At 40.4% G+C, this 115343-nt stretch carries 86 protein-coding genes and 1 pseudogene (2 of these 87 cut by a window edge); 38 read left to right on the top strand and 49 right to left on the bottom strand.

What is annotated here, in order from left to right; all coding sequences use genetic code 11:
- Window positions 1–73 (top strand): annotated as a pseudogene (gene metK / locus AC504W_RS05810) (methionine adenosyltransferase) (it extends 1191 nt beyond the left edge of the window).
- Window positions 74–648: 575 nt separating this feature from the next.
- A complete protein-coding gene (locus tag AC504W_RS05805) occupies window positions 649–2373 on the top strand; it encodes a sensor histidine kinase (protein WP_494876747.1) in 1725 nt (574 codons plus the stop codon).
- A 47-nt stretch (window positions 2374–2420) separates the two neighbouring features.
- Here the strand turns inward: AC504W_RS05805 and AC504W_RS05800 are convergent, their stop codons facing one another.
- The gene (locus tag AC504W_RS05800) at window positions 2421–3068 is read right to left on the bottom strand and encodes a Uma2 family endonuclease (RefSeq protein ID WP_494876745.1); all 648 of its coding nucleotides are present in this window, start codon (window positions 3066–3068) and stop codon (window positions 2421–2423) included.
- Window positions 3069–3138: 70 nt separating this feature from the next.
- On the opposite strand from AC504W_RS05800, the gene AC504W_RS05795 reads away from it, so the two are divergent.
- The 8 genes from AC504W_RS05795 to AC504W_RS05760 all read left to right on the top strand — a co-directional run bounded on the left by AC504W_RS05795 (window position 3139) and on the right by AC504W_RS05760 (window position 10364).
- A complete protein-coding gene (locus tag AC504W_RS05795) occupies window positions 3139–3294 on the top strand; it encodes a hypothetical protein (RefSeq protein WP_494876744.1) in 156 nt (51 codons plus the stop codon).
- Between the two features lie 114 nt (window positions 3295–3408).
- Complete coding sequence (locus AC504W_RS05790; protein WP_494876743.1) at window positions 3409–3534, top strand: hypothetical protein; 126 nt, start codon at window positions 3409–3411, stop codon at window positions 3532–3534.
- A gap of 596 nt (window positions 3535–4130) precedes the next feature.
- A complete protein-coding gene (locus AC504W_RS05785; protein WP_494879565.1) occupies window positions 4131–5495 on the top strand; it encodes a leucine-rich repeat domain-containing protein in 1365 nt (454 codons plus the stop codon).
- Window positions 5401–7179, top strand: coding sequence for a COR domain-containing protein (locus AC504W_RS05780; protein ID WP_494879563.1), 1779 nt, complete (start codon window positions 5401–5403; stop codon window positions 7177–7179). The genes AC504W_RS05785 and AC504W_RS05780 overlap by 95 nt, the downstream gene beginning before the upstream one ends.
- 362 nt (window positions 7180–7541) lie before the next feature.
- Window positions 7542–8264, top strand: coding sequence for a pyridoxine 5'-phosphate synthase (locus AC504W_RS05775; RefSeq protein WP_494876741.1), 723 nt, complete (start codon window positions 7542–7544; stop codon window positions 8262–8264).
- A 195-nt stretch (window positions 8265–8459) separates the two neighbouring features.
- Window positions 8460–9179 (top strand): SnoaL-like polyketide cyclase, encoded by a 720-nt coding sequence (locus AC504W_RS05770; protein WP_494876740.1) that lies wholly within the window; start codon window positions 8460–8462, stop codon window positions 9177–9179.
- A 64-nt stretch (window positions 9180–9243) separates the two neighbouring features.
- Window positions 9244–9573, top strand: a complete 330-nt coding sequence (locus tag AC504W_RS05765; RefSeq protein ID WP_494876739.1) for an MgPME-cyclase complex family protein — start codon at window positions 9244–9246, stop codon at window positions 9571–9573.
- A 137-nt stretch (window positions 9574–9710) separates the two neighbouring features.
- Window positions 9711–10364 (top strand): hypothetical protein, encoded by a 654-nt coding sequence (locus tag AC504W_RS05760; RefSeq protein WP_494876738.1) that lies wholly within the window; start codon window positions 9711–9713, stop codon window positions 10362–10364.
- 80 nt (window positions 10365–10444) lie between these two features.
- Here AC504W_RS05760 and AC504W_RS05755 read toward each other — a convergent pair whose 3' ends face one another.
- The 3 genes from AC504W_RS05755 to folD all read right to left on the bottom strand — a co-directional run bounded on the left by AC504W_RS05755 (window position 10445) and on the right by folD (window position 13095).
- A complete protein-coding gene (locus AC504W_RS05755; protein ID WP_494876737.1) occupies window positions 10445–10900 on the bottom strand; it encodes a divergent PAP2 family protein in 456 nt (151 codons plus the stop codon).
- Window positions 10901–11161: 261 nt separating this feature from the next.
- Entirely contained in the window at window positions 11162–12091 is a 930-nt protein-coding gene (crtE, locus tag AC504W_RS05750) for a geranylgeranyl diphosphate synthase CrtE (RefSeq protein ID WP_494876736.1), read from the bottom strand.
- Window positions 12092–12219: 128 nt separating this feature from the next.
- Complete coding sequence (gene folD / locus AC504W_RS05745; protein WP_494876734.1) at window positions 12220–13095, bottom strand: bifunctional methylenetetrahydrofolate dehydrogenase/methenyltetrahydrofolate cyclohydrolase FolD; 876 nt, start codon at window positions 13093–13095, stop codon at window positions 12220–12222.
- A 290-nt stretch (window positions 13096–13385) separates the two neighbouring features.
- On the opposite strand from folD, the gene AC504W_RS05740 reads away from it, so the two are divergent.
- The 3 genes from AC504W_RS05740 (at window position 13386) to AC504W_RS05730 (ending at window position 15461) form a co-directional block, all read left to right on the top strand.
- Entirely contained in the window at window positions 13386–13766 is a 381-nt protein-coding gene (locus AC504W_RS05740; protein WP_494876732.1) for a hypothetical protein, read from the top strand.
- An 18-nt stretch (window positions 13767–13784) separates the two neighbouring features.
- On the top strand, window positions 13785–14225 hold the full coding sequence (locus AC504W_RS05735) for an NUDIX hydrolase (protein ID WP_494876731.1): 441 nt from the start codon (window positions 13785–13787) through the stop codon (window positions 14223–14225).
- 120 nt (window positions 14226–14345) lie between these two features.
- On the top strand, window positions 14346–15461 hold the full coding sequence (locus tag AC504W_RS05730; protein WP_494876730.1) for an AI-2E family transporter: 1116 nt from the start codon (window positions 14346–14348) through the stop codon (window positions 15459–15461).
- Between the two features lie 192 nt (window positions 15462–15653).
- Here the strand turns inward: AC504W_RS05730 and AC504W_RS05725 are convergent, their stop codons facing one another.
- Together AC504W_RS05725 and pyrG are read right to left on the bottom strand one after the other, a co-directional pair.
- The gene (locus AC504W_RS05725) at window positions 15654–16076 is read right to left on the bottom strand and encodes a hypothetical protein (protein WP_096583131.1); all 423 of its coding nucleotides are present in this window, start codon (window positions 16074–16076) and stop codon (window positions 15654–15656) included.
- A 116-nt stretch (window positions 16077–16192) separates the two neighbouring features.
- On the bottom strand, window positions 16193–17830 hold the full coding sequence (gene pyrG / locus AC504W_RS05720; protein ID WP_096583133.1) for a CTP synthase: 1638 nt from the start codon (window positions 17828–17830) through the stop codon (window positions 16193–16195).
- Window positions 17831–17919: 89 nt separating this feature from the next.
- On the opposite strand from pyrG, the gene AC504W_RS05715 reads away from it, so the two are divergent.
- Entirely contained in the window at window positions 17920–19749 is a 1830-nt protein-coding gene (locus AC504W_RS05715) for an N-acetylmuramoyl-L-alanine amidase family protein (RefSeq protein WP_494876728.1), read from the top strand.
- A gap of 216 nt (window positions 19750–19965) precedes the next feature.
- On the opposite strand, the gene AC504W_RS05710 is transcribed toward AC504W_RS05715, so the two are convergent.
- Complete coding sequence (locus tag AC504W_RS05710; RefSeq protein WP_096583137.1) at window positions 19966–20427, bottom strand: pentapeptide repeat-containing protein; 462 nt, start codon at window positions 20425–20427, stop codon at window positions 19966–19968.
- Window positions 20428–20738: 311 nt separating this feature from the next.
- A complete protein-coding gene (locus AC504W_RS05705) occupies window positions 20739–21602 on the bottom strand; it encodes an alpha/beta fold hydrolase (protein ID WP_494876726.1) in 864 nt (287 codons plus the stop codon).
- 178 nt (window positions 21603–21780) lie between these two features.
- Between AC504W_RS05705 and AC504W_RS05700 the strand changes: the two genes are divergently transcribed.
- The 6 genes from AC504W_RS05700 to AC504W_RS05675 all read left to right on the top strand — a co-directional run bounded on the left by AC504W_RS05700 (window position 21781) and on the right by AC504W_RS05675 (window position 26998).
- Window positions 21781–22929 carry a glycoside hydrolase family 10-like protein gene (locus tag AC504W_RS05700; RefSeq protein WP_494876725.1) on the top strand — a complete coding sequence of 383 codons (1149 nt, stop codon included), beginning with the start codon at window positions 21781–21783 and terminating at the stop codon, window positions 22927–22929.
- A gap of 12 nt (window positions 22930–22941) precedes the next feature.
- Window positions 22942–23361, top strand: coding sequence for a C6orf136 family protein (locus tag AC504W_RS05695; RefSeq protein WP_494876724.1), 420 nt, complete (start codon window positions 22942–22944; stop codon window positions 23359–23361).
- Between the two features lie 34 nt (window positions 23362–23395).
- A complete protein-coding gene (locus tag AC504W_RS05690; RefSeq protein ID WP_494876722.1) occupies window positions 23396–24301 on the top strand; it encodes a M48 family metallopeptidase in 906 nt (301 codons plus the stop codon).
- Window positions 24302–24617: 316 nt separating this feature from the next.
- A complete protein-coding gene (gene era, locus AC504W_RS05685; protein ID WP_494876721.1) occupies window positions 24618–25574 on the top strand; it encodes a GTPase Era in 957 nt (318 codons plus the stop codon).
- A gap of 92 nt (window positions 25575–25666) precedes the next feature.
- On the top strand, window positions 25667–26344 hold the full coding sequence (locus AC504W_RS05680; protein WP_193892622.1) for a response regulator: 678 nt from the start codon (window positions 25667–25669) through the stop codon (window positions 26342–26344).
- 171 nt (window positions 26345–26515) lie between these two features.
- A complete protein-coding gene (locus AC504W_RS05675) occupies window positions 26516–26998 on the top strand; it encodes a hypothetical protein (protein ID WP_494876720.1) in 483 nt (160 codons plus the stop codon).
- A 71-nt stretch (window positions 26999–27069) separates the two neighbouring features.
- Here the strand turns inward: AC504W_RS05675 and AC504W_RS05670 are convergent, their stop codons facing one another.
- Window positions 27070–28869, bottom strand: coding sequence for an ATP-binding protein (locus AC504W_RS05670; RefSeq protein WP_494876719.1), 1800 nt, complete (start codon window positions 28867–28869; stop codon window positions 27070–27072).
- A gap of 258 nt (window positions 28870–29127) precedes the next feature.
- The gene (locus AC504W_RS05665) at window positions 29128–29697 is read right to left on the bottom strand and encodes a DUF3611 family protein (RefSeq protein WP_494876718.1); all 570 of its coding nucleotides are present in this window, start codon (window positions 29695–29697) and stop codon (window positions 29128–29130) included.
- A 223-nt stretch (window positions 29698–29920) separates the two neighbouring features.
- On the opposite strand from AC504W_RS05665, the gene AC504W_RS05660 reads away from it, so the two are divergent.
- Window positions 29921–31270, top strand: coding sequence for a histidine phosphatase family protein (locus AC504W_RS05660; protein WP_494876717.1), 1350 nt, complete (start codon window positions 29921–29923; stop codon window positions 31268–31270).
- An 86-nt stretch (window positions 31271–31356) separates the two neighbouring features.
- Window positions 31357–32682, top strand: a complete 1326-nt coding sequence (locus AC504W_RS05655; RefSeq protein WP_494876716.1) for a dihydroorotase — start codon at window positions 31357–31359, stop codon at window positions 32680–32682.
- 7 nt (window positions 32683–32689) lie between these two features.
- Here the strand turns inward: AC504W_RS05655 and AC504W_RS05650 are convergent, their stop codons facing one another.
- Window positions 32690–34468 carry a tetratricopeptide repeat protein gene (locus AC504W_RS05650; RefSeq protein WP_494876714.1) on the bottom strand — a complete coding sequence of 593 codons (1779 nt, stop codon included), beginning with the start codon at window positions 34466–34468 and terminating at the stop codon, window positions 32690–32692.
- A 252-nt stretch (window positions 34469–34720) separates the two neighbouring features.
- Here AC504W_RS05650 and AC504W_RS05645 point away from each other — a divergent pair, with 252 nt between their 5' ends.
- Window positions 34721–39319 (top strand): CHAT domain-containing protein, encoded by a 4599-nt coding sequence (locus tag AC504W_RS05645; RefSeq protein WP_494876713.1) that lies wholly within the window; start codon window positions 34721–34723, stop codon window positions 39317–39319.
- 254 nt (window positions 39320–39573) lie between these two features.
- Here AC504W_RS05645 and AC504W_RS05640 read toward each other — a convergent pair whose 3' ends face one another.
- From AC504W_RS05640 to AC504W_RS05605, 8 genes are all read right to left on the bottom strand, one after another.
- Window positions 39574–41088 (bottom strand): thioester reductase domain-containing protein, encoded by a 1515-nt coding sequence (locus tag AC504W_RS05640; protein WP_494876712.1) that lies wholly within the window; start codon window positions 41086–41088, stop codon window positions 39574–39576.
- 15 nt (window positions 41089–41103) lie between these two features.
- The gene (locus tag AC504W_RS05635) at window positions 41104–42747 is read right to left on the bottom strand and encodes a PfaD family polyunsaturated fatty acid/polyketide biosynthesis protein (RefSeq protein ID WP_494878575.1); all 1644 of its coding nucleotides are present in this window, start codon (window positions 42745–42747) and stop codon (window positions 41104–41106) included.
- Window positions 42748–42962: 215 nt separating this feature from the next.
- Window positions 42963–46238 carry a PfaB family protein gene (locus AC504W_RS05630; protein WP_494876710.1) on the bottom strand — a complete coding sequence of 1092 codons (3276 nt, stop codon included), beginning with the start codon at window positions 46236–46238 and terminating at the stop codon, window positions 42963–42965.
- 152 nt (window positions 46239–46390) lie between these two features.
- Window positions 46391–47770 carry a beta-ketoacyl [acyl carrier protein] synthase domain-containing protein gene (locus AC504W_RS05625; protein WP_494876709.1) on the bottom strand — a complete coding sequence of 460 codons (1380 nt, stop codon included), beginning with the start codon at window positions 47768–47770 and terminating at the stop codon, window positions 46391–46393.
- A 226-nt stretch (window positions 47771–47996) separates the two neighbouring features.
- Window positions 47997–49727, bottom strand: a complete 1731-nt coding sequence (locus AC504W_RS05620; protein ID WP_494876708.1) for an SDR family NAD(P)-dependent oxidoreductase — start codon at window positions 49725–49727, stop codon at window positions 47997–47999.
- Window positions 49728–49895: 168 nt separating this feature from the next.
- On the bottom strand, window positions 49896–55319 hold the full coding sequence (locus AC504W_RS05615; protein ID WP_494876706.1) for a beta-ketoacyl synthase N-terminal-like domain-containing protein: 5424 nt from the start codon (window positions 55317–55319) through the stop codon (window positions 49896–49898).
- 241 nt (window positions 55320–55560) lie between these two features.
- Entirely contained in the window at window positions 55561–55839 is a 279-nt protein-coding gene (locus tag AC504W_RS05610; RefSeq protein WP_015111629.1) for a hypothetical protein, read from the bottom strand.
- Window positions 55840–56679: 840 nt separating this feature from the next.
- Window positions 56680–58020, bottom strand: a complete 1341-nt coding sequence (locus AC504W_RS05605; protein WP_494876705.1) for a ParB N-terminal domain-containing protein — start codon at window positions 58018–58020, stop codon at window positions 56680–56682.
- 688 nt (window positions 58021–58708) lie between these two features.
- Here AC504W_RS05605 and AC504W_RS05600 point away from each other — a divergent pair.
- The 9 genes from AC504W_RS05600 (at window position 58709) to AC504W_RS05560 (ending at window position 70208) form a co-directional block, all read left to right on the top strand.
- Window positions 58709–59914, top strand: a complete 1206-nt coding sequence (locus tag AC504W_RS05600) for an ABC exporter membrane fusion protein (RefSeq protein ID WP_494876704.1) — start codon at window positions 58709–58711, stop codon at window positions 59912–59914.
- A gap of 97 nt (window positions 59915–60011) precedes the next feature.
- Window positions 60012–61190: an ABC transporter permease DevC gene (gene devC / locus AC504W_RS05595; RefSeq protein ID WP_096583179.1), complete on the top strand. Its 1179-nt coding sequence runs from the start codon at window positions 60012–60014 to the stop codon at window positions 61188–61190.
- Between the two features lie 92 nt (window positions 61191–61282).
- A complete protein-coding gene (locus AC504W_RS05590) occupies window positions 61283–62284 on the top strand; it encodes an NAD-dependent epimerase/dehydratase family protein (RefSeq protein WP_494876701.1) in 1002 nt (333 codons plus the stop codon).
- A gap of 164 nt (window positions 62285–62448) precedes the next feature.
- Window positions 62449–62916 carry a DUF2141 domain-containing protein gene (locus tag AC504W_RS05585; protein WP_096583183.1) on the top strand — a complete coding sequence of 156 codons (468 nt, stop codon included), beginning with the start codon at window positions 62449–62451 and terminating at the stop codon, window positions 62914–62916.
- A gap of 132 nt (window positions 62917–63048) precedes the next feature.
- On the top strand, window positions 63049–64308 hold the full coding sequence (locus tag AC504W_RS05580; RefSeq protein ID WP_494876700.1) for a glycosyltransferase family 2 protein: 1260 nt from the start codon (window positions 63049–63051) through the stop codon (window positions 64306–64308).
- A 288-nt stretch (window positions 64309–64596) separates the two neighbouring features.
- On the top strand, window positions 64597–65856 hold the full coding sequence (locus AC504W_RS05575) for a glycosyltransferase family 2 protein (RefSeq protein WP_494876699.1): 1260 nt from the start codon (window positions 64597–64599) through the stop codon (window positions 65854–65856).
- Window positions 65857–66002: 146 nt separating this feature from the next.
- Window positions 66003–67271: a glycosyltransferase gene (locus tag AC504W_RS05570; RefSeq protein WP_494876698.1), complete on the top strand. Its 1269-nt coding sequence runs from the start codon at window positions 66003–66005 to the stop codon at window positions 67269–67271.
- A 476-nt stretch (window positions 67272–67747) separates the two neighbouring features.
- Window positions 67748–68623 carry an SDR family oxidoreductase gene (locus tag AC504W_RS05565; protein WP_096583192.1) on the top strand — a complete coding sequence of 292 codons (876 nt, stop codon included), beginning with the start codon at window positions 67748–67750 and terminating at the stop codon, window positions 68621–68623.
- Between the two features lie 88 nt (window positions 68624–68711).
- On the top strand, window positions 68712–70208 hold the full coding sequence (locus AC504W_RS05560; protein ID WP_494876697.1) for a beta-barrel domain-containing protein: 1497 nt from the start codon (window positions 68712–68714) through the stop codon (window positions 70206–70208).
- A 241-nt stretch (window positions 70209–70449) separates the two neighbouring features.
- Here AC504W_RS05560 and AC504W_RS05555 read toward each other — a convergent pair whose 3' ends face one another.
- Window positions 70450–71442, bottom strand: a complete 993-nt coding sequence (locus AC504W_RS05555) for an ADP-ribosylglycohydrolase family protein (RefSeq protein WP_494876696.1) — start codon at window positions 71440–71442, stop codon at window positions 70450–70452.
- A 486-nt stretch (window positions 71443–71928) separates the two neighbouring features.
- Here AC504W_RS05555 and dnaK point away from each other — a divergent pair, with 486 nt between their 5' ends.
- Both dnaK and AC504W_RS05545 read left to right on the top strand, forming a co-directional pair.
- On the top strand, window positions 71929–73836 hold the full coding sequence (gene dnaK, locus AC504W_RS05550) for a molecular chaperone DnaK (RefSeq protein ID WP_494876695.1): 1908 nt from the start codon (window positions 71929–71931) through the stop codon (window positions 73834–73836).
- 233 nt (window positions 73837–74069) lie between these two features.
- Window positions 74070–74735 (top strand): acetoacetate decarboxylase family protein, encoded by a 666-nt coding sequence (locus AC504W_RS05545; protein WP_494876694.1) that lies wholly within the window; start codon window positions 74070–74072, stop codon window positions 74733–74735.
- On the opposite strand, the gene AC504W_RS05540 is transcribed toward AC504W_RS05545, so the two are convergent.
- Entirely contained in the window at window positions 74726–80755 is a 6030-nt protein-coding gene (locus AC504W_RS05540) for a WD40 domain-containing protein (protein ID WP_494876693.1), read from the bottom strand. The two genes, AC504W_RS05545 and AC504W_RS05540, sit on opposite strands and share 10 nt — an antisense overlap.
- Entirely contained in the window at window positions 80752–82062 is a 1311-nt protein-coding gene (locus tag AC504W_RS05535) for an ATP-binding protein (protein WP_494876692.1), read from the bottom strand. Before AC504W_RS05535 ends, AC504W_RS05540 begins: the two co-directional genes overlap by 4 nt.
- Window positions 82063–82238: 176 nt before the next feature.
- Here AC504W_RS05535 and AC504W_RS05530 point away from each other — a divergent pair, with 176 nt between their 5' ends.
- Window positions 82239–83396, top strand: coding sequence for an FIST signal transduction protein (locus AC504W_RS05530; RefSeq protein WP_494876691.1), 1158 nt, complete (start codon window positions 82239–82241; stop codon window positions 83394–83396).
- A gap of 6 nt (window positions 83397–83402) precedes the next feature.
- Window positions 83403–84491: a sensor histidine kinase gene (locus AC504W_RS05525; RefSeq protein ID WP_494876690.1), complete on the top strand. Its 1089-nt coding sequence runs from the start codon at window positions 83403–83405 to the stop codon at window positions 84489–84491.
- Between the two features lie 117 nt (window positions 84492–84608).
- On the opposite strand, the gene AC504W_RS05520 is transcribed toward AC504W_RS05525, so the two are convergent.
- From AC504W_RS05520 to AC504W_RS05495, 6 genes are all read right to left on the bottom strand, one after another.
- Window positions 84609–84980, bottom strand: coding sequence for a hypothetical protein (locus tag AC504W_RS05520; protein WP_103125075.1), 372 nt, complete (start codon window positions 84978–84980; stop codon window positions 84609–84611).
- The gene (locus AC504W_RS05515) at window positions 84973–85974 is read right to left on the bottom strand and encodes an LLM class flavin-dependent oxidoreductase (protein ID WP_096583208.1); all 1002 of its coding nucleotides are present in this window, start codon (window positions 85972–85974) and stop codon (window positions 84973–84975) included. Before AC504W_RS05515 ends, AC504W_RS05520 begins: the two co-directional genes overlap by 8 nt.
- Before the next feature lie 12 nt (window positions 85975–85986).
- Entirely contained in the window at window positions 85987–86349 is a 363-nt protein-coding gene (locus AC504W_RS05510) for a hypothetical protein (protein ID WP_245894895.1), read from the bottom strand.
- Window positions 86350–86535: 186 nt separating this feature from the next.
- A complete protein-coding gene (locus tag AC504W_RS05505; RefSeq protein WP_494876688.1) occupies window positions 86536–86847 on the bottom strand; it encodes a hypothetical protein in 312 nt (103 codons plus the stop codon).
- A 2-nt stretch (window positions 86848–86849) separates the two neighbouring features.
- Window positions 86850–87131: a hypothetical protein gene (locus AC504W_RS05500; protein ID WP_096583212.1), complete on the bottom strand. Its 282-nt coding sequence runs from the start codon at window positions 87129–87131 to the stop codon at window positions 86850–86852.
- A gap of 30 nt (window positions 87132–87161) precedes the next feature.
- Window positions 87162–87566 (bottom strand): hypothetical protein, encoded by a 405-nt coding sequence (locus AC504W_RS05495; RefSeq protein ID WP_494876686.1) that lies wholly within the window; start codon window positions 87564–87566, stop codon window positions 87162–87164.
- Between the two features lie 1103 nt (window positions 87567–88669).
- On the opposite strand from AC504W_RS05495, the gene cysK reads away from it, so the two are divergent.
- On the top strand, window positions 88670–89614 hold the full coding sequence (cysK, locus tag AC504W_RS05490; RefSeq protein ID WP_494876685.1) for a cysteine synthase A: 945 nt from the start codon (window positions 88670–88672) through the stop codon (window positions 89612–89614).
- Between the two features lie 134 nt (window positions 89615–89748).
- Here cysK and AC504W_RS05485 read toward each other — a convergent pair whose 3' ends face one another.
- The 8 genes from AC504W_RS05485 to fdxB all read right to left on the bottom strand — a co-directional run bounded on the left by AC504W_RS05485 (window position 89749) and on the right by fdxB (window position 96223).
- Window positions 89749–90222, bottom strand: coding sequence for an ArsC/Spx/MgsR family protein (locus AC504W_RS05485; RefSeq protein WP_494876684.1), 474 nt, complete (start codon window positions 90220–90222; stop codon window positions 89749–89751).
- A 138-nt stretch (window positions 90223–90360) separates the two neighbouring features.
- A complete protein-coding gene (locus AC504W_RS05480; RefSeq protein ID WP_494876682.1) occupies window positions 90361–90972 on the bottom strand; it encodes a cysteine dioxygenase family protein in 612 nt (203 codons plus the stop codon).
- A gap of 5 nt (window positions 90973–90977) precedes the next feature.
- Entirely contained in the window at window positions 90978–91196 is a 219-nt protein-coding gene (locus AC504W_RS05475) for a hypothetical protein (protein ID WP_494876681.1), read from the bottom strand.
- A 43-nt stretch (window positions 91197–91239) separates the two neighbouring features.
- A complete protein-coding gene (locus tag AC504W_RS05470) occupies window positions 91240–91725 on the bottom strand; it encodes a hypothetical protein (protein WP_494876680.1) in 486 nt (161 codons plus the stop codon).
- 175 nt (window positions 91726–91900) lie between these two features.
- Window positions 91901–92491 (bottom strand): cytochrome c oxidase subunit 3, encoded by a 591-nt coding sequence (locus AC504W_RS05465; protein WP_096583224.1) that lies wholly within the window; start codon window positions 92489–92491, stop codon window positions 91901–91903.
- A 132-nt stretch (window positions 92492–92623) separates the two neighbouring features.
- Window positions 92624–94309, bottom strand: a complete 1686-nt coding sequence (gene ctaD, locus AC504W_RS05460; RefSeq protein WP_494876679.1) for a cytochrome c oxidase subunit I — start codon at window positions 94307–94309, stop codon at window positions 92624–92626.
- A gap of 112 nt (window positions 94310–94421) precedes the next feature.
- Window positions 94422–95399 carry a cytochrome c oxidase subunit II gene (locus AC504W_RS05455; RefSeq protein ID WP_096583228.1) on the bottom strand — a complete coding sequence of 326 codons (978 nt, stop codon included), beginning with the start codon at window positions 95397–95399 and terminating at the stop codon, window positions 94422–94424.
- Between the two features lie 530 nt (window positions 95400–95929).
- Window positions 95930–96223, bottom strand: coding sequence for a ferredoxin III, nif-specific (gene fdxB / locus AC504W_RS05450; protein WP_096583230.1), 294 nt, complete (start codon window positions 96221–96223; stop codon window positions 95930–95932).
- Window positions 96224–97109: 886 nt separating this feature from the next.
- On the opposite strand from fdxB, the gene AC504W_RS05445 reads away from it, so the two are divergent.
- The gene (locus AC504W_RS05445) at window positions 97110–98699 is read left to right on the top strand and encodes a helix-turn-helix domain-containing protein (protein ID WP_494876677.1); all 1590 of its coding nucleotides are present in this window, start codon (window positions 97110–97112) and stop codon (window positions 98697–98699) included.
- Window positions 98700–98950: 251 nt separating this feature from the next.
- Here AC504W_RS05445 and hypB read toward each other — a convergent pair whose 3' ends face one another.
- The 13 genes from hypB to AC504W_RS05380 all read right to left on the bottom strand — a co-directional run.
- The gene (hypB, locus tag AC504W_RS05440) at window positions 98951–99787 is read right to left on the bottom strand and encodes a hydrogenase nickel incorporation protein HypB (protein WP_494876676.1); all 837 of its coding nucleotides are present in this window, start codon (window positions 99785–99787) and stop codon (window positions 98951–98953) included.
- Window positions 99778–100119, bottom strand: coding sequence for a hydrogenase maturation nickel metallochaperone HypA (hypA, locus tag AC504W_RS05435; protein WP_494876675.1), 342 nt, complete (start codon window positions 100117–100119; stop codon window positions 99778–99780). The genes hypB and hypA overlap by 10 nt, the downstream gene beginning before the upstream one ends.
- A gap of 50 nt (window positions 100120–100169) precedes the next feature.
- Window positions 100170–101273 (bottom strand): hydrogenase expression/formation protein HypE, encoded by a 1104-nt coding sequence (gene hypE / locus AC504W_RS05430; RefSeq protein WP_494876674.1) that lies wholly within the window; start codon window positions 101271–101273, stop codon window positions 100170–100172.
- Window positions 101274–101379: 106 nt separating this feature from the next.
- Window positions 101380–101595 carry a tautomerase family protein gene (locus AC504W_RS05425; protein ID WP_494876673.1) on the bottom strand — a complete coding sequence of 72 codons (216 nt, stop codon included), beginning with the start codon at window positions 101593–101595 and terminating at the stop codon, window positions 101380–101382.
- 65 nt (window positions 101596–101660) lie between these two features.
- Complete coding sequence (gene hypD, locus AC504W_RS05420) at window positions 101661–102812, bottom strand: hydrogenase formation protein HypD (RefSeq protein WP_494876671.1); 1152 nt, start codon at window positions 102810–102812, stop codon at window positions 101661–101663.
- Window positions 102813–102890: 78 nt separating this feature from the next.
- Entirely contained in the window at window positions 102891–103136 is a 246-nt protein-coding gene (locus AC504W_RS05415; RefSeq protein ID WP_096583246.1) for a HypC/HybG/HupF family hydrogenase formation chaperone, read from the bottom strand.
- Between the two features lie 59 nt (window positions 103137–103195).
- Window positions 103196–105616: a carbamoyltransferase HypF gene (hypF, locus tag AC504W_RS05410; RefSeq protein ID WP_494876669.1), complete on the bottom strand. Its 2421-nt coding sequence runs from the start codon at window positions 105614–105616 to the stop codon at window positions 103196–103198.
- The gene (locus AC504W_RS05405; protein WP_494876667.1) at window positions 105606–106799 is read right to left on the bottom strand and encodes an NHL repeat-containing protein; all 1194 of its coding nucleotides are present in this window, start codon (window positions 106797–106799) and stop codon (window positions 105606–105608) included. Before AC504W_RS05405 ends, hypF begins: the two co-directional genes overlap by 11 nt.
- Window positions 106800–106885: 86 nt before the next feature.
- Entirely contained in the window at window positions 106886–108232 is a 1347-nt protein-coding gene (locus tag AC504W_RS05400; RefSeq protein WP_494876665.1) for a PQQ-dependent sugar dehydrogenase, read from the bottom strand.
- A gap of 45 nt (window positions 108233–108277) precedes the next feature.
- Window positions 108278–110611, bottom strand: coding sequence for an NACHT domain-containing protein (locus AC504W_RS05395; RefSeq protein WP_494876663.1), 2334 nt, complete (start codon window positions 110609–110611; stop codon window positions 108278–108280).
- Between the two features lie 226 nt (window positions 110612–110837).
- Window positions 110838–111998, bottom strand: a complete 1161-nt coding sequence (locus AC504W_RS05390) for a hybrid sensor histidine kinase/response regulator (RefSeq protein ID WP_494876661.1) — start codon at window positions 111996–111998, stop codon at window positions 110838–110840.
- Window positions 111999–112174: 176 nt separating this feature from the next.
- Entirely contained in the window at window positions 112175–113389 is a 1215-nt protein-coding gene (locus AC504W_RS05385) for an EAL domain-containing response regulator (RefSeq protein ID WP_494878572.1), read from the bottom strand.
- Window positions 113382–115343 carry the end of a PAS domain S-box protein gene (locus tag AC504W_RS05380; protein WP_494876659.1) on the bottom strand. The gene runs 3132 nt beyond the window's last position, so 1962 of the gene's 5094 nt are visible here — the last part of the coding sequence; the start codon falls outside the window, past its right edge; it ends in the stop codon at window positions 113382–113384. The genes AC504W_RS05385 and AC504W_RS05380 overlap by 8 nt, the downstream gene beginning before the upstream one ends.

Below are 115343 nucleotides of genomic sequence, written 5' to 3'. Positions count from 1 at the left end.
TTGGGAACAAACCGATAAGGCAGAGTTGTTGAAGCAAGCTGTTGACAAGTTGCGTTCAACTGCGATCGCCTAGTACTCTAGTAACATTAAAATTCCCGTATTAGTCGGTTAGGGAGGAAAAAACAGCGAATACTCCCTTCATATATCAAATTTCCTCTGTCTGAATATTGCTTAAGTAGTAAATAGACAGAGGTTTTTTATTGCTCAAAACTGGAAGAATTAAAAACTTGTTGGAGAATCTTACTAATTGATGTTAAGATGCGATATGAATTAATCTGTCTGGAATCTAAGTATTTGTATCATCCACGGCAACAGTAAAATAAAGTAGTAGTGTAGCTAATAGTTAAAAGATAACTGCTATTAACCAGGTTTCATAAACAGTAACGATAAGGATAAAATTCTAGAATAAGCTTTACTCTAGACAAGTATTGATTATATATAAACACAGAGTTTTATAATTATCTAGTGTTTTTGTATACATTCATATCAAAATCCCTCAAATCCAATAAAGTCATGACAATTATTTAAAGAAGAATTATTTACGCTGCTTCTTACAAAAAATTGTGTAGGTGTTAATCACCAGTTAATTTAATTTTAAAAATGGAATTGATGTGGCGATTTTTGCGGAAGGGCGAGGAGATTTGAGGAATGCAAACTCACAAGCCTAACCCAATTGACAGTAATTCAGAAAGCAAAAAAGTGCCAGCCGAAAATTCATCAACCGAAGAACTCCCAACAATCGAATTTCCCTCCAGTGGGAAACTCAAGGCAAGTTCTTGGCGGATACACCAGAAAATTGGCTATGGCTACTTTGTCGCTATAGGTATTGGCTTTTTTGGCTCACTTACTGGTTTGGTGATTGCCAACTATTATCGAGGACGAGAAATTAGGCAATTTACTCAGGCTCAAGAACAACGTCAACTACTAAATAACTATAAAAATGCGGTAGTTGGAGCGCAATTACATAGTTCTAATTTAGTTGCAGTATTAGAAGATTCTCCACAACTGCTAACTAGAAAAACTGAATTTTTAAAGAATGTTAATAAAGCTCAAGATTTAGAGCAGAAAATTGACAGCTTTATTGAAAGAAAGCCTATGCAATTAGCAGCTACAAGTGCTAATTTACAGGCTTTATTAGAAGATTATACGATTAATTTAAAATCCTACGTTGACCAAATAGAAGATGTCTTAAAAGAAATCGAACGGCAGCCTTTACAACCACAACAAATTGCTGTAGTTCGAGAGCAGTTATTAAAAATAATGCGTGGTGAAACTGCCATGCAGTTAGATAATCTTACCGAAAAGTTAACTAATATTCTGCAAACTGCGGAAAATCAAGAACAGGATAGGCAAATAGACGTAGAGCAGGCGAAAGGAGTTGAGAGATTAATTGTGATGGTGAGTATGCTGGTGTCAGTAGCGATCGCCGCTATTATAGCTTGGCGCACCAGTCGTGCGATCGCCGAACCAGTAATTACTGTCACCCAAGTCGCTGAACAAGTCGCCCGCAAATCTAATTTTGATTTACGCGCCCCTGTCACCACCGAAGATGAAATTGGCTTGTTAGCAAAATCCCTTAATCGGTTGATTGAGCGCGTGTCGGAACGCACCAAACAACTAGAACAAGCCAAAGAATTAGCCGAAGCCGCCAGCAAAGCCAAGAGTGTATTTTTAGCTAACGTCAGTCACGAATTACGTACACCCTTAAATGCTGTCATTGGACTTAGCCAACTCCTGCAAGATGACGCTACAGACTTAAATTTATCAGGAGACTTTATTACTGATTTAGAAACAATCAATTCTGCTGGTAGGCACTTATTAGAATTAATTAACGACATCCTCGACTTGTCAAAAATTGAAGCGGGGAAAATGACTCTTTATCCAGAGACATTTGAAATTGGGAATCTGATTAATAATCTTGTGTTGACTATTAAGCCTTCTATTGAGAAAAATGGCAACATCTTAGAAATAGACTACGACGAACAGCTAGGAACAATGTATGCCGATCAAACAAGAATGCGGCAAGTACTCTTAAACTTATTGAGTAATGCCGCTAAATTTACGACTAACGGCAAAGTCACACTAACTGTTAAAAGTGAAAAACCTAATTCGCTTTCAGACCCTCCCTTGGGTATGATTTCGTTTATGGTGGCGGATACAGGTATTGGAATGACTCATCATCAACAGCAACAGTTATTTCAACCTTTCACCCAAGGGGATAACTCCACTACTAAGAAATATGGTGGTACTGGCTTAGGTTTAGCTATTAGCAGCCATTTTTGCCAGATGATGGGCGGTGAGATTTTTGTCAAAAGTCAGCCAGGAGTAGGCTCGACTTTTACGGTACGCCTACCCTTAACTGTGCGGGAATGATAAGTAGTTGCACAAAATGAAATTCATTCGTGGAGGTAGGGAACAGATTATCTGTTTGACAAATTATTTTCCATCCACTTTCTAAAATTACGCATAGCTTGACTTCTGCCGCTAGTCAAACACTGCTGAACATATTCATTAACTAATTCAATAATCGGTATATTAGGAAAGTTAGTACTAGATTGAGATTGAATATATTTTCCATCTTGGAGTACAAAAATTTCTAAACCTTGTTTTGTATATCGCCAAAGTTCAGGAACTCCTAAAATTTCATAGTTATTAAATTGAGTCCGTGAGGTAATATCAATTTCAATTGCTAAATCTGGTGGTGGATCTATATTTAAATCAATTCTATTTTTACCAATCACAGCAGCTTGATTTTGAATATAAAAAGAGGTATCTGGTTCTACTGCTTGCCGCATTTGCTCATTTTTAAGTGTAGTAGAACCAAATGGTTCAAAATCAATCTGGAGTTTGTCTAATAAAATTTTGACTAAATCACCAATTAACTCTTTATCTTTTTCATGCTCAGGTAGAGGAACCATAATTTCTAACCAACCATTACTATAAGAAATACGTGCGGCACGTTTATCTCCCATTTCTTCTAAAATATTTTCTAACTGCTGCCAACTAATATCTTTCAGCAACATTTGTTGTCCCGGTTTGACGATAATTTGTTGCAGTTTTAAAAGCATATCGCCTCTAAATTGGGTTTAGTTCTTATTATAAGGAATGAGAATGCGATCGCAGTTCAAACAAATCATAATGAAAGGTGATTTCTGGGTTGATATTTATCTGCTTTCACCTTGCATCCAAAAACGCTGCGGCTGCTTTCTTTGGATGCACGGCGATCGCTCGCTTGGCGAATTTTTTGGTAATTTGCAGCTGATGAAGGTAAAGGTAGAGTGCGATCGCAGCTAAGAGAATAGTAGTCTGTATAATGTTGGGTTCCGTTCCTTCACCCAACCTACACCTAACTTTACTGGTGAATGAGTGTTTGATATTCGTGAATGAGTCTTTGATATTCGCGGACGAGTGTTTAATACTCGCGGACGAGTGTTTAATACTCGCGGACGAGTCTTTAATATTCGCGGACGAGTGTTTAATACTCGCGGGCGAGTCTTTAATATTCGCGGACGAGTGTTTGATACTCGTGAATGAGTCTTTGATATTCGTGAATGAGTGCTTAATACTCGCGGACGAGTCTTTGATATTCGTGCGAGAGTATTTAATATTCGTGAATGAGTCTTTGATATTCGCGCGAGAGTATTTAACAGGTGGTGCAACTTTCCCTTAAACCTAACCCCCAACCCCTTCCCTACGAGGGAAGGGGAGCCAGACTCAAAGCCTCTCTCCGCTTCGGGGAGAGGTTTGGAGAGGGGTTTCAAAAATAAGTTGCACATTGCGTTATTTAATACTCGTGAATGAGTCTTTGATACTCGTAAGCGAGTCTTTGATATTTGTGAATAAGCAAGCCTGGGAATTTATTCCGAATCTCATAGCGCAAATCCTCTGGGAAAGACTCAACGAAAAATTGATTCCAGTCCACTTGAGTGGACTTTCGCTATTAGCCTGGAACTTTAGTTCTAGGCGGGATATGTTTCAACACAAAAATTTTCGACTTGTGTGTCCTAAGTTAACAAGTCTGTGAGCCTGATTACGAACTACGAATTAAGGATTAATATACACAGGCTTATAAGTGAACTTGCAGTAAACTATTCTGGTAAATATCGCTACAGAGTTGGTGAGGTTTGCAGGTGACAAACGAAGAACTGTTGCAAATTATTGAACAAGCTGCGAAGGAAAAGGTAACAAAGCTAGACCTATCTAACAAACAACTCAGCAGCCTGCCACTAGAAATTTGTGAACTCTCTAGCTTAAGTAAGCTAGACCTATCTAATAATCAACTCTGTAGCCTCCCACCAGAAATCGGTCAACTTTCTAACTTAATACGGCTAAACCTAAATAGCAATCAACTCAGCAGTCTACCGCCAGAAATCGGCCGACTCCTTAATTTAACTCGATTATCTCTTACTGACAATCAACTGAAAAATCTACCGCCAGAAATCGGCCAACTCTCTAACCTGACACGACTATATCTCGATAACAATCAACTGAGCAGTCTGCCGTCAGAAATTGGCCAACTCTCCAATTTGGTGCGATTACACCTCTATAAAAATAAACTGAGCAGTCTGCCGCCAGAAATCTGTCAACTCTCCAGTTTGATGCGGCTAGATCTTGATAACAATCAACTGATTAGTCTGCCATCAGAAATTAGCCAACTCTCCGAATTGAGGGAATTATATCTTCATAAAAATAAACTGAGCAGTCTGCCATCAGAAATTAGCCAACTCTCAAACTTAAGGTGGCTATACCTTCATGAAAACCAACTCAGCACGCTACCGCCAGAAATCTGTCAATTCTCCAACTTGACGCGGCTATACCTTGATCGCAATCAACTGATCAGCCTACCGCCAGAAATCGGTCAACTCTCCAACTTGATAACGCTATACCTCGATAACAATCAACTGGTCAGTTTGCCACCAGAAATCGGTCAACTCTCCAACTTGACAACGCTATTCCTCTATAACAACCCCTTAACCTCGCCGCCGCCTGAGATTATCGAGCAAGGAACCCAAGCAATTTTGACCTACCTGCGAGAAAAATTAGAAGATAGTCAACGCCAATGGGTTTCTAAACTACTAGTAGTCGGTGAAGGCGGCGTAGGCAAAACATCTTTATTAAGAGCATTACGTGGTGAAGAATTCGACACCCAAGAATCAACAACCCACGGCATTGAAATTAAATCCCTCGCCTTAACCCACCCCACAAAACCAGATGTCACAATGCAGCTAAACACCTGGGACTTTGGCGGACAGGAAATCTATCACGCTACTCATCAATTCTTCCTCACCAACCGTTCCTTATTCTTACTTGCCTGGAATGCGCGACTGGGATTTGAGCAAGGTAAACTCTACTATTGGCTAGATACTATCAAAGCCTTAGCACCGGAATCACCCATTTTACTTGTCGCCACTCACATCGACGAACGCGACGCTGGACCTTCCCCTCAAAGAGTTACGCGACAAATACCCTCAAATAGTCGAACACTGCAAAATTAGTTCTAAAATCAGCCTGGGTATTGAAGAACTTCGTCAAGCGATCGCCGACACTGCTGCTAAACTGCCCTTAATGGGTGAAATCTGGCCTACGACTTGGTTAAATGCTGCTAACGCTATTCGTTCCCAGCCAGAAAAATACATCACGCCGCAGCAATTGGGGAAAATTATGGCTGAGTCTAGAGTTGCGGAAGTTAGCAAAGAAGTGCTGGCGCGATGGCTGCATGAATTAGGCGAAATTCTCTATTTCCAAGACAATGAAGAACTCAACGATACAGTTGTCCTCAAACCGCAGTGGGTGACAGAATATATCAGCAAAGTTTTGGAAAGCGGAGAAGTAATTAACAAATTTGGCATCTTCACCCGCCAGGAAATGGATAAACTCTGGCAAGATTTAGCCCCATCAATGCGTGACCACTTTCTCCGGCTGATGGAACGCTTTGACCTTTCCTACCGCACTTTAGAAGACCGGGATATCAGCTTAATTGTTGAACGTTTGCCTTTCGACCCGCCGAATTACGAACCCAAATGGCAGCAAATCAAAGCTAAGGGAAATTGCCATGAAATTTCGATGAAATTCAAGCTCAATACCATTCCGGCGGGGATTCCCACTTGGTTTATTGCCCGTCAACACCGCTTTACAACTAACACCCATTGGCGAAACGGCGCATTATTGGCTTATGAACAAGAACATTTAGCCTTGGTGGAAGCTGTGAAAGGCGATCGCTATATTAAACTAACAGTACGCGGTGCTAACCCTTTGAATTTCTTCGTCCTATTACGAGATGGCATTGAAGTTACTCTCTCTAGGTTTCCCGGTTTAGACATTCAACGCACTATTCCCTGTCTTGGTCATAATGGCGAACCCTGCACCCACGAATTTGACTATCACCAATTATCCAAACGTTGGGAAAAAAAGAAAGCAACCATTGAATGTCCCGAAGCAATAGAAGATGTCTCAGTTGCCGAACTTTTGTATGGCTTAAATTTCCATACACAAAATGCAGTTTTAGAACGCATTGATGAATTAGAAACAAAAGTTGTTGATAAACAATCAGCTATTCTCGATGAAATCAAAAATCTGCGCGAACTATCACAACGGGAATTCACTAACATATTTCGCCGCGAACAAGCCAAAATCGATTCTCATTGTCCGAATATTTTTGTCCTGCGCCCCCGTGGTGGTAAATCTTGGCAAAAAGCCATAGCCGGACAAAAAATAGATTTACAACTTTATTGCCAAGCTCCAGGTTGTTGGCATCCCACCCAAGCAGGCGGTTTATATGAAATAGATGAACCTGCCAAATGGCTGAGAGCAACTGCACCTTATATTGGTAAATTATTTAAAGTTTTAAGATTTGCCGCACCCATAATTGGCCCTTGGTTGGGTGTGGTAGACCCTAAAGAATACGAAGCAATTTATAAGAATGATTTGGAATTATTTAAAGAACTAGCAGACAAATTACCAGAAATTCAAGATGCCGCAGATTTAGAATTAGCAGACAAAATTGCCAGAGGTGAAGATTTAGATCCCGAACGCGCCGACGGTGCGGCGTTGCGTTCCTTGCGTCAACTGCTAGAAGAAAAAGATCCCCAACAACACTGGGGTGGACTCAAGAAAGTATTAACACCAGAAGGACATTACCTTTGGCTGTGCGAACACCACGCAGTTGAATATAAACGGTAATGAGAGGCAGTAGATTTGTTTGTATTGCCGTATAAAAACCATGAAGAACGCCGTGTGCAACTTTTTTTTCAAACCTAACCCCCAACCCCTTCCCTACAAGGGAAGGGGAGCAAGAATCAAAGCCTCTCTCCTTGCAGGGGAGCTAGTGCGTTGCGGGGGTTCCCCCCGTTGTAGCAACTGGCGTGAGAGGTTTGGAGAGGGGTTTCCACAATAAGTCGCACATCGGGTTGAATACTAAAAATAGTAGTAATACTTCTGCCTTCAGTTGGTAAGTGTAGCCGAACCACTGCCTCCTGCCTCACTTTACCAGCCCGATTTCCGCTAAAATCTAGTTCGGAGGACTGTGAATCAGGAGACTAGGGTTGCCTACACTTGGAGTTAACATCGACCATATTGCTACCATCCGACAAGCGCGACGGACAGTGGAACCAGACCCTGTGGCGGCAGCTGTACTGGCTGAATTAGGGGGTGCAGATGGAATTACGGTACATTTGCGGGAAGACAGGCGGCATATTCAAGACCGAGATGTACGTTTGTTACGGCAAACAGTGAGAACACATCTTAATCTAGAAATGGCCGCGACAGATGAAATGGTAGCGATCGCTCTTGACATTAAACCAGATTATGTCACTTTAGTCCCAGAAAAACGCGAAGAAGTCACCACAGAAGGCGGACTCGATATCGTTGGGCAAATTGCTAGAATAGGAGAAATTGTCGATAAACTGCAAAGCGCTGCCATTCCTGTCAGTTTGTTTATCGATGCCGTACCCGCACAAATCGAAGCATCTGTCAAAATACAAGCAAAATTCATTGAATTGCACACTGGCCAGTATGCTGAAGCTAACAATGAAACCACTCGCCAAAAAGAACTAGCCATATTGGCTACAGGGTGCGAACAAGCGATTAAAGCCGGACTGCGAGTAAATGCTGGTCATGGCCTCACTTACTGGAATGTTTCTCCTGTCGCCGCGCTTCCCGGAATGGAAGAACTCAACATCGGTCATACTATCATCAGTCGGGCAGCTTTAGTTGGCATAGAAAGAGCAGTCCGAGAAATGAAACAAGCCATACAAGGAAATCAGTGAACAGTGAACAGTTAACAGTTATCGGTTTTTTATTGATAACTGGTCACTGACAACTGATAACTGATATTAGGGGGGTTGTAACTGCGAAATCCAGAAAAAAGTATGAAGTGTGAAGTGTGAAGTATGAAATGAGTTTTTCAGCTTTTGAGCTTCAGCTTTCAGACTTTGTTGATTAAAATCTCAACTCAGACTTTTATGACCTCAACAGAATCTCACAACTTACCGCTTTGGGTACAGGATAGGGATAAAGTTATCGCCGCCAGCACAGATGTTGAGTGGCGTTATCAAACACCTCCTGATTATTCACGCTCCAAAGAAAATCTTGCCAAAGAAAGTGTATGTCATCATGTTGAAGGATCGTTAGAAGCGATCGTGCAGAATTTGGTAAGAACCTTCGAGATGGAGGTATCATTCAAATCTAATCCACAGCAGTGGTTATCAGTTGTGAATGACAAGTTTCGTGTAAGCACCAATGGCGGAAAAGAGTACACAGCCGCAGAGTTAGGCAACCAAGGTACTTACAATTTGTTTATGGCTGATTCTGAACATTACAAAGCGTCAGAAGAAAGTTTTGAATCATCAGCCAAAATCTTCCACACAACATTTCCCCAAGGTTTCCCTTGGGAAGTGCTGGAAGTGTTTTCAGGGCCACCAAACGTAACATTCAAGTGGCGGCACTGGGGACATTTTAGAGGTGCATACAAAGACTATGTACCCACTGGAGAGACAATTGAAATTGTCGGTATGAGCGTTGCTCGTGTCACCGATGATTTAAAAATTATTTCCGTAGAACACTATTTTGACAACACGCTGTTTTTAGACAAACTGACAGCTGGTGGTCAACAAACAAATAGTGAAATTAAAGGAAGTAGTTGTCCCTTCAGTTCTTGGTTCTCAAAATTTCGTAAGAATTAGTTAAATCAGGATACAGAATTAACTCTGTATCCTGATTTAACCCATTATTAACCAAAGGATGAAAATGCAAACATATTATTACGTTTTAGCCAGCCAGCGCTTTCTAGTTCAAGAAGAACCCCTAGAGGAAGTGCTGAAAGAACGCACTCGTCACTATCATGAAAATGAAAAACAAATCGATTTTTGGTTAGTTGAACAACCAGCCTTTTTAGAAGCGCCGGAAATGAAAGTAGTTAAAGCTCAGTGTCCTAAACCCGCAGCAGCAATTATATCTACAAATCCCCAATTTATTACCTGGCTGAAACTACGATTAGAGTACGTAATTACAGGGGAATTTAATGCACCTTCAGTAACAATTCCAGAGCCTTTGGCATCTCTTACTAGTGTTTCTTAGTCAAAGGTCAATCGTCAATAGTCAATCGTCAATAGTTTTTGTTCATCAAAATACTAGATTATTTTGCTTGACCATCGACCTTTGATAATAGACTATTGACAAATTACTAAAATAAAATTTTTTAAAAAATCCAGCTTATGCGTCCCAATTTTGTGCAGAGATTTGAGACTATATCTAGTGCATTGGTAATAGCGATCGCAGGTTTAATCAATACTACAATTTCTGTGAACGCCCAACAGAAAATTCCTGTCTGCCAACCGCCCAATCCTGGAGAATATTTATTACTAGTCATTACTCCCACAGCAGAATATCAAAGGCAATTGCGGAGTGCTTTACCAAACGAGATTTCTACTACTACCTGCCAATATCTCACCGACACAGTGACTCGGATAGGTGGTTTTAACACTATCGAATATGCAAATCGTTGGGCAAGATACATCAATAATATTGTTGGGTTATCTGCCATCATTACGACAAAGCCTGCCGAAGTTGCTCAACAACCAGCAACAGTACCAACTGTTAGCTATAATCCCCAACCATTAGGACAAGGTTACGCCGTACTAGTAGACTACTACAACCGTCCAGAACTAGCTAATAGCGTGCAACAAGTTGTGGGAGGTAACGTCGGTTTTGCTTCTTATGGACAGCGCCCTTACTTGTTAGCAACTCATACAACCAACCAACAACAGGCATACAATACACTACAAAAACTCAACGAGCGTGGCTTTTTCGCCATCCTCGTCGATAGTCGCAAAGTAGTGTTACTACGTTCAGCCGTCAAAGTACAGTAGCCAATTAAAAAAGGCAAAAGGCAAAAGTTAAAAGAAAGAATGTTATCTTGTAAGCTTTTCACACTTCACACTTCATACTTCTAATAAGCTGCCCTTGCCAACCAGTAAATAGTGATCCCCAAAGCTGAACCAGCTATCACTTGTACTGGTGTGTGTCCCAGTAATTCCTTGAGGCGGTCTTGGCTAAACTCGTGCTTTTCATCAAATAATTCAGCAATCATTTGATTGAGTATTCGAGCCTGCTTACCCGCAGCTTGGCGAACTCCGGCTGCATCATACATCACGATAATGGCAAACACTGTCGCTAAGGCAAATTCCGGCGATGCCCAACCAATAGTTTGTCCAATACCAGCTGCTAGGGCTGTGACTAGAGCCGAATGAGCGCTGGGCATACCTCCAGTCGTAACTAAAACACGCACATTCAGTTTTTGATTTTTGACTACCTCAATAAGCAGTTTCAATGCTTGAGCAATAAAACAAGCTACCAGCGCTACCACCAGCACCCGGTTGTCTAAAATATCGGTTATGTCCTGCATGGTGTTTTGGTTCAGTTAGTTAAAATTAGCAGTAATTATTTTGTAAGTAAAAATTAGACGCAACCCAAATTTCCAAATCTCAAAAGGAACTGATGCCAAATTGGCAAACTTGATATTGTTTGGGGTTGTTGGAGTAGCCTGTTAGTCAAGACTATGAATCTAACTGTTGCATAATAGTCACTTGAGGGTGGCGCACCCTCCTGTAGTAATGATTCACCACAAGACAGTGGCTCCAAAATTGACAATCCAAATTGGTATGTCCTAATTATTACGATTCACAATAAAGTGCGCTATTGCTTGGAGTGGTTGTGCCAGGTTGCCGAATGGCTCTAACTCTGCACAAGCTGACTCAATTAGCTGTTGAGCTTTAGCGCGTGATTGCTCAATTCCCCACAGACTAGGATAAGTGACTTTTTTTGCTACGAGGTCTTTACCCGCTGTTTTGCCTAGTTGTTCTTGAGTCGCAGTCACATCCAAAATATCATCAATAATTTGGAATGCCAGACCAATGTTTTGTGAGTAGCGAGTTAGTCGTTGTACATCTTCTGGCGATGCGCCTGCCAAGATACCGCCACAAACCACACAAGCTTCCAGTAGGGCAGCAGTTTTATGGTTGTGAATAAAATTGAGGGTTTCGAGAGAAATATCAGATTTACCTTCTGATTCCAAATCTACTACTTGCCCACCAACTAAACCTGCTGCACCTAGCGCTCTGCCTAAGCGGGCAATTACCTGTAAAACTTTGTCTCTGGGAACATTCTCTGGTGTTTGAGTGGCAACTAGTTCAAAAGCAAAGGCTAGTAACCCATCTCCAGCCAAAATGGCAATATCGTCACCATAGACTTTGTGATTCGTCAATCTACCACGACGATAATCATCATTGTCCATTGCTGGCAGGTCATCGTGAATTAATGACATTGTGTGAATCATTTCGACAGCACAAGCTGTAGGCATAGCCATTTCGACAGTGCCGCCCATCATTTCACAGGTAGCAAGGCAGAGAATGGGACGCACACGCTTTCCTCCAGCTAGGAGAGAGTAGCGCATTGATTCATAAATCGTTTCTGGATATATGACTGGCATACATGTATCCAGAGCAGTATCACAAAGCTTTTGGCGCTCTTTGAGATAGGCGACAAGGTTAAAGGTTGCTGTTTCTGGCATCTTCTGAAGGTTATCAGCTGCTACCATTCTTATAATTCCTTCAATTTTTGGCTTTTGGCTGTTTGTCTTATACGTCACAATTTTACGGGGCTTTGGCGCTGAAAAGTTATGCAGGATGAATCGGGAGTAAAAAATTCATAACTCATAACTTTTAACTAGCTTGTAGCGCGTAAATAGCTGGTAAAGGTGTTTTGCAACAAGATGGCAACGGTCATAGGGCCAACACCACCGGGAACGGGGGTGAAATATTCTGCCACACCAGCAATTGATTCCAAATCGACATCGCCGACTAAGCGACTATTGCCATTGGCATCAGTGACGCGGTTCATCCCCACATCTACCACGATCGCACCCTGTTTTACCATGTCAGATGTAATGAGTCCTGGACGACCAACTGCGGCGATGATAATATCGGCATTCTTGGTGATGTTAGCCAGATTTTGCGATCGCGAATGAGCAACTGTGACAGTAGCATCTGCTTCTAGTAGCATCAAAGCCATTGGCTTCCCTACTAAAATGCTGCGTCCTATCACCACTGCATTTTTTCCCCGCAGAGGAATATTATATTCTGCCAGCAAGTGCATTACTCCCGCAGGAGTGCAACTACGTAACCCGCTTTCACCGCGTACCAGTCGCCCTAAATTCACTGGGTGCAGCCCATCCGCATCTTTATCTGGATGTATTTGATGTAACAAAGACACAGCATCCAAGTGGTCAGGTAGGGGTAGCTGTACCAAAATTCCATCAACTCTTTCGTCTTCGTTAAGTTCGGCAATAACCGCCTCTAATTCTTGTTGGCTAGTTTCTTGAGGAAAATGCTTACCAAAAGAGGCAATACCTACCTTAGCGCAGGCTTTTTCTTTATTGCGAACATAAGCAGCTGAGGCGGGGTTATCGCCAACCATCAACACGGCTAAACCGGGAGGACGGCCTACTTTGGCTTGTAATTGGTGAATTTGTGTTTGTAGTTGTTGGTGAATTTTTGCTGCTAACGCTTTACCATCAAGAAGTTTGGCAGTTGTTGTTTCCATGAGAATCCTCAGAAGATTCGCCTCTAATCCCAAATTTTAGTTGTCTGTAGTGAAGTTAACAGCGGGAAAAATTCTTGTTTGTTGATTTGCTGTTGCATATCTCCTACCACAAGACCATACTTGTTCATCTTCTCAGATCCCTTGTCGAATCTTACGGATAAAACTATGAAATTAGGAGATAGGTATAGGTGACAGGGGACAGGAAACAGGGAAAGGCTAAAAGTCAACAGGTAATAGTAGAACAGTAGACAAGTTTTTTAGTTCTGCATTTTCTATTCCCGATAAAACTCATGCACAAATCGTCAAATTATTACCGCATAATCTGCAATTGTCTGCTAGTAGCGGGACTTGCTAGTTGTGCTGCTTGGAGGCTTCCCGAACTCAAAGGCGGTAATTTTGTCTTTGGTAGTAATGTCACACCAATTGAAAAAATTCCCACTAAACCAGACAAACCAACTACGGTTTATATCCAAGGTAAGGTAGAAAAGCAAGTACCGCTGATGAAGCAGTGGGCATATCAAATTAATGATTCGACTGGCAAAATCTGGGTAATTACCAATCAAAAAAATTTGCAGCAGGGAACTCAAGTAGTTTTAAAGGGTAAAGTGAGCTATAAAAGTATTCCGATCGCTGGGCAAGATTTTGGTGAAGTATATATAACAGAAGAGTAATTTTTAAGTTTAAATTTTATGACTAACCAACTACCAGAAGTAGCGATCGCCATTCTTTACCAAGACAACAAGTATCTCATGCAACTGCGCGATAACATTCCCACCATTGCGGCGGCTGGTTGCTGGGGTTTGTTCGGCGGACACATCGAACCAGGCGAAACGCCAGAGGTAGCAGTCAAGCGCGAACTTATCGAAGAAATTGGTTATGAATTGCCGACATTTGCCGAATTTGGCTGTTATCCTGACGAAAAAGTCATCCGCTATGTTTTCCAGGCTCCCTTGTTGGTGGACATAAATCAACTGGAACTGAATGAAGGCTGGGATATGGGACTTTTAACACTAGAAGATATTAGCAGCGGTAGTTGTTACTCAGAAATAGCCGGCGAAATCCGTCCTTTGGGAACAATGCACCAAAGAATTATGCTGGATTTTATCAATCAACAAAGTGCTGACAAGTGACAGGTGATAGAAAATTATTTGTCACCTGTCACCTTTACCCTGTAACCTATAACCCTAGCCCCTTGAAAGAAATTAATCTGATGCCACAATAAACTAAAGAATTGTGGTGAAGTCATTCTCATGCAATCAGCAAACAAACTACCACGATGGTTAAGTTATGGCTTGGCGTTTCCGCTAGTCATTCTCAACGGTTGGTTATTAATCCAGGTTGTCAAGTACTTTCAACCCTTGGTTAGTGTAGTTGCGATCGCTATCCTACTAGCATTTGTCTTAAACTACCCCATCCAGTTTTTTCACAGACGCGGTGTACCCCGAAACTTGGCGATTATTGGAGTATTGCTGTTAGCTGTGGTGATTTTAGCGGGTGTTGGTGTCACCTTAGTGCCAGTTATCTTGCAACAGCTAAATGAACTAGCTAATATTCTCCCTTCTTGGATAGATTCTGGCTTGCAACAATTAGAAGCTTTTCAAAATTGGGCAGCAACGCAACAACTTCCGGTTAATTTAAGAGGTTTAGCTCTCCAACTTTTAGAGAGATTATCTAATCAATTTCAATCTTTCACAGGCAGAATTCTCGGTTTTGCCTTTGATACTATCGGTGTTGTCGTTAATATCTTAATTGCCGCAGTTTTGACTATTTACTTAATCTTAAATGGGGAAAATTTGTGGAATGGAATTTATCAATGGTTTCCTGAACACATCGGCACAAAAGTTAGGCAATTACTCCGAGAAGATTTTCAAAATTATTTTATTGGTCAGGCAACATTGGGGGCTATTTTAGCTGTGTTGGTGACATTAGCATTTGTCGCTCTCCGAATTCCTCTTGCTTTATTGTTTGGGATTGCGATCGGCTTTTTCTCATTATTTCCCTTTGGTACAGGGATAGGAATTGCCATTGTAAGTTTATTAGTTGCTTTAGAAAATTTCTGGTTAGGCGTGGAAGTTTTAGGTGTAGCAGTAGCTATTGACCAAATTAATTCTAATATTGTTGCACCCAGAATTTTAGGAAATTTAACTGGTTTAAATCCTGTTTGGGTGGTGATTTCTTTACTCATCGGTGCAAAACTAGGCGGAGTTTTAGGATTGTTAATTGCTATTCCGATCGCCAGTTTTATTAAGGATATTGCTGATAGTTGGCGAGCCGGAGAACTTACTCAAAAAATAATTCCTCATGAGGATGGTGTGAAAGTTACACCAATGGAAATAAATCAAGAAAATTACATCAGCAAAAGTTAATTAAAACTTGCCTTGATAGTTCAGATACCCGACTTTTTCAAGAAGTCGGGTATCTTTGATTTTATATCATCATAGTTTCTTAACTTGTAGATAAATCAATATTTACTTATCGGCTAGAGAGAATATGCTAAATACCTATTTTAGTTTTCAACCCTGTTGCCTGTTACCTATTCCCTGTTCCCTGCTGTAAGTTTACGACAAAGAATATCCTGTTGTATTTTTGACAAACTGCAAGACTTTTTGATAAGAATCTGGATTATTTGAGGAGTTAATAATGATTGGGATAGTGCCATCTGGCAACCAAAAAGTTATCCTCCCGTTGGGTTCTTGACAAAAAGAACTGATGCAATGGAGGTTAACGACATATTCATTTTTGCCATCAATAATTTTCACCCAGTGACCGCTGTCTAGTTCTACATCAGTCACTTGTTCGAGATATTTGAGAACTTTTTGATAGTCTTCTAAGTTATTTTGAGGATTAATTACAATTGGAATTGCACTATCGGGCAACCAAAAGGTAACTCTGCCGTTTTTTTCATAGCAAAAAGCATTTACACGGTCAAAATTAATCACATATTCTTTCCTCTCGTAAAAGATTTTCATCCAGTACGGCACAACATCTCCTTAAGTCCAATGTGGAAAAATGATGCTAACCCTGTATAACAAAATATGTCAGTCCTAAGTCAATGTTGATTTGGGTGAATTTCAAGCTCAGTTTGAGTTTGAATGAGTTAAGAAACTTCTACAGGTGTTTGTAGATTAGGATTGGGATAGTTAAGAGCGATCGCAGCCTGCATAAATCCTTTAAATAAAGGATGGGGATTGCTAGGACGCGATTGAAACTCTGGATGAAATTGGCAAGCGATAAAGAATGGATGTTGCGGAAATTCGACAATTTCCACTAAGCGGCCATCGGGTGAAGTACCACTGATAACATACCCAGATTCCAACAATAGCTGACGATAAGTATTATTGAATTCGTATCTATGTCGATGCCGTTCATAAATCATTTCATCTTGATAAAGCTTCGCGGCTAAAGTGTTAGGCAGAATTTGGCAAGGATATACACCCAAGCGCATTGTTCCACCTAAATCAACTACATCCTGTTGTTCTGGCAAGAGGTTAATGACTGGATTGGTCGTCTCAGGGTCAAATTCAGCACTATTAGCATCTGACAAACCACTGATATTTCTAGCCCATTCAATAACAGCACATTGCATTCCCAAGCATAAACCCAAAAAGGGAATATGGCGATCACGGGCATATTTGATAGCAGCAATTTTACCATCTACTCCCCGTGTCCCAAAACCACCGGGTACAAGTACACCGTCCACGCCTTCGAGATAATTTTCGACAGCTTCAGTTTCCAAGACTTCTGAATTTATCCACCGCAAGCGCATATCAGCGTGGGTAGCAATTGCCGCATGACGTAATGCTTCCACCACTGATAAATAAGCATCACTTAAGCGCACATATTTACCAACAATGGCAATCTCCAAAGTCCGCTTAGGACTGTAAAGCCTGTCCACCATTGTTTGCCATTGCGTTAAATTGGGTGGGCGTTGTTCCATTTGCAGCAAGGCGAGTGCTTGCTCTGCCAACCCTTCCCGTTCTAAAATCAGCGGTACTTCATAGATACTCAGGGCATCTTGGGAAGTAATTACACACTTTTCTGGTACATCACAGAACTCAGACAATTTCTGTTTTAATCCTGTGGGGATGGGGCGATCGCTCCGACAAACTAAAATATCTGGTTGAATGCCAATAGATCTCAGTTCCTTAACAGAATGCTGTGTTGGCTTAGTTTTCATTTCCCCAGCCGAAGCAATGTAAGGCAACAAAGTGACGTGCATATACAAAACATTCTGCCGTCCCACTTGCTTACGTAATTGGCGAATTGCTTCCATAAACGGCAGTGATTCAATATCTCCCACCGTACCACCAATTTCCGTAATCAAGACATCAGGATTTGTGTCTTTGGCAACTAACAAAATTCTGTCTTTAATTTCGTTAGTAATGTGCGGAATGACTTGGACTGTGCCACCATTGTAGTCACCGCGTCGTTCTCTATTGATCACCGCTTGATAAATTGAGCCTGTAGTCACACTATTCAGGCGTGACATTAAGGTATCGGTGAAGCGTTCGTAATGACCCAAATCTAAATCTGTCTCAGCCCCATCTTGGGTAACAAACACTTCCCCATGCTGAAAGGGACTCATTGTACCTGGGTCAATATTAATATAGGGGTCTAGTTTTAAAATCGACACCGAATAATCGCGTGATTTGAGTAAACGCCCCAGACTTGCTGCTACAATTCCTTTGCCGATACTGGAAACTACACCTCCAGTGACGAAGATAAATTTAGTCATAGTAATTTTGTATTTCTCTCTTGCGCCTTCTCAAAATACATCCCGTAATTGTGCCACAGGCACTGTCATGAAATCTTCTGTGATTTGCTGTGAAAAGAATTTTCGGATTAGTCGTTTTTAGTTTAATTGCTACCTCCTCTGTCGCATTGGCAGATTCATCTCTTATTGTTGTTTTTCCACCACCTAACTACCAAACCAGTACGGAAAAAATATTTTTTCTGGGTACAGCACCAACTAATGGACAAGTACTAATTAATGGTAGGGTAGTTAACCGCAGTCCATCCGGTCATTTTTCTCCTAGTTTCCCTTTACAGTTGGGAGAAAATGTTTTTACAGTAAGTCACAAAAATCAAACCATTCAGATTAAAGTAACTAGGCTGGGAACTATACCTGTTGTTCCACAGGGGTTAGAATTTGCTCCAGGTTCTCTGACTCCAGCAGTGGATATTGCCAGACTACCAGGGGAATTAATTTGTTTCAGTGCGATCGCCCCACTCAATGCTAACGTGTCCGTAAACCTCGCTAATCAAACTGTTGCCCTCGCACCACAACCCCAACAAGTACAACTACCAAGTAATTTGGCAGCCCTGACAGGCAGAAACCAACCTACAGCCCAGTCGATTGCTGGCAAGTATGCGGGTTGCATGACGGCGCAACAACCTGATGCTCAATCTTCAAGCCTAATTTACGGTAACAACATCATTTCTGCTGCTGTTGTCCCAGATGCTAATCAAGAGATAAATTTAGGTCAACCTCAGTTTAAACTGACGCGGAATGGTAAGACAATTACTCAACTAGGAACTGGCAAAATAGCAATTCTCTCGCCTGCACAGTTACCAGTCGCCGAGGTGATAGTAGATGCAGGTGTAGCCCGCACTGGGCCGAGTACCGATTATTCCCGGCTTACGCCCCTACCTAAAGGAACACAAGCTACTGTTACAGGCAAAGAAGGTGAGTGGTTGCGTTTGGATTATGGTGCTTGGATTAATAGTAAGGAAACTCGTATCTTACCAGGGGCAATTCCGCCACACGCAATTATTCGCAGTGTGGGATATCGTCGGCTTTCTGGTGCAACAGAGATGGTTTTTCCCTTACAATTTCCTGTACCTGTAAGTGTGCAGCAAAGTGATCAAAGTTTCACTTTGACACTTTACAATACCACTGCCCAAACAGACATTATTCGTTTGGATGATGACCCGGTAATTTCTCGCCTAGATTGGCAGCAGCTGACTCCGGGACAGGTGCAATACACCTTTAACCTCAAAAAAGCGCAACAGTGGGGATATCAGCTGAGATATGAAGGCACGACCCTGGTTTTAGCTTTGCGCCATCCGCCTGCCATTGAAAATCGGCGACGAAAGCCTTTATCTGGTATCAAGATTCTACTTGATCCGGGGCATGGAGGTAAAGAATCTGGTGCATCTGGGCCGACGGGATATCTGGAAAAAGATGTGAATTTGGCGGTATCGAAGTTGCTGCGCGAGAATTTGCTAGAACTTGGAGCAACAGTTGTGATGACAAGAGACTCTGACAAAGATGTTTCTTTACCAGAGCGTCAAGCAATTATCAGTCAAGAAAAACCGGCGATCGCACTTTCCATTCATTACAACTCTCTACCCGATGATGGCGATGCGGAAAAGACTCAAGGAGTTGGGATGTTTTGGTATCATCCCCAAGCTCATAATCTAGCGGTATTCATGCACAACTATTTAGTCAAAAAACTCAATAGACCTTCTTACGGTGTCTTTTGGAATAACCTCGCCCTCACCCGTCCGGCTGCTGCACCATCAATATTGATGGAATTGGGTTTTATGAGTAACCCGAATGAATTTGAATGGGTCACAAATCCCCAGGAACAGCAAAAGTTAGCCAAAGTTTTAGCTGAGGGGATTGTTGAGTGGTTTAACGGAGTGAAGTAATAATTTTTGTCTAATACTTTTCTGTTAAAAGTTGACTAAGCCTTGCAAGGGCTTGGTCAACTTGGCTCACTCAAGTTGTATCTAAAAATAGGTAAAGTCTATTTAAGGGTGTAAGGGTACAAGGGTTTTATTCTCATACACCCTCTACCCCTACACCCTGATAACGAGCCTCAAAACTCAAACAAGATTGTTTCTTTTAACTTCCGCCTTGTGGAACTAGTCCCAATCTGGCATTTGTGCGCCTTCTTCACCACCAACACCAATACCAGTGTTGAAAATCTCTGCATCAGTAATATTCAGATTATCCATTGATGCGCCATATACATTTGAGTCGATAATCTGAGCGCGGCTAAAATTAACACCGTTAAGATTGGCTTTTTTGAAGTTAACGTTAGTAACAAAAGTTGAAGCTAGGTTAGCTCCTTTCAGGTTAGCGTTGGTGAAATCTGCTCCTTCTAAGTTAGCGCCTGAAAGATTAGCTTGAGAAAGGTTAGCACCACGTAAATCTGCACCAATTAAATGAGCGCCACTGAGGTCAACTCCGACTAGATTACACCGCTGACATTCCCCAGTAGATATAAGTCTTTGTAAATCTTGCGAATTCCCTGCTTTTACAGAGCTTGCAAAAATGAGGGGAGTTGCTGCTAAGGCTACAGCTGCAAATAGCTTAAGTTTCATATATCTTTCCCCTTTTTGTTGAAGTAACATCCGTTCTTTTCCTCACGATTCTATTATCTCACTAAATTTCTAGACGATGTTGATTTAACTCACAAAATGCAGGTGATATTTAATAGTTTGGTAGACGGCACAAAAAGAGCATTGATGCGGGTTTTAGGCTGTTTGTAGTGGAAAAACTCTCCAGAGAATAACCCAGTTTTATCTTGTTAAATCTTTTTAAGAAATTCAAGTATTTATTTTGATTTGTCATTAGTTCTTAACCAGAATTTTTTTCTGACGAATTAACACTAAGTAATTGCGAAAAAAGTGGATTAAGTTACAGTAAATTCACTGATATAGCGATTAACTAACTCAGGCTGTTCTTGCTGTACCCAATGCCCACAATTGGGAATATACTGAATTTGCAAGTTGCTAATATATGTATCTGTGCCATAGGTAAGCTCTTTGCCCAGGGCTGTATCGTTTTCGCCCCAAATTAATAATGTAGGTACATCCAAAATTCCCCAATTTTTGTTGGGTAAAAAGTGGGAGAATACATTGCGGTAGTAGTTGATCATTGCTGTTAAAGCACCAGATTTCGCGGCAGCTTTTTTATAAGCTTCTAGGTCAGATGCCGTGAAAGCATTTTTATTAACTGCTGTGCCTTGAATAGTCTGGGAAATTGGTTGATAATCAAAAGCTTGTAACAAGAATTCTGGAATAACTGGCAGTTGAAATAAGAACATATACCAGCTACGTAGTAACTGTTGAGGAGTTGATAATCCTTGGGAGAATTTAGCTGGATGGGGTAAGTTAAGTACGATTAGTTTCTCTAACATTTCTGGGTGGGCATAAGCAAAACACCAAGCGATCGCACCTCCCCAATCATGTCCCAATAAAATGCACTTTTCGTGACCTAAACCTTTAATTACGCCCTCAACATCTTGGATAAATTCATCCATAATATAAGCTGATTGCTCTTTGGGTTTTTCACTATCGTTATAGCCACGTAAATCCAGCGCAACCACTTGAAAATTTTCCGCAAATTCTGGTATTTGATGCCGCCAAGAATACCAAAATTCAGGAAACCCATGTAACATCAACATTAAAGGGCCTGTTCCTTGGGTGACATAGTGTAGCTTGACACCATTAGTCGTTATATATTTGTGTTCCCAGGAGTTTTTTATTTCCGACATCTGTTTGATTTGATCTAGAAATAACCTAACTTTTGTAGAATTATGTACCACCTGCCTAGAGCAAACATCTATTAAAGGGCAGTTTTGCAGGTGGTAGTAATGTCAGAGAATTTTTATATTAAGTATGAAGTGTGAAGTATGAAGAATGAAATTTATAGTTCATACTTTTCTCAAAGCTATGAAAACAAAAGAGATTCGCGGTGTCTGGCTGACCACTACAGATAGTAAAGTTTTCCGGTCAAAGCAACGTATTGCACAAGCAATGGATTTGTTGGCGGAGACGGGATTTAATGTGGTGTTCCCTGTGGTTTGGAATAAAGCCGTGACTATGTACCCTAGTCAAACTATGCAGCAGACTTTCGGGGTGGAGATTGACCCGATGTCTGTTGGTCGTGATCCTTTAGCGGAGGTGATAGCTGAGGCGCGACGAGTGGGGTTAAAAGTTATCCCTTGGTTTGAATATGGCTTTGCGAGTTCTTATAACTTGAATGGGGGAATGCTGTTACAGCAAAAACCAGAATGGGCGGCGCGTGACAATCAAGGTAATTTATTGCAGAAAAATGGCTTTGAGTGGATGAATGCTTTTCATCCCCAGGTGCAAGATTTTATGTTGAACTTGGTTTTGGAAGTGGTGAAAAACTATGATGTGGATGGGATTCAAGGAGACGATCGCTTTCCGGCCTTACCATCAACAGGTGGTTATGATCCCTTAACTATTGCTCGCTATCAACAGCAATTTGGTTATAGTCCACCTCATAACCATCAAGATAAGCAATGGTTACAGTGGCGTGCTGATATTCTGACAGATTTTTTGGCACGTTTATATGGTGAAGTGAAAAAAGTTAACCCCAACTTGTTGGTGTCGATGGCACCAAACATTTATGATTGGGGACTGCGAGAGTATCTGCAAGATTCTGCTACATGGTTGAAGCTGGGCATAGTTGATCTAATTCACCCGCAGATATATCGCCGTGATTTTCATAGTTATAAAGCGATCGCCAACCAAATAACCAGCTGTCAGTTTACAGATGCAATGCTGCCCAAATTAGCACCGGGAATTTTGATCAAGGTTGGTAGTTACTCCATCAGCCCAGAATATCTCGTACAGGCGATCGCCTACAACCGCCGGCTGGGAATTTCTGGTGAAGCCTGCTTTTTTTATGAAGGTTTGCGAGAGAATAACAATGCTCTTGCTCAAGTTCTACGCAATGGTGCATACTCTAAACCTGCGGCGTTTCCAACTTTGGCTGATTTACAGCAACCCAGCAATAGCCGTTATTTATCTTTTTGGCAGAAAATCAAGAGATTCTGGAAAAATCTTTTTTAGAGGACAGGGAGCGTGGCTGACATTTTACAGATAGAACAGGTAATTCAAATTCTCAAACAAGATTTACCTACACTCTTTGAAAAAGATATTTCATATAACATATATACACAGGATATTTATTTTCAAGACCCAGTAAATAAATTTAAATATAAATTTAACTACCGCATTATTTTTTGGACATTGCGATTTCACGCCCAATTATTTTTTAGCCAAATTGCTTTTGATTTACATGAAGTTTATCAATCAGCAGAAGATACTATTTTAGCTAAATGGACAGTCAGAGGTGTATTGCGTGTACCTTGGCAAGCCAAGATATTTTTTAATGGTTATTCAACATATAAATTTAACTCAGATAATTTGATATATGAACATATTGATACCTGGGATAGACAGCCAGGAGAGATTTTAAAGCAGTTTATCCAAAAAGGATAAATTTTATGAATTATGAATTACTCATTAAAATATAATGACAAGAAGAGTATTTCCTGGTCTAAACACAGTCAAATTTCAGCATCCCTTTGATCAAAAAGCTTTGGCGGCTTTGAATAAAATGCCTGGGTTGCCTTTATTGTTAAAAAAGGTGAATGAGTATGGCATTGACCGTTTACTCAGAATGCAAATTATTGGTGGTGAATTTCGTGTAACACCACAAAATTTTCCCAAATTAGATGATGCGTTTACAGAAAGTTGCCAAATTCTTGACTTAACACCAAAGCCAGAACTTTACTTATTTCGTGGTACAGGACATATTCAAACCAATGCTGTTGGTGTGGAAAAGCCAATGGTCAGTGCGAATTTGGAAGCAATGGAATGGTATTCACACGACGAATTATTGTTTGCCTTTGGGTGTGAAATTGCCCGCATTAAAGGTAAATATATTGCTTATCAGCAAATGGCAAATGTTATGCCACTGTTAAAAAATGTCATTAACAGTACAACTTTTGGTTTGGGAGGCTTGGCGGCTGGTGGAATAGAAATAGCTTTAGCCAATTGGATGATAATGTCAAAATTCACTGGCGATCGCGTGGGTTTATTAACATGTCAAGATATTAATATTGCCATCACTGCACTGATGAAATTAGCAGGTTTACCATCTGAATATTTAAATGCAGAGACTATTGCTGATTTTCAAGCTCAAGCGCGAGAATTTTCGACTATCAGTCTGGATAACTTGGATCAAATCACGAAGATATTAAGTTTTATGGAATACCGCTTTCCTTGGTCTGTGATGCGAGCTGGTGAATTGTTGAAATGGGTTGATTCTGGAGAATATGACAAGTTAATGCAAGCAGAAAATTTCGAGCAAATAGAAAATTTTGCAGAATCTCCAGCGACAGATTCTGAAGATTGGCAATTTATGTCTTCTTGGTAAATTATCAAAAAATATAAGCTAAGTTTTAAATCTTCAGCAAGGTAAGAATTTAGTTTTCAACTCAGAATAAAATAAGATTGTCATAAAAATAACAGTCTCTGCTTCAATGTAACACAACTGTATAGAAGAGAGATAACATGATGTTTGTTAGCTCTTAACATCTATTTTTGAGATATTTGTAGCCAAATATCTCTAGTAGTAGATTAAACTGAAACAATGACAAACCCCGAAAATTCCAGGGTGAATATATGTTTGTTGTGCGTTTGAACCCAGAACTAACCTATCTCATCTATAAAATATGAAGGTGGAGTAAAAGGTGACTAGTATTGATAATCACGTCTTCTCTTTTTCAGGAGAAGTATTAATTCCTCAAGCTCCTCCTGAATACAAATCGGGGTTTATCGGCATTATTGGTCGTCCAAATGTCGGTAAATCTACTTTGATGAATCAATTAGTAGGTCAAAAAGTTGCTATTACCTCACCAGTAGCACAAACTACACGTAACCGTTTGCGCGGAATTTTAACAACAACAGAAGCACAGATAATTTTCGTCGATACACCGGGAATTCATAAACCCCATCATCAATTGGGGGAAGTCTTAGTGCGGAATGCCAAACTGGCTATTGAATCAGTAGATGTGGTGCTGTTTGTCGTCGATAGTACAGCAGCTTGTGGCGCAGGCGATCGCTATATTGCGGAGTTACTCACTAATAGCCACACACCCGTAATTTTGGGACTGAATAAAACCGACCAACAACCAGGGAATTCCCAGTTTATCGATGAAAGTTATCAGCAGTTAGGTGAAGCCAATCAATGGCCGACAGTCAAAATTTCCGCCAAGACTGGTACAGGATTGCCCGAACTGCAACAATTACTCATTGATAATTTAGAAACTGGCCCTTTATACTATCCGCCTGACTTGGTAACTGACCAACCAGAACGGTTTATTATGGGCGAATTAATTCGAGAACAAATTTTGTTATTAACCCGTGAAGAAGTGCCACATTCTGTAGCGATCGCTATTGATAAAGTAGAAGAAACAGCAACTATTACCCGCGTCCTCGCCACCATTCACGTCGAGCGTGATTCCCAAAAAGGTATTTTAATTGGTAAAGGCGGCTCAATGCTCAAAGCCATCGGTAGTGCAGCCCGCGAACAAATTCAAAAACTCATCTCTGGCAAAGTATACCTGGAACTTTTCGTCAAAGTCCAGCCAAAATGGCGACAGTCTCGCTTAAGTTTGGCAGAGTTTGGCTATCGCGTGGAAGAATAGAGAAGTTAGTCAAAAGTCAAAAGTCAAAAGTCAAAAGTTATTGGACTGTTGACTTTTGACCCTTGACCCTTGACTCTTGACTATATAAAAAAATGTCTACCAATTCTAGCCATCCCTTAAATCTACCGACTGATACACCTGTTTTGCGGGTGTTGATTGTGGAAGATGACCCAATGATGCAACTGGGACTAGAACAGTCATTAATGGCGCAACCCCAGTTAGAAATTGTTGGTCAAGCAGAAGATGGTTATTTAGGAGTGCAAGCCGCCTTAAAATTAAAGCCAGATTTGGTAGTCATGGATATTGGTTTACCGCGTCTGGATGGAATAGCAGCGACACAGCAAATTAAAGCGGCGTTACCAGACACTCATGTCGTTATGTTGACATCCCATACCACCGAGACTGAAGTGATTGCTGCATTATCAAGTGGTGCAGACGCTTATTGTATCAAAGGTGCGAGTGTAGAAAGATTATTAAAGGCGATCGCAGCTGCTGTTGATGGTGCGACTTATTTAGATCCGCAAATCGCCAGACGGGTAATTGACAACCTCAAGCCCCCCACAACGCCCGGAAACACAGCTAACTTATCTACAAGAGAGTTAGAAGTTTTAAAACTGATGGTAGACGGTTTGAGTAACCCAGAAATCGCTGAAAGACTTTATCTGAGTCCCAACACCGTCAAAACCCATGTACGCGGGATTATGAACAAACTAGCAGTTGATGATCGCGTTCAAGCTGCTGTAGTTGCACTGCGATCGGGTTTAGTATAGTTAATAATCTGTGACGGTTGCTAAAAATTTACTCGACGGAATGTCGTTTTTCACTCGTATTTAAAAAGAATTAATGACATAACATTGACACAGATTTGTCAAAACTTTTCAGAATTAAACCAGTCTAAATCAGAGGATAAGTTTTCATTCTGAATTTAGGTGAGCAAGGTTATGACTTATAGAATCACTTCGGTTAGTTTGTTGCTAGGATTAGTTGCAGCTTCTTTAGGTAATGGTATAGCCTCGGCTGATATCCCTGGTAAACATCCATATTATATTCATGCTCGCAGTGACCTCCGACAAGCAGAATTACTTCTGCAAAAAGCCGATGAATCTAATGTTCTTCAAGAAGAGAAAGCTGCATATTCTAAAGTTCATACAGCGATCGCCGAACTTGACAAAGCTGCTGTCCTAGATCGTAAAGATATCAATAATTATCCTGCAATTGATAGTTCATTGAAACATTTAGATAAGTTTCGCAGTATTTACAAACTTTTACGCAGTGCAGAAAAGAATATAGAGAGAGAGGAAGATAACCATTCTGCTGTAGGTTGGCGTAATCGAGCCAAAGTTAATATTGAACAAGCAAAACACTATGTCGAAAACGCTGCTAGTAAAGATGTAATTGACGATTTAAGAGCTAGTAATTACTAATTAAAGAGTTTGGGATAGGATGAAGGGGTATAGGCGTGTAAGTGTTCAAAACCCTTACACGCTTCTTTCATTCAATCCTGACCTTGTTTTAAAGGAATAACAATTACAAATTCTGTACCTTTACCTGGGAATGAAATACAGTCAATCGTTCCATGATGATTTTCGGTCACAATTTGATAACTAATAGACATCCCCATACCAGTACCTTTACCAATGGGTTTTGTGGTAAAGAAGGGGTCAAAAATACGTTTTTTGATATCTTCTAGGATACCTAGACCATTATCAGCAATTTTAATCGCAATCTGATTTAGATTAATTATTTGTGTACTAATCCTAATTCTGCTGGGAGATGCTTGAATTTCCTGGGGAGTCCTTTGTTCATCTCGTTCTTCTAAAGCATCAATAGCATTAGTTAAAATATTCATGAATACTTGATTGAGTTGACCTGCGTAGCACTCAACAAGCGGTAATTGTCCATATTCTTTAATAATTTTAATACCTGGATAATCAGATTTGGCTTTGAGACGATTTTCTAAAATTAATAAAGTACTATCAATGCCTTCATGAATATCAACTGCTTTATATTCAGCTTCATCAAGACGAGAAAAATTTCGCAGAGAAAGGACAATTTGCCTGATGCGATCGGCTCCTATTTTCATCGAAGATAATAACTTCGGTAAATCTGTCATTAAAAATTCTAAGTCTATAGCGATAATTTCTTCTCGAATCACATCAACAGGATAAGGATAGTGTTCTTGATAGAGATTAATCAGATTGAGGATGTCATGAATATAATTATTTGCCGGGGTAATATTGCCATAAATAAAGTTAACTGGATTATTAATTTCGTGAGCCACACCTGCTACTAACTGTCCCAAAGAAGACATTTTTTCGCTTTGAATCATTTGGGTTTGAGTGCGTTGTAGTTCTTTGAGTGTCTCCTCTAATTGTTGAGTTTGTTGTCTCAATGCTGTTTCGGCGTTTTTGCGATCGCGTGATTCAATTGCTAGACGCACAAAGTCAGTAATCGAGCCAATAAAACTTTCTTCTTCTAATGTCCACTGGCGCTGAGTTAGCAAATGTTCACAACAAACTACACCAATTATTTCCCCCCTCGACCAAATTCTGGCATCAAGCATCGCTGCAATTCTCAATGGGGTTGTATAAGTTGCCGAAAATTCTGAAGTGCGAGGATCAGTATGCACATCAGCAACAGCAATTATTTGTTCCTCCTTGAGAGCTTGAAAATACTGGGGAAAATCGCCGACAAATAATTCTAAACCATGACTGTGACAATTTTTATCTTGTTCATATAGGTCAACACATTGAATGCCTAAACGTTTATCTGTGTATAACCAAACACTAACCCGTGTAACATCAAGACCTAAACTAGCTACTTCCGTTATATATTGAATGGCAATTTGAAAATCATCATGTTGTAGTTTTTCGCTTTGCACAAGTTGCTGTAGAGAATTACTATGTCTGCGAAAGCGTTTCTCTGTTTCTTGGCGTTCATGAATTTCTTGTTTTAATTGATTGATTGTTTGAAGCAGCAAAGTAGCTTCAATTTTATCTTGGGAGGCAATTATCTGAAATGAACCTACTAAAAACGAATTACCAACTTCGTCACAGAAGAGGCTTTTTTTCGTCGATATAATATGGGTTTCACCTCGACAATCTGTGATTAATTCCTCATGTTCATCTGTCACCCCTGTGGCGAATACCAGTTCATCTCTCTCCCAAAAAACATCGGCTTCTGTTTTACAGAAAAAATCATAGTCAGATTTACCCATTAGTGATTCTCGTTCATAACCCATGAACTGACACAAGGCATCATTAACAAACACCCAACTGTGTTGCCGATCTTTCACAAATATGGGATCTGTAATAGTGTTAAGAATACTCCACAGAAAAGCCCGAGAAGATTGTTGCTGTACAAAGGGGAAAAACGCCATCTTGCTAAGTCCTGCAAGTAATGACTTTCTTCTAAGCATCTCATCCGAATCAGAGATGAGTAGCACAAAAGATTGCCTAAATTTTCCCTTAGTATGCCCAATATGCGTTTAAATTCCAAATGGCTGACGCAATCAAACAGAAAATCACGTGTTTTAGCGTCATTTTTATAATTTTTAGTGCTTATGCACCCGTTCCAACAACCATAAAGAAGCCACAGCACCAAAAAAGTGAGCCGTAATTCCATTAATATTTGCCACTGCGACAAACACATCCAACGCCCGAATAATTTTGTTGGGGTCTGTAATTGCTACCCCTGGTGGTTGAGAAATTGATTTGGCGACCAAAACGCCTAAAGTTGAGCCAGCACCTAAAAGCGTTAATAGTATGCCGACTAGACTAACAATTATGCCTAATCTAATAGCGGCGATCGTATCTGCTTTACTAGGGTGTAAAGCGTGATTAGGATTTTCTAATTGTTTACCAAGGCGAGTATAGCGAAAATCCCAGTAAACGCTAAATAATAAAGCTACAATCCCGCAGACTGCCCAAAATATGCCAACTCCCAAACCTGCATTTGGTTGGTCAGCAAAGCCACGTCCAGTGGAAGCAAACAATACAGCTATACCAGAAACCACAGCCAGTCCTAGTTGTAGCCAGAAAGTAATCCAACCTGTCCAGCGAATAGTATTGCCAATTGCATGAAGCGACGGTGCTAAGGTTTTTGCTTCTGTTTCTGTTTGCATATTAATTTCCATCTGTGGGAATTTCTGGGAAGCTGCCTCGAATCTCCAGCATATTTTGGCTGGATAATCGGATACCCCTACCTACAGGCAGAACCAGCAAACTATCTCCAGGATGAATAAGTATACTTGGGGGTTAGGTTGGAAAAAGTTGCATACGGCATGAGATTATTCTGCAAACACTTTAGAGTAAAATTAATCCTTTAGATAGAGGAGGGCAAAGCCGATGACTCGTGTCATCATTGTGCGTCACGGTCAAAGTAGCTACAACGCTGAACGACGGATTCAAGGACGCACGGATGCGTCAACGTTAACAGAAAAAGGTCGTCAAGATGCCAGTAAAGTAGGCAAAGCCCTCAGTAATATTTCGTTTCATGCAATTTATTGCAGTCCTCTGCAACGAGCTAAACTAACCGCTGAGATTATTCAATGTGAGTTAGCCAACACTCCAGAGTCTGCTGTTGTTCAGACTTCTGATAAGTTATTAGAAATCGATTTGCCTTTGTGGGAAACAATGCTAACTGCTGATGTCGAGCAGAAGTTTGCTGAAGACTATCGTATTTGGCACGAACATCCCGACGAATTGGTCATGCTAGTTAACAATGCTGAGGGAACTAGAGAGCATTTTCCGGTTCTGGCTTTGTATGCACAAGCAAGGCAATTTTGGCAAGAAATTTTGCCGCAATATCAAGGTAAAACTATTCTCATAGTTGGGCATAACGGAATTAATCGCGCCTTAATTAGCACGGCGCTGGGCATTCCTCCCAGCCGTTATCATGCTATCCAGCAATCTAACTGTGCTGTCACTGTACTAAACTTTGCTGGCGGATTGGATGAACCAGTCCAACTAGAATCGATGAATCAGACGCAACATACAGGAGAAAGCTTACCATCCTTGCGTCCCAGTCATCAGGGAGTACGGTTGTTGTTGGTGCGTCACGGCGAAACAGAGTGGAACCGTCAAACCAGATTTCAAGGACAAATTGACGTTCCATTGAATGACAATGGGAGAAATCAAGCCCAAAAAGCCGGGGAATTTCTCAAAGATGTAGACATTGATTTTGCTGTGAGTAGTTCAATGCTACGTCCAAAAGAAACGGCCGAAATTATCTTGCGTCAACATCCGAATATTCAGTTAGATTTGCAAGATGGTTTAAGAGAAATTAGTCATGGCCTTTGGGAAGGGAAGTTAGAAGCAGAAATTGAACAAGAATTTCCTGGGGAATTGCACCGTTGGCGAACAATACCCGCTGAGGTACAAATGCCAGAGGGAGAAAATTTACAACAAGTTTGGGAACGTAGCGTTGTTGCATGGCAATCTATTGTGCAAACTGCATTAGACAATCAACTCCAAACTGGATTAGTAGTGGCTCACGATGCTACTAATAAAACCTTGCTTTGTCATATTCTTGGCTTAACAGCCGAAAATTTCTGGAATTTCCGCCAAGGTAATGGCGCAGTGAGCGTTATTGACTACCCCAACGGACTTGATGGTTTTCCCGTTTTACAAGCAATGAATATCACGGCTCATTTGGGTGGTGGTGTTCTTGATCAGACCGCAGCTGGAGCATTATAAAACAGGGAGGAGTGAAGAGTAAGAAGTGAGGAACTAATTATGCGTAACTCATAACTCTTAACTCCCTGACTCGTCACTCCTAACTTATGATTTTTATGACTGAACTTTTACAACAGGTACGAGTAATTGACCCGGTTTCTGGCACTGACCAAATAGCAGATGTCTTGATTGCTGATGGTCAGATTCAAGCTGTAGCAGCACAAATTGCTGATATTAGTGCTGATACTCAAGTGAGAAATTGTCAAGGATTAATTCTAGGAACTGGGTTAATAGATTTATATAGTCACTCTGGCGAACCAGGGTTTGAAGAACGGGAAACTTTGTCGTCTCTGTTGCAAGCTGCTACTGCTGGCGGCTTTACGAGAATTGCAATTTTACCGGATACATCTCCATCTATTGATCATCCGGCGCTGGTGGCGCAGTTGCAGAAGATGAGGACAGAGGGGCAGAGGGGCAGAGGGGCAGAGGGGAGTTTACATAATTCTTCACCCCTGCACCCCTGCACCCCTGCACCCCTACTGCATATCTGGGGTGCAATTACCTTAGATGTGGCGGGAAAGCAGATGACGGAATTGGCTGATTTGGCGGCTGCGGGAGTTGTTGGTTTTACTGATAGTCATCCGTTAGATAATTTGGGGTTGGTGCGGCGAGTGCTGGAATATGTACAGCCGTTGAATAAACCTGTAGCTTTTTGGCCTTGCGATCGCCAGCTTACATCCAATGGTGTTATGCGAGAAGGGGCAAATGCGCTGCGTTTTGGTTTATCACCAGTCCCCGCCAGTGCGGAAACAACGGCGATCGCTTCTTTGTTAGAATTGGTTGCAGCTACTGGTAATCAACAAGTTCATATTATGCGTGTTTCTACGGCGCGGAGTGTGGAATTAATCGCCGCTGCTAAGGCTGCTGGTTTACCCATCACCGCCAGTACTACTTGGATGCACTTGTTATTAGATACCGCAGCTATTCAAAGTTATGATACCAGTTTGCATTTAGACCCGCCTTTAGGCAATCCTAGCGATGTAAAAGCTTTGCGTGCAGGTGTCCGCGCTGGGGTAATTGATGCGATCGCGATCGACCACGCAGCTTATACTTATGAAGAAAAAGTCCAAGCTTTTGCTGAAGCACCAACTGGGGCAATTGGGTTTGAGTTAGCCTTGCCTTTACTGTGGCAAAATCTGGTCGAAACTGGGGAATTTACTGCATTAGAATTATGGCAAGCATTAAGTGTTAATCCTGCGAAATGTTTGGGACAGAAATTAAGTACAGTGACTCCCCATCAAAAAGCTGAGTTAACTTTATTTGATCCTACACAAACTTGGAAAGTATCAAGGAACAACCTACATACACTTTCCAGTAATACACCTTGGTTTGGTAAAGAATTACAAGGTCGCGTTTTGCAAACTTGGTGTTAGATATGAATCATAAACCTTTACGCATTGTAGTGCTATTTGGCATGACTGGTGACTTGAGTTGTTGTTCTTTTTGTGCGTCTAATTTTTTTTGAGCAATTGTTTGATTTGCTAATGCTAATGCGTTTTTGGGATCAAGTGCTAAGGTAGCCATAAAAGTCTTGACGGCATCTTCTAATTTGCCCAATCTCAATAAGGCAACTCCTTTACCAGCTAAAATATTCGCATCCATTGGAGCCAGAGTACTAGCTTGGTTGTAAGCATTAATAGCCTCATCATATCTGGCTAAATTAAATAGTATGATGCCGCGGTTATACCATCCTTGCGATAAATTAGGGTTAATACCGATCGCTCTATCTACCGACACTAAGGCTTCTTGATTGCGGGATAAATGCCACAAGACAACACTCCGGTTAGCCCAAATATTGGCTAAGAGTGATTTATCGGCAAATTTGCCCACATTTTCTAATGCTTTATTATATGCTACGAGTGATGCTGAATAGCGGTCTAAGGTTTTGAGAATTCTGCCTTTATTAAACCATGCTTGAGCATATTTCGGATTAATTTCGGTGGCGCGATCGCTACTAGCAATTGCATCGGCATATCTGCCTAAATACCATTGGGTAGCTGCACGATTATTCCATGCTTCTGCATAATTGGGATTGAGAGCGATCGCTCTTTCTATTGATGCTAATCCTTCTTCGTAATTTCCTAATCCAGCTAAAGCGATTCCTCTCTGTTCCCAAGCTAAGGCGGGACTGATATCACCCCAACGACTATCGCCTTGTAGTGCTTGTTCTGCTGCTGCTTGTGCTTCTGGAAATTTACCTATTTTGTTCAAACTCGCACTTTGACTGGCTAAGGCTAAGGCATAATTAGGACTGAGTTTGATGGCAAATTGGTATGAAACGACAGCTTGTTCGGGTTTGCCGATTGCTGCTAATGATCTACCATGTTCTAACCAAATATCTGCATCTTTCGGATTCATCGCCACTGCTTGATCAAAAGAGGCGATCGCTTCTTCTAATTGTCCGTTTTTTTTCTGTGCCAAGCCTTTAGTGTACCAAGCAATTGCTGGTGTAGTATCACCCCAATTTTGATTAACTTTAATTGCTGAGTCGCAAGCGGCGATCGCTTCGCTGAACCTGTTTAAATTTGCTAATGCTTGACAATTGCCGACTAAAGCTAAAGAATTCTCTGGTGTAATTTCTAAGGCGCGATTAAATGAGGCGATCGCTGCATCTAGTTGTCCTAATTTACTTTCTCCTAGACCACGATTGTACCATGCCACAACTGCTGTAGTACTGCCCCAGTTGCCATCAGAACGCAGCGCCAAATCACAGGCGGCGATCGCTTCGGCATATTTGTTTAAATTTAATAATGCTTCACATCGTTGAGCCAAGGCTAAAGAATATTTTGGTTGGAGACGTAAAGTGCGATCAGCTGAGACTAACGCTTCACTATACTTGGCTTGCTTGAGTAAAATTTCTGTGCGCGTTACCCAAATTTCTGGTTCATCTGGCTTAATCGCAATTCCTTGATTACAAGCGGCGATCGCTTCATCATATTTCTTTTCCTCTCCCAACAATTTACAAAAATTTGCCCAGTAGTCAAAGTCTTTGATTTCTAATTTTTCTTCAGCAAACAAAGTTGTTGGGACTAACGAATTTGCTAATAAAAAAATCGCCGTTAGTCCTCCAATCATACTGCTGGATTTGGCTGATTTCCTCAACCAGTTATTAATAGCTTGTCTTCGTCTGGACTTGGCAGTAGCATGGAAATATCTCATATTTTTTAAACTTTGTCAATAATATTTAACTTTGCCGCTAACAATGAATTGTAGTCCGCATCAACTTTACTAAACACATTTATAACGAAATTACTTTTGCAAACATTCGCAAAAATTAACATCCTGAGCTAAGAGAAAATTCAAATTTGTTTAATTATAGGCAACTTAATAAGTTAATGTATATTCTATTGATCCAAAAGATAACTAAAAACTTTAAACTCTCTATAAATAAATTAAAAAAATCTAATTTTTATGCTGCCAGTAATTTCCTTAATCATCACAGTTTACAATCGAGAAAATTATCTAAGATTAGCTATAGAAAGTGTTTTATCGCAAACGCGGCAAGACTTTGAACTGCTGATTTGGGATGATGGTTCCACAGATAATTCCCTAGCAATTGCCCGTGAGTATGAAGAGTGCGATCGCCGCGTGCGGGTAATATCAGGCAAAGATAACATGGGAGCAGCCAGAGCCTTAAAAGCTGCGATCGCTCAAACTCGTGGTAAATATATCGGTTGGGTAGATAGTGATGATTTACTAGCACCAACAGCACTAGCCGAAACAGCCACAGTGTTAGATGTTAAACCCGATATTGGCTGGGTTTACACTGACTATTTAGATATTGACGAAAACAATACAATCCTCAGCTATGGCTATCGTTGTCTTGTAGCTTATAGCCGTGAAGCACTGTTAAATCAGTTCATGACATTCCACTTTCGGCTAATTCGTCGTGAAGTCTTAGACTTAGTTGGGGAAATTGATGAGTCACTTGCAACAGTAGAAGATTACGATTTGTGTCTAAGACTTTCTGAAGTTGCAGAAGTTGAGCATATTTATAAACCCCTATACTACTATCGCACCCATCTAGAAAGCATATCGCGGCAACGACAACAAGAACAAATCAAGAACGCCCAACTAGCAATTCTCAAAGCACGACAACGCAGACAGCATCACAAACCAGAATTACAAAAAAAAGCCCTCATTCCTGGCAGCAAGATAAATTTTACTGCTATTTCCAAAGCTAAGAAGCAAACTTTTCCAAAATCTATCAAAACATTAGCATTAAGCAACATCGCATTGCTGTTATGCCTCCTACCTCTAACAGTCAAAGCGCAACAAACTATCACTCCTGCTAACGATGGTACAGGGACAACTGTTAACACTCAAGGTAACAATATTAATATTAGTGGTGGTAGTTTAAGTAGCGATAAGGCCAACCTTTTTCATAGTTTTAGCAAATTTGGTCTAGATGCTAACCAAACAGCTAACTTTTTATCGCAACCATCAATTCAAAACATCTTAGGTAGAGTCACAGGTGGCGAAGCATCAATAATTAACGGCATCATTCGCGTTAGTGGTGGGAATTCTAACTTATATTTAATCAACCCCGCAGGCATTATCTTTGGTGCTAATTCTAGTTTAAATGTACCTGCATCATTTACCGCTACCACAGCCACACGCCTCGGTTTTGGTAGTAATAACTGGTTAAATGCGGTTGGGACAAACGACTACAGCCAACTTATCGGCACACCCAATAGTTTCGCTTTTGATAGCAGTGTCGCTAGTGCCATTTTCAATCAAGGTAATTTGGCAGTGCCATCAGGGAATAATTTAAGTTTATTTGGCGGCACAGTCGTCAGTACAGGAACTTTGTCAGCGCCTAATGGTAACATCACAATTGCGGCTGTACCTGGCAGTAGTTTACTCAAATTGAGTATGGCGGGGAATCCTTTAAGTTTAGAAATTCAACCGCTGAATGCAACTAATAATAATTTGCCAGGGAATTCGTTACCAGCATTGTTGACTGGCGGTGGTGTTGGGAATGCTTCTGGTTTGGTGGTGAATAATGGTGAGGTAAAGTTAACTGGTTCTGGTTTGACGATTAGCAATGGTGATGTGGTAGTCAATCAAGCATCTGGAAAAAATGTTACCCTGGCTGCTAACCATAATTTAACACTACCAGAAAGTAAACTTTCCGCCACTAACAACTTAAATTTACTTGCTAAAGATACCGTCAGAGTTCGTGATAGTGTTGATAAAAATTTCTCAGCTACTGCTGGCAATAAACTCACAATTCAAGGTAATCAAGGCATTGATATTTTTGCAATTAATCACTTAGCTCAAACACCATTTATCAGTGGTGGTGATTTGACTTTAGTTAGTAACGGCAAGATTTTTTTAGACTCACATTTTGCCAGCGGTGGTAAATTTTCAATTCTCAACTCTCTAGGACAAGGTGCTGATTTCATCAGTTTAGTTGACCCCATTTTTAGTTCTAACCAAGATGTTACCTTTGGTAACTATACTGGCCCATCTTTAAAAGTAGAATCTCGTGGTAGTATCACGACTGGCGAAATTGTGATTACTGATGCAGATACCGCCCTTTCTAGTACTACTGCTGATGGTCAAATTTTGAGCAGTCAGCCAGCATTGATTTTACGAGCAGGTGTGAGCAGCTTACAAGAAGTTACTACTGGTAATCCCTCCAGTTTTATTACCAGCGGCTCTTTATTCACATCATCAGGCAGCACATCTTCACCGGGTAATGTGAATGTCACAGGTGATATTTCATTTAGTAATTATGGTGGCCCTGTAATTATTAGTGCAACAGGTAATATTACGACTCAAAATATTACTAGCCCTAATAATAATGATAATATTACCGGCCGAGTCGAACTCACCGCCGGAGGTAATATTAATACCACTGATATTACTACTGCTAGTAATGGAACAAGTGGTGCTGTGACTTTAACCGCAGGCGGTAGCATCATCACAGGTGAAATTGACACATCAGTATTCAGCAACTCTCCAACTTCTACAGCAGGTGCAGTTACACTCAGGGCAGGTACTAATGGAACATTTGGCAGAAATATTACCTTCAGTAGTATAAACACCCAAGCAACTGGTGTTGAAGGAGGTGGCGGCCGAGGCGGCGATGTCAATGTTTTAGCCTATGGATTGGTCAGAGGCACAGGCAGAATTTTTAATGGTGACAGTCCAGATACAATTAACACTACTGGTGGTACTACTTCAGGCTCAATCACAATTCAACATGATGGCGGGCCAAATAACGTCCCATTTATTGTAGGCGATTCCACTACTAATGGTACAGACGGAAATATTGTCAGAAATAATACGCCAACAACTGTTAATTCTTTTCCAGTTTTACCCAATGGTGGCACAGTAACAGATTCAGGTAATGGCACTAATTTCACTTCCATTAATACACCACCCACAATTACAATCGATTCACTGTTTTCCACAGTCCTAAATCAATCTATAACTTTTACATTTGGGTCTTTAAACCCAATTACCAGTGATGTAAATAATGACAATCTCACAATAATTTTTGATGCAATTTCATCAGGTACTTTAACTTTCCAAGATGGTACACCAGTGACTTCCGGCAGTGTTCTTACTTCTAGTACAGTATTAGTGTATACACCACCTGCGAATTCTAGCGGTGTGATTCCGGCTTTCACTGTGAGAGCCAGTGATGTTGTTTCTCAGTCAGCGCCTCAACAAGTAAACATCACTATTACTCCACCACAATGTACTATTCTGTGTGTACAACCTCCACAACCTCCAGAACCTCCAAAAACTCCACCAACTGATACCGATTTTCCTCAAGATGAAAAGTTTACAGATCAGGTGGGAACATACTTAGGAGAAGGTAAACAGCCAATTAAGGGTATCAAGGAAGCGCGAGAGATTCTGACTAACATTGAAGCTTCTACAGGTGCGAAACCTGCCCTAATTTACGTTTCTTTTGTACCTGCAACTATCAAACCCACTGCCCAATTACCCATTATCGGTCAAGATAACGACGTTTTAGAATTGGTGGTGGTGACAGCTAAAGGTGAACCAATTCGGCAAGTATTAACAAATGTGACGCGATCGCAAGTTCTCACAGCCAGCCGCCAATTAACTAGTGCAGTCACAGACCCAGCACTGCGCCGCACCTATATCAAGCCGGCTCAACAACTATACAATTGGCTAATTGCACCGATTGAATCTAACCTCAAAACACGAGAAATCAATAATTTAGTGTTTCTCATGGATACGGGATTACGCGCTATGCCCGTAGCCGCACTTTATGATGGTCAACAATATCTGGTAGAGCGTTATAGCGTCGGTTTAATGCCGAGTCTCAGCCTGACAGACACCAAATATGTCGATATTAGAAAAGCTAAAGTTTTGGGAATGGGCGCATCTCAATTCATGAATCTAGACCCATTACCAGCAGTCCCCACAGAATTAACTACTATCGAGAAAATCTGGCCTGGTAAAGCCTTTTTAAACGAAGCCTTTACTTTGAAAAATCTTAAAGCTCAACGACAAGAAACACCCTACGGAATTGTTCACCTCGCCACCCACGGCGAATTTAGAAAAGGTGCGCCCGGTAACTCTTATATTCAATTATGGGATAGCCAACTGAGAATGGATCAGATGCGCCAACTTGGCTGGAATAACCCATCTGTAGAACTAGTAGTACTGAGTGCTTGTCGCACAGCCTTGGGTGATGAAGACGCAGAACTAGGTTTTGCTGGCTTTGCAGTCCAAGCTGGTGCTAAGTCTGCATTGGCGAGTTTATGGTATGTCTCCGATGAAGGTACATTTAGTTTAATGACCGAGTTTTACGAGAAGCTGAAACAAGCCCCCATAAAAGCTGAAGCTCTCCGCCAAGCACAAATAGCCATGATCAAAGGAGAAGTCCGCCTAGAAAACGGTCAACTGAAAACGTCTCATGGTGATTTACCTCTACCACCCGTTTTATTAGAACTCGGAGACAAAAACCTAACTCATCCCTATTTCTGGTCAGCTTTTACCATGATTGGTAATCCTTGGTAAGCGGGTTTGCGGTCAAGTTGTGCTGGAGAACTTAAAAATCTTTGCTTGACTATGCCTGTGTGACAAACCTGTGGCTGCTGAATAGGGTATTCAATTACAAATTCTGCTCCCTTCCCTGGCTGGGAAATACACTGCAAACTACCGCAGTGTAGTTTAGTGATATTGCTAATGTAAATTTTTTCGGTTGTTATCTAACAATAAAAACCCAGTTTCTATCAGAAACTGGGTTTTTATCATCTAATTAATGTAAATTATTACAAAGCAACACTCAAGAAACCGCTTTCGATTAAATAAGCTGTGTAGGTCATAAACAACTTAGAATCGATTGGCGGACAAGAAATAGAACTACCTGCTAAGGCTTTAACAGTTGCTTCACAGCTAATTTTTGGTCTTCTAGCTTGCAGATACAAATCAGGAATTGTGAGTTGTTCTTCCGACCAGCGTTCTAGTAAAAATGGACGCAGAGTATATAAAGGATTATCTGGAGAAGCAGCATTTTTAATTAACTCTGCTTGCCATTCATCGTAGGGTAGCATTTGTACAGGATAACCAAAAGAACTAACCCAATCAACTAATACTTTTAGAGACACAGGGTTGGGATGTTGTAAGTGGAAAGCTTTACCTATTGATTCTGGCTGCATGGACAGATAGACAATAGCTTTACTTACATAGTCTACAGGAGACATATCCAACATATACTCTACATCTGGGAAGCTACCCATTTGCAGACAACCCTTGACCATCAAGTTGATGAAGTCGTGGGTATTACCGATACCTGTATTGCTATCTCCGGCGATTAATGGTGGTCTGTGGATTGTAACAGGTAAACCGCGATCGCTGGCAATTTTCACCAACTTTTCAGCCACCCATTTTGTTTGCGAGTAACCAAGGAAAATTCCTTCCCAGTGGCTAAAATCATCATCTTCTTTGACCACCTTACCAGCATAAACAGGTGATTCAAAGACAGCCACGCTAGAAACGTAATGTACAGGCTTGACTTTGATTTGACAAGCCAATCTCAATATTTCTTGAGTACCTAAAACGTTAGCGGTTTTCAGTGCTGAGTAGGGATAAACATAGTTCAACAAAGCAGCACTGTGATAGATGGTGTCAATGTTGGTAGCTAAAGCTTGGAATAGTTCTGCGCCTAGTCCTAACAGAGGTTGAGACAAATCACCAATGACGGGAATAATGCGAGGATCTAACTCATCCTGACCAATTCCATACTGTTCCAGGTTCTTATGTAGCTTGTTTTTACCTTCCTGGAGGCTGCTTGCGCGTACCAAACAATACAATTCTGCATCGGTTTGTTCTAGCAGTTCCCGAATGATGAAAGCACCTAAAAAGCCAGTAGAACCTGTCAAGAAGATTTTCTTGGGTTTGTCTACAGGTGTGTAAACAGCAGCACCAGGATGAATTGTGGGGTCAAGGACTACTTCGGCTTGTAAATCAAGAGTGGGAATTTCTGCGATCGCATTGCCACCTGTTTGTTTTACAATCCCTGTATCCTGCCCATCAGATTGTTCTACTAATTCCTCAGCTAAACGCTCTGACAAAGATGCAATATTGGGATAATGCCACAACAACAAAGGTGATGGTTGAAAACCCAGCAATTCCTCTAACTTACTTACTAGAGTCATCGCTTGTGCTGAGTCTAAACCGTAGTTTTCTAGATTTTCGTGGATATCAACTTCATCAGTTTCTACACCCAGTAACTCAGCTAGGTGAGACACCATCCACGCTTGAATATCTGCTGCGCTATAAGACATTGTTACCTCTTAAAATTATTGACATTCTGGACGATACTGAGTGTAGTAATCGGGTATTTGCAAACCTTGAATTTTTAAATTTTGGATGCGATATAAAAATGCCGCGCCCTTCATAATATGGTCAGCAATATCTACAACTGTGCGATTTTGTGGTTCAGCTAAATAAGAACCACGCACCCAATCATTAAAACCACCCATCGCCGGGCCGCACCAAATTTGATAATCAACTTCTCGACCTTTTTCACCAGCAGTTGACCAACGAGAAGATAAGCCTAAATACCAACGGAAAATCAAAGCCATCTTCAACTTAGGATTATTCACAGCTTTACCCAATTTTTCAGGATTTTTCTGTGATAAATAAGCAGCCGTTCCTTCCCAAGCCTCAGCAATAGTTTTTCGGAAAACTTGTTTTTCTAACTTCTCTCTTTCTGCCGCAGGAATTTCTTCAATTGAGTTATAAGTGCGGTACAATTCATACAATTTTTGCGCTCGCATGGGGAACATCGTACCCCGTTTCAGCACTTGTACCTTCACACCCATTTCAAACATATCGCCTGCGGGAGCCATAGTAACATCAGCCATTTCCGCTTGCGCCAATAGTTTTTTAGTATGCTCACAAGCACCAGATTCAACACAAGCTTGATTGATGGAACCAGTAACTACATAAGCAGCACCCATCATAAAAGCTGCCAAGGCTGATTCTGGGGTAGCAATTCCACCTGCTGCACCGACTCTAATTGGTTGGGGATAATGATATTTTGCTTGAATTTCATCCCTTAAAGCAATTAGTGAAGGAAGCAAACAAATCAAAGGACGGTTATCAGTATGTCCGCCAGAATCAGCCTCCACAGTAATATCATCAGCCATTGGTACGTTCGCTGCAAGTTTAGCTTGCAACTCAGTAATTAAACCTTGTTCCAGCAATTCTTTGATAATTTTGGCTGGTGCTGGCTGCATAAATTTACTCGCAACTTCTCGGCGAGAAATTTTAGCAATAACTTTATTTTTGATTTCAATTTGATTAGCATTATTTAAACTTAATCCAGCAACTCGGTAATAAACAATGTTGGGAGTTAAGTCTAAAAATGCTGAAGCTTCAACAATTCTGACACCATATTTTAAATATAAATCCACAGCCCGGCGTTCAATAGCCATATCATTAGGGCTGTGAATTAAATTAAAAGCGTAAGGGCCATTGGGTAAAGCTTGTTGAATTTGTTGAATTGCTGATTCTATTCTTTCTGGCGTTAAACCCCCAGCACCAAAGGAACCTAAAATTTTCTCTTTTCCTAAAGCAATGACTAATTCTTCGGAAGCGATACCGCCAGCCATTGCGCCAGTCATATAGGCATATTTTACACAATAGCAAGAGAGAAAACTGGGGTCGCCTAATTGTTGTAGAGAAATTGGCGCAAGGGAGGCGATTAATTCTAATTGGGAAGTTGGGTTATTTTCAACAGGATATAAATATCCTTCATTTGTAACGCCAATTTTACCTGCAATTTTGACAAAATAGCAAGGTTTATCTAATAGCAGTAATTTATTTTTAATAGCTTGCTGTTCAAAAGATATTGTTTCTAAATTACCTTTCCAAACAAGATTATGATTGTAGTTGTAGGCTGGAAATTTTAAGCCATTATCTTGGGTGCTGAGTGGCATATCGAAGGTAGTCACAGTAGTTATCCCTCGGATTGTTAACTATTTGATTACTAACTGTTTACTTAGCAAAAGTCCGATATCTTGTGAATCTTAAAATAGACTTGTTGCAAATCTTTGCGCCTTTGCGCCTTTGCGCGAACATTTAAATCTAGGAAAGGTCTAAGAATAAAGTGTAAAACCTTATCCTTAAACCATGAGGTAACGTGCATTCAAGCTTATTCTTTGAGCAAATCTTCCGCGCAAACTAATTGCAATTGAATAATTTCACGCATCTGCTTGCTAAAATCTTGCCGCGCTTGTAAGAAAGCTGTATGTGCTTGAGTTATTCGAGCATTATTAGCATTCAGCTTTTGACAGTGAGAGGTATTTAACTCCAGCATTCTGATTAGGGTATCTAAATCTTGATTGGTAGCAGATGCTTGTGTCGGTGTGGCGATTAACTCAGAAGATTCTACTTTTTCTTCTGCTGCAAAACCGTGTTCAATGATATTTTTCATTGAAACTTCTGCATTTTGAGTCAAAATATCATTGCCTAAGATTTTATGAGTATCTTGCAGCGATTTGATGATATCAATTTCATCAGGCAATGGTATATTTGAATGCAGAGCTTTTCCTGGTAAATCTTGGAAAAGTTTGCGGTTTTCTTCGGTCAAAATACTAGCAGAGATTGATTCACCACCGACGGTAACAGTGCGTAAGGTGGCTTTATTTTGTTTGGGCGCAGGTGTGAGATTGTATAGTGGTGATAAATCTACAGCTACGCGATGGCTGAGAAGTTTTGCTAGTGCTTTGACAATGGTAGTGTGGTCATCCATACCCCGACGGTTGAGGGATACGGTGATGTGGTCTTTATCTTCGAGAATTTTATCAATCCAGCGTGAACATACACCACCCGCACCAGCTTCGATAAAGATTCTTGCACCGTCGTCGTGGAGGCGGTTAACTAGGCGAGGAAAGTCTAATTGTTGGCAAAGTCCGGTGGCGATGCTCTGAGCGATCGCCCCACTCTCTAGTACAATAGGCTGATATTCAGCCGCAGAATAAAAGGTGACACCTGCTAGATTCTGGGATGGTAGAGTATTTAATTTAACTAACTCCCCATACTCCGATCGCATCGTTTCACAATGGATAACGTGATCGAAAGGAGCCACGAAAGAATTACAACCCAAGGCTGCAATGACTCGCTTACAAGCAGCTGGCTCACCAGCAATTAAGACTTCTTCCGGTGTATTAATTTGTGTGAGATAGACTTGTGGCTCGTTTTTGATAGCTTCCTGTACTTGTTCAGGACTCGCCATCAAAACGAAGTTACCCCAAAAGCTTTTATCTAAATTATCTGTGTTTGGCAAACCCCAAAACTCACGTACCGCATTTTTCGGCCCAGATAACCTATTTCCAAACAACGCCGAGGAATTGAAGGAGTTACTACCTTGAAAGAAATCACTCCAAACTCCTTGGGCTACCATCATGCTCGTTTCACCCAAGCTGTAACCAAACACATACTTCGGCTTGAGTTGAAAGTCATCACGAATAACTGTGGTAAGCAGTCTGGTGAAGAACATTTCCGCTTCAAACATTGCTAGGGAATCATCTAGCAATTGCTTTTCTAAAGTCTCTATTTGTCTGAGAGATAACTTACTCAAACTTCTAGGAAATACTCTTCGTTCTACATCCGCCGCCCGCTTGTGCAGACTCTTCACCATGTGGTCGTTGAAGATTCGGGGGAATAGGCGGAAGAGATTTCGACCCATACCTACATAAGAATTCACCGCCGCCGGATACATATAAGCAATCTCACCATGCTTTCCGAGAGGCTTGGGTGTGAAATAACTACCTACAGGTGTTTGCCAGTCTGTACCTTTTTCAAACGCCGTTTTGACACCCTTACGCGCTGACTCAATTTCTTTGAGGAGTTCTTTTCTGTTCCGTCCGTTAATAGCAATGGCGTATTGCGCTTGAGGGTTGGCTTTGTATGTAGCAAAGGCTTGACTAGCACACTCTGATAAAGAAGAACTAGCTTCAATGCTCTTTTGCAAACTATCTAGAGCCGCAAAAATACTATCTTTGTCGTTAGCTGTTATCGGGAACAGATGATATGGCATTTGCTCCAGATATCGGCTAGGGCGTTCTTCTTGTGTAGGGTCTTCTGAGATAATCACATGGGCAAAAGTCCCATCACAACCAAGACCGTTAATGGCAGCTATCCGACGGTCAGAGTCTTTACCCAAGAACCAAGGACGAGATTCTGTAGCCACATAAAAAGGACTACCTTCCCATTGTTGTGGTACTTTCACACCAGACCAGTTAGGCGTACCAGGGATGTAGCGGTAGTAAAGACACAATGCTGTTTTGATTAAGCTGGCAATTCCCGAAGCTACTTGAGTGTGTCCAATATTGGTTTTGACGCTACCGATAGCACTGTGCAAACCATGACCTACCGATGGATATGCTTGCAATAAACCAGTGATTTCAGCTTCGTCTTCTTGGGGAATACCACTAGCGCAAACTTCTACATAGTTCACCTGAGAAGGTTGTACACCTGCACAGTGAAAGGCTTCGTTAGCTGAGTTAATAAGAGATTGTCCGATACTGATAGCATCAATAGTGGCATAAATGCGATCGCCATTCTCTTGTGCCACATCGTAACGTTTGAGAACGACTACACCAGCACCTTCACCCACCGTCCAACCGTTGGCTTTTTGGTCAAAACTCAACGTATTGACACCAGTGTTAATCTTGGCGGTTTGATTGCGTAACAACACATTCTCTACACCACCAGCCAAATCAACAGCACCAACAATGGCTGCGTCTGCTTCGCCAGTCATTAGTAGCATTTGCGCTACTTCCAAAGCTTTGAAAGCCGAAGTCTCGACAGCCGTGAGGGTGAAAGCAGGCCCGGTAAAGTTCCACAGCGAGGAAATGCGACTCGCCATGATGTTAGCGATATAGCTTAAGTATTCACCAATCTCTACTTGTTGGTGAACGCCATCTTTAACGATGGTTTCTAATTGAGAAATCTTTTCCGGTGGTAAGGTAATTTCCGCCGCGTTCAAACCATCTTTGACTTGCCAAGACAAATCCCATCTTTGCTGTAGTTGGTGGACAGATAACTCTGTTTCAGCTGCAATAATTACTGCGACATTACCACCTTCTGGTAGGTTCGCATCTTTGATGGCGCGTTCTGCAACCTTCAACAGTAACAACTGTTGAGGGTTCATTTTTTCGACTTCGTTAGGAGGAATCTTATAGGCTAATGTATCAATTTCAAAGTCTTTGATATATGCTCCGACGGGGGGTTTACCTTCAACTAAACCGTAGTCTTGGAGTAAGTCTTTTTCTGTATTGATGCCATACCATCTTTTTTCGGGTAGAGGTATGAAGTGTTGTTTACCGTCATAAATACTGCGTTCAAAAGCATCTAGGCCATTGCACTCGCCAAAGAAGGCATCCATGCCAATAATGGCAATTTTGTTTTTATTATCTTGTGTCATTACTGAGTACCTAAAATGAATTTAAACGAACCGCAAAGAACGCAAAGAGCGCGAAGGAAAGAGGAAATAACGAACCACAGAGGCACAGAGAACACAGAGTTAGAGAGAAGATAAGTAGTTTTATAGACTCACGCGAAAAACCTCTAAAACTCTTATTTCTTTGTGTCCTTTGCGTCCTTTGCGGTTTTCTCTAAAATGATGTGGGAGTTAGTTCCACCAAACCCAAAGGCACTTAAGGCTACGCGTTTAGTCGAATTATTGTTAGGCCAAGGTGTTGTAGTTTTGACAATATTTTTAGAGGAAATGACAGTATTTTCTGCACCAATGGGTTCATCAATATTAATCGTGGGCGGAATCACACCATGATTCAGGCTGTAAATTGCTTTGGTTAAGCCCACCATGCCAGCGCCTACTAACAAATGTCCGACATTTGATTTAGCTGAACCGACTAATGGTGATGCTTGATGTTCACCAAAAAAGCTTTCTACAGAACTACATTCGGTGGTATCGCCTAAGAGTGTGCCTGTAGCGTGACACTCTAGGTAATCAATGTCTTTGGGGCTGATTTGGGCTTCTTGATAAGCTCGTTCGTAAGCTAATATTTGTCCTTTAGCATTGGGGCTGAGTAAGTGTTTGCCTCTACCATCGTTGGAGAGTCCATTACCGCAAACAGTGGCGAGGATATTATCACCATCTCTGACAGCATCACTGTAGCGTTTGAGAACTACCATACCGATACCTTCGGAAGTTACTAAGCCGCGTGATGCTTTATCTAGGGGGCGGCTAATTCCGTTTTCTGGATATCCTTGAATACCGGAAAAGAGCATTCGTAAGAATAGAGGATCAGAACAACTAATTGCACCAGCCAGCATTAAGTCGGCTTTGCGTGTCTGTAAATAGTGCGATGCTAGTTTGATAGAGTAAAAGGCTGATGAACAAGCTGCATCTATACAGAAGTGAGTGCCTGATAAGGAGAGCGATTGAGCGATGAGGGCGGCTGGTAGACCTGATATCATCGCGTTGTAGGGCGATGGTTTGGTGGTTGGGGGGATGGCTGCTAAATGGAAATCTTGGTCTTGGAGAAGTTGAGCGATCGCACCATCAATTGTGCGGCGATAAATGGGGGATAATAGTTGATTGGAAAGTTTTGTCGGTAGGGAGAGGGTTCCTAAAATTACGCCGCATTTGGCGAGGGCTTGTTGATTACCTAAATAGCCGCTATGTTGCACAGCTTGTTTTGCTGCGTACAGTGACCATTTAAAGGTGTTGTCTAAGCTATTTACTAAGGTTGGTGGTAAATTATATTCGCTGGGATCGAATTGAAAGTTGCGAATAAATCCACCTTGGAGGAAGTAAATTTTTTCCGGTTTGCCTTTAGCAGAGTCGTAAAATATTGTGGGATCAACGCCAATTTCGGTGAGTGTAACTTCTGAGGTTGAGCTTTTTTGGTCGGTGATGTTCTGCCAAAATTGTTCGGGATTGTTCGCGTCGGGAAATAGGCAGGATATACCGATAATGGCTATTTTTTCCACTGTTGTTGTCCTCGTTGGGGTGGGCTTTTGGATTTACGATGTTCCCCGGAGTGGAAATTTGTTTCGCGCAAAGGCGCAGAGGCGCGGAGAGAGACTAATATTGCTATTTTAAACGCAGATAATTCTCCGCGAAACTTTGTCTTGAAAAGTTTGCTCAACGGGGGGAACCCCCGCACGCAACTTTTCGCTGCGTTTACCTCCGCGAAACTCTGCGTTTATATGTTAATTATTTGTTCATCATTCTCATTGGCCAAATGACTGCTTTGGCTCCGAGAATGCGAGAGTAGATTTTACCTTCAAGGTCGTGGATGTAGTAGTCGGCGGTTACGCCTGTGGCTGTTTTTGCTTTGACTTCGCAGGAAACGTAGAAGGGTTCATCGCAGGGTAAGGCGCGGAATTGTTCGGAGTGAGTTAGTTGTCCTGGTAAGCAAATTTCTTGATGGAAATGGTTGAGCCAAATCCATAGGGGTTGTGTACTTAAGTCGTTGGAGTATGGGTTGTGCCAGTTAACAGGAAATTGCCCTTGTTTTTGAGCAGAAATTGAAGCCCAATAGCATTCGGCGGTGATTTTTTCGGGGGTAATGTTGATGACTTTGGTAATTTTTTGGAATGCTGGGCCGTGGAATAATGAGGAGCTATCTTTTTGATAAAAGTCTGTGCCAGTGGCGGTGATGATGTTATCTTCGGTGAAGTTTACTGATTCGTAAATGGGGGCTTCTGGCATTTTCCGCACGATTTTGATTTGGGCGCGGAAGTGATAATGAGTTTTGCCTTCGGGTGTTTTGCTTAAGATTGTGGTTTGTAATTCGACAAATTCAGATTCGCTTTTGGCAAGTTCTTGAATTTCCAGAATGTGTTCGCTGACATTAGAATTGGCGAAGGTAATTCCTTTAAGAACTTTGAATTCTTTACAACTTAAATAGCGATAACCTGGATGCAATTCTTCACAAGCGTTAATCATCCAAGACATGGCGCAGGTGGCTGGTAATACGGGAGAACCAGCGATGACATGATCATATAAGAAGGGGTTTGCTTCTAAAACAATACGGCGACGAATGCGATAGCTTTTGAGTTCTGCATCTAAGGGTGCGGGTGGGCGAATCGTGGGGCTACCGATAACTACTTGGGTGGAGTCATGGTGTGCGGGATGCAGTTCATTAACTAACATTTGTGTGCCGATATCTACGGGGATGATATCAATTCCGCGTTCGGCAAAGGCTTTTTTGAGTTCTGGTGTCACCATACCGCTATCCCAGCCGCCCCAGTTGATTGCAACTACGTGACAATTGGGATGGTTTTGTTTGAATAGATGCGCTGATTTGTTGAGAATTTCGTTAGCGATCGCATAATCTGATTGCCCAATATTCCCATAAAATCCAGTTACGGAGGAGAACAATACTAATTGTTCTAGTTGATTAGGGTTAACACAATTCAGTAAATTTTCTAATCCTTGAACTTTGGCTGTATAAACTTTTTCAAAGTCTTGGTCGGTTTTCTTTTCGATTAATTTATCAGCTAAGTTACCAGCACCGTGAATAATACCAGTAATTGCGCCTGTACGTGCAACTGTGGCTGCTAGTTTTTGTTGTAATTCAGCAACATTTGTGACATCAGTACTCAGATATTCAACTTTTGCACCTGTGGCTTGAATTTCTGCTAGTGTCTGTTTAATTTCGCGGCTGGAAGCAATTTTGTTATATATTTTCTGCACACTCATGGGTGTAGGCTTCTCACCTTGAGCGAGAAGATTTTCCATGATGCGTTTTTTTAATGCAGCATCTTCAAAACAATCTTTGGCGAATTCTGGTTCGTTTTCTAAAATTTCGGAACGACCGAGCAGAATAAATGTACAAGGTTGTTGTTGTGCGAGTTTTTTAACGCAGAGGGAGGTGATTCCTTTCGCACCGCCACTGACAAGAAATACTGATGAGAAACGAACCTGAGTTGCTGTGGTCATATTTATTTTGAAGTTGAGAATTTATTTAAACGAACCGCAAAGGACGCAAAGGAGAGGCAGCGCGTTGGGCGGGTTTCCCGACTTGAAGCGACTGCCGTCACAAAGTAAAGAGAGTTTAAAAGGTTCCGCGCACTCTTCTCCGCGCCTCTGCGTCTCTGCGTGAGGCTTTTACTTAATCACGGAAGCCTTCAAAGTAACTCGCCCTTGGGAACCGTAACCCACTTCATTGATATAAAGATTCGAGTCACACAGTTCGGCAATAATATGTTCAGCCGATTTTTGTGCATCTATCGCTGGACTCAAATCAATTGAGCGAGCAAATACTTTTGGCCATTCCCATCTCAGGGTTTTTGTGAGTCCAAATAAACCACCCGCGATCGCTCCATAATTGGTGTTATGCTCTAACCCAAATGCTCCATCTAAGCGAACAACTGTTAGGAAAGAACTGCGGGTATAATTGGCGGTTTCGGTGAGGGATTTCTTCAAGTGTTTAGCTACAAAGAAGATGTGCTTAACTATCGCTTTGTCCTGTTCTACAGCCTGGGGATGGATATGAATGAAGCTACCAATTGTGCCAATATTAGTTGCGATCGCGGATAATTTATGTTGGAGTAATTCTTCACTCATATCTGCAAGGGTGATGCGTTCTACGCCAGCAGGTAAGGGTGCTTGTTGCGCGATGATAGCTTGGGGGAAGCTTAATACTACTACTTTCCAACCGCGATCGCACAGTGTTTGTACTACGTGGGAGGTGGTGAGGGAGCCATCATCTGTGATTAAGCAGATGTGTCCCTCTGGTAAACTGAACTCTAAGCTGTCGGGTAGCGGGAGGATTTTGAGTTGCGCGGGACGACGCGCAACGTTTTCGATTACTTGGACTGGCTGGAAGTCCCAGTTAGAATCAGGCTTTTTTTTTTCACCCGCAACTAGGCGTTGCAGATACTCAACTATTTGACCGATGGTTCGTAAGTCGCCTAAATCTTCGACGTTTGGCTTGGGTAGGTTGGGATACGTTTCTTGCATTGCTCCCAGAATTTCTACCCGTTTGATGGAGTCGATACCTAAGTCGGCTTCCATGTCCATTTCGAGTTCCAGCATCTCGACTGGGTAGCCAGTTTTATCGCTAGTAATATTTAGCAGTGTTTGGGCGATATCTGCGTAATCTGTAGTATCTTCTACAGTTTCTGCGACTAGAGTTTCAGCAATTACTACTGGTTCAGGTGCAGTTGCTACAGGAACTAAGGGTAAGGTAGTGACTGGCATTTCTGGCAATGCTGGCGCGGGTAACACTGCAACTCCGACACTAGGATTTCCCGAAGCATTAGATTGCAGATATGTAATGATGTCGCCGATGCTGCGTTTTTCTGCCAGTTCTTCTAAGTTGGGCTTGGGTAAGTTAGGATACATTTCTTGTAATCCACCCAAGATTTCAACTCGTTTGATGGAGTCAATACCCAAGTCGGCTTCCATGTCCATCTCTAATTCGAGCATTTCGACTGGGTAGCCAGTTTTATCGCTGATAATAGCCAGCAGATTTTTGTCTAAGTCAGAGACATCAACCGCAGGTGTAGCTACGATGGGTGCGCTAATTACTGCTACAGGTTGAGGTGTCGGAATTTGGACTACTGGTGCAGGTGTTTCAACTACCGATGCTGGAGTGAAAGCAACAGGTTCAATTATGGGTGTTGGTGCAACTGGTGTTTCAATTACAGGTGCGGGAGTGAAAGCAACAGGTTGAGGTACTGGTGCGACTGGTGTCTCAATTACAGGTGCAGGTGCAACTGCTACAGGCTGGGGTGCGGGTGCAACTGGCATTTCAACAGGTTTAGCATGACCGTTACCATTACCGTTTTTCGCTACAGGCTCAACTACTGGAGTTGGTGCAACAATTTTAGTGGTTGTAGGTACGGGTGTATCGCTGGCTGGGATACTTGTTGCTTCAACTGCAACACCACCAGCAATCAACTGTGAATATTGTTGCTGAATCAGATTGAAGAAGTTTTTGGCGTATTCTACTTGTTCCAGAAGATATTGTTCATGGATGCGGAGGGTTTCACCTTGTTGGTTGTGAAACTGTATCATACTGCGTTCTACACCTTCCATGACAACTAGCTTCAGTTGCGCTACCTCTTGGGAAGACTTGGCGTTAGCGAACAAAGCGTTTTGCTGCTGCATGAGTTGGAAGAATGCTTTAGTGTATTCCATCTGATGGTTGAGGTACTGACCGTGAGTTTGTAAATTATCAGATTGATTCTTTTGGAATTGGGTCAGCAGATACTCTAAGCTTTCTAGCATTCGCTGGTAATTTACCAAGTTTTCAGGTGTTGGCATATCAGTTTCCTGGGCTAGTTGATTAGAAAGGATCACAGGATTCATTTCTAGTTCTGGAGTTGGTTCGGTGATGATACTAGTGATAGGAGTAACTTCGGGTGCTGGTTCCGGTTTGATTATTTCTTGAAGACTTACACCTGAACCCTCTAAAACTCTTATTTCTTCTTCGTGTCCTTCGCGCCCTTTGCGGTTCGTTTCAGAAAATTCGGGGGCGCTGACAACTGGCGCAGATGCAGCAGGTAATGAAACCTTATGTCCATTCTGCAAAGCTTCTTGGAAGCCGTTTCTAGTTTTTTCCGAAACGTAGTTAATACCGTTGAGACGCACACTCAAGGTTTTCTTCTTCTCAGCCGGAGGTAGTACAGGCTGAACTTGATAAGGGTCAAGATTCTTCAACTGCATACCAATGACGCGCATTTGTACTGCTGCTTCCCGCAGAGAACGATCGCTATTCTTCTGAGTGCTGGGATTCAACGCGACGGTAATATGAGGGCGATCGCCTAAAATATCCTTAACTAAGTTAGTCAAAATTCGTTTTGGCCCAAATTCCACGAAGCAAGAACCACCAGCCGCGTAGATATTTTCAATTTCCTGTTTAAACAGCACCGAACTTGCCAGGTGTGTTTCCAGGATGCGCTGCATTCCGGTAGGATCTTGTGGATAAGGCTTACCAGTAACATTGCTGAATACTGGAGTTGTTGCGGTATTGAATTTGACTGATTTAGTAGCGATCGCAAATGACTTCTGGGCAAACGCAATCAGCGAAGTGTGGAAGGCTGCGGAAACAGGCAACGGTACAGCCGCATAACCTTGTTCTTGCAAAGTCTGACGCACTTTAGCGATTTCTGCGGTCGGCCCTGCCAACACCACCTGAGTCGGCGAATTGAAGTTAGCAATGGATACTTGCGGATAATGCTTCAGTATCGGCTCAATTTTGTTGATGTCTTCTTTGACAGCCAACATTGTACCTGCATCATGGTCTGGGTCTTCTGGCGCAGCCATCGCTTGACCCCTAGCTTTCACCAAGAACAAGTAATCTTGCTCACTTAATACACCCGCAGCCCACAATGCTGTTAATTCACCAAAACTGTGTCCGGCTACGAAATCAGATTTGAAACCAGCTTTTTGCAGAATGGAATACAACCCAGCACTGAATACCCCAATTGCAGGTTGAGCGTATTCTGTACGTTGTAGTGCTGCAACTTGCGCGTTTTTCTCTGCTTCTTCAAAGGTTGGGCGCGGGAAGACAATTTCCGAGAGAGGCTGCAAGTTATCTTTGAGTAACAAGCTATCCATGTAACCATGCAAACGCTGCATCTCAGGGAAGTTCATCACTAATTCCCGACCCATTTCTAGGTATTGGGAACCTTGACCAGAGAACAAGGCAACAACTTTACCGCCTAGTTCCATACCGGAGGCGCGGTAGTAAATACCTTGAGGATGTTCCCAAGATGCAACTCCGCCTTTAAGTTTCAACCAGTCGATGCTGGTTTGCAGCAACTTGCAAGCTTCTTGCAAATTCTCAGCGACAAACCCAACCCTCGCGGCAGTTTGGGGAATTTCTAAAGATTGACTATCTTGCACCAACTGAGAAAAATGTCTCTCAGCACCTTCTGATTGCAACTTCCATAAATCTGCTTCGCACTTACTGAGTAGTTGCGCTGGGTTCTCAGCAAACAGCAGAATTTCTTGGGGTGTGCTGTGTATCCGGTAAGGTTGGTTTTGTCCCGCTTCGTATTCTTCTAAAACTACGTGGTAGTTTGTCCCACCAAATCCGAAGGAACTTACACCCGCACGTCTTGGTGCGTCCCCTTCCGCACGTATCCAAGGTCTTGTTTCAGTATTGAGATAAAATGCCGAGTTGTTAATGTCGAGTTTGGGGTTCGGCTCGGTAATGTTAATAGTTGGCGGTAAAATTTTGTGATGCAGTGCCAAAGCAGTTTTAATTAAACTTGCCGCACCCGCAGCCGCCTTGGTGTGTCCGATTTGAGATTTCACACTACCCAAAGCGATGTGTTGCCGTTTCTGGTCGTATTCGCCAAAGAAGTCTCTTAAAGAACCGAATTCAGTGGGGTCGCCAGCCATTGTGCCAGTACCGTGGGCTTCCATCAGACCAACGGTAGCAGGAGAGAAACCAGCATCTTCGTAAGCGCGGCGTAAGGCGGTTACTTGACCTTCTTTGCGAGGTGCATAAATACTCTTGTAGCGGCCATCGCTGGAAGTACCAATACCTTTAATTACAGCGTAAATTTTATCGTTGTCTCTTTCAGCATCTTCTAGACGCTTGAGAACAATCATCCCGATACCTTCACCTAGCATCATCCCATCAGACTTAGCATCGAAAGGTTTCACGCTTTCGCTAGGAGAAACCGCCGGGGTTTTGCTGAAAGAAATGTAAGCCATGATGGTGTTGTCTGTATCCACACCACCAGTCAGCATCATGTCAGCGCGATGTTCGACTAGTTCACTAATAGCTAATTTCAACGCACCGAAGGAACTAGCACAAGCCGCATCAACTACACAGTTAATCCCGCCAAAGTTCAAACGGTTGGCGATGCGTCCAGCCACGACGTTAGCCAGCATTCCAGGGAAGGCGTTTTCGTCCCACTTGACGTAAGCTGCTTTAATTTTGTCAACGATTTTTTTGGTATCTTCGTCAGACAAACCACTGCTTTTGAGAACTTTTTCCCAAATCGGATATTCTAACCGTGCAGCCAGTGGCATTCCCAACTGTTTAGCCATAGCTACACCGAGAACTACCCCGATAGTTTCGCGGCTAAATTCGCGTGACTCCCCATAACCAGCATCTTCCATTGCTTCTTTCGCAATTACCAAACTTAATAGCTGGGAAACATCAGTTACTTCTAAAATGCTAGGTGGAATCCCAAATTCCATCGGGTTAAAATCAACCTCTGGAATAAAACCACCGCGTTTACAATAGGTTTTATCTTCTGGGGTTCTGGGGTTGGGGTCGTAATAATCTTCTACGCTCCAGTGAGAGGAAGGTACATCAGTAATACAATCGATTTTGTTAATGATATTTTGCCAATATTCCCGCAAGTTTCTGGCTTTCGCAAATAACGAAGCCATGCCAACAATGGCTATAGGATTTTGTTGCAGTTGTCTATTAATTTTGTTAATCGACATTGGTGTATCTGTCGTCATTTTTTTTCCCTCTATAAACCTAATTAAAGCCTTTTCACAACTGTTGATCTGGGCTTCTAATTCCGCCAAAGCAGTATCAATTGAATAAGCAGACATAGGACATAGACAGTTTTTAATTACTGTGGATTCTGAAGCTACAGTAGTCTTTGTTACCCGTCAAAAAGTATCTGTCTGTTGTGACAAGCAACTAGCTATCCTATGCGTGAAGGCTAAATGCTTTTTTCCTAACAAACACTACACAATACAAATAAAGGTGAAGAATTACAGCAGGAGGCAGAAGGCAGAAGGAAAGAATAATTGATATTTCTCCCATCTTTTCCACTCCCTATTCCCTACTTCATACTTCACACTTCTCTTGATATTGTGGTAGCAAGTCAATAACGTTGTTGAAACTGGTAAAATAATCTTGAAGCGCGTTAGCAGCTTGACCAGTGAATTCAAGCCATTCGTAATGGTAGAAGTTTTGCGTAATTGTATCTAACTGGAACACTGGAAACTTAGGAGTAGCTATTAGGACAGAAACGCTTTTTTCTCCCAAGCTCGTTTGATTATCTAGCTTAACAGCAGCAACGTAGCTGGTATTAATGACAACGTTCTGTATCTTAATAAATGCCATAGCCAGTTTCAACGTCCAGGATAATATATTGTACGAAATTCGACCCAGAAAAGCTGACAAGTTCGTTACCGAAAGAACATCACCTCTACTTTGAATTTCATAGCGATTTGACAAAAATACTCAACATTTACAAGGTGATGGTGATGCGACTTTGTATAGTAGGTTTCTCATCTTCAAGGGCGATAATTGTGTTCTGTTTCCGTTCCGCTTTGAAGAGGTGAATTAATAAAAAGAATAGCACACTTCACACAAACTAAATCATTTCTTCAAGGGATTTTAAGAAAAAAATCTGGCTTTTGGCTGATGTCAATGTTAAACAAAATGTGCCATACAAGTATATTTGATAACTCATATTTAGTAATGAATAATTTGTGCGATCGCGCTTTCTATCCCAGATACAGCTTAATTTATTAGCTATTCTAAAAATCAAGGTACTTAGTAGAAAATTATTGAACAAATACATCAGCATATATCTCGTTATTTCAACAGAACATCATAATCTGAGCTAACTTTTTGATGAATTTTAAAAATAAGGCAAAAACTAACACCAAGAAGTTATGAATCAAGCAAATATTAAATGTTTGGAAAGTACAGCATAAACAATCTATTGATGACATTTCACGGATTGCAAACATTTAAAGGCTTGTAACAAATATCTGCTAAAAATGTTACATAAGATGTGTCCCAGATACCCGACTTCTTTAAAGAATTCGGGTATCTAACCTCTCACTCATATTTAACGGTAAGTAATAGACAGAATGAAATGTAAGGCAAATCAAAGAAAACTGCTTGTTATCAAAAACTTTCTTCTCCTGCCTTCTACCCCCTGCCTTCTATTTATCAAACGCTCAACATTTTTTTTGCTGGCTTGCTAGTCCATTGCTGCCAACGCATCACGCCGCGACTGACTAATGACGGGGTTTCATCGCCGATAAAACAGATGCGTCCCAATCTTTCGCAAGCAATCAAGATTTCACCATGTCCCATAAACGGAGCAATCACAAAATTATTAGGACTGGTGTAGAAATTGATTAAGTAATTCACAATACCTTCAACACCTTCGATGTGAATTGGTGATTGTGGTTTAGCAATTAGATGATGAGAAAAAATGCCTATGTAAAGGTTATTTACTAACAACTCATATTGAAACGGCATTTTGTTATTTCTATAAAATTCATAAATTTGTCCTTCAGAACGGAGGACAGCCACAACTCTGGCTTCGTCTACTAAATAATTATGTTGCCATGTAGAGGATACAGTAGCGATCGCCAGTGCTGCATCTGAAGGTAACAGATTGCGAAACTGTGAAGTGTAAGTATCGCCACAATAAACCAAATGTCTCCCTAGCATCCATTCTTCACCAACTTTGATCACAGGTTCTAAATTAGCTTTTGGCTGCTCAATTACTTGTTCTACCTGGCGTTGCACCTTTTTCATCGCTAATTTTGCTTCTCGCTCCGCCATAGCACTTTTAAAAGCTAATATCTGTAACTCTTTTTGCTTTCTTGTGGCTTCTGCAATTAATTGAGTTTGCTGGGCTGTAGTTTGTTTATCTCCCTGCTGTTGGGCTAACTCCACAGCCTTTTGTGCTGTTTCGGCTAAGGTGCGCTCTTCACTCCCAGCCCTAGCGATTTTCAGTAAGATCGTAGGACTATCAGCTAGAGGTGTACCCTTAATCATCTCTTTGACATCTGGATGGATACTTTTCGCAATTTGTTTCCCATGCTGAAAAGTTCGTTCAGAGTAGCCAACTTCTTTAGCTAACTCAATAGTTCTTTTGGGAGGTGGTGAAATAATTTCACCACCTTTGAGAGTATGCTGGTTATCCCCAGGTTTCGCCCGCAACCCCATCCGTTCTAAAATCTGGTCACGTTCTAACCACAGTTCCGAACGTTCTAAGGGTTCTAGCTCATTACGAATCAAGTTTTCGTCAATTTCCGCCAGCCGTGCTTGGTCAGCGTCTTGATAGTTAACAACATTACATTCAATAGCTTCTAGCCCCAAAAGCTTACAAGCTGTGAGCCGATGCAGCCCAGCAATTAAGTTCAAATTCTGATCTACCGTGATGGGGTTTAATAAGCCATTCGCCTTAATGGAGTCTTTTAACTCATTAACTTTATTAGCATTGACAGGACGGCGATTAGAACCTATATGAATTTGATTTACAGAAATTGCAGGCATAATTACTGTTTTTATATAACTTCAGTTAAAACACCCAAGATAACACGCAAAATCAAGATGAAACATTTTAGTTAGTGAGTCTAAATCTATAATTTTGTTCCTGAAGTAGATGAAAAGTGATGAAGATTACAGAATTGAGGTGATAGGTTACAGGTTACAAAATAATTGTTGCGTTTATGTATTAAGTTTTAAAGATGAATGTTTAGTTATTCAATAAATTAAAAGTATTGTATATGACACATTATTGGTAATAAAAAAAGAATGCCGATGCTCATAACCTATAACCTCTAACCTGTCACCTTTCCCTATAGTCATTAAAAGCTAACTTAAGCAATGTAAATTGGTTGACAAGATTAAAGTGCTTTGCAATAATTGGACACAGTTTATCCAGTTTTCCTAAACGCTTCATTTGAGTAAATTTAAATTTTTTGGTTAGCACTATCGTATTTTAGAATACTGGATTTGATGAGAAATTAGGATAAAACTGAGAAAGATTTAGAGTCACACCTGCTTTAATTTCTCCGCAAAATTAGTAATTAATAGTGGTGTAAAGGCGTACAACAATTTCCCGAAAACAAACTAGTAACAAGCTGAAGTATTATCCTTCAAACTTCAGCGTTGATAATGCGATCGCTGAAATTATAGCCATTTAGGCACTTTCCTGGCATAGCACAATTGGAATAAAAATATGGCACTAAGAAAATACAGCCAGTTGTTTACAAAACCCCTAAGTCGGTGGCAAATAATGTTAGCAGCTTCTCTCACTATCGCTGCTGCTGGGCTAGGAACTTTTTACAGTGTTGCACCAAAATTTTCTCGTGTTCCCCTGCAAACAACTCAGGAAAATTCACCAAAACCTGTACCTGTTAAACTTGCAATCACAGCTTTAGGGCGTTTGCAACCAGAAGGTAAAGTTACTTATTTATCTGCACCTAATTCCATCAACGGTGTGCGTGTTGAAAAACTGTTGGTGAAAGAAGGAGATGAAGTTAAAGCTGGGCAAGTATTGGCGTATTTAGAAGATTACGCTCGTGCTACAGCAGCTTTGCAACAGTCTTTAGATAAATTGCAAGTTGCCAAAGCTAAATTAGCACAGGTAAAAGCTGGTGCTAAATCTGGAGATATCAACGCGCAGAAAGCGACTATTGCGAATTTAGCATCTCAATTAAAAGGAGAAGTTGCCACTCAACAGGCAACAATTAACCGCATTCAAGCGGAAGTAGACAACGCGCAAACCGAGAACGATCGCTATCAAAAATTATACAAACAAGGTGCGATCGCTGCTTCTGTTGCCGACAGCAAAGCTTTACAACTTAAGACAACTCAAGAACAACTAATAGAAGCTAAAGCTGCGCTTATCCGTACACAAAACACCCTAAAAGACCAACAAACAGAAGCTAAAGCCAGACTCAACAGTATCAGTGAAGTACGTTCTGTAGATGTTGATGCAGCCCAAACTGAAGTTAAAAGTGCTGTGACTGCAATTAAACAAGCTAAAGCTGACCAAGACTTAACTTACATTAAAGCTCCCATTGACGGTAAAATCCTCAAAATTCACGCAAAAACTGGTGAAGTTATCAACACCGCAGGCTTTGCAGAAATCGGTAAGATATCGCAAATGTATGTAGTTGCAGAAGTCTATCAGACCGATATTCAAAATGTACGTGTAGGTCAAAAAGCCAGCATTAGTAGTGCTGCATTTGCGGGAAAACTACAAGGAACTGTTAAAGAAATTGGTTGGCAAGTTGATAAACAAAGTATCTTTAGCCTTAACCCTAGATCTGATACAGACCGCAGAATTATTGAAGTAAAAATATCCATTGATAACCCCGCAGATAGTCAAAGAGTAGCGCGTTTGACTAACTTGCAAGTAGATGTCGCTATTCAAATATAGTCAAGAGTCAAAAGTCAATGGTCAAAAGTTAGAAGAAAAAATAATGAATCACTAATGACCAATGACAAATGATAAATAACAAATAACCCGTGAATCCATGAATTTTAAGATTCCTTTAGCGTGGCTACAGTTAGCCCAACAAAAGATTCGTTTTGTTGTTGCTGTAGCTGGAATTGCTTTTATTGTGCTGTTGATGTTTGTCCAGCTAGGCTTTCAAGATGCACTATATTCTAGCGCTACCGCAGTGCATCAAGGCTTACGCGGAGATTTATTTTTAGTTAGTTCACAATATAAGTCTTTGACATCTAGCCAAAGCTTTTCTCGAACTCGTTTGTATCAATCTTTGGGGTTTGAAGGTGTTGAATCTGTTAGCCCCATGTACTTGCAATTTGCTAAGTTAAAAAACCCTGCTACTGGTGAGAAATATTCCATATATGTGATTGGCTTTGATCCAGGAAATCCTGTGATGAATATCCCAGAGATTGAGCAAAATTTGGACAAACTGAAAATTCCTGATGTCATGCTATTTGACCGGAATTCTCGACCAGAGTTTGGGCCAATTGCTGCCAAATTTGACCAGGGAGATACTGAACAGACAATTGAAATATTTCCCTTTGATGGCCCCATTGGCTACAACGTGCGAGTAGGTGGATTATTTAGCTTAGGCCCTTCCTTTGGTGTAGATGGTAACTTAATTGTCAGCGACTCAACTTTTCTGCGGATAAATCCGAATACTCGTCCAGCAGAAAAAATCGATATAGGCGTGATTACCTTGAAGCCTAACGCTGATAAAGAAAAAGTTTTAGAAAATTTGCAAGCCAATTTACCTAATGATGTCCTGGTATTTACGCGTCAAGGCTTTATCAATTTTGAGAAACAATATTGGGCTGACAGAACACCAATTGGTTTCATTCTTAACTTAATGTTGACGATGGCTTCTGTTGTCGGTGTAGTTATTGTTTACCAAATTCTCTACAGTAATATTGCAACTCAATTTATTGCGTATGCAACTTTAAAAGCCATTGGCTATCCAAATTCTTATTTGTTAAATGTTGTCTTTCAACAAGCTTTAATCTTGGCCATTGCTTCATATATACCAGGATTTTTGACTTCTATAATTTTGTACGACTTTGCAATGGAAGCGACAAAATTACCTATTATGATGACAGCAAATAATGCCCTGATTGTATTTATTTCAGCAGTTTTAATGTGTATTACTTCTGGCGCACTGGCAATTAACAAATTACGTTCTGCTGACCCGGCAGATATTTTCTAAAAAGTGGGAAGGATGAAGTATGAAATAATGTTCATCCTTTAGCCTTCAACCTTCTATCTAAAAATCAAACTTTAGTAAGATAATAACTCCTGATGAACTTACAAAACACAACCCTGCTAATTACTGGGATTGACGATTTTATTGGCTTGCGTGCAGCCGAGTTAGCCATAGCGCAGGGAATGAAGGTACGCGGATTGCAAAGTTCCAGCGATCGCACCATAGCCCAAAATTTAGGTGTAGAGGTTATCGTTGGTAGTATTACTGACACTAAAATTGCCCAAAAAGCTTGTCAGGGAGTAGATATCGTTCTCCACACTGCCCAACTTACCCAAGAAGCTGGCCCCATCAAAGAATTTCGGGAAATCAATGTCAGCGGTACCATCAATATGGCCAAAGCTGCTAAAGGTGCTGGAGTAAAAACTTTCCTCCACCTCTCCAGCGTAATGGTCTACGGCTTTGATTATCCTAATAACATCACTGAGTCTGACCGTTTATCTGGCGACAATAATCCTTACTGTCAAAGCAAAATCGAAGCAGAAGCAGAACTCTTACCCCTAAATTCTCCACCAGACTTCGGCGTGATTGTGATTCGTGCTGGTGATGTCTATGGCCCTGGATGTATCCCTTGGATAGTCAGACCATTATTGATGATGCGGCAAAAACTATTCGCTTATGCTAACGATGGTAAAGGAGTTATCAATCATCTATATATAGATAATCTGATTGATGCCATGTTCTTGGCTATCCAAAAAGAAGCTTACGGCGAAGTTTTTAATATTACCGACGGTCAAGAAACTTCCTGGAAAGAGTATTTTATGCGCTTGGCCGCAACCGAAGGTTTACAGGCTCCTATGTCTGTTGCCAAAGATGAAATCAAACTATTTCTCAAAATCCGCAGTCAAGGACAAAAACTATTCCGTAAAAAAGCTGATATTTTACCAGAATCAGTTGATTTCATGACTCGTCCCTACGCTTATTCTATTACCAAAGCCCAAACTTTATTGGATTACAAACCAAAAATTGACTTAGAAGAAGGCTTACGTAAAACATCAGCATGGGTGCAAAAGACTGATATCCAGCAACTAGTAAAATAGCTTTGAGGATATTCCTTTATAGCTATTTTATCCAAAGTTTATCCAGAAATAATTAACCGCAGATGCACCCAGATAAATTGGAACTCATTTTCTGCGTGACTCTGCGTTAACCTCAGCGATACTTTGCGTTTAAAACAACCAACATTACTCTTGAATGAATCATCATGCGTAAAATTGCACGTTGGTCTTACTTTCTCATTTCTTCTGTAGTCAGCATTTATTGTATTAAACCAGTTACCGCAGAACAAACCGCTACTTTAACTATTGCAGTTAACAATATTCGTCACCAAAAAGGTGATATTTGCTTTCGGATTTACGCCGGGGAAAAAGGATTTCCCATGAGTAACAAAAGTGAAGTACAAAGCGGCTGTACTAAAATTACAGGCACTTCTGTAATTAAGAAATTTCCAGGTTTAAAACATGGCACTTATGCTGTCGCTATTGTTGACGATCAAAATGGCGATCGCAAACTCAATACAGACTTCTTTGGTATCCCCAAAGAAGGCTTTGGCATTTCAAAAAATCCTACTGTTTCTGTCCAAACAGGTACACCAAAATTTCGTGATGCCAGTTTTTTAGTTAATAAAAATACCAGCATCAATATAGTCATGAAGTATTCACTCGATCCATAGCATAGATGAGACAAGGAGGATAGGGGAGACAAGGAAGACAAGGGGAACAAGAAAAAGTTTACTCTCCCTGCTCCCTTGCTCCCCTGCTCCTCTGCTCCCTCGCTCCCTCTCTAAGGCCGGAGACTGAATTAAATGGAACAGTTGGCGATATTCCTGTCTAAGTCTTTGCTGGGTTGGCTGGCTATTCAGGTGTGTCTAGCACTTGTATTTTTGTTGTACTTGCACCTCAGCCGAAAAAACTCATTACCAGATGAACAGCTACCGAAAACGGCGGTGATTCTTTGTTTACGTGGAGCCGATCCGTTTTTATCTGAATGTTTGCGATCGCTTCTAACTCAAAATTATCCACAATACAATTTAAAGCTAGTCGTCGATAGTCAAACAGACCCAGCGTGGCAAGTTGCACACGATACTATTCATCAGCTAGGCGCAACTAACGTTGAAATCAACTATTTAAGGGTAATTCGCCACAATTGCAGCCTGAAGTGCAGCGCCCTTTTGCAAGTTTTTGCCGAATTAAATGATGTGTACGAAGTGGTAGCTTTCGTCGATGCTGATACAGTAGTTCATCCTAACTGGTTGCGAGAATTAGTCAGCCCTCTGGCAAATCCCAAGGTAGGGGCGACAACTGGTAATCGTTGGTATGTCCCAACTGGTAAGTATTGGGGTTCTGTAGTTCGCTACTCAGGTAATGTATCTACAGTTGTGCAGATGTTCTTATTTGGCATTCCTTGGGGTGGTACTTTAGCAATCAAAACAGAAGTACTGCGCCACACAGAAATGCTAGATATGTGGGGAAAAGTTTTGAATGAAGACTTGATGATGCACAAAGTTCTCAAAAAACACGGGATGCAAATCAAGTTTGTGCCTTCTTTGATGATGCTCAATCGTGAAGAGTCTGATTTGTTAGGCTTAATCGATCATCTCAAGCGGCTATTTTTATACTCTCGACTTTATCATCCTCAATGGATAGCTATTGTTGGTGATGTCATTTCTAGCATTTTATTTCCAACTATCACCATTGTTTTATTACTAGTATCTTTGTGGGGTGAACAATGGCAAACAGCAGCTTTATTATTTCGCGCTTATAGCATTTATACTCTGGGGCTACTCTTACTCATGCTGACATTAGAGATAGGAGTTAAACCAGTGATTTTAGCTCAAGGTCAGCCTGTGACAAAATTATCAGTTGGCACAATCTTAAAAATGTTGCTTGCTATTCCATTAACACAATGGGTATATGGTTTAGCATTACTTTCTTCTTTATTGAGATCAACAATTAAATGGCGGGGCGCAATTTACCGAGTCCAAGGGCCTTGGAATATCCGGTTAGTGGAATACCAGGCTTATGATTTTTTGGATCAACCAATAGATAGCAAAATATCTTTGTGAGTTGAGACGTAATAGAGGTTAAGGGTTAAAACCTAGAGCATAAAGCATTCGTGAATAAGCAGATCCCCAACTTATTAAAAAAGTCGAGGATCTGAAGCCCATTTTATTTTTTGGATGTTCCTGACTAAATAGTTGATGGCTTTTTATGGAATCAATCCAAAATCTACAATCTAAAATTATCTGACAAACTCTGTGTAAATCCTGCGTCAGTTGACTGTTTAGTTTACTGAGTCAAAAGAGCTATTTATAGCTCATCTTTCCGATGCAATTACGTAGAGTTTATCAAAAATGAATGAGTTGATCATATTCCTGTCTAGATGCTTATTGATTTGGTTAGCTATTCAGGTGTGTTCAGTGTTGGCGTTGTTGTGGTCTTTAACTTCACGACCACAACAACCATTACTAGATAAAGAACTTCCAAAAACGGCAGTGATTCTTTGTCTGCGTGGTGCTGATCCATTTTTACCCAATTGCTTGCGATCGCTACTTCATCAGAATTATCCTCAATATAATTTGAAGTTGGTTGTTGATAGCGTCCAAGACCCTGCATGGCAAATAGCTCACGACACTATCAATGAACTAGGTGCAACTAACGTTGAAATCAAGCCACTCCAAATAGTCCGTAATAGTTGCAGTCTTAAATGTAGTTCTCTCATCCAAGCTGTCTCGGAACTAGATGAATCATACAAGGTAGTGGCTTTAGTTGATGCTGATACTGTAGTGCATCCCAATTGGTTGCGGGAATTAGTTACCCCTCTCCATAACCCTAAAATAGGCGCAACAACAGGTAATCGTTGGTATATCCCAACAGGTAGATATTGGGGTACTTTAGTGCGCTATATCTGGAATGTCTCTGCACTTGTGCAAATGTTTCTCTATGGCATTCCTTGGGGTGGAACTTTAGCTATCAAAACCTCTGTAATCCAGCAAACAGGACTGCTCGATAAATGGGGTAAAGCCTTTGGCGAAGATACGATGATTCGTAGTGTCTTGAGTAAGCATAAACTGCAAGTCAAATTTGTGCCTGCTTTAATTATGTTGAATCGGGAAGAGTGCGATTTACCAAGTTTAAGATACTGGTTTCAACGTCAATTGCTATCTTCTCGCTTGTATCATCCTTTGTGGATAGCTGTAGCTACAGATGTGATTTTTACAATTTTGCTACCTAATCTTTTGTTAGTAGTGTTTTTAGTTGCTTTATTGATTGGAGATGGAGATAGTGCGAATTTAGCTCTGAGTTGGTATGTGATTTATATGTTGGCTTTAGTTATGCTCATCCTCTTTTTAGAGTTGAGTGTACAGCCAGAAATTCGCGCTCAAGGTCAACAGGTAACAAGACTATCAGCAGCTGTGATTGGCAAAATTGCGATCGCCTTGCCTTTCACACAATGGATTTATGGGTTAGCAATGTTAGCATCATTGCAGATGCCGACAGTCCATTGGCGTGGTGTGACCTATAAAGTTCAAGGCCCTTGGAATATCCGCCTTGTAGAATATCGCCCTTATCAGAGCATAGATCAACCCAGCGATCGCAAAATTTCTCTCTAAAGAAGAATTCAGCAGTCAAAATTCTGCATTTAGAATTGATTTATGGAATCTCCACAGCAATGCGTAAATCCTCAAATTCCAGTTTTTTAGTGTGAGTAATCTGACTGATTAAGCTCTCAGAAAAAATTAACAAACTAACTAAAATCATGCAAAAGCAACAGCTACGCATTGCGCTGTTTACAGGATTGTACCCTCCTTTCTTGACAGGAGTTTCCGTTGCAGTCCATCAAAGAGTTCGCTGGTTGCTACAACAAGGACATCAAGTTTTACTTGTCCATCCAAAAATCAACGATAAGTATCCTAAAAATGTGAGTGATCGCCCCATGCCTGGGCTAGATGAGTTAAAATCTTTTCCGGCTTTTTCTTCTTACACATTTCCCACAGAGCCGTTAATCTTTTATAAATCTCTACCCCAACCACTCAACTATCGTCATTGGAGTGATACTAAACTACTGGCAGAATTTCAACCCGATATTATTGTGGTTGAAGAAGCCGCACAAATGCGGGGATTATATTCAGGCTTTTTACAAGGTTATGGTCGTCCTGTGGGTGTGGAATATGCGAAACAAACTCATACCCCCATTGTTTCAGTTTTCCATACAGATATTGTTGCCTACATTAAATATTATTTAGGTAATCAATTCTTTAGCTTGATTAGCCTGGTTATTCCATTTCTCACACAGCAGTTTAGTGAAGCTTATGATGTTAATTTATTCCCTTCTAGAGAACTGCTGAATAAGTACAAAAATCTCAAATGCCAACGTAGTGAATATGTTCCTTATCAAGGAATTGATAGCGAAAAATTTCACCCCCAAAACATTATTCACAACCCAATTCCCGAAGATAATCGACCAACATTGTTGTTTGTCGGACGTGTTACTGCCGAAAAGAATGTCACTCAACTGATAGATGCCTTTCCGCTGATCGCAGCTAAAGTTCCTGATGTGCATTTAGTCATTATCGGTAGCGGCCCTCTAGATCAAGAAATCCGCCGACGTGCAGAAAAGTTTCCTAATGGAATTACTGTGTGGGGAGAATCTCACGGAACAGAACTGTTAGGTTGGTTTGCGCGCGCTGATATATTTGTGAACCCCTCCGTTACCGAGAACTTCTGTACAACTAATATGGAAGCTCTAGCATCAGGCACTCCTTTAGTTGCAGCCCACGCTGGCGGGAACTCAGAACAGGTTTTTCCCGGAATTAATGGTTTTTTAAGTGAACCTAATAACCCTATAGATTTGGCTCATCAAGTAATTGCCATTCTGACAAATCCTGAACTCAAAGCCGCAATGACCAGTCAAGCGCGTTCCTCAATTCAGGAATTTGATTGGTCGGCAGGGATGCAGAAATTTGAAACCAAACTGTATGAATTGGTGCAATCATCACAACCGCTAGAAACTACAACTGTGGGATAACTTGACCGGAGATGATGAGCGATCGCCCAAGTTAGCTAAAAATTACAGCAATCCCAAACCATCAGGACTTATGCAGAACAATAGTGTGTGCGTAAGTCCTAATCTTTATGGCTATAGCTATACCTACTAGTCTGCCAAGGAAACTTTGCGTTGTGGTCAGCAGAGGAGCGGAGGGGCAGAGGGGAAAGAGCTACTTTAAATATCTCCCCTGCTCCCTTGCTTGCCCCCACGTAGCAATATTGGGTTGGTGTACTACTACGAACTAATGGCCTTATTCTGCCTAATTTTGTCCGGAGCATTGAAGCAAGAGAAAGTGCAGGAACATTGATTTACTCAATCGATGGAGCAAGAGCGATCGCTAAAATCGATGATTTATTATCTCGTGGCGTAAGTCCTAGTTAATATACAAATATGCTCATACTTGATGTTCGAGAATCAATCAGTAGACTCTAAGTATATTAATTTTAGGTATTTATATGTTTTTAGTAACAGGAGCAACGGGAGGAATCGGTCGTCGTGTTGTGCGACTGCTACGCCAGCAAGAACAATGCGTGAGGGCGTTTGTCCGTCTCACCTCGCGTTATAGCGAGTTAGAACACCGAGGTGCAGAAATCTTCATTGGTGATTTACGCGAAGCAAGAGATATAGAAAAAGCTACTCAAGGTGTCAAATATATTATCAGCGCTCACGGTTCTGGTGGTGATGCTTTATCCCTTGACTATCGCGCCAATATCGAACTAATTGACCAAGCAAAAGCGAATCAAGTCGAGCATTTTGTCTTTGTTTCTGTCTTGGGAGTTGATCGCGGTTATGAAGATGCGCCTGTATTTAAAGCTAAACGGGCAGTAGAACAATATTTGGTAGATAGTGGCTTAAATTACACAATTTTACGCCCATCTGGACTAGCATCAAATTTGCTGCCACTGGCGGAACAGTTTCGAGACACAGGGTTATATTTACTAATTGGCGATCGCCAAAACCGTAGCTCCATTGTCAGTACAGATGATTTGGCAAGAATGATAGTGGATTCTGTAAAAGTTGCAGAGGCGCGTAACCAAATATTGCCAGTTGGGGGGCCAGAAATTTTGCAACGAGAAGATATTCCGCGCATATTTGGGCGGATTTTTAACAAACCGCCAATAGTCATTAACCCGCCAGTATTTATACTTGATGGATTAAGAAATGTTATCGGTTTGTTAAATCCGCAAACACAAAAAGCTTTGGGGACTTATCAGACATTGCTATCTAATGAATTTTTCTGTAAAAAAGAGGAAATAGCCAACTTAGAGAGAATTTTCAATTTTCCTTTGGAAACCTTAGAAAGTTTTTTACGACGCTATTTAGCAGTTTGAAGTGAATATTAGTCCTGAGTCATGAGCATCCGGAAATATGGCTAATGACTCAGGACAAATGACAAAGAACCAATAACATGAAGATTTTATGACCTCTCCCCTAGTTGCTAATGCTGCTCAAGCGCGTCAGACAAAACAGCGATTCGCTAAACCAGAGGATCAACTGTCTTATGAATTAGGTAAGGCAGTTCAAGAATTGCCACCGCTTTACACAAGATTGTTAGCAGGGACTATCAGTGTAGCTTTGTTTGGGACGATCGCCTGGGCGCATTTCTCCGAAATTGATGAAGTGGCGATCGCCCAAGGAGAACTCATTGCTTCGACTCAAGTTAGACCAGTGACATCTCTGGGGAATGGCATGATTCTAGCGGTGAAAGTCAGAGAAGGCGATCGCGTGACTAAAAATCAAGTGTTAATTCAACGCGACCCCGATTTCCAAAAAACAGACGTAAACCGCCTTTCAGAATCTACCAAGTTAATTAAGGATGACTTAGACCGTTTGGATGTGGAACGCATCGGCGGTAAAAGTACTGGTGAAAAACTTCAAGATGAACTTTTAACTGCGCGTTTAGGTGATTATCAAGCCCGCCAAGCAGCCGCAGAAGCCGAAGCAAATCGCCAACGCGCCCTCCTTGACCAAGCAAAAGTGCGCTTGGCTCGCTTGCGAGAAAATTTGGATACAGCCAAAAGCGCCTTAGTAAACTCCCAAGCCAACTTAGCTAATGCTAAAAGTATCCGCGAAAGAGTCAAAGAAGCATTAGCGATCGCTCAAAATAGAGAAGAAAAACTCCGCACCTTGATTACTCCTGGTGCTGTCCCCAGAGTTGATTACTTAGAAGCTCAAGAACGATTAAATCGTGCCAATACCGATGTCACCAGATCAGAAGATGAAGTGACCAACGCCAACAATAAAGTTGCCGAAGCGCAAGATCGAGTCTTATCTTTAGCAAAAGATATTGCAGCTCAAGGCCAAGAAATTCGCCAAGCAGAACAAGCTTTTCAAGCCGCGCGGAATCAAGTACAGCGTTTATCATCTGAGCGTCAAAGCGAAATTTTGACTCAAATGAATAAGCGTAAAGAAGAATTAACCACCGTCTCCGGTCAATTAGCCCAAGCGAAAAAGCAACAAGAAGGAGAAACCATCAAAGCTCCGGTTGCTGGCACAATCTACAGAATTAAGGCAACCAAAGGCCCCGTACAATCAGGGGAAGAATTACTATCTATCTTGCCGGATGGAGAAGAATTGCAACTAGAGGTGAAAGTCCTCAACCGCGATATTGGTTTCATTCGTCCAGGGATGAAGGTAAAAATAAAAATGGCTACTTTTCCTTTCCAGGAATTCGGTACCATTGCTGGCACGGTATCACAAGTTAGCCCAAATGCCGTAGTTGATAAAGAATTAGGGTTAGTTTTCCCCACCAGAGTTCAAATGAATCAACATTCCCTAAATGTGCGGGGTAAAGAAGTAGTATTTACTCCGGGTATGGTTGCTACGGGAGAAATTGTCACTCGCAAGAAATCAGTTTTAACTTTCATTGTCGAACCTGTAACTCGCAGATTTAGCGAAGCTTTTTCTGTCAGGTAAGACAATTTTGGATTGTAAAAATCGAGAGGCTCAGATCCCCGACTTTTTTAAAAAGTCGGGGATCTTGTTGTCCAAAAATAATTTATATAGCGGTAGTCAGATATGTTAGGACAACTTGAAAGCTTGAATGCCAAGTATAGTAAGACTTTCCCTTCTGCCTCCTGCCCTTCGGGTTCGCAGTCGCTCATGGGGGAAACCCCCAAGACCGCGCTGTCTCACCTTCTGCCTTCTGCCATAACTGTTAATCCCAAACTTTGCACAAGGCCGCCAATTGGTCGCGGTATTCAATCCGAACTACCCAATCTTCTGGCCATACTGCCATTCCTAAATATGCCCCAGCAAAAGCACCTGCTAAACAAGCAATGGAATCAGAATCACCAGATGTGAGTGCAGCGCGTCGCAAAGCCACTAAAGGTTCCTCTGGAAATAACAAAAAGCATAATAGACCTGTAGCTAAGGCTTCTTCTGCTACCCAACCTTCACCTATGGCTAAACAGGGGTCAATGTCGCGGTTGGGGTTGACTAATGCTGCATCAAGACGGTCGAGTACTGCTAAACACTCATCCCAGCCACGACTAATAAATTCTTCTGGTGTCTGAATGCCTGGACGTTGCCATAAATAATCCAGCCAATCAGCATGATAAACCGATCGCTGAGTTAGAGCATAGTTGCGTAATTGAGTCGGCAATTTTTGTGGTTCGCCACCCTTGACAAGATAAGTAATTGCTGCTGCGGTTAAATCGGAAGCAGCGAGGGCAGTAGGATGACCATGAGTTAATGCTGCTTGAAATTGAGCAACTGCTGCACGCGTTTTATCATCTGTGGGCAACAAACCTACAGGCACAACACGCATATTTGCACCACAGCCTTTAGAGTTAGGCCTGGTTGCTTGTTGCCAAGGCAGACCTGATTCCAAATATTCACAAGCCTGTAAGCAAGTCATCCCAGGAGCGCGATTATTGTCTGGACTGTGTAACCACTCAACAAAAGTACGTCTGAGAACAGGTTCTAAATTAGGCAAACTCAAGTTTGCGACACCAACCTCAATCAGGGCTTGCCCTACTGCTAATGTCATTTGTGTGTCATCGGTAACGCGTGCAGGATTACCAACAATTTCTTGCGGCCCATTTGGCGGAAAGCGACGACAAATTTCTTTCACATTTAAAAATTCTGTAGCAGCGCCCAAGGCATCACCAAAGGCTAACCCAAATAAACATCCAGAGGCACGACGCATAAATATTTTTTTAATTACATTTTTAATACACAAACGCTACAAAATCTACCCTTGAGTAAGTGTAAGTATCCGCGTTTTAACTGAATTTATCAAGCACAGACTCCTTTTATAGCTAATTTATTCTCTATATCTCTGGAGTTAATGTTGTTTAAAGACGGCAAACACCACATGGTGATTACGGTTCACCCTAATTACTCAATGTATTAATTCTCATAAATTAGACGAAGTGAAAGCAAATTAATCCATGAACCAACTAAACAAAACTTTAAAATTAACCGTCCCAGATAAGGTTCGGGAAACCACCCTTCATGGACTGGCTATACAAGCTCAGTATATATATCAGCAGAACTTGGGGCTATAACCCCAACAACACCGAGCTAAAGGTCATTGATGCTGAAGTAACTGCTTTCATAAACCAGTTGGTTCAAGATTTAGTCCTTATATTCCCATTCATTCATTTGTAGTTATACGGAGCCAGCACATAAAATGGCAAAAGTAGTTGGAATTGACTTAGGTACAACTAACTCCTGCGTCGCAGTGATGGAAGGTGGTAAACCCACGGTTATTGCCAATGCAGAAGGTTTTCGGACAACACCATCAGTAGTAGCATTTGCCAAAAATGGCGACACTTTGGTAGGGCAAATTGCCAAACGCCAAGCGGTGATGAACCCTGAAAATACCTTCTACTCGGTGAAGCGCTTTATCGGTCGTCGCTATGACGAAGTGACTAATGAAGCAACCGAAGTTTCTTATAAAGTCCTCAGCAGCAGTGGTAACGTCAAGCTAGATTCTCCTGGTGCTGGCAAGCAGTTTGCTCCAGAAGAAATTTCGGCAAAAGTTCTCCGCAAATTAGTGGAAGACGCAAGCAAATATTTAGGTGAAACTGTCACTCAAGCAGTAATTACCGTCCCTGCATACTTCAACGACTCCCAACGCCAAGCCACAAAGGACGCTGGTAAAATCGCCGGGATTGAAGTTCTGCGGATTATCAACGAACCTACCGCCGCTTCTTTGGCTTACGGCTTTGATAAAAAGAGCAACGAAACCATCCTGGTATTTGACTTAGGTGGTGGTACATTCGACGTATCTGTATTGGAAGTTGGCGACGGCGTATTTGAAGTATTAGCAACTTCTGGTGATACCCACCTCGGTGGTGACGACTTCGATAAAAAAATCGTTGATTTCTTAGCTGAACAGTTCCGCAAAGACGAAGGTATTGATCTCCGTAAAGACAGACAAGCACTGCAACGTTTAACAGAAGCGGCAGAAAAAGCCAAAATTGAGCTTTCTAGCGTTACCCAAGCAGAAATTAACTTACCGTTCATCACCGCTACCCAGGACGGGCCTAAGCACCTGGATATGACGCTGACTCGCGCTAAGTTTGAAGAACTTTGCTCTGACTTGATTGACCGTTCTCGGATTCCAGTGGAGAATGCGTTACGTGATGCCAAGTTAAGCAAAAATGATATCGATGAAGTGGTACTAGTTGGTGGTTCCACCCGTATTCCCGCAGTCCAAGAGTTGGTGAAGCGGATTTTGGGTAGAGAGCCTAACCAAACTGTTAACCCTGATGAAGTAGTAGCCGTTGGTGCGGCAATTCAAGCAGGTGTGTTAGCTGGTGATGTTACAGGTATTTTGTTGTTAGACGTAACACCATTGTCCTTGGGTGTAGAAACCTTGGGTGGTGTAATGACCAAGATTATTCCTCGTAACACGACAATTCCTACCAAAAAATCCGAAGTATTCTCTACTGCTGTTGATGGTCAAACTAACGTAGAAATTCACGTCCTCCAAGGTGAACGGGAATTTGCTAACGATAATAAGAGTTTGGGAACCTTCCGCCTCGATGGTATTCCACCTGCACCCCGTGGCGTGCCTCAAATCGAAGTTGTATTCGACATCGACGCTAACGGTATCCTCAACGTTACGGCTAAGGACAAAGGTACTGGTAAGGAACAATCCATCAGCATTACTGGTGCTTCTACCTTAGATAAAAATGATGTTGACCGGATGGTACGCGAAGCAGAACAAAATGCTTCCTCTGACAAAGAGCGCCGTGAGAAAATTGAACGTAAGAACCAAGCTGATTCCTTGGCGTACCAAGCTGAAAAGCAGCTGCAAGAATTAGGCGATAAAGTACCTACGGCTGACAAAACCAAAGTAGAAGGTTTGATAAAAGACCTGCGGGAAGCTGTTGCTAAAGAGGATGATGAGCAAATCGCCAAGCTGATGCCAGAATTGCAACAAGCACTATTCGCGGTTGGTAGCAATATATATCAACAAGCTGGCGGTGCTGCACCTGGCGCTGAACCTCAAGATGGTGGTGGCGGTTCTTCTACTTCCTCTGGTAGCGGTGATGATGTAATTGACGCAGATTTCACTGAAAGCAAATAATTCCTCCAATGTTGTAGGGAAGGTGAGAAATTCTCTACTCAATATTTCCCATCTAGGTATTCACCTGGGTGGGGATTTTTTTATGTGGAGGATTTGGTATATAGGTTACAGGTTAAAGGTTACAGGTGATAGTAGACAGATTAAAGGTTACAGCAGATTGTAGGTGAATGAGGTAAAAGTTTTCTGCAAAATCTAAAATCCAAAATCTAAAATCTAAAATCTAAAATTGTTATATGTCTTATCCTGCAACACCTTGGACACTTTGCGGCAAAGCGATCGCCTCTGTTCATCTGGTAAATATTAACCATGTACGCTCTCTCATTCCGACGGAATTGCCAATTTTCTCTGTCTGGCCGGGTAAAACTCTTGCTGCTGTTTATTTATCCAATTACGGGGAAGGTTCTGTGTTGGAGTACAGTGAGTTAATCGTTGCTCCGGCTATGGTTAATTATCAAAATAAAATTGGTGCTTGGGTTTCGCACATTTATGTAGATAACGTTGATTCTATGGCTGGTGGTCGAGAAATTTGGGGATTGCCAAAAGAATTGGCCGATTTTACGTGGGAAAATGATCAGCGGGTGATAGTGCGTCAGGACGATCGCAATTTGTGTACTCTGAATTATACTCAGCAAAGTTTAGCTTGGCGACAAAGGCTGACTGGTTCGACCTTCAGTGTTAAGGGTGTGGAGTTACTCAAATTTTCGGCTGAATGTGAAGCGCAGTTGGGTTTGATTAGTTCCCAATTAGATGTTCCTAGTGAAAGTCCTTTTGCGAGTATAGGTTTAGGTCAGCCTTTTTTAACTGGGTGTGCTGAACAGATGAAATTAAAGGTTGTACATCCTAAAATTGTGGGACAAAGAGCGAGTGAAATTAGCGATCGCGCTCACCATTACTTTTGATTGTAGATGTCGTCACAGAGGTGGCGATCGCTTTCCGCTTTTGGATTATTCTGGAGATAAGCACGCGCCCAATTGCAACCACGCTTGAGAAGTTGATTTAAGTCTAAATCCCAAACCAAAATTTCGCTTTTGCGAGTAGCAAAAATATCAAAAATTTTGCTCTCACCAGTAGTAGCAATACTCTTACCATCTGGACTGAAACTCACACCCCTGTTGCCAAAACGCTCATAAGTGCTTAACAAAATGCCGTCAATACTCCAGATTTTGACTGTTTTAAAATCTGCTGAAGCAATCATTTTGCTATCTGGGCTAAAACTTATGCTGGTAATAGGGTAGTCATTATTTAGAGTAGTAATTTCTTTTTTGTCTAGACTCCAAATTTTTACAGTGTTATCTCTACTAGCAGAGGCAATTAACTTACCATCTGGACTAAAACTCACATTTGTAACAACGTTACCATGATCTTCAAAAGATTTAACTACTTCGCCATTTAGTTGCCAAATTTTTACAGTTTTATCATCACTAGCAGAAGCAATCAGCTCACCATCTGGGCTAAAGCTGACACTGTTTACGTTGTCTTTATGCTTTTTAAATGTACTGATCAGCCTGCCATCACGCTGCCAAATTTTTACAGTGTTATCCTTACTAGCTGAGGCTATTAATGTACCATTAAAACTAATAGCTAAACTTGTTATTTGATTGCTATGCCCTTTAATCGAATTTAATAAATGTGCTTCTTTGTTTACCTTTTTTGGAATTTGCCATATTTTTACTGTGTCTATACTACTATTAGTTGCTATTATGTTTTGGTTAACATCATAAATATCTTTAACCAAATTACCCAGGTTATTTATATACTTAGCAACCGAGACTTTTTTAATTCTATTACTATCAAATTTCCATAATCCTAATTGATTTTCTTGGGTGCGAGTTATTAATATGTCACTATCAAATATTAGAGGCGTATCGTAACTTTGATTTTCTGGATTATCGGACTTTAAACGTTTAACTCTACTATCATTCCAGGTGTTTATACTTTTAATAAAGCTCCCATCTATATGCCATACTTCGATGTTGTTTTGATTGGTTGTTATGGCTAACTTTTGACTATCTGAACTAAAAGTTATGGTTTTAGCTGTAGCTTTTTTAGTTTTTAACTGAATAGTATTAAGAATTGTGGCATTACGTTTCCAGAGCTTGATAATATTTTTTTCTTCTCTTGTAACTATAATTTGTCCATCAGGGCTAATTTGATATCCTTGTTTATTGATACTATTAAATTTTGAAATAAAAGAACCATTCGCTGTCCAGAATTTTATTTGCTGATCATCTTGATAAACTATTGCTTGAGGCTTACCTATAAAATAAGGATTTTGGTAACTGTAGTTTTCAATATCGACATCAGAGTATGGCAAAGTTGCGATCAAAGTTCCATTAGTATTCCATAGTTCTAATCTGAGCTTCTTTTCTTCTTCTTGTTTAAAAAATATTAACTTCTCTCCATCATCACTGAAATTAACTGAATCCGAAAATACAGAATTAATATTTTTGATTTCTTTACCACTTTTATGTATGAATTTTAATTTTTTTTGACCTGCAAGAATTAAAATATCTCCATTCTGATTAAATCCTACTAATGTATAGTTAATATAATCTTTCAAGCTCTTAATCAAATTACCGTTACGTTGCCAAATGTTGATAATCTGATTTTTACTATCACCTAATGTTGCTAGAGTTTTGCCATCCGGACTAAAAATTATGCTATTCACCTTATGTTTAATGTCTTTAAGCGTGGAAATATGCTTGCCATCACTTGTTAATAATTCGACATTATTATCATCTTTGACTAATGCGATAGTTTGTCCATCAGGACTAAAACTTCCTGATACTAGATTCCCCTGAAGAGTTTTCATAAAAGTCCCATCTTTTTGCCACAGTTGAACTAAATTATCTTCACTAGCTGTGACAAATGTATGGTTATCTGGACTAAAGCTAAACTCTGAATTGTCTCTTGGCAAAGTTGTTCTGAGAATACCATCTTGCTGCCATAATCTTACTTTATTACTAACAGAAGCTATTAGCTGACTATTAGGGCTAAAACTTACATTTAGTGCTGAAAAGTTATCAGAGCTTTCAAAATTATTATTTTTTTGAATGTTCCAGAGTTGTACAGTTCTATCCTCGCTTCCAGATGCCACCATTTGAAAGTCTGGACTAATGTTGACGCTAGTGATTTTATTTCTGTGTCCTGTCAGCTCAAAAGTTAGCGTAGGAAATTGTTCGTCAGTTTGGTCAATGTTGTATATTCCTACCCTCATTCTGGAGCTAATAGAGTTCAAATTATAAACAGTAGCTAAAGCAATAGTTTTACTATCAAGACCAAAACGTACACTTTGACCTCCAAGCGCATAAAATTCTTTTAGCAAGGAACCATTGCGCTGCCAAAGTTTGAGCTCACCGCTCTCTTCTAATGAAGCGATTGTCTGACTATCAGGGCTAAAAACAACCTGATTAACGGAATTTTTAAATTTTAGGTTCTGAATTTGTTGGGCATCCAAATTCCATAGTTTTACTGTATTGTCTTGACTACTAGAAACAATTAGCTGACCGTCAGGGCTGAAGCTAACGCTGGTAATACTGTCTTGATGCCCACGAAATATCTTTAGTTCTTTACCATCCAAACTCCAAAGTTTAACAGTTTTGTCTTTACTGGCAGTAAGTAATTTTTTACCATCAGGACTAAAACTAACATTAGTAATTTCTTCTTCATGTGCTTGAAAATTGAAGTTTTTTTCATCTTGATTTGTGAGATTCTTGAGTATTACTTTGCCATCCACACTACCAGCAACTATCATTTGAGAATCAGGGCTAAAGTCAATGTAGGTAATTTTCTTATCATGAACTGAAGAACTAAATATTTCTTTACCATCTCGACTCCATATTTTTAAAGTGCCATCAGCACTGCCAGAAACTATTGTTTGACCATCAGGACTAAAACTTACTTTAGTAACACTGTCAGCATGACCTTCTAAGGTATTAACTTCTCTTATGGTATAAACTACATCTTGCAAAGCAGTCTTTACCTGCATTTCTGTCTCTGGTTTTACTCCTATTGACCACCATTGTTTTAGTCGTTTGCCAGCTTTGATAGTTTCTATTAGTGCTTCTAAATCTCGATTTGAATTCAGCTTGCTTTTTGCATTGCTACTTATAGCAAGCAGTTGGGCATTATTCTGATTAATGAATATTAACGGTAAAAATATTGCCAATGCACCTGCTATAGTTCCTAGTGAGACTTTCCAAAGTAAGCCGCGACGTGTTTCTAGTAGTTGTTGTTGGAGAACTTCGTTTAATTTGGCTTCAGTTAACTTCCGTTGTTCTCGCTCTTTTTCTAGTTCTTTAATTAATCTTTCTGATTGTTGTTGGCGAACAAAGGGAACTAAATAATCATGAACTAGTTGATAGCGGTCTGAGGGAATTGCTGGGACTTTAAATATTAGTCCTGATTTAATTAATATTTCTAAAATTAAGTCGAGTTTTTCAGGTTGGACTTCTAATTCTAATTCTAAATCAGCACGAGTTTTTAGAGGGCGTAAATTGTTCTCATCTGTGAGTAGATACAACACTAGTTTGGCTATCTGCTCATTTTCTGTACCGCAGTCTTGAACAATTTCTTCTAAAAAGCGCCCGACAAATTTTTCTTTGGGGCCTTGTTGTTGATATTGTTCTAGTTTGGTAATTCTTTCAGTTTGCAGTTGCACGCCTACAACCTGCAATTCAATTGGGCGGACTTCTCCTAAGTCTCTGGCTAAATCTTTGACTAATTCATCTACGAGTGATGGTTCAAAAACAAATGGGGTTTTAGCTGTCAGGATGTGGATAACTGCTCTAGCATCTTCTGGGGAGAAGTTATCTAAATAATAGAGAATATCTTTGTCTAAAATATTGTTGTTAATTACTTCAAAATCAGCCAGTCGATTATTACACTCTAAAAGATAGTATAAGTAATCTTCTCGCAAGGATAAAATAACTTTAACAAAAGGTATATCTAAGCATTCACGTAAAAATTCATAAAAAGTTTTTCTACTACCTGGGTCTTTATAAACGAAGAAAAATTCTTCAAATTGGTCAAATATTAAGACTGTTAATAAGTTATAATCATCATTTTTGATAAATTGCTCTAAGATAGAATTCTTATCATGAAAAATAGGTATATCATCGCCTTCGTAGGGCTTGAGAGCGAAAGGAGTTAAATTAGCGATCGCCTCTCTCAATCTATCTCCTACTTCCCTCAACCAATCTGGATAAACTTGCTGTAAAACAGGCAAAACATCACGCGTTCCAATTGGCTTTTGTTTTAAGGCGGGAATTAACCCAGCTTGCAAAATTGAACTTTTACCTACACCAGATTGTCCATGAATAATTGTCAGTTTATGGTCGTGGCGACCCATGCGTTCAATTAAACGCTTTATATCTGGTTGTCTCCCAGATGCAGCAATTTCTTGCGCGACTGTATCGGAGTTTTCAGCTAATGCTAAGGCGGGGTTATTTACTTGCTGTTGTGGTTGCAATCTTCCCGCACCAATAAAGGCACGATAACTATATTGTTGTTCAATAGAACGCCGATATTGCTTAATATTAAATGCTGTTAAATATTCACCTTTTTTAAAATAGTTGTCGCGCAATTGGGCTAAAATACCAATATAAAGCTCTGGATCATATTGAGCTTTAGTGTCAGTTTTGGCAGTTTCTAAGGTTTTCAATGCTAATTCTGGTTGGTTGAGTGCAGCTTGCGATCGCCCCAATGCAAACAAGTACCAGCCACGATGATAGGAGTTTTCCCATTCTAAATCTGCCTTAGTTTCTTCACTAACTGGCTGCTGTATATTTCTTTGATAGTTATCGAGCAAATTTAGCGCCTGTTCAGCAGCGGCTTTGGCTGCATCTGGCATTAATTTTGCCAGTGCTACCTCGGCTTTGAAACTATATGCTCTTGCAAGTTTCAACGGATGCTCATAAATTTGATGCAAGGCTAAGGCTTTATTAGCTACAGTTTCTAATTCTTCCCAACGCTGGAGTTGTTGCAAAACTACTCCCAAGGCGTTGATGAATTTGGCTACTAAGTCTTGGCGATTCGCTTGCTCAAAGACTGCGATACATTTTTGAAGATATTCAGTAGAAATAGCACGAGAACTTTCTTGTTCGGAGAGATGCAGCACGGCAAATGTACTCCACCACACACCCAAGGAATAAAGTACCGCAGCACGATGTTCTAAGAATTGATCAGTTTGTTCAAACAGTGCTAAGCTGCGCTCGTAATGTTGTCGAGACTCTTCCATAAAATTAGCAGTAGCTCGACCAAGCATAAATTCTAAGCTGGCTTCGAGTTCTAAAGAAAGACTCAAGCGACGATTTTGTAGTTCATTGGCTGCGGCTTCTAACTCCACTCGGCGAGACGAACCAATTTGTAAATTGAGTGCAACTTGATCCAAATATCTCCCTGCACCCGCAGCTAAAACTCTAGTAAAGATTTCCTCGGCTGTTTGCTCAATAAAATTAATTAAATCAGCACTAGCGATCGCAAATTCAACTGTCGTACTCCAACTTTGCAAATCGGGTGCGACGCGGATGAGTTTTTGCAAGACTTCATCTGTCACCCACAACACCAAAGGAAAGTGAAAATTTTTGCGAAATTCTTCTCTGACTTGATTCGCCGTAATCAAAACTTGTTCTAAGTTAGTAACCGACTCTAAAGCAGAGACGACTAAAGCCTGGGGATGCTGTGCGCGGATGGTGTTTTGGATCGTTTGGTAAATAGTTTTGACTGATTTATCTAAAACTATTTCTTGAATTTCAACTTCACTGGATGCTTGCAAAGTTTGCATCAAGCTTCTTATGACACTAGTGGCATTACACCGCGCTAAGATCAGCGAAAATTCTCCTTGAGAAGTAGCGATCGCCCAATTTAATTCTTGTAAAGAATTTTCGTTATCTGTTTCGAGTCGGTACAATTCGCTCATAATTTTAACCCCGGAGCTTCTGCCAAAATTGGATTCAGGTCAAACCAAAAACCATCACGATCGCAATATTCATACACAAATCGGCTGTGTACCAAACTGCGATAACCTTCATCACCGTTGACTTGCTTGTTTTTTGCGACTTGACGCAGCAATTCCCATTCATGATCGGAAATTGCCAAGGTCATTTGATTGCAACGATACTTAATCACATTTTCTAAAAAATCACGTCCCAAAGGTAAACGTCTTTGTTTTTTAATCCAGTCATAGAGGAGTCTGAGTAATTCTCTGACATGACCACCACTCACACAGCACAGTCTTTCTAAAGTGTCAGGGTGATCAAAAACCTCTGGAATCAAGTCGAGGCGTTGCGCGGCTGGGACATCAGCAAAGCCTCTGGCTAATACCATCTGTTTGAGGAGATACATACCCTCTGCACAAATGCTACCATCGCGTTGCTGTACTGGAACCATTGGTAGTACTTTGGGGTCTACCATAAATCGTTGAGTCAATCTTTCAATATCGTTAGAAAACCGCAACGATAGAGGAATGGTGTAGACAACATGACATTTGAGTTGACGTAACTGTTCACCCCGATCCACAAAGAGATATTCTGGCTGAGGTCTTCCCCAAGGTTTTTGTGCAGTATCAAGGCGATCAAGATTATCAACAATTACCACCAGTCCTTTTTTGCCATGTTGCTGTAATTTAGCGATCGCAGATTCAATCAGTTCTTCGTTAATGACATCTAAAATACTTTTGGTACGCGGGCCAAGATATTCGCGTAACTTACTGCGAAACTCTGGACTATTTTTGGCTTTCGCGGTAATTTTGCCAATGCCGATGGTAAACTCTGTCGACCATTCAAGTTCTACCTGCACCAGTTTGGCTGCGCCTTCGATAATTTTCTTCAAACCTTTGGGTTCAGGAATTTTGAGTTGTTTTTCTAGAGTGTCCAGACTTTCAGTCACACGGCGAGCGATCGCTAGTAAGATATCTCCGATATCAACATCACTCATTTCTAGGTCTTGACTAGACTCAAAATATACTACTTGATAGCCTACTTCTTCTAATTCAGCTTTGAGTCTGAGCAGTTCTGTAGATTTACCACAGCCAATATGTCCGGTAAATAGTTCACAAGTCGGCTCATCAGGGGAAAAAAACGTAATATTTTCCTTTAGCTCCTCAATAATCCTGCCGCCACGCACTGAGGAGAAATCAATATAATATTTCCGATCCTCGGCATTCTCCACCGCCAACGTCTTACTAGGGTTGCACGCCTGATAAAATTTCTGCAAATCCAGTGACATCAAATACCTCGCCACAAAGCTCCATCCTTAGTTTATACAAAAGCCAAGTTACAAATTTCTAAAAATTTCTAAGTAATTCTTACATGCCCTCCATAAATTTATAGTCGGCATTATAAAAGCAATCTGGTTTGGGAATAATAAATTCACGGTAGAAAACTTCCAGACCAGATATATATATGTTGAATGTAGTAGTTGGCCATAGTAATGACCCTGATTCTTTAGCGGCGATTACTGAAGTTATCGAGCAATGTCAAGATAATTTAGGTGAAAAACGTCCTCAAGCTGGTATTTTATTTGCGGCAATAGATTTTGATTATGCACTTATCTTGCAAGAAATTGTGCTGGCTTTTCCTGGAATTGAGTTAATTGGTGGTACTAGCGATGCCGAAATTTCTTCATTATTAAAGTTTCAGCAAGATTCACTAGCTTTAATGCTATTTTGTGCTGATGAAATTGAAATTTATGCAGGATTGGGTAGAAATCTATCTCAAGACCCAATGTTAGCTACAAAACAAGCTGTAGAACAAGCAAAAGCAAAAATTAAACATCAATCTCTCTCTCAATTATGTTTGACTTTTCCCGAAAGTTTAACAGTTGATGGGGTGGTGATTGTTGAAGGCTTGAAAGTCGCTTTGGGGAAAGATATTCCTATTTTTGGTGGATTAACCGCCGATCAATGGAAATTTACAAAGACATATCAATTTTTTCAAACAGAAATTCTCAGTGATTCTGTTCCTGTATTGATATTTTCTGGTAATTTCTTATTTTCTCAAGGAGTCGCTAGTGGTTGGCATCCTCTAGGAAGAAAAGGCAAAGTTACCAAGGTTGAGCAAAATATTCTCTATGAAATTGATGGCAAACCAGCATTAGATTTTTATCATCATTATTTAGGTGGTCTTCCTCCTTCTGGTGAATATCCTTTAGCGGTATTTGAATCAGAAACTGAGGAATTTTATATGCGTGCGCCTAGCATTTATAATCCTGAAAATGGTAGCATCACTTTTTTAGGAGAAGTGCCAGCAGATGCTTGTGTTCAAATAGCACAAGCAAGTCGAGATGAGATTTTAGGTGCTGCGAAAACATCAATTACAAATGCCTTAAATAATTATCCTGGGAAACAGCCAGATGCAGCTTTATTTTTTTCTTGTGCGGCTCGTCGGCTATTACTAGGTACACGCACAATTGAAGAATATCAACTGGCTCAGGAATTTTTGACAGCAGAAATCCCAGGTTGTGGTTTTTATACTCATGGTGAAATTTCTCCGTTAAACAGTGGTGGTGAAACTAGATTGCATCATGAGACTTTTGTTACCCTTTTGATAGGAATATATTAAAAAATCATGCAATTAGATTATGAGCAGAAAATTAAACAATTGGAAAAAGCCAATCGCATTCTCCAAAAAAAACTAGATCGCTCTGAATCTTTAAGAATTGCATTAGAGGAAACAAATGAGAAAAAAGAGGCTTTGTTTCTCAAAGTAATTGACGAATTACGTGATTCACAAAAAACTTTAGAAGAACAAAGTCGAGACTTAGAGGAAACTTTAAAAAAGCTACGCGCTATGCAAAGCAAATTAGTAGAATCTGAAAAGATGTCTGCTTTAGGAGTTTTAGTAGCTGGTATTGCCCATGAAATCAATAATCCAGTAAACTTTATTTATGGCAATATTAACTACGTTACTCAATATGCCGAAGAAATTTTAGAACTACTAAAATGCTATCAAGAATATTATCCAAATCCGGTTGTAACTATAGCTGAGAAAATCAAAAAAATTGATTTGGAGTTTATCAAAAAAGATTTTGTACAAGTTTTACAGTCTATGGAAATAGGGAGTCAGCGGATTAGTGAAATTGTTCGCTCTTTACGTACTTTTTCCAGATTAGATGAAGCTGAACTCAAAAAAGTCAATATTCATGAAGGTATTGATAGCACATTGATGATTCTGCAAAATCGCTTAAATTCTCAACTCGGTTGTTCAAAAATTATAATTATTAAAGAATACGGCAATCTACCCTGGGTAGAGTGTTATGCAGGTAAGCTGAATCAAGTATTAATAAATATTATTAGCAACGCTATTGATGCTTTAGAGGAGAAATTAAATTATAGTCAGCATACTTATGCTAAATCAAATGGTTTGGCTACACTGCAAACTGAAACTTTTACCCCCACTATCAAGATTACTACAGAATTAATCAATAACTGGGTTTCTATTCGCATAAGTGATAATGGGATTGGAATTGATGAAAAAACAACGCAACAAATATTTAATCCTTTCTTCACTACTAAACCAGTTGGTAAAGGTACAGGTTTGGGGCTTTCTATTAGTTATCAAATAATTGTGGAAACTCATGAAGGACAGCTAGAATGTCAATCTATTCCTGGCGTAGGTACGGAATTTATAATTATGATACCTTTACAACGGGTGTAGCTGGATGTTGTGTTTTGAAATTAAATGCGATCGCTCTTTTACTCACTAGGTCAATTATCTATAAAGAAAACCCAGTTTTTGTGCAAAAACTGGGTTTTTAAATTTAGTAAATATGATTTACAGCCAATCTCGATAAGCAGAGATTTCATTTACACTAATTTCTAATGGCTCACCTTTACCAAAAGGTGGATAAACTTTGATTTTGGCATTAGTTGTAAATCTCTCTAATCTATTACCTAATTGGGGAATATTGCTGACTATATGCCAGTAAGATACGATGTCAGGGCAATCAATTACTAACATCACTTTGGTGTTTTTATCAGTAAGATACCACTGACAATTATTGAGTAAAGCTTGAGTAATGCGATCGCAACTGTAATAAAAACATCTACCAATCGATTGCTCTAGCTCTAGATGCAGCATTCCATCCTCTTTTGTTACCTTTGTTGGAGGTAAATCATCGGGTGGAAGCAGGTTTAATTTAGACATAATTGCGTACCTCTTGGTTGTAGCGCTGCAAACTTTCGATGTTTTTTTGCATATCAAACGATGTCGGTTTGAGCGCTAATGTACCTAGATTCAATTCGTCATGAAATTTTTTGATTTTGTCTCGACAAGTGATAGGATCACCAATGATTGAATTTTCAATCAAATAGTCTTCGTCAAAACAAATGTTGCTACGGTCAAATGCCTTATGACCATTGGAACTATTCTGCATTACTACTGCCGAATTAGCTTTCATTTTTTGGCTAAATTGGCGGATAAAAGGCATAGCTTCGGTGATAGCATCTGCGTTGGTTTGTCCAACAAAAAAGAACCGCGCTAAGACAAAATTGTCTGCACCACTGGGATTAATATCTCGATATTGGCTCACTGTCTTTTTCAATCTCTCTAGCGCAAAGGGTGGCCCTCCCATTAAGCTAAAGGAATTTTTAGCGGCAAATTCTATGCTTGTCTCATCACCACTGGCTATGTATACAGGGATTTGTTGTTGCAGTGGTTTAGGATAAACTGTGAGGCGATCGCATTGATAATGTTGTCCGTGAAATGAAACTTCATTTTCATATAACAGCTTGTGAATTAATGCGATCGCCTCTAACATTCTGGCGCGAGATTCTCCCATTGAAATTGCAAAATGTTTATTTTGCTGAGGAAAAGGCCCACCTTTAGCCACTCCAAATAATAATCTGCCATTACACAAATTATCCAAGGTAGCAATATCTTCTGCTACCCGAATCGGGTTGTGAAATGGTAGTAAAACCGCCGCTGTGCCTAAGCGAATTGTTGAGGTGACACCCGCTAAATGTGCCATTAATAGCAGCATAGAAGAACTGATATTAATTTCACTAAAATGATGTTCACTCACCCAAGCTTCGGCAAAATTTAAGCTTTCGGCTTGTCTAACTAAAGCGACTTGCTCAAAAATAGCCCGGCGGGCATTTTGATGATGATTTTCGTAATTGCAGAAAAGTCCAATTTTCATTGTTTACTATTCTTAGGTTGCTACCATTTGCAACTCCAACCACAAGCGCGGATCGGTATCTTTTAGCGTCGATTTGGGATCACGAATTAAGCGTTTAGCGTTCATACAAACGACTTGGACTAATCCCATATTGTCTGCTATATCTCTGAGGATTTTTTGTTGTTCTCTAATATGGGGCAGCATTTCCTCAGAGCAGTAAATACCTATGTATTGCAAACGTCTAGGCGGTCTTCCCCAAAAACAGGTGATGACTTTCACATGGCACCCGTCTAATAGTTCCCCAACTTTTGGATAATACTCGCTGATGATTCTTTTGAATTCTTTAGCGATGATATCTTCAGTAATCATTTTAACTGATGTTTCTGTAGCGTTCATCACGCTATTTAATATAACATATATTTGTCAACCAAGTATGACATAAAGTGTGTTATACGTTGCTTTTTAGTGTTAAAAAATATATAAAAAATGATTTGTTAGACGTTAATAGAGACCAAAATCCCCGGCTTCTTTAAGAAGTCGGGGATCTGAAATTTCTCGATATTTTATAAATAATCAGATGTATTATCGAGATTTGCGTTCGGCGACTAATACTTCAGCAACCATTTCTGGTAAATCACCAAAGTCAGAAAATCCTTCTTTACCACTGATAGGAGAAGTAAAAGTATAACTTGGATCACATTCTCCTGTATCGTAAACTTGAATAAACCATCTATCAGGGAAGCCTTCTACACCCAACTCTACAATGTACCAACTCTCGCCAGTTAAACGAGATTTTATAATAGTAAACCACTCTCTGTATTCGTCACGAATATTCCAGTCTGCTAAAAGAAACTCTAACGCTATATGTCCAGCATCAGTAGCCGTCAGTAGCATGATTACTCCTTATTTGGCACTTCAGATTTTGCAGCTTCGGAATTTTTAAAGTCTGGATATAAACCTAATTGTTTAGCAAGCTCACGAGCTAAAAAAAACAAAAATTGAGCGCCGTCTTGATTGCCTTCGTGAGCAAACATTGTAGCAACTCTAGCCATTGCTTCTACAAAATTAGCATCAATTAATTCTGAATGTGCTTCTAAAATTTCTGGTTCTTGACCATTAGGACATTGCAATAATTTATCGATTAAATCAAAATATTGAGCTTGCCGTTCTTCTGTCATAATATTTGCTAATTTTGGAGTGTGAATTGATTATTGTTCAATACTTTGTTGCCAAAGTCTTTCTAACATTTCTACTTGTTCTTGGAATACGGCGGCACGATGTACTAAATACCTATCGTATACAAGAATTCCTAACCCAATACACACAGGGGTTAGCAATATAAACCATTGCAGAATAATGGCAAGTTTATATACAAAATCAGTAGTTGGCGGTTGGTTTACGATTTGGCGATCGCAATTATTAACACCAGCCGTCACCACAGGTTCTAAGGCTTGATTTACTTTGCTAATATTATTAACTTCACAAGTTAAATTCTGTGCCTTAACTAACTCTCCATGTTTTTCCCAAACTACTTTTAGGGCTACCATTGCTGGAGAAATTACGATTAATGTTACAAGGCAAACTGTGAGAACATTTAGAAGTTTGACTTTCATTTTTGCTCTCCTTGGCTAGGTAGAAGCTAGGGGGTATAGGCTAGAGTTTAGGGTCTAGATTAGAGAGTTTTACATAGTAAATTACAAAATTTAGTTATGGTGTATATCCTAAATAGCTTGAAGACTATGGGTTTTATGGATTCATAAATAAATTAGGCATATAATTTTATGTTTCTTAAATGACACTAGTAAGCAACTAGTGGATAATTACCTATTTTGCTAAAAATTATATTTTTATACTTGTCGAATTAACGCACTCTTACTAGAAAATGTGGGGTTAAGAAGTCCCCCCTAGTTCACTAGCAAGCTAGAGAATTTCGGGGGGTAGAGGGGAATCTCTGCGTAAATCCTATATGTTTTATATCAGTTGGCTTTCTCTATGGCTGTTTAACAGGTATGGATTAAGTTTATTAAATAGATTAAGGTTGTACTCAAAACCTCAAAACATTACTGCACAAGCTTTTAAAAAATTGCTTGGGGTAAAGGGACTAGCATTTTTGAGTAAAGGGACTAGTATTACTGGGGTGGGGTTCTGGAACTTTTGTACTCAGCCTTAAAGCTAGACAGGTTATCGTTAAAAACGATTTTTTTTAATAAATTTTGATGAATAAATTTTGTACTCAGGATAAAAACTTTATATTTGAAATAACTAAGTTTTTTCAAAAAGTCAATTAAATAAATACAGATAAATTAAGTTTTATTGATAAATAAAATTGCTGTGTTTAATTTACATTTTAGAGCTTTATATGGAGAAATTTAGATATTTGGCAAAACTGTTAAATAGACTGTTGATTTAAGGATGATTTTGTTAAAGAATACGAAATGAGTTTGTATATGTTTTTAGACAAACATCGGCTAATAAAGTTCCCCTAAATAAACTGATATTTAGTATTTGGCAATACTTAAATAGTTGAATGTTAAGTTAATGGTAATAGAAAATGCGAATTTAAGTGTAAATTAACCAAAATTATTTCTTGGGGTTACATATTTATGCTTTAGTGAAAGTAAATAGGTTTAGCGATCGCTAACCTCAGCAGTTAGCCAAAAATGATTGTTATAAGTAAATATGCTGCTTTAAAATTAAATGTTTTAGGAGTTAATTTATGCGAATTGCTAAAGATGTCACAGAACTTATCGGCACCACTCCCTTAGTTCAACTAAATAAAATTCCCCAAGCTGAAGGTGCAGTGGCGCGAATAGTTGCCAAACTCGAAGGTATGAATCCAGCAGCTTCGGTGAAAGACCGCATTGGCTTGAGTATGGTACTCTCAGCGGAAGCGGAGGGTTTCATCACACCGGGTAAAACAATTTTAGTTGAGCCAACCTCTGGAAATACCGGAATCGCTTTGGCAATGGTAGCAGCCGCCCGTGGTTATAGCCTAATTTTGACTATGCCAGAAACCATGAGCCAAGAACGTCGCTCAATGCTGCGTGCCTATGGTGCAAAATTAGAGTTGACACCAGGCCCAGAAGGAATGCGAGGTGCAATTCGCAAAGCTGAAGAAATTGTGGCGAATACACCTGACGCATATATGCTGCAACAATTCCGTAACCCAGCTAACCCCAAAATTCACCGCGAAACCACCGCCGAAGAAATTTGGTCAGATACAGACGGGGAAGTAGATATTGTGATTGCTGGCGTTGGTACTGGCGGAACGATTACCGGAATTGCCGAAGTATTGAAACAACGTAAGCCGAATTTGCAAGCGATCGCAGTTGAACCCAGCAATAGCCCTGTCCTCTCTGGTGGTGAAGCCGGCGCACATAAAATTCAAGGTATCGGTGCAGGATTTGTCCCCGATGTGTTGCGCTTGGAACTGGTTGATGAAGTCATCAGAGTCAGTGATGACCAAGCAATGATTTACGGACGGCGTTTAGCCAAAGAAGAAGGCTTATTATCAGGTATTTCTTCTGGTGCAGCTTTGTGTGCGGCGCTGCAAGTGGCAAAACGACCAGAAAATGCTGGTCGTTTAATTGTGATGATTCAGCCTTCCTTCGGTGAACGTTACCTCAGCACAGCAATGTTTCAAGATTTGAGCATTAGTTAACAAGTTAAAAGTTAAAAGGAAAAAGTAAAAAGTGAAGAGTAAACAATCAAAATAGAAAATAAACTCTTTTGCCTTTTGCCCTTTTACTTTTTACCTCTTTCCTTTTGCTTTTACCCTTTTACTTTTTACTTAATTTAATGTTTGCAATTACCATGACCGTGGCCATGTTCATGATGATGATTACCACCGTGGGCGCAACCTTGTAAATCCTTACTCATAAGGTCTTCACTCATAGCTTGGAAGGATTCATCTACAGGTTTTAAGCCAATCCAAGCGTCAAGCTTTTCAACTTCAAAACCAACTTCGCGGCGATCGCCTACTTGAATTAGCGGGCGGCGAATTAATAGCGGGTCGCGCAACATCAACACCAAGGCGGTTTCTGCGTCGATGTTTTCGGGTACAATTTCCCCAGATTTTACCTTGGGTGCAGCCCGATTAAACCATTCAGCTACAGGGCGATCACCAAAAAACGACCGTAAACCCTGAATTGTCCAAGGTTCGGTTAATAAGTTATATGCAATTACTTCATGACCAGCCGCAGTCAGCAACACTTTTTGCCGAGTGCCATTTTTACAGCCTGGTTTTTCATAAAAAATTACTCTTGCCATTGTACTTGCTCCTAATCCACTTTATGGTTTAGGACTTACGCAGATTCCCCTCTTATTTGGGCGGAGGAGCAGGGGTGCAGGGGGCGGGGGGGAAAATATCTTCCCTTTGCTTGCTGCTGCTTGTCTCCCCTGCCTTTCTTAAAACTTTCGTGCAGTTTGGGTAACTAAATCAAACTCAAATCGTTGTTTTGGATCAGTTTCCCCATAAATATTAAAAGTCACAGTTGGTTCATCACCGACTGCTTGCACGCTGTGAATTGCATTGGGTGTGAAGCTAACAATATCTCCTGGGGATAAAGTTATTTCTCCCGTCTGTTCAATTTGTTCTGATGATTTTGAGTCTTGATTGCGCCGCCAAAAGGTGTTTTTTTCTTGACCTTTTAACACAGCTACAACTCCCCAAGTTCCATGATTATGAATCGTTGAAGTTGTCCCTGGTGCAAAAGTTACTGTTTGGACGGTCAACGGAAAACCCAATTCATCATATAAGAGAACAACAGAAGTTCCTGTTTTAGAACATGGTTCTAAATGTTGACTTCTGACCCAGTAGGAATTAGCAATTAAGCGCCTCACCAACATCCTAATTTCTGGTAGACGGCTAGATTCATCCTCAACACCATTGAGAACATCTTCCACCTCAGTCAAAAAACGATAGAGGCGATAATTTTCTCGCAATAAATCCCATGCTCTGACAGCTTTACAGATCTGATACTGACCGTCTCCAGTAAGTAGCCAATCCCTACCTTGCATAACTTTTAAAATCTAAATAGAGAAGTTGAGGGCATGACAATTACTGGTGCTGCATACCAAGGAGAATTAGTTTCAGGAAGACTAATAGGGGATAAGGGAACAGTGTTGGGAAGGGGATTTTCTGGCAGGTTAAATGTAGAAAAGGTGCGAGAAAAAGAAAAATTGTTCATCATGGTTTGTAAATGTTGACCTTTGAGTGTTGGTAAATATTGGTCATTAGTCAATAGTCAAGAGTCAATTGTCAAATAACTCTTGACTATTGACTATTTAATCTTCTTCCTCGGCTGGACGTGTCAAAATATCCAAGAGGATACCAGCGCCGTAATCATTTTTGGGGTCAATTTCTTGAACCCTGATGCTGATTTCTTTAGCTTGTTCTATGTTTCCTAATTTAGCCAAAACCAAACCAGTAGCAGAGTAGACATTTAAGTACAACCTGATTTGACTTTCTTCCCTCCGATTTATAAGTATGGGTTTTAGCTGTTCCCAATTTTCAGGAAAATTTTCTGCTTTTTTAATTTTATCTAATAATTTGGTTGTTGTTTGCAAGGCGAGAACATAATTATTTTTGTAGTAAAAATATCTATAAGCTGAAACTAAAATGTCTGGGTTATCTCCAGCTTCAGTGATAGCTTGTTGCATATATTTCTCAGACTCAGAATTATTATGCCAAGTATCTGCGGCTAAGATTAGTAATTTTTTGACATTTTCTGGTACTTGAAACCAAGAAAATCTATTGGTATCGATTTGCATACATCTGAAGTATGAAGTGTAAAGTATGAAGAAAGCACAGAGTAACGCATCAAAATAAATGGTGCGTTACGGCAAAATAATTATTTCTTTTACATTGAATTACTTTGTGCCGTAACAAAACGGCAATAAAGCAGGAGGAACATCCACACTGCTTTTTGCCTCCCTTACTCAATCTTTAAAACTGATTGAGAATGTATAACAAAGAAAAAAGAACAATCCAAATGATGTCTACGAAGTGCCAGTAAATTTCTGCCATTTCGATGCCGGTGTGTTTGGTGGCAGAATAATGGCCAGGACGCTGCGATCGCTTCAATACTCCTAAAATTAATAACAGTCCCACAAAAACGTGCAAACCGTGGAAGCCTGTCATCAAATAAAAGCAGTTGGCGAAGACGTTGGCTGTCATGCCATATCCCAAGGTCATGTACTCATAAACTTGACCTAATAAGAAAATTGCGCCCATGATGGCGGTAATTTTGTACCACCGTTGCATTCCGGCAAGATCATTCTTTTTAATCGCTACATCACCAAAGTGAATAACGAAACTGCTAGATACTAGAATGATGGTATTGATTGTGGGTACGAGTAATTCTACTTCTGTTCCTTCTGGCGGCCAGACTGCTGTGGTTCCCCGAAAGAACAAGTAAGTAGCAAAGAATCCGCCGAACATCAGGGATTCGGAAATGAGGAAGGTTAATAATCCCGGAACTCGCAAATCTGGATGATGTTCTTCGGTGTGATGTTCGCTGGGTGTGGCGACTGTCATATTTTTACTGGCTGAATTTTTAACAAGGGTGAGATTTGACCTCTCCCCTAACCCCTCTCCTGCGAGGAGAGGGGAATCTTTCATGACTCCCCCTTCCCTCGTAGGGAAGGGGGTTGGGGGGTTAGGTTTTAACTAAGCACTCACTTCTGGTGTGCCTGTTGGTGCTATTTCTACGTTATGACCGTAGTCGTAGGGGCCGTGGGTGGCTACTGGTAAGACTTCCCAGTTCTCAATGATGGGGGGTGAACTGGTTGTCCATTCCAAGGTTAAAGCCCGCCAAGGATTATCGCCTGCGACTTCTCCTTTACTCCAACTCCACAGAATATTCAGGGCAAAGGGGATGACTGATAAGCCTAAGATGAATGCGCCAATGGTACAAACTTGATTCAAGCTAATGAATTGGGGGTCATACATTGCGACTCGTCGGGGCATACCTTGTAAGCCCAATTCGTGCATGGGTAAGAAGGTAAGGTTAGTGCCGATGAAGGTAAGGGCAAAGTGAACGCGTCCCCAGCCTTCGTTTAGCTTGTGTCCGGTCATTTTGGGGAACCAGTGATATATACCGGCGTAGATACCAAAGACAGAACCGCCAAATAAGACGTAGTGGAAGTGTCCAACTACATAGTAGGTATCATGGACGTGAACATCAAAAGGGGCTGTACCCATTGTTACGCCGCTTAAACCACCCATGACAAACATCGACAACAAGCCGATCGCAAATAACATGGCGCTGGTGAAGCGAATCTTACCACCCCAAAGGGTAGCAACCCAGGCAAATATTTTTACGCCAGTGGGAACAGCAACGATGAGGGTGGAAATGGTGAAGAAAATCCGCATCCAGCCGGGTGTACCACTGGTAAACATGTGGTGTACCCAGACAAATAAACCGACAACGCAGATTGCCACGCTGGAATATGCGATCGCTTTATATCCGAAAATGGGCTTACGGGCATGAACGGGGATGACTTCGGACATAATGCCGAAGATGGGCAGAATCATCAGATATACTGCCGGGTGCGAATAGAACCAGAATAAGTGTTGGTAAATAACAACGTTACCGCCTGCATCTGGTTTAAAGAATGATGTGCCGAAGTTGATGTCAAATAATAGCAGCACCAAACCCGCAGCTAACACAGGTGTAGAGAGAAGTGCTAGTACGGAGGTGGCTAAAATTGCCCAGCAAAATAAGGGTAGTTGATCCCATTTCAAGCTAGGGATTTTCATCATCAAGATGGTGACGACAAAGTTGAGGGAACCCAAAATAGAAGAAGTTCCCACTAAAACAATCGCCAAAATCCATAAAGATTGGGCAATTGGCGCTGTCACTAAACTTAGAGGTGGGTAAGCTGTCCAACCAGATTGGGAACCACCGAAGAAGAAACTGGCTAACAGTAATAATCCTGCGGGTGGGTTTAACCAAAAGGCGACTGCATTCAGCTTGGGGAATGCCATATCCCTCGCACCAACCATCAACGGAATTAGGTAGTTACCAAATCCCCCAATGGCACTGGGAACAATCCATAAGAAAATCATGATTGTTCCGTGGTTGGTCATGAAGGCGTTATACAGATTGGGATCTAGTACATCTGCATCTGGCGTGGCGAGTTCGACGCGGATAGCAACAGCCATCAATCCACCGATGAGGTAGAACAAAAACGCTGTGACTAAATATTGAATCCCGATGACCTTATGGTCTACGTTGAAGGTGAAGTAGTCATACCATTTCCACGCCTGGGGATGTGAGGCGTGACTAGCTACCGTTTTGGGGGATGAGTTCTTCTCTGGTGGCGTGTTGGGGGGAAATTCTACTTGTGTCATAAATTAGTTTTTGGTCATTTGTCATTGGTCATTTGTCATTGGTCATTGGTCATTTGTCGTTGGTCATTTGTGAGTTACTAATTGCTATTGACCATTGACTGTTGACTATTGACTATTGACCTTTGACTATTGACTGGATACTTGCTGCACTTACACCCATATTGTGGATGTGGGGTGCAAGAAATTCAGCAGGGGATAAGTCGGCGGGATTAACTGCAACAGCTTGCTGTAAATCTTGTGTTTGAGCGAGTTTGCTTTCGGTCAACCAGCGATCGTATTCTTCTGGTGTGTGGACAATGACTTGCGATCGCATGGAACCATGATAACCACCGCATAGTTCCGCGCACACCACAGGATATGTCCCGGTTTTGGTGGCGGTGAATCGCAATTCAGTGGGGATACCCGGTAACGCGTCTTGCTTCAAGCGGAATTGAGGAACCCAAAAAGAATGAATTACATCCTGTGCAGACAAATTCAACTGCACATCAGCACCAATAGGAACGTGCAATTCACCAGTGGTAACGCCACTGTTGGGATAGTCGAATATCCAAGCAAACTGTATCCCTTTGACGTTCACTACCAAGTCAGCGGGTTTGCTGTCGCTGTTTTTCGCACCAATCCCAATGCTGGGGGCTGAGGTTGCTTCGGCTGGCGTATCATTGAGGGTAGCCGCCATCGCAGTTCCCGAAGCGTGAGCAACATGAGCCACAGAATGAGGATGATTTCCTGGCTCAAAACCTCCCATCTGGTTAAAAACATCTACGCTATAGATGCCTAAACCAATGACAATCACTGATGGGATGGCTGTCCAAAAAATTTCTAAGGGAACATTCCCTTCTACAGGTATACCATCAGTATCATCACCGCGACGACGACGATACTTGACTAAAAAAACGAGAATTGTTCCTTCTACGACCAGAAACAATGCGATCGCAATGGTAAACATGATATTGAAAAATCCGTCTACCAAAGGTGCTTGTAGTGATGCTTGTTCTGGTAATAGCGTGTGATTGTGACCAATCCAAACACTAGCCGCTGTAACTACTATGCCAGCAACTAGCGTCCATAGTGAAACAGGAATTTGTTGCATAAAAGATCCTGTAAGTATGAAGTGTGTAGACACCCTTTGGTGGCTTGCCGTAGGCTAGTATGAAGTATGAAATGTTATCCTTGAGGCTTCATCTTTTATACTTCAGTGGCATCAACAACCCCATTATCTAAAACCGCACAAAAGCTCATCATCAAAATTTTCTAGTCTTTGATTTTTGACTTTTGAGTTCTACTTATTAACTTTGTATCTTAGATCCTATAAAATTTGGGGGAATTTTCCAGATCTCTTCAGATCCTTCCCCCAAAAATTTAAAAATATTTCTCACGACTACAACAAGAGTACCTTCTAGTTCTACAAAAATTAGTTATTTTTAGAGGGTACTGTTAGTTCTCATATTGAACAGTAAAATTAGCAGCAAGTATGATTTAGTTAATAATTAACAATTTTGAATTTACGCATTTGTTTACTATGAACTTTTTACTCAGTTCTAGTAAAGTATTAATTCCCCTCTAGTTACCTTGCTTTGTACCCCCTAATCAAAACAACAACTCTTTACAGTCGCCAAATATTTAGTTGTTTAATGCTGCGTGGGTGTAGCAGTTTTTAGGACAAATTCGGGCGCAAGCTTCACAACCAATGCAGTTATCTGGGTTAGCAACTACCATTACTTTGCGCTCGATTTCATCATCTTCTTCATCTTCGACAAATTCGCCTTCTTCATTGAGTGCTTTTAAATCCAGCACGCTATACCCACACACTTTAATACATCTGCCACAGCCGATACATTTATCTTTGTCAATTTCCTGGGCAAATTTGGGTGTCCAGGTTTTACCTCCAAATGTCAATCCTGTTAGTGCTGCCATGAATAAACCTTCGGCGATTCTGCCTATCTAAATTGTTTGTACTTAATTTCATACTAACTTAATCTAATTGTTTTGTTTTGTTGTCAAACGATTAATTTTTCTTTCATTAAAGTTTGATGACTTTTATCCTACTTTTTAATTTTAATTTGATTAATAAATGAGATTTTATAGCAATAAAATTTTGATATTTGTAAAAAACAATATCCCCTATTTCTTGAAAAAGTGTGGGTTTAAGCCAGACATATTAAGCTAAATAAATTACTAAAAATGCTATTAGCACATCTATTAATAATGAAATTATTTTGCAGGTTTCAATAGACAGTAATTGACTATACAAAATATATGTTATTCAGTTACATAAATATATTTTTGATTTGTATTATCAAAGTATTGTTAATTAGTAATAAAAATGCTCGAAATATGAGAGTATAAGGGAATTAGAGCATCTCAAGTAAAAATGTAACTTTTATAGCAGCAGTTAGCTTAATATTAAATATTAAAATTATTAATAAACTCTATTCTTATAAATCATTCTGTGTATAAATATTCTGCAAGAAACCTTGGGTTAAGTTTTTCCGGTAAACATCAAAGATAAAGAATTAAAAAACATGAAAGCTTAAGAAAATTTCCTAGGCTCATGATGAACAAAATCATCTAAATATTTATGAAATTTATAGTTAATGACGAACTAATATTCGGCTCGGCTTAAAAGCCTGACATAGCCTCCAATTGGATGCGAAGTCTGAATATGGATGTGGGCAATGATGACGCAAGAAAATCTACTTCTTGCTAGGTAATTAATGTGGTTGTGAGTAATGAATAAACAGGACACATCCAGGGGGAGACTTGAGCCAAACATCTCAACGATTAGGTGGGAAGAAGTTTTATGCCGTATACAATTCCTAACAACAGTTGCGTTGGATGTGATAACTGCCGTCCCCAATGTCCTACGGGTGCGATTCAGTTAGAAGACGATGAATATTGGATTGATCCTTGTCTGTGTAACAATTGTGAGGGCTTTTATCCTGAACCTCAGTGTGTAATTGCTTGCCCCACAAATTCTCCCATACCCTGGCAAGCGAAAAAGGGTAGATGCAAAGTCGAACCGCGAGACGCTACCAGTCAGGACTTATTTTCTAATGGGAAGAATAACCCTTTTGCTTCGGCGATCGCAATTTGGGAAGCGTGTAATTTATTGGCTCAACGCACCTCCTTAAATTGGGAACAAGACGCAGAAGGATATCTATGTTACAGCCGACAAGTCAGCCAAGGCAAAGGTGCGATCGCCTTTCACATCCAAGATCCTTTTAATGTCAGTGATTTAATCACTAACCTAGAAGCACTGGAGACAATGGATATCCGCGCGGCTTGTCTCCATCTGATATTTGCTGCCTACGCAACAACCTTAGAACAACCTTGGGAGCAAGAATTTTCGCTAGATGAACGGCAAATAGAGAAATACTTGGGGCTAGAAAAACGTAAAGACCTAAGTAAAACCGCCAAACTCACCTTAATGAAAAATCTTGTCCAACAAGCTTGTTCCCTGCTGATTTCCATCGACTGGCCACAACAAGGCCGCGTCAAAGGATTTTCAGTTACCAAATCTCGCTTGTGGCACTTAGTCCATATTCAACACCACTTCCAAGAAGACGACATAGGCTGTAAATACCTAGTCGGGCTAACCTTCAAAATTAAAGCCGGAGTCTGGGCGCAGTATTTCTTAAACAAACAAGCCTGTAAAGAGCGCACCGCCTTTTATCAATATGGTAGTTTGCCAAAAACCTTGTTAACTACCGTCATGAGTATTTGGCAGCAACACGAAGGTGCAGTTAGACTCATGCTGTGGTTACTCTTTAAAACTAAGATGGGTAGAGAACAACGCATCACAGTTCCTACCTTGTTACGCATCGCATACGGCGAGGAAAAAGTTACTTTAGCCTCCAGACAGCGAGAAGAACGCAAACGACTACTGCGGACATTTGAAAGTGATTTAGAAGTGCTGAATCATTTGGGAATCAAACCCATGTTTGATCCAGTAACTTACCCGCCAGAAATTCAACCATTATGGGCGAAGTTAATGGGCATTCCCGAAGATCCAGACGAAGCCTTAGAATTTTGGATTAACGATGGTGGTGGCGAAACTCGCTTGACAGATTCCGGCCCTCGCGGAAAATGGAACCTGCTGATGAATGCGCGGATTTTGTCATTTGAACTCCCACCAGAATGGGAACAGCAAATCTCTGATTCTGAAAAAAAGCAACGACGCACTATCAAAAACAGAAAACGAGTCAGAATTACAGGCGATTTAATTGGCGAACAGATTTTAGAAGCCCGCAAAAATTTAAATCTTTCCCAAAGAGAGTTAGCCAAACTCACCGGAAAAAGCCAAAGCTGGATTCGAGATGTCGAAAATGGCCGCCTCAAAGCCAAAATAGAAGACCAAGCACTGTTACGCAAAGTGCTGAATCTCGCTTAACGCAGAGATATATAAATAAACACAGGTGACAATGTGCATCTGTGTTTTTATGTTTGGTGTTGCGGCCAAGGATGAATTGCCTCACGCAAAGGCGCAAAGACGCAAAGAAAAGCTCGCAAATTAACACTAACACTTTAAAAGGTATGTTACTAATTTCTTCCTTTGTGTCCTTTGCGTTCTTTGCGGTTCGTTCAAAATTCAGTCAGCCTAACGGTGAAATAGCTCTTACCCTCTTCTCCGTGAAATAAAATTTATACTGATATAGACAAACTCTCTACCTTTTCCGTCAACCACTTATACCAACTATCTAAACCCTCACCCGTCATTGCCGACACTTGAAACACCTGAATATGCGGGTTCACTTGTTTAGCATATTCAATACAACATTCCACATCAAACTGCACGTAAGGCAATAAATCAACTTTGGTGAGAATCATCATCTCACTAGCGCGGAACATATGGGGATATTTTATCGGCTTATCTTCTCCCTCGGTGACAGACAAAATCACAACTTTGAGGTGTTCTCCCAAATCAAATAAAGCCGGACAAACCAAATTACCTACATTCTCAATCATCACCACAGAATTTAGTGGTGGGTTGAGTTGTTGTAAACCTCTTTCTATCATCGACGCATCTAAATGACAGCCTGTACCTGTGTTAATTTGCACAACTTTACAGCCTGTTTCCTTAATTTTTTGAGCATCGTTAGTTGTTTCTTGGTCGCCTTCAATTACACTAATTGGTAATTGCTGCTTTAAATCATTAATAGTACGAGTTAATAATGTTGTTTTTCCCGCACCAGGAGAACTCATTAAATTTAAGGCGAGAATATTTCGACCCTTAAACCATCCCCGATTTTGGGCTGCTAATAAGTTATTTTTTGCTAAGATATCTTGTTCTAAAGATATAGTTGTGCCGTGAATTTTGGCATGAATTTGTGGTGCTTCATCGTGATGATGGGAATGGGTAATCACAGTCCCATCTGGTAAAGTGTGGGTATGATGTTCGTGGTGGTGATTAACTTCACCTGTTTGGAGATTTGTAATTTTACCCTCAGCATCATCAGAACAACCGCAAGTTACACACATATTTCCTCTATTTCTATTTCTTTAATTTTGAGTTCTTCACCATTTATTAAATCAAGTTGCACACTACCACAAGTGCAAACTCCAAAAGGTTTTTCCAGAGCAATTTCCGCACCGCATTGGCGGCATTTTGCTAATCCTGGAATTTCGATAATCTCTAATATAGAATTTTCTAAAAGTGTGCCTTTAGAGCAAATATCAAAACAAAATTTGATAGCTTCAGGCATAATGGCTGAAAGTTTACCGATTTCTAACACTACTTTTTGCACTTTCATGCCTTTGGCGTGTTCGGTGACTATGGCTACTATATTTTGGGTTATTCCTAGTTCGTGCATGGTTTTTGTTTCGCGCAAAGACGCAAAGAGCGCAAAGATAAGAATATTGATTAACAAATTCTTGGTAGTTGTTCGCCGACTAGCATATCTACAATTCGTTCAGCACCAAAGGCAGTTTTGAGGAATACAACGCCTGGGGGTGAGGCGATGACTTCGCCAACTATACAAGCATCTTTGCCCGCCGGATGAGTTTTCATTGCTGATAAAACTTTGTCGGCGTTCTCCCGTTTTACTACTACAACTAATTTACCTTCGTTAGCTAGGTACAATGGGTCTAAACCTAAAATTTCGCATACTCCTTTGACTTCTTCTCTAATAGGAAGAGTATCTTCATGAAGGCGAATACCAACATTAGATGTCAGGGCAAATTCATTTAATACTGTAGCTAAACCGCCGCGTGTGGCATCCCGCATTGCATGAATTTCAGGGCAAGCATTGAGGATGGTTTCTACTAAACTATGTAAGGGTTGGCAATCACTTGTAATATCAGTTTCTAAGGCTAATTCACCACGGGCGATTAAAATTGCTGTGCCATGATTGCCTAATTCGCCGTTAATAATAATGGCATCTCCTGGTTGAATATTATGTGCTGAAATATTTACGCCTGTGGGAATTACACCAATACCAGCAGTGTTAATAAATAATTTATCAGCAGCACCACGATGAACTACTTTGGTGTCGCCTGTGACAATTTGCACGCCTGCATTTTTAGCTGTGGCTTGCATACTTGCTACTACGCGGCGTAAGGTTTCTACAGGTAATCCTTCTTCTAAAATTACGCTACAGGTGAGATATAAAGGTTTTGCACCACTAACTGCTAAATCATTAATTGTGCCATTAATTGCTAATTCCCCAATATCGCTACCAGGGAAAAATAAAGGGTCTACAACATAAGAATCTGTGGTAAATGCTAGTCTATCTCCCTGATGTAAAAGATTAGCTAAATTAAAACTGGCTTGGTCTTCTAATTGAGAAAGTATAGGATTATCAAAGCTACGAACAAAGACATCATCAATTAAATCACGCATGGCTTTACCGCCGCTACCATGTGCGAGAGTTATGTGAGTATCTCGAATTTTAGGTTGGCGACGACGGACTTGTTCAATTTTATGAAACAGAGAATTTTGTAATTGGTTTGATGATGATGAATCCATATTAAATTGATTAAAATAATTTATGATATAGATGTAATGATCCTGATTAATTTTGTAGGAGGTGCGTTAGCCATAGCGTAACGCACCCTACAATTTTTAACTAGTTTTATCTGCCTGTTTCGTCATGTCTACCGCGATGGCGATCGCAGTGTAAAATACCATTAACAGACCAATTTTCACGCTCGAATTCATCAATGTGAATGGTTATCCATTCTGGTTTAGTATCTAAAGATGTGACTAGGGCGTTAGTAATAGCTTCGACTAGATGCCGTTTTTTTTCGATGGAGTGACCACGGGCAATTTTAACTGTAACGAAAGGCATGATTTTCTACTCCAATCCTAAAATTGTTGTCTTGTAGCGTTCGGATTGCTTACTTTAATCTTAGGTTATGAAGTTAGGGTTGCTGTTTGTTTTTCAGATAACTTTTTCTGATTAAAATTAGAAAAGCGTCCGTATTTGTAATAAGCTGCACAAGCACCTTCCGAAGAAACCATGCAAGTACCTATCGGTGTTTCTGGTGTGCAAGCTGTACCAAATACTTTACATTCCCAAGGTTTTAAAACTCCTTTAAGGATTTCGCCACATTTACAAGCTTTATGATCTGCTACTTTTTGATTAGGTATGGTAAATTTTACTTCCGCATCAAATTGGCTATATTCAGTCCGAATTTTTAAGCCGGAATAAGGTAGTTCACCTAAACCACGCCATTCAAAAGTTTCGCGCACAGCAAAAACTTTATTCATGGCTTTAATTGCTATTTGATTCCCAGCTTTTTCGACAAGTCTGTTATATTGGTTTTCGACTTCACAACGATTTTCTACTAACTGTTTTAATAGCATCCAAACTGACTGGAGAATATCTAATGGTTCAAAGCCAGAAACGACAATTGGCTTATGATATTGTTGGGCAATAAATTGATATGGGTCAGTACCTATGACCATACTGACATGACCCGGCCCAACAAATCCATCTAGTTGTAAGTCAGGGTTATCTAATAAGGCTTTGAGGGCGGGAATAACTAATACATGATTACAAAACATACTAAAGTTACGTATGTTTTCTGCGTCTGCTTGGAGAATGGTAAAAGCAGTGCTGGGGACTGTAGTTTCAAAGCCGAGGGCGAAGAAGACTACTTCTTTATCGGGGTTATTTTTAGCGATTTCTAAGCTATCTAAGGGCGAGTACACCATGCGGATATCTGCGCCTTTGGCTTTGGCTTGCAGCAGGCTGTCTTTAGAACCCGGAACGCGCATAGTGTCGCCAAAGGTTGCCAAAATAACGTTAGGATATTGGGAGATAGCGATCGCATCATCTAACCTCCCTTTTGGCATCACACATACTGGACAACCAGGCCCGTGTATCAGTTCAATATTATTCGGCAATATTTCTTCAATACCATATTTAAAAATAGAGTGAGTATGTCCGCCGCATACTTCCATAATTTTGATATGTTTATCTAGCTGCTGGCTAATTTTTTCAATTTCTCTGCGTAAAGCTTCAGCCTTCTCCGGTTTCCGAAATTCATCAACGTATTTCATAAAATCTAAAGGATAGTTCTCAATAAAAACTCTGTGTAACTCAGCGTTTACCTTTGCACCCCTCTGCGTTAAAACTCTCTAACTCATCGCCGCAATTTCTTCTAATAACTTTAAAGTCTCCGCCGCTTCTTCCTCATTAATTCTATTCATCGCAAAACCAACGTGAACTAATACCCAATCTCCTAAACAAGCTTCGGGGGGATGTTGTTCATCAACGATGCAAGCAATGTTAACTTGACGCTTCACACCAGCAACGTTAACAATGGCTAATTTTTTTTGACTATCGCTGATTTCAACAATTTGTCCGGGAATTCCTAAGCACATTTTTATTTTCCTTTATAAGAACGAACCGCCAAGGCGCAAAGGACGCAGAGAAGAAGAGATTAAGAATTTGTAATTAATTTTGCGGCTGTAATGATGGCTTGCCCTAACGATACACCACCGTCGTTAGCAGGAACTAAGCTGTGAGTTAGTACGTTAATGTTTAATTCTTGTAACTGTTGAGTAACCAACTGAAATAATATAGTATTTTGAAATACTCCTCCTGTGAGAACTACTTGAGAAATTTGATATTCTTGACACAGAAGCTTAACCATATTGACTCCAGCATTAGCTAAACTCTTGTGAAATTTAGCAGCTATAACTGATTGAGGAATGTGTTGCTGCAAATCACTGAGTAAAGCTGTCCACATTGGTGCGTAGTCTATACAATAAATATTATCGGAAAAGCTTAAATTAAAAGGATAAATTAGGGTTTCTTCATTATTATTTAAGATGTTAACATCTACTAGGTTTTCTAAGGCGATCGCAGCTTGTCCTTCATAACTACATTCTGCTGTACAAATACCAATAGCGGCTGCTACAGCATCAAATAATCGCCCTACTGATGAAGCTGGCGGCGAGTTAATGCCTTTTTCTATAGCCTGATTTAGTAAGGTTATAGGCTTTTGCGCTAGAAATTTTAATATTGCCAAATCAGTATATTGTTGTTGGCATTTATCCCAAAGATTAGCTGATATCAAGTGGGCGTAGGTGTTACGCCAAGGTTGATAAATTGCTTGTTCACCACCAATCATTGCAACTGGTTTAAATGTCGCTAATCGCTGAAATTTACGGTAATCAGCTAAGAGAAATTCTCCGCCCCAAAGTTTGCTATCTTCGCCGTAGCCCAAACCATCAAAGGCAATACCTAACACAGGTGATGTATTTAAAGGAATGCCATTTTCTGCCATGCAAGCAGCGATGTGGGCGTGATGATGTTGAATTTGATGCAGAGGAATGTGATTTGCAGATGCGAGTTCTTTACCAAGTTTGCTAGATAGATATTCTGGGTGTTTATCAATTGCGATCGCTTCTGGTTTATGCTCAAATAAGTTCAAATATAAATTCAGTGTATCTTGATAGGCATTAAACGCCGCCGCATTTTCTAAATCACCTAAATGTTGCGATAAAATTGCCTCGCCATCACGCAACAAGCAAAAGGTATTTTTTAACTCACTACCCATTGCTAAAATTGACGGTACTTTATCAAATCCTGCTGGTAAATTAATTGGTGTAGGTGCGTATCCTCTAGCACGGCGAAGTATTTGTAATTTATCATCAACAACCCGCACTACCGAATCATCGACACGGTTGATAATATCTCGATTATGTAAAATAAAATAATCAGCAATCTTCCCTAGCTTTTCTCGCGCCTCATCATTATCAATACACTGCGGTTCATCTGAAATATTTCCACTTGTTAACACAATTGGTCGATTCATCCGCCGCAAAATTAAATGATGCAAAGGCGTATAAGGTAACATGAATCCGAGAGTATTTTGCCCAGGTGCAACAGATTCTGCTATACAATATCCCTTATAATTTCTACCAAAACCCTCTAGAACTCTTCTTCCTTCGCGCCCTCTGCGTCCTTTGCGGTTCGTTTCTTCTTTCTTCCGCAACAAAACAACTGGCGCAGCAGCACTAACTAATAACTCCTTCTCTTTCCCACTGACTATACAATATTCCTCAATTACAGCTAAATCCCTCGCCATCAAAGCAAAAGGCTTATCATAACGACGCTTACGCTGACGTAGCTTCTGCACAGCCGCTTCATTTGTCGCATCACAAGCTAAATGAAATCCACCTATCCCCTTAATTGCTACAATCTCACCCTTTTGCAACAATGTACAAACTGCATCCACATCATCCATCATCGAAAACATAGAAGCAGTAACAGGTTTAGCATCAGCACGTTCTAACCAAGCAGAGGGGCCGCAAGTATGGCAAGCTGTAGGTTGGGCGTGAAATCTGCGATTTTCGACATCATGGTATTCCTCTGCACATTCGGGACACATAACAAACGCAGACATACTGGTATTACATCTGTCATAAGGAATGGCGCGAATAATACTCAGACGGGAGCCGCAATGAGTACAGTTAGTAAAAGGGTAACGGTAAAACCGACTAAAGGGGTCAAAGACTTCTTTTTGACATTGGGGACAAGTAGCCGCATCAGGAGTGATTTCAGTTTTGATTTTGTTGCTGACACTCTGGGAAATCACAAAATCATTAAAGTGATACTCTTCTGTACAAGAGGTTCTGATTAATTCCTGAATTCTGGCTAACGGTGGACATTCTTGTTGTAACCTAGCAACAAATTCTGCTATTGCTACCTCACTTCCAGAGGCGCGAATTAACACACCTTCTCCGTCGTTACAAACATCCCCTCGCAAGCCGCAAGCTTTAGCCAGCCGATAAACAGTTGGACGAAACCCTACCCCTTGAACAGTACCCTTAACTCTGATTTCTTCACTCGCCATAGTTAAACCGCCATAGCAAAATTCGGTTATTTCCAGAGTCAGCAATTACCGCCGTATTTCCGCAAATTTTCACCCCATAAGGCCAATTCAAACTATCTCGCGTCGGAAGTCCATAATTGCGGTTTTCGCTTTTGCTTTCATAGCTGTTTTGTCCAATGATTGCAGAAGCGATCGCACCTTGCAATGATAATATAGATTCTGGCTGCTTCCATCCTAGCAACCGCGAATTAGCTGTATCCGCCACTAGCAACCATTCTTCAGTTGTTGCCACCCCATAAGGCATACTTAAACTACTTGCACTCGGCAAATAAATTCCTTGATTCATCTCCACAAAATCAAAGCTTTTTTGCCCTAATACCACCGTACAAGGGGCATTATTTTCTGTTGGTATACCCTGCCAAATCATTACCCGATGATTACCAGCATCAGCAACAACTAAATTATTATTCCAAATAGCAATATCGTGACACCAACGCATACTCGCTGCCGTTGCCGAAGCACCGCCATTTTCATTACGAGAAATCATATCTGGTTGTCCCAGAACTATATCAGCAGGCTGCCCATTTTCTCTGGGAAACTCCCGCCAAATTAACAGCCTTCTATTACCTGTATCGGCAACAAATAGCTTTCCTTGATAATAAAAAACACCATAAGGCCAGTGCATTGTATTTGCATCTGCTTGCTGACTACCTCGATTTGGTTCATTGTCAACAAAATTAGCTTGTCCTAACACTAAATCTGCCGGAACATTGCTATCTTCTGGTAAATTTTTCCAAATCAAAATTCGATGATTCCAAGCATCAGCTACAGCTAACCCTGTTCCACAGACACAAATTCCCGTCGGGACGCTAACCGTTGTCCTTCCTGGCGTACCTTTGGCATTTTGTCCTTCGTAATAAAAGTCTGGTTGTCCAATTACCCAGTCAGCAGGTTGATTATCTTCTGTGGGTAAATTGCGCCATCCTAATAAACGATGATGTCCTGTATCTGACACCCACAATGGCCCGGTTTCTGATATTAAACAAGCACTACGGGGGCCAAACATTGTTATCGGACTAGGTGCTATGGGTATAGCTAATTGTTGCGGTTCAAGAGTAGTACCTAAAATCACCTCAGCACCATTGGGTGATAAAGGTAAATTAGATAAACTTGCTACAGAATTACTACTGTGAGAAATAGACATCAACCGCAGATGAACGTTAATGTTTATTTAAAATCATCGGCGGACATCGGCGTGTATCGACGGTTGCATTTTCCCAAACAATTAGCCTATTTTTGATTCCCCGTATATTGAATACGATAAATCCGGTTATTAGCTTCTTCTGTTACTAGTAAACTACCATCAGGTAATACTAATAAACCAACAGGTCGCCCCCAAGTAGTTGGGGTATTGGGATTTAATAAAAATCCTGTGAGAAAATCTTCGTAATTGCCTTGTGGTCGTCCTTTGGTATCAAAAGGGACAAACACAACTTTATAACCAGTGCCGCGATCGCGGTTCCAAGAACCCCGAAACGCCACAAAAGCACCATTTTTGTATTTTGCCGGAAAACTCTTACCATCGTAAAATTGCACACCCAGCGCTGCCGAATGAGCTTGAAACAACACATCCGGTGTAAGCGTTTGGGCTGCTAAATCTGGGCGTTTACTTTTACCATTCGCCATTTGCCGAGGATCAAGTTTATTTGGCGTGAGGTAAGCATAAGGCCAGCCATAAAATTCTCCCTGCTGAATGCGAGTGAAATAATCAGGAACCAAATCATCCCCAATACCATCGCGTTCATTCACAGTGGTGTACAACTCCTGCGTTACCGGATGAAAATCCAAACCCACCGGATTTCGCAAACCGTAGGCGAAAGTCTGCTGTTGGGAACCATCCAAATTCATCACCTGTACTGAAGCCCTTGGTAATGCTTCTTCATCAGCATTAGAACGAGAACCCACCGAAACATACAACTTTTTGCCATCTGGTGCAGCTACTACATTTCTTGTCCAATGTTGGTTATAACCACCACCAGGAAGATCCGCAATTTTTTCCCCAGTCCCCGATAATTGCTTTTGACCTTTGCTGTAGGGAAACCGTAAAACTGCATCAGTATTACCCAAAAAGAAATAATTCCCCGTGAACGCCATCCCAAAGGGAATATTTAAGCCGTTGTCTGCATTAGCAAAGGTTTGACTCACATCAGCCACACCATCGCCATTACTGTCCCGGAATAGGCGAATGCGGTTTTCTCTGGTTTCTGTCACCAGTACATCACCACTAGGAGTTAACGCCAGCCAGCGCGGTGCTTTCAGACCTTCAGCAAAGATATTGACCCGAAATCCTGGCGGTACTCGTAATACCGGATTTTGCGGAATTGATACTACTTCTGGGCGCTTCGATGCACTTTCGGTAGCGAAAGGTGCTGGTAATTTTTGTAAGTTGATGCGAATAGGTTGGGGCGAAAGTGGTTCAGTAGGGATAATATTTTGAGACTGTGTAGAATTCTCTACTAATAAGGGCGCAGGTGTAGAGTCTTGAGTTATGGCATTATCTGAAAAGTCACGAATTTGGTTACAACCTGCTGTTATCAATAACAAAGCCAACCACAAGAAATGCCCAGAGAATTTCATAGCAGTGTGAAATTATACATAACTTTTGTAAGATAGACTGAAAATTTAATTTTCGTCGCCTGTCTCAAGTTTGATTTCTTTAGGTAAAAACAAACTTTTTTCGAGATAATTCCGTAAATTAGGAGAAACGTCAGTAGGACTCTGTAAACAATCTAAAAGTAATTTGTTTGCATCCCAGTACTGCTGTATATCATGTAAATCTTTTTGATTGAACTGCCAATTATGACCTATCTGTCGAGTAGTAATCATCCAATCTCTTAATGCTTCTGTCCAATTTTTGCCATTTTCTTGCCACCAACTTTTTAAAAAATCTCCACCTTGGCTGGGAGAAGGTAGCTGATTTTTGATTTCTTGCAATGATTTTTGTAAATCTGGTTGAGTTGCTAATAAATGCTTAAGGTCAAGGGCTAAACTCAAAGCTGAAAATCTGGCTAAAAAAATCTCAGAATTTATGCCTAAGCTGACAGTTAATCCATGAATTAAAGCTAAGTCTAACGCCAAATCTCCTGCTAGATTACCAGCCAGATGATGATCTAAAAGTATTGCTAATTCTTGACTACAGGCTAAAGCATATTCTGAAGGTATAGCAATGGTAAAATAAAAAGCCCGCACACTAGCTGCATGATAAGATGTATTTACTACGGCAGCTTTTTGAGTTAACCAAGTTAAAAAGTTATGTAGTTTAGCATTTTTCACAGATAAATTATCAATTTTTTCCTTCATTGCCTTGAATAATTCATCGGCAGGTTTTAACATAGTTGCAATGAGTAAGAAAACTTCCCACCAATACTTTTCATTCAGGTGATTCATCAATTCTCCCAGGTTCTGCGTATTGATGTTAGCAACTATTTCTCTAGCGGTAAGATATTGTTGTAAACTAATATGCGAAAAAGAATAAATTCCTCGCGCTCTTTGAACTAATAACCCATGTTGAATTTCAATTGCTTGTAACAAAGATGCACTTTCTAGTTGCAAAGCCGTGGTATCATTTGAGGTATTAAAATTGTGAACTAAGTAATCGGTAATCAGTTGACAGAGATGAGATTCAGGCTGAAAGTAACTACTTTTGGGAAAGGTAATTGCCGCTATATGACTCAGCAATTTTATTTTGTGTAGCAAGGAGAAATTAGGATAAAACTCATCTCTTTGAATGCCTTTGGCTTCGTCCCAACGTATTAGTAGTAAATCCAATACTTGTTTATAAAATTCAGCCCGATTAACAGGTAAATCTCCGTTAAACTGATAAATTAAGCAAATAAAATTTAGTAAAATTGGTGTGGCTGCTAAATCTAAAAATTGCAAATTTTCTATTAATTCGAGCTTCTGGACAAACCGACTTGCTAGGTCTTGCGCTACTCCTGGTGGATGTTTAGCTACTGAGCAAAACCACTTTTCTGCAAAATTAGCGATTTGCGGTTTACGAAAATTGGCAATTTCTACTTCTGTAAAGCCGTGAAATTTATAATTTTGTATGCCCAGTCTACAAGTAATAATTATTTTATTTTTGTAAAATTTTTCGGTAAACTGACGAATTTTATGAATGATTTTATCGCTATCTTGCTCAACTACTTCATCTAAGCCATCTAATAAAATTAAGGCTCGCCCATGAGCAAAGACGGTAGTTAGTTCTTGTTCATGAATGCCAAGATTGATAAAAGATTCATATAGATAGTTAGATAGACTAATTTGAGTACGCCCGCGAAGATCTTCAGCAAAGTCTTTCAACCGGACAAAAATGGGTAAATAATCAGGCTGAAACAGACCTAGATTACAATTATTAGCGATCGCTTGCAAAAATGTAGTTTTACCCGAACCTGGCTTACCTAGTACCATCAACTTGGTATATTTTTGAACTGCTTCCATTCCCGAACCTCTAGTTTGAGGCCAGTCAGCTACACCCAAGCAGTTATTTTCTTTCATCCATACCTGGGGAAATTTTTTAATTTCTAGCCATCTGCGACTGTTAATTTCTTCTAATATCTCTACATCAACATAAATATCTTTGAATTGTATTGGTTGAGCAACATCTAAAATTTGCACAGTACCGCACTGGGCTTGAATATTTTCTTGATAGAGAGACCGTAGTTTTTTTACTAATGTCTCAATCTCTAGAGACAGATTCGCCGGGATATCTAAGAAACCTGATTCATCCGCACTCAACGGTTGGGCAATTTCGGAGATGTCGAGTTCCAGCGCAAAGCAAATATCGTTAAACACATGGCGGTCTATGCGCTTTCCAGTAAAAAACTTCCAAATGGCTTGGCGAGTCTCTAAGCCGACCTCAGCTGCTAAATATTCTTGTGTCCAGCCTTTACGTTTAAAGGCTTGTTTTGCTTTTCTGATACCTTCAGCCGATGCTTGGAGCGATCGCTTTGCCATACTCTACTACCCAACTTTGTATAAAATTGCTTTTTTGTATACAACTTATACAAGTTATACGCTAACTTCGACAAAAACCCCAACATCAATTCATACATCGGCTAGACATAATAGTATTCGAGTCAGCCAAATCTACATACCCAACTAGCTGAAGGCATTGTCCAAAGAAGCTAACGCTTATTGAACAATGCCCAAGCTTTTATTTAAGTGCTGAGTTATGTTTTAGTTACTGAGTACTGTTAGCAGTAGCGGGGCGTTCAGCCAGTGCTGAGTAATGATCTGGTGATGCTTCTTGAGTGCTACAGGGAAGTGTCACAGTCACAACAGTTTTTTCTTGGGGCTTACTTTCAATTTTGAGAGTGCCGTCATGTAATTCTACTAATTTTTTAGCGATAATTAAGCCTAATCCTGAGCCTTGTTGTTCATGGAGTTTGCGCTCAAATTGCCGATAAGCACCTAACTCGGCAATTTGGTCTCGGCTCATACCTCGACCGCGATCGCAAAAAGATAAACTAAAAGTATTATTGGTAGCCCTAGCTGTAATTTTAATCGGCGTACCGCTGGGAGAGAATTTTAAAGCATTATCTAGTAATTCTTCAGCTATTTTCGTAATTTTTTTAGCAGCAATCTTGACATTGCATGGTGATAAATCTATTTGGATATCATCTTCTCTATCAGCATTTTTTGCTTTTTCTAGCATCAAATTAGTTAGGTCTGGTGTGGGAAATTCCGTTGATTGGTTTTGAATTTCTTGGACACGCTGCGGATCTGTAGCAATAATTTCGAGTTCTGCATATAGTAAAAACTTTTGAATTAAATGAAATAAACGCTGACTTGATTGATGGATAAATTCTGCCATTTCTTTGATAGATTCTGCATCTAGCAATGCGCTTTCTTCCATGAGAATTTGAGAGAAACCTAAAATGCCATTTAGCGGTGTGCGTAATTCGTGAGGTAATGACAGAGTAATGCTAGTACGCAATTTATCTAGTTTTTCTTGAGTTTGTTGATAAATTACCGTTTGTTTTTCTAAGCGACAGGTAATTGCTGTTAATAATTCTGACCGAGAAAAAGGTTTGACAATATAATCATCCGCACCCAAATCCATACCTTTGCGAAAGTCAGTTTTTTCAGATTTGGCGGTTAAAAAAATGAAGGGAATAATTGCGGTTTTAGGATTTTGGCGTAATTCTTTGAGGACTTCATAGCCATCTAATTCTGGCATCATCACATCGCAAATTATCAAGTCAGGAATTTCTGTTTGCGCTAACTGCAAACCAAAGTAACCATTTTCGGCAGTGATGACATTAAAATTTTCAGCATAAAGTAAATCTACCAAGTTTTGGCGCACATTTAGATCATCTTCAATCACTAAGATTTTATTCATATACTTGATTAAAGTTCAGTAAATATAAAATTTTAAAAATATCTTATAAAAAGATTTTATGAATAAGATTTGTATCAGCAAATCTTAATTTAACAATAGAATTATATATTTATCTTTCTCTGATAAATACAAAATTTTTATGTAGTAAAAATGTCGATTATAAAATTTGCATAAATTTATATATATAAATGTCTATTACTCCACAAAAAGTTTTCAAATTCTGCTGCTGGTAATGGGCGACTGAATAAAAATCCTTGCATAGAATCACATTGATATTCACGCAAAAAATGTAATTCTTCTTCTGTTTCTACTCCTTCAGCTACTACTCGCATATTTAGATTATGAGCCATTTCAATTAAAGCTTTAGTAATAGCAGATTTCTGATGATCAACAGCTACGTTATGAATAAAATAACGGTCAATTTTTAAAGTATTAATTGGTAAATTTTTGAGATAAATGAGCGAGGAATAACCTGTGCCAAAATCATCAATAGCGATTTTTAAACCTAAAGATTTTAATTTATTCATAGTGGCGATCGCACTATTGATATCTTGCATAATCATACTTTCAGTTAGTTCTATTTCTAAATATTGTGGTTCGAGTTTATTTCTTTTTAAGAAATCATTAATTTTGTTGAGTAAATCTGGCTGATAAAATTCCATCACTGATAAGTTTACAGTCATGCTTAAATAAGCAATTCCCACATCATGCCAAATTTTAATTTGTTGGCAAACATTTTGTAATACCCATTGATCAATAGGTACAATTAAACCTGTAGATTCAGCAATAGGTATGAATTCTGTGGGAGTAACTAAACCTAATTCTGGACTTTGCCAACGTAATAAACTTTCAGCCGCAATGATTTGACCAGAAGCGATATCAACTATTGGTTGATAATAAATTTCAAATTCTTGAAATTTATTTTGTTGAACTACCCGTTGCAAATTCATTTCTAATAACTGAATTTTGGGTGATACAGTTTTAGCTACTATTGTCGGACTAGATAAATACTTTTTTAAAGTAGCCTGCCTTTCTAAGCGGTTCATAATTGCACCTAATAATTCCGCTCGTGTAAATGGCTTAGTTAGATAGTCGTCTGCACCCATATCCATCCCTTGCCGAAAATCAGATTTAGCTGATTTGGCTGTGAGAAAAATAAATGGAATTGTGGCTGTTAATGGGTCTTGTCGTAATGCTGTCAAAACTCCATATCCATCAACTTCTGGCATCATCATGTCGCATAGAATTAAGTCTGGAGACTCTGCAAATGCTAAATCTACACCTGTTCTACCATTAGCAGCAGCGATGGTCTCAAAATCCTCTGCCTCTAACAAATCTAAAAGGTTTTCCCGCACAGATTCTTCGTCTTCAATTACTAGAATTTTAATCATCATTTCCCTCGATTTGCATTGCGCTATTTAATGGCAGAGTTACGGTAAAGGTAGTGCCAACTCCTAATAAACTGGTGACAGTAATTTTCCCTTGGTGTATATCTATACACTTTTTTACAATTGCCAGTCCTAATCCAGTTCCTAGTATATTTCCCACATTTTTAGCACGATGAAAAGACTCAAACAAATGTGGTAAGTCTTCTGGCGGAATACCAATACCTCGGTCTTGAATTTCTAATATTGCTTGTCCATGTTCACAAGTAAGGGTTAATTTAACAGTGCTTCCTTCGGGAGAATATTTAATTGCATTCGAGAGTAAATTATGAAGAATATGCCCAAGCAATTTTTCATCCATACAGCATGATATAGATGAATATTGACTACTAAAATAAATGCAGCAGCGATTATTTTGATTTAGTTGCGCTTCTTCGATGATGTGAGTACAGTAAGCAACCAAATCAAAAGCAGTGGGTCGATATTCAAGTTTTCCTGCTTCTGCTTTACCAATCACTAAAACATCATTCAACATCTCGTTTATCCGCTTCACCGCTGCTTGAATTCGATGCAGGTGGGTAATTTGTTTTTCTTCTGTCCATTTGTAACGATAATGTTCCAGCAATTCTGAAGAAGAAAGAATCGTACTCAGCGGTGTGCGAAATTCATGAGAAGTCATGGAAACAAACCGAGATTTTAGTTCATTCAGTTCTTTTTCTTTCTCTAGAGCTATTCTGAGTTCTTGTTCTAATTGCTTACGCTGTGTGATATCTGCTAAGTAACCTACCATTTCCACTGGGTTGCCAGTATCATCTCGGACTAGTTTACCTTGGTCAGATACCCAGCGGTAAGTTCCGTTTTTGTGGAGAAAGCGGTATTCTAAACTGTAATAGTCTTGCTGCAATATTTGGCTGAGTTCGGCAAAAACATTAAGTACATCTTCTGGGTGGATATGATGCACCCAAAAGCTGCTATCCTCTGTGAAATCTTGTGGTTGGTAACCAGTGATAGTGCTAATGTTGTTACTAACAAAGGTAGTGCCAAAGTCTTCGCCAACTTTACTTGTATAGATAACTGCTGGACTGGAAGAAAGTAAGTATTGCAATCGCTGTTGACTGACGAGTAAAGCAGTTTCTGTTTGTTTACGCTCAGTAATATCGGTTTGAATGCCGATGTAATGAGTGAGTATGCCTTCAGTATCATATACAGGAGAAATATTCAGTTCATTCCACCATAGGCTGCCATTTTTCCGATAGTTTCGCAGAGTTACAGTACAGTCTCTGCCTGCTTGCATTGCTGCATTCAGTTCTTGTAAACCAGATTGTTCAATGTCTGCGCGTTGGAATAACCGAAAGCTGGTGCCGATGACTTCGGCTGCACTATAGCCTGTCATGTCTTCAAAGGCTGGATTTACATAAATAATTGGGCCGTTGGGAATACTGGCATCGGCAATGATAATGCCATTACTGCTGGCGGCGATCGCACGATCGCGTAGTCTTAAACCTTCTTCTGCTTGTTTTCGGGGTGTAATATCAGTATGGATGGCAACTAACCCTATAATTCTACCAGTAGCATCTTTCATAGCGTTAGCACGTAAATAAACTTGTAATAGCCGCCCATTGCGAGCTTGCATTGTCACTTCACCACGCCATGAGTCACCATTTTCGATTGTGGCTAATACTGTGTTTAGCTCTGCCTGATACTTGAAGATACTAACTGCTCCCCCAGCTGCCAGATATTCTTCTAAACTGTATCCATATATCTCAGTAAACCCAGAATTAACATAAGTCACTTTACCTGTTCCATCTGTCATGCAAATAGCATCACTGGTACTTTCAATCGCCTTATGAAAGCGAGTTAAAGATTCTTCTGCCATTTTGCGATCGGTAATATCGGTAGACAGACCGCAGACAGCGTAGGTTATACCTTGGGCATCTTTTAAGGGAAACTTGACAGAAAA

Source organism: Nostoc sp. C96 (assembly GCF_059384975.1).
The sequence above is the reverse complement of the archived record's forward strand: the minus strand, read 5'-3'. Positions and strand labels throughout refer to the sequence as shown.

Excerpts from the sequence above, each read along its gene's own strand:
- AC504W_RS05805 (WP_494876747.1), top strand. The coding sequence starts at position 649 with ATGCAAACTCACAAGCCTAACCCAATTGACAGTAATTCAGAAAGCAAA.
- AC504W_RS05800 (WP_494876745.1), bottom strand. The coding sequence starts at position 3,068 with ATGCTTTTAAAACTGCAACAAATTATCGTCAAACCGGGACAACAAATG.
- AC504W_RS05795 (WP_494876744.1), top strand. The coding sequence starts at position 3,139 with ATGAAAGGTGATTTCTGGGTTGATATTTATCTGCTTTCACCTTGCATC.
- AC504W_RS05770 (WP_494876740.1), top strand. The coding sequence starts at position 8,460 with ATGACCTCAACAGAATCTCACAACTTACCGCTTTGGGTACAGGATAGG.
- AC504W_RS05765 (WP_494876739.1), top strand. The coding sequence starts at position 9,244 with ATGCAAACATATTATTACGTTTTAGCCAGCCAGCGCTTTCTAGTTCAA.
- AC504W_RS05760 (WP_494876738.1), top strand. The coding sequence starts at position 9,711 with ATGCGTCCCAATTTTGTGCAGAGATTTGAGACTATATCTAGTGCATTG.
- AC504W_RS05755 (WP_494876737.1), bottom strand. The coding sequence starts at position 10,900 with ATGCAGGACATAACCGATATTTTAGACAACCGGGTGCTGGTGGTAGCG.
- crtE (WP_494876736.1), bottom strand. The coding sequence starts at position 12,091 with ATGGTAGCAGCTGATAACCTTCAGAAGATGCCAGAAACAGCAACCTTT.
- folD (WP_494876734.1), bottom strand. The coding sequence starts at position 13,095 with ATGGAAACAACAACTGCCAAACTTCTTGATGGTAAAGCGTTAGCAGCA.
- AC504W_RS05740 (WP_494876732.1), top strand. The coding sequence starts at position 13,386 with ATGCACAAATCGTCAAATTATTACCGCATAATCTGCAATTGTCTGCTA.
- AC504W_RS05735 (WP_494876731.1), top strand. The coding sequence starts at position 13,785 with ATGACTAACCAACTACCAGAAGTAGCGATCGCCATTCTTTACCAAGAC.
- AC504W_RS05730 (WP_494876730.1), top strand. The coding sequence starts at position 14,346 with ATGCAATCAGCAAACAAACTACCACGATGGTTAAGTTATGGCTTGGCG.
- pyrG (WP_096583133.1), bottom strand. The coding sequence starts at position 17,830 with ATGACTAAATTTATCTTCGTCACTGGAGGTGTAGTTTCCAGTATCGGC.
- AC504W_RS05710 (WP_096583137.1), bottom strand. The coding sequence starts at position 20,427 with ATGAAACTTAAGCTATTTGCAGCTGTAGCCTTAGCAGCAACTCCCCTC.
- AC504W_RS05705 (WP_494876726.1), bottom strand. The coding sequence starts at position 21,602 with ATGTCGGAAATAAAAAACTCCTGGGAACACAAATATATAACGACTAAT.
- AC504W_RS05700 (WP_494876725.1), top strand. The coding sequence starts at position 21,781 with ATGAAAACAAAAGAGATTCGCGGTGTCTGGCTGACCACTACAGATAGT.
- AC504W_RS05690 (WP_494876722.1), top strand. The coding sequence starts at position 23,396 with ATGACAAGAAGAGTATTTCCTGGTCTAAACACAGTCAAATTTCAGCAT.
- AC504W_RS05680 (WP_193892622.1), top strand. The coding sequence starts at position 25,667 with ATGTCTACCAATTCTAGCCATCCCTTAAATCTACCGACTGATACACCT.
- AC504W_RS05675 (WP_494876720.1), top strand. The coding sequence starts at position 26,516 with ATGACTTATAGAATCACTTCGGTTAGTTTGTTGCTAGGATTAGTTGCA.
- AC504W_RS05665 (WP_494876718.1), bottom strand. The coding sequence starts at position 29,697 with ATGCAAACAGAAACAGAAGCAAAAACCTTAGCACCGTCGCTTCATGCA.
- AC504W_RS05660 (WP_494876717.1), top strand. The coding sequence starts at position 29,921 with ATGACTCGTGTCATCATTGTGCGTCACGGTCAAAGTAGCTACAACGCT.
- AC504W_RS05655 (WP_494876716.1), top strand. The coding sequence starts at position 31,357 with ATGATTTTTATGACTGAACTTTTACAACAGGTACGAGTAATTGACCCG.
- AC504W_RS05650 (WP_494876714.1), bottom strand. The coding sequence starts at position 34,468 with ATGAGATATTTCCATGCTACTGCCAAGTCCAGACGAAGACAAGCTATT.
- AC504W_RS05645 (WP_494876713.1), top strand. The coding sequence starts at position 34,721 with ATGCTGCCAGTAATTTCCTTAATCATCACAGTTTACAATCGAGAAAAT.
- AC504W_RS05640 (WP_494876712.1), bottom strand. The coding sequence starts at position 41,088 with ATGTCTTATAGCGCAGCAGATATTCAAGCGTGGATGGTGTCTCACCTA.
- AC504W_RS05635 (WP_494878575.1), bottom strand. The coding sequence starts at position 42,747 with ATGCCACTCAGCACCCAAGATAATGGCTTAAAATTTCCAGCCTACAAC.
- AC504W_RS05630 (WP_494876710.1), bottom strand. The coding sequence starts at position 46,238 with ATGACACAAGATAATAAAAACAAAATTGCCATTATTGGCATGGATGCC.
- AC504W_RS05620 (WP_494876708.1), bottom strand. The coding sequence starts at position 49,727 with ATGACCACAGCAACTCAGGTTCGTTTCTCATCAGTATTTCTTGTCAGT.
- AC504W_RS05615 (WP_494876706.1), bottom strand. The coding sequence starts at position 55,319 with ATGTCTGCTTATTCAATTGATACTGCTTTGGCGGAATTAGAAGCCCAG.
- AC504W_RS05610 (WP_015111629.1), bottom strand. The coding sequence starts at position 55,839 with ATGGCATTTATTAAGATACAGAACGTTGTCATTAATACCAGCTACGTT.
- AC504W_RS05605 (WP_494876705.1), bottom strand. The coding sequence starts at position 58,020 with ATGCCTGCAATTTCTGTAAATCAAATTCATATAGGTTCTAATCGCCGT.
- AC504W_RS05600 (WP_494876704.1), top strand. The coding sequence starts at position 58,709 with ATGGCACTAAGAAAATACAGCCAGTTGTTTACAAAACCCCTAAGTCGG.
- devC (WP_096583179.1), top strand. The coding sequence starts at position 60,012 with ATGAATTTTAAGATTCCTTTAGCGTGGCTACAGTTAGCCCAACAAAAG.
- AC504W_RS05590 (WP_494876701.1), top strand. The coding sequence starts at position 61,283 with ATGAACTTACAAAACACAACCCTGCTAATTACTGGGATTGACGATTTT.
- AC504W_RS05585 (WP_096583183.1), top strand. The coding sequence starts at position 62,449 with ATGCGTAAAATTGCACGTTGGTCTTACTTTCTCATTTCTTCTGTAGTC.
- AC504W_RS05580 (WP_494876700.1), top strand. The coding sequence starts at position 63,049 with ATGGAACAGTTGGCGATATTCCTGTCTAAGTCTTTGCTGGGTTGGCTG.
- AC504W_RS05575 (WP_494876699.1), top strand. The coding sequence starts at position 64,597 with ATGAATGAGTTGATCATATTCCTGTCTAGATGCTTATTGATTTGGTTA.
- AC504W_RS05570 (WP_494876698.1), top strand. The coding sequence starts at position 66,003 with ATGCAAAAGCAACAGCTACGCATTGCGCTGTTTACAGGATTGTACCCT.
- AC504W_RS05565 (WP_096583192.1), top strand. The coding sequence starts at position 67,748 with ATGTTTTTAGTAACAGGAGCAACGGGAGGAATCGGTCGTCGTGTTGTG.
- AC504W_RS05560 (WP_494876697.1), top strand. The coding sequence starts at position 68,712 with ATGACCTCTCCCCTAGTTGCTAATGCTGCTCAAGCGCGTCAGACAAAA.
- AC504W_RS05555 (WP_494876696.1), bottom strand. The coding sequence starts at position 71,442 with ATGCGTCGTGCCTCTGGATGTTTATTTGGGTTAGCCTTTGGTGATGCC.
- dnaK (WP_494876695.1), top strand. The coding sequence starts at position 71,929 with ATGGCAAAAGTAGTTGGAATTGACTTAGGTACAACTAACTCCTGCGTC.
- AC504W_RS05545 (WP_494876694.1), top strand. The coding sequence starts at position 74,070 with ATGTCTTATCCTGCAACACCTTGGACACTTTGCGGCAAAGCGATCGCC.
- AC504W_RS05540 (WP_494876693.1), bottom strand. The coding sequence starts at position 80,755 with ATGAGCGAATTGTACCGACTCGAAACAGATAACGAAAATTCTTTACAA.
- AC504W_RS05535 (WP_494876692.1), bottom strand. The coding sequence starts at position 82,062 with ATGTCACTGGATTTGCAGAAATTTTATCAGGCGTGCAACCCTAGTAAG.
- AC504W_RS05530 (WP_494876691.1), top strand. The coding sequence starts at position 82,239 with ATGTTGAATGTAGTAGTTGGCCATAGTAATGACCCTGATTCTTTAGCG.
- AC504W_RS05525 (WP_494876690.1), top strand. The coding sequence starts at position 83,403 with ATGCAATTAGATTATGAGCAGAAAATTAAACAATTGGAAAAAGCCAAT.
- AC504W_RS05520 (WP_103125075.1), bottom strand. The coding sequence starts at position 84,980 with ATGTCTAAATTAAACCTGCTTCCACCCGATGATTTACCTCCAACAAAG.
- AC504W_RS05515 (WP_096583208.1), bottom strand. The coding sequence starts at position 85,974 with ATGAAAATTGGACTTTTCTGCAATTACGAAAATCATCATCAAAATGCC.
- AC504W_RS05510 (WP_245894895.1), bottom strand. The coding sequence starts at position 86,349 with ATGAACGCTACAGAAACATCAGTTAAAATGATTACTGAAGATATCATC.
- AC504W_RS05505 (WP_494876688.1), bottom strand. The coding sequence starts at position 86,847 with ATGCTACTGACGGCTACTGATGCTGGACATATAGCGTTAGAGTTTCTT.
- AC504W_RS05500 (WP_096583212.1), bottom strand. The coding sequence starts at position 87,131 with ATGACAGAAGAACGGCAAGCTCAATATTTTGATTTAATCGATAAATTA.
- AC504W_RS05495 (WP_494876686.1), bottom strand. The coding sequence starts at position 87,566 with ATGAAAGTCAAACTTCTAAATGTTCTCACAGTTTGCCTTGTAACATTA.
- cysK (WP_494876685.1), top strand. The coding sequence starts at position 88,670 with ATGCGAATTGCTAAAGATGTCACAGAACTTATCGGCACCACTCCCTTA.
- AC504W_RS05485 (WP_494876684.1), bottom strand. The coding sequence starts at position 90,222 with ATGGCAAGAGTAATTTTTTATGAAAAACCAGGCTGTAAAAATGGCACT.
- AC504W_RS05480 (WP_494876682.1), bottom strand. The coding sequence starts at position 90,972 with ATGCAAGGTAGGGATTGGCTACTTACTGGAGACGGTCAGTATCAGATC.
- AC504W_RS05470 (WP_494876680.1), bottom strand. The coding sequence starts at position 91,725 with ATGCAAATCGATACCAATAGATTTTCTTGGTTTCAAGTACCAGAAAAT.
- AC504W_RS05465 (WP_096583224.1), bottom strand. The coding sequence starts at position 92,491 with ATGACAGTCGCCACACCCAGCGAACATCACACCGAAGAACATCATCCA.
- ctaD (WP_494876679.1), bottom strand. The coding sequence starts at position 94,309 with ATGACACAAGTAGAATTTCCCCCCAACACGCCACCAGAGAAGAACTCA.
- AC504W_RS05455 (WP_096583228.1), bottom strand. The coding sequence starts at position 95,399 with ATGCAACAAATTCCTGTTTCACTATGGACGCTAGTTGCTGGCATAGTA.
- fdxB (WP_096583230.1), bottom strand. The coding sequence starts at position 96,223 with ATGGCAGCACTAACAGGATTGACATTTGGAGGTAAAACCTGGACACCC.
- AC504W_RS05445 (WP_494876677.1), top strand. The coding sequence starts at position 97,110 with ATGCCGTATACAATTCCTAACAACAGTTGCGTTGGATGTGATAACTGC.
- hypB (WP_494876676.1), bottom strand. The coding sequence starts at position 99,787 with ATGTGTGTAACTTGCGGTTGTTCTGATGATGCTGAGGGTAAAATTACA.
- hypA (WP_494876675.1), bottom strand. The coding sequence starts at position 100,119 with ATGCACGAACTAGGAATAACCCAAAATATAGTAGCCATAGTCACCGAA.
- hypE (WP_494876674.1), bottom strand. The coding sequence starts at position 101,273 with ATGGATTCATCATCATCAAACCAATTACAAAATTCTCTGTTTCATAAA.
- AC504W_RS05425 (WP_494876673.1), bottom strand. The coding sequence starts at position 101,595 with ATGCCTTTCGTTACAGTTAAAATTGCCCGTGGTCACTCCATCGAAAAA.
- hypD (WP_494876671.1), bottom strand. The coding sequence starts at position 102,812 with ATGAAATACGTTGATGAATTTCGGAAACCGGAGAAGGCTGAAGCTTTA.
- AC504W_RS05415 (WP_096583246.1), bottom strand. The coding sequence starts at position 103,136 with ATGTGCTTAGGAATTCCCGGACAAATTGTTGAAATCAGCGATAGTCAA.
- hypF (WP_494876669.1), bottom strand. The coding sequence starts at position 105,616 with ATGGCGAGTGAAGAAATCAGAGTTAAGGGTACTGTTCAAGGGGTAGGG.
- AC504W_RS05405 (WP_494876667.1), bottom strand. The coding sequence starts at position 106,799 with ATGTCTATTTCTCACAGTAGTAATTCTGTAGCAAGTTTATCTAATTTA.
- AC504W_RS05400 (WP_494876665.1), bottom strand. The coding sequence starts at position 108,232 with ATGAAATTCTCTGGGCATTTCTTGTGGTTGGCTTTGTTATTGATAACA.
- AC504W_RS05395 (WP_494876663.1), bottom strand. The coding sequence starts at position 110,611 with ATGGCAAAGCGATCGCTCCAAGCATCGGCTGAAGGTATCAGAAAAGCA.
- AC504W_RS05390 (WP_494876661.1), bottom strand. The coding sequence starts at position 111,998 with ATGAATAAAATCTTAGTGATTGAAGATGATCTAAATGTGCGCCAAAAC.
- AC504W_RS05385 (WP_494878572.1), bottom strand. The coding sequence starts at position 113,389 with ATGATTAAAATTCTAGTAATTGAAGACGAAGAATCTGTGCGGGAAAAC.